Below are 115,343 nucleotides of genomic sequence, written 5' to 3' on the forward strand. Positions count from 1 at the left end.
CGGTGAGGTGAGCGGTCCTATCGCCGGGCCGTATCCGCCTCGACCCGCACCGCAGCGGCCGGTGCGGGTACGGGGGCGGCGACGGGCCGCCCCGCCTGTGCGACGTCCTCCGGGTTCAGCGTGCTCACGATCACGTCTTTGTCAGGCAGCGCCCTGAAGACCCATGTCCGGTAGGACCAGAAGCGGAACAGCGTCGCGATGCCGATTCCGAGGATCTTGAAGACGTTGCTCTGGACCGGGGTGTTCCAGCCGAACCCGTACGTCGCCGCGTACAGCACTCCGGTCTCGATGACCGCACCCACCGCGCTGAACAGCAGGAACAGCGTCAGCTCCCGGGTCCGTCCGCTCTTGTCGCGCTCCCGGTACGTCCAGTAGCGGAAGCCGACGTAGTTGAAGAGGATCGCGACGAACGTCGCCATCAGGCCCGCGCGGACCGTGGGGATGTCCGTGTAGCGCCACAGCAGGTTGGATACGGCGATATTGACGACCAGGCCGACCGCGCCGACCACGCCGAACTTGGCGACCTCCCGGGCCAGCAGATCCAGCCGGGCCCGCAGTGCGCCCCGTTCGCTCATGGTGATCGCTCAGCCCGTCTGTCGGTTCGGCTTCAGGTTCCGTCAACCCAGCCATGCTAACCAGGCGGCCCGTCGGCCGCCTGTGAGTACGGGGACGGGTGTGGCGAGGCCGTGACACCGGAGCCCTTCCGCGGCCCGCCCGCGGGGGGCCCTCCGGGGCATCGTCCGGCGGCCCGGACGGTGCGGATACCCTGGAGGAGTGACGTTCCCGGTAGTCGGCATGGTCGGTGGCGGTCAGCTCGCCCGTATGACCCACGAGGCGGGCATCCCCCTCGGCATCAAGTTCAAGCTCCTCAGTGACACCGCTCAGGACTCGGCGGCCCAGGTGGTGAGCGAAGTCGTCGTGGGCGACTATCGCGACCTGGACACGCTGCGCGCCTTCGCGCGCGGCTGTGACGTGATCACCTTCGATCACGAGCACGTGCCCACCGAGCACCTGCGGGCCCTGGAGGCGGACGGCATCCCCGTGCGCCCCGGCCCCGACGCGCTGGTGCACGCCCAGGACAAGGGGGTGATGCGCGCGAAGCTCTCCGAGATCGGCGCGCCCTGCCCCCGCCACCGCATCGTGAAGGACCCGGCCGACGCCGCGGCGTTCGCCGAGGAGGTGGGCGGCTTCCCGGTCATCCTCAAGACCGTGCGCGGCGGCTACGACGGCAAGGGCGTCTGGGTGGTCCGCTCCGAGGCGGACGCGGCCGACCCCTTCCGGGCCGGCGTCCCCGTCCTCGCCGAGGAGAAGGTCGACTTCGTACGGGAGCTGGCCGCCAACATCGTCCGCTCGCCGCACGGCCAGGCCGTGGCCTACCCGGTCGTCGAGTCGATCCAGGTCGACGGCGTCTGCGACACGGTCATCGCACCGGCCCCCGGGCTGAGCGAGAAGCTCGGAGGCGAGGCCCAGCAGCTCGCCCTCCGCATCGCCGCGGAGCTCGGAGTCGTCGGTCACCTCGCCGTCGAGCTCTTCGAGACCCGCGACGGGCACATCCTCGTCAACGAACTGGCGATGCGCCCGCACAACTCCGGGCACTGGACGCAGGACGGCGCGATCACCTCGCAGTTCGCCAACCACGTCCGGGCCGTGCTCGACCTCCCGCTCGGAGACCCGCGGCCGCGCGCCACCTGGACGGTCATGTCCAACGTGCTGGGCGGCGACTTCCCGGACATGTACCAGGCGTACCTGCACTGCATGGCCCGCGACCCGCAGCTCAAGATCCACATGTACGGCAAGGACGTGAAGCCCGGCCGCAAGGTCGGCCACGTCAACACCTACGGCGACGATCTGGCGGACGTGCGGGAGCGCGCCCGGCACGCGGCCGACTACCTGCGAGGAACGATCACCGAATGACTTCCCCCGCCTCCACCGCACCGGTCGTCGGCATCGTCATGGGCTCGGACTCGGACTGGCCCGTGATGGAAGCAGCGGCCAAGGCGCTCGACGAGTTCGAGATCCCCTACGAGGTCGACGTCGTCTCCGCCCACCGCATGCCACGCGAGATGATCGCGTACGGCGAGAACGCCGCGGGCCGCGGCCTCCGGGCGATCATCGCCGGTGCGGGCGGCGCCGCCCACCTGCCCGGCATGCTCGCCTCCCTCACCCCGCTGCCCGTCATCGGTGTGCCGGTCCCGCTGAAGTACCTGGACGGCATGGACAGCCTCATGTCCATCGTGCAGATGCCCGCCGGCATCCCGGTCGCCACCGTCTCCATCGCGGGCGCGCGGAACGCCGGCCTGCTGGCCGTCCGCATCCTCGCCGCCCACGACGCCGAGCTGCGGACCCGCATGACGGAATTCCTCTCGGACCTGAACGACCAGGCCACCGAGAAGGGCAAGCGCCTGCGCAGCAAGGTCGGGAACCCCGACACCTTCGGCTTCGGGAAGTAGTCACCGTGACGGACCGACTGGACCAGGCCCGGGAGCTCCTCGCCGAGTACCCCGTCGTCGACGGCCACAACGACCTGCCGTGGGCGTTGCGCGAACAGGTCGGCTACGACCTGGACGCCCGCGACATCGCCACGGACCAGTCGGCCCACCTGCACACCGACATCCCCCGGCTGCGCGCCGGGGGCGTCGGAGCCCAGTTCTGGTCGGTCTACGTACGGTCCGACATGGCGGGCGACGACGCCGTCGCCGCCACCCTGGAACAGATCGACGCGGTCGCCGAACTGCTGGAGCGCCACCCCGCCGACCTGCGCCGCGCCCTGACGGCCGACGACATGGAGACGGCCCGCTCCGAGGGCCGGATCGCCTCCCTGATGGGGGCCGAGGGCGGGCACTCCATCCACAATTCGCTGGGCACCCTGCGAGCCCTGCACACCCTCGGCGTCCGCTACATGACGCTCACCCACAACGACAACATCGCCTGGGCGGACTCGGCGACCGACGCCCCGGGCGTCGGCGGCCTCTCCCCGTTCGGCCACGAGGTCGTACGGGAAATGAACCGCACCGGCATGCTGGTGGACCTCTCGCACGTCGCCGCGACGACGATGCGCGACGCGCTCACCACCTCGGCCGCGCCGGTGATGTTCTCGCACTCCTCCGCGCGGGCGATCTGCGACCACCCGCGCAACATCCCCGACGACGTCCTCGCGCAGCTCCCGGCCAACGGCGGCATCGCCATGGCGACCTTCGTACCGAAGTTCGTGCTGCCCGAGGCCGTCGCCTGGACGAGGTCCGCCGACGAGAACATGCGCGCCCAGGGCCTGCACCACCTGGACACCACCGAGCGCGGGATGAAGGTCCACGCCGCGTTCGAGGCGGAGAACCCCCGCCCGATGGCGACCGTGGCCACGATCGCCGACCACCTCGACCACATGCGCGAGGTCGCGGGCATCGACCACGTCGGCATCGGCGGCGACTACGACGGCACCGCGTTCCTTCCGCAGGGCCTCGAAGACGTCTCCGGCTACCCGAACCTGATCGCGGAGCTCCTGGGCCGCGGCTGGTCCACCGCCGACCTCGCCAGGCTCACCTGGCAGAACGCGGTACGGGTGCTGCGCGCCGCCGAGGACGTGGCCCGGGACCTGCGCACCCGCCGCGCCCCGTCCCACGCCACGATCGAGCTGCTGGACGCCCCGAAGGCCTGAACCCCCGGGGCGTCGGCCGGCCGGGCGTCAGCAGGCGCAGAGACAGAACGGGTGCCCCGCCGGATCGGCGTACACCCGGAAGGTCCGCTGCCGGTCCTCCGCTTCGAGCACCGTCGCCCCCAGCGCCAGCACCTCCTTCTCCGCCGCGTCCAGGTCCTGCACGGTCAGATCCAGATGGAACTGCTGCGAGGCGTCCGGGCGCGGCCACTGAGGCGGTACGAAGCCGGGCGCGGTCTGGAAGGCGAGCGGTGCGCCGGCGACACCGGTGAGGTCCACCCAGCCCTCCTGCTGTTCGACCTTTCCGCCGAGCAGCTCGGCGTAGAAGCCGGCCAGGGCGACGGGGTCCAGGCAGTCCAGGACGACGGCACCCAGCTTGGCTACAGCCATGACGTTTCCTCCTCGGGCAGATGCGGACATGCGGTTACCGGTAAAGAAGCTCAACCGGTCACCGTTACTGCATGCTCCCGCAATGGAGGTAACGTCGCAACCATGAATGAGAGGGATTCCGCACCTGGCGGACTCGCGCTGGTCGAAGCGCTGGTCAACACCCTGAACGTCGAGACCGGTGCGGACGCCCTCGACACGACTGCCGGACGCGCCTCCCTCGCCGTCGCCGAGCCGGACGTACCGGCGGCCCGCGCCCTGCGCGAGGCCCTGCGCGCCGCGTGCCTCGCGCACGCCGGCCACCGTCCGCCCGACCTCGGTCCGGTGTCCCTGCTCGACCGTCTGCTCGCCGAGGCGCCTCTGCGGGTCGAGGTGGACGGGGAGGGTGCGGCTTGCCTGCGGCCCGTGGAAGAACCGCCCGGGCTGACCGCCCGCGTCGCCGCGGCCATCGCCGCCGCGTCGGCCGACGGCACCTGGGTCCGGCTCAAGGCGTGTGAGGCGGCGGACTGCCGCTGGGCGTACTACGACCGCAGCCCGGCGGGGCGCCGCCGCTGGTGCTCGATGTCGGTGTGCGGCGCCCGCGCGAAGATGCGCACGTACCGCGCGAAGCGCGGCTGAGGGGCAGCGGGCCTTCAGGCCTTCGGACGCCCCATCGCCCGGTACGTCCACCCGGCCTCACGCCACACCGCCGGGTCCAGGGCGTTGCGCCCGTCCAGGATGATGCGGTGGCCGGTGACCTCACCCAGCGCCTCCGGGTCCAGCTCGCGGAACTCGCGCCACTCCGTCAGGTGCAGCACGACATCCGCGCCGCGCACGGCGTCCAGAGCGGTGTCGGCGTACCCGAGGGTGGGGAAGAGCCGCCGGGCGTTGTTCATGCCCTTCGGGTCGAAGACGGTGACCTGACCGCCCTGGAGGTGGATCTGGCCGGCGACGTTCAGCGCGGGCGAGTCGCGTACGTCGTCCGAGTCCGGCTTGAACGTCGCGCCCAGCACCGCGACCCGCTTGCCGAGGAAGGAGCTGCCGCCCACGGCCTCCCGGGCCAGCTCCACCATGTGGCCGCGACGGCGCATGTTGATGGAGTCGACCTCGCGGAGGAAGGTCAGGGCCTGGTCGGCGCCCAGCTCACCGGCGCGCGCCATGAAGGCGCGGATGTCCTTGGGGAGGCAGCCGCCGCCGAAGCCGATCCCGGCCCGCAGGAACTTCTTCCCGATGCGTTCGTCGTGGCCGATCGCCTCGGCCAGCTTCACCACGTCACCGTCGGCGGCCTCGCAGACCTCCGCCATGGCGTTGATGAACGAGATCTTGGTGGCGAGGAAGGAGTTGGCGGAGGTCTTCACCAGCTCGGCGGTCGGGAAGTCGGTCACCACGAACGGGGACCCCTCCGAGACCGGCACGGCGTAGACCTCGCGCAGCAGCTTCTCGGCGCGCTCGCTCTCGACGCCGACGACGATCCGGTCGGGGTGCAGCGTGTCGGCGACGGCGAAGCCCTCGCGCAGGAACTCCGGGTTCCAGGCCAGTTCGGCGCTCTCACCCGCGGGTGCCAGTTCGACGAGCCGGGCCGCGAGCCGGGCCGCCGAGCCGACCGGCACGGTGGACTTGCCGACGACCAGGGCGGGCCGGGTCAGCAGCGGGGCCAGCGAGTCGAAGGCGCTGTCGACGTAGCTCATGTCACAGGCGTACTCGCCGTGCTTCTGCGGGGTGTTGGTGCAGATGAAATGCACATCCCCGAATTCCGCCACCTCTTCCCACGAGGTGGTGAACCGCAGCCGTCCGGTGGAGCCCTCGATGCCCGCGACGTGCTTCTTCAGGATCTCCTCGAGCCCCGGCTCGTACATCGGGACCCGGCCGGCCGACAGCATTTCGATCTTCTCGGGCACGATGTCGAGCCCCAGGACCTCGAAGCCCAGTTCGGCCATGGCCGCGGCGTGGGTGGCGCCGAGATAGCCGGTGCCGATCACAGTGATCCTGAGGGCCATGTAGTGCTCCTGTGAGATGCGGACAGACGTGCGGTGAACGAGCATAGTCCTGCCTTTGAAACGCCCCATTCCGGCTGTCGTGAAGCTCACGGCCCCAGCCCGTATGCCTGCGGTGGGGGAGGCGCCTAAAATTGGGTTACTTAACGGTAGTTAGCATCTTGGGGAGTGAGCGTCTTGGCGGGTTCGACCGATTTCGACCTGTACCGTCCGGCCGAGGAGCACGAGATGCTCCGTGAGACGGTGCGTGCGCTCGCCGAGGCGAAGATCGCCCCTCACGCGGCCGCGGTCGACGAGGAGGCCCGCTTCCCGCAGGAGGCGCTGGACGCCCTTACCGCCGCCGACCTGCACGCGGTCCACGTACCGGAGGAGTACGGCGGCGCCGGCGCCGACGCGCTCGCCACGGTCATCGTGATCGAGGAGGTGGCCCGCGCCTGCGTCTCCTCCTCCCTCATCCCCGCCGTGAACAAGCTCGGCTCGCTCCCGGTGATCCTGTCCGGCTCCGAGGACCTGAAGAAGAAGTACCTGGGCCCGCTCGCCAAGGGCGACGCGATGTTCTCGTACGCACTCTCCGAGCCGGACGCCGGTTCCGACGCCGCCGGCATGAAGACCCGGGCCGTGCGCGACGGCGACTTCTGGGTGCTCAACGGCGTGAAGCGCTGGATCACCAACGCGGGCGTTTCCGAGTACTACACGGTCATGGCCGTCACCGACCCGACCAAGCGTTCCAAGGGCATCTCGGCCTTCGTCGTGGAGAAGTCGGACGAGGGTGTCTCCTTCGGCGCCCCGGAGAAGAAGCTCGGCATCAAGGGCTCCCCGACCCGCGAGGTCTACTTCGACAACGTCCGCATCCCCGCCGACCGCATGATCGGCGAGGAGGGGACCGGCTTCGCCACCGCGATGAAGACCCTGGACCACACCCGCATCACGATCGCGGCCCAGGCGCTCGGTGTCGCACAGGGCGCCCTCGACTACGCCAAGGGCTACGTCCAGGAGCGCAAGCAGTTCGGCAAGCCGATCGGCGACTTCCAGGGCGTGCAGTTCATGCTCGCCGACATGGCCATGAAGCTGGAGGCGGCCCGCCAGCTCACCTACTCGGCCGCAGCCAAGTCCGAGCGCCTCGACGCCGACCTCACGTTCTTCGGCGCCGCGGCCAAGTGCTTCGCCTCCGACGTCGCGATGGAGATCACCACCGACGCGGTCCAGCTGCTCGGCGGCTACGGCTACACGCGGGACTACCCGGTGGAGCGGATGATGCGGGACGCGAAGATCACGCAGATCTATGAGGGCACGAACCAGGTCCAGCGGATCGTGATGGCTCGCAACCTGCCGTAGGGCTCCGCAGCCGAGCTCACACCGCACGACGGCCCCCCGGCGCATGCCGGGGGGCCGTCGGCGCCGAGGGGGACGGGGGTTAACAGCCCGTCCGGTACGAGGGCTTTTCGCCCGGGTGTCCGCCCCATCACTTCCGAAGTCGCGGTCTCGCAGGGCCGGACCGTCCTACGCGTCCTGTCGGCGCACCAGCTCGGTGATCCACACGGGCGCGAACGGAGACGTGCAGCCCGGGGGCGTCGGGTAGTCCTTGAGCACCTCCAGGCGCTCACCGATGGCGATGGCACGGGCGCGGTACTCGGGGTGTGTGATCCCGATCTGCGCCAGACAGCGGTTCATCGCCCACTGCAGGCGGTCCGGGGCGTCCTTCATCTCCGCCTCGATGACGTCGAGCAGCCCTGCGAGGTCGAGGCCCTCCGGCTTCTTCGCCACGCGCTCGGTGGTCAGCGCCCAGCCGGCACCGGCCACGACCGGATCCGGATCGGCGGACCAGGCAAGGCGCAGTTCCTCGGCGTGCGGGCTCTTCTTCACCACGTAGTTGACGAGCCAGTCGTGCACCTTGGGGGCGCGCGCCTCGCGCAGCATGGCGTCCAACCGGTCACGCTCGAACGCCTTCGGACGGCAGATCAGGATCGCCAGCAGCCGTGCCGCGGTGTCATCCGTCTCCCAGAGCTCGCCGGCGAGCTCCTGCTGGGTCTTCAGCCGCTTCGCGATCGCCCGCAGTCTGCCGAGGTTCACCCCGTGGTCGTCGCCGTGTCTCTCGTTGACCGCGCGAGCCTTCGGGTCGTCGAGCGCGGCGAGCTCGGCCATCACCTCGGCCACTGTCGTTCCGGTCACCGGAGCCTCCTGTTCCTCACGTACGGGACGCAGCCTACGACGCTGTCCGGGTGCCCGGCGTCATACACAACGGGGCAGGCCGGACGTCGCGAGTGATGCCGCTCAGGGCGGGTGGGGGGTCGGCTTCGGCGGGCCGTTCCCCCGAGTCGCGGGAGCACGCAGCCGCTGGTTCCGCGCCGGCCGATGACGGCGTGGACCAGGACCCGCCGAGGCCGTGGAGGCGTCAACCCCCTTGTGGATGCGCGTGGTTGTTCCGCGCCTACAATCCTCCGGTGATCGCGCCGAGCGGCGTGGACCGAGAGGACGTCGAGTTGACCACGCACATACCGGGGCACAGACCCCGGTCGAACCACAGACCCACCGCACCGGCCGCGGAGGCCCCAAGAGGACGCGTGCCTCATGCCCGCACGCACCGCAGCGCCTCGAACCGATGGGCGGCCCCATGCCGCTGAGCGACGACAGACGGCAGGCGGCGACGGTGGCCGACCTCCCCGCACCCCTGGCGAAGCTGCTCTGGCGGCAGCACACCGTCTACCGCGAACGCGGCGGCACCGTGGTGATCCGGGGCGAGGACGCCGGCAGGTGGATCAGTCTCGCCTCCCACGGGTCCGGCCGGGTGCGCGTCCGTGCCGGCCGCATCCTGGACGGCGGCACCACCGCCCCGGCCCGCGCCGAGACCACCGTGCCCCTCGACGGCGACATCGCCCGCCTCGCGGCCTGCTGCCGCGGCCTGCTGGCCGAAACGGCCGGCGCGAGGGAAGCGGATGCGTCCGCGTCCGCGGCGACGGCGGCCCGTCCGGGGCCACGTTCCCGGAAGGGCAGGAGCAGGCGGGGGACGACCGTGCTGGTGTGTGCCGCAGTCGTTGTCGGACTGATCGCCGCCTCGATCTTCGGCTGAACCCGGACGGGCGGCGCCACCCGTGGCGTACCTTCCCTGTGCATGACGGACATCGACACCCTCACCGGCCTGTTCGAGGCGCTGGGGGCCGACGACCCTTCGGGATGGGCCGAGTCGGAGGCCGAGGAGGACATTCCTCAGCTGGCCCGGTTCCGGCTCCTGCGCATGGTCTGGCAGGACATCGACGAGTGGAGCACCGCGGCGCCCCACTGGGTCGAGGCCTACCGGAGCGAAGGCCTGGCGGGCGGGGCCGTGGAGCGGGCGCTGCGGCTCGGGCTGACCCCGGCGGAACTGGGAGAGATAGCCCGGGAGATCGCGAGGGAGACGGCCTTCGGCCTGCTCCAGGGGATGGACGACCCGGCCCGCGGGGACGTTTCGCCCGGAGACGGGGCGCGGCTGCCCGGCTGGCGTCTTGCCGAGCTGTCGCCGGAGGGCGAGCCCACCGGGCGTACCCTCGGCGCGCTGCACGAGGACCTGAACGAGGCGGAACCGCAGAGCCCGACCGGAGGTGTCGTATGACCGCGTTCGACGTGAGCGAGCGGCGGATCTGGGAGGGGCGGGCCGAGAACTACGCCCGCACCTTCGCGCACCTCTGCGCCCACACCGTGCCCGCCCTGCTCGACGCCGCCTCCACCGGCACCGGGACGCGGCTGCTCGACGTGGGATGCGGCAGCGGCAGCGTGACGGTGGCCGCCGTGGGACGCGGCGCGGTCGTACGGGCCGTGGACGCCGAACCGGGGATGGCCGAAGCGACCCGCCGGGCAGCCCCCGGAGTCGAGGTCCGTACGGGTGCGCTGCCCCAGCTTCCGTACCCCGACGGGGAGTTCGACGCCGTGGTGGCGAACTTCGTGCTGAACCACGTCGGCCGGCCGCTGGACGCCCTGGTCGAACTGCGCCGGATCACGCGCCCGGGCGGCCGGATCGCCGTCACGATCTGGCAGGTGCCGAACGCCCCGGGCCAGGCGCTGGTCGGCCGTGCTGCCGAGGCCGCCGGGCTCACCCGGCCCGGCTGGCTGGCCGGGGTGGACGAGGAGCACAACTTCCCGCGCACCCCTGAAGGGCTGGGCGCCCTGCTGGTGGCGGCCGGACTCGGGGACGTACGCGGCGAATCGCTGTCCTGGGACCACCGGGCCGGCGCCGAGGACTGGTGGGCGGGGCCGGCCTCCGGCGTCGCCGCGATCGGGCAGCTGGTCAACAGCCGGGGGCCGGAGGGGGTGGCCGCCGCCAAGCGGGAGTACGACGTGATGTGCAAGGAATTCGAGGGCGAGGACGGGCTTTTGGCGCTGCCGCATGTGGCGGTGCTGGCGCACGGGACGGCCTGAAACGGGAGGTGGGGCGGAGGCGACTCCGCCAGGCGAAGACACTGTTCGGCACAGAGCCACAGAGCCACAGAGGCACAGAGGCACAGAGGCACAGAGCCACAGAGCCACAGAGGCAGAGGGGCAGAGGCGCGGACTGTCACGGCGATGCGGTGGTGACGTCCGTCGAGTCCGGCCAGGACGCGCCGGACTTCTTCGGTCCGGTGGAGTTCCTGAACGCGCGGGACGCGTAGGGGCTCGTACAGCCGACCGCCCCGGTACGGGGCCCGCGAGGGCCCCGTACCGGGGCGGAGGTGTCGTGTGCGCGGCCTGCCGGCGCTCTGCGCCTAGTTACCGGTGACCGTGACCTTCTCGTCGTTGTTGAGCTGCTCGACCAGCTGCTTGACCTTGGCCTTGTCCCAGACCAGGTTGCTGCCCGTGGATCCCGAGATCGGGATGTTCAGCGACGTGCCGTCGCCGCCCGTGACGCCCTTCATCGCGAAGAACATCTGGCCCAGGTCCCAGAGCGACATGTCCTTGTCCACGATGAGGGTGTCGAGACCGGCGCCCATCGTCGGGTAGAGCTTGAACGGGTTGATGATCGTCGACGGAGTCGCGGTCTGGCTCGCCAGCGCCGCGAGGAACTTCTGCTGGTTCTTCGTACGGTCCAGGTCGGAGGTGAAGGCGTGCCGGGTCCGGACGAAGGCGAGAGCCTGCTGACCGTCCAGGGTCTGCTTGCCCGCCTGGAAGTCGGCGCCGGAGTACTTGTCCTTGAACGCCTTGGGGATGTCCAGCTCCACGCCGCCGATCGCGTCCACGATCTTGGCGAAGCCGCCGAAGCCGATCTCGACGTAGTGGTCGATGTGCAGCCCGGTGTTGAATTCGACGGTGCGGACGAGGAGCTCGGGGCCGTCCTCGGCGTACGCGGCGTTCAGCTTGGTCGTGCGGCCCTTGCCCTCGTACCTCTTGCCGGAGTCGGAGCCGACGAAGGACGGGATCTCGACGTTCGAGTCGCGGGGCAGGGAGACCAGAGTCGGGCCGTTGGAGCCGTCGTGCAGGATCATCATCGAGTCGGTCCGCTTGCCCTCGGCGGAACCGGTGTGGAGCCGCTTCTTGTCGTCGGCGGTCATGCCCTCGCGGCTGTCGGACCCGACGATCAGGTAGTTCGTGCCGTCGCCCGACTTCGGCCGCTCGATGACCTTGGAGAGGTCGACGTCGCGCTTCAGCTTGGAGTCGGCCCAGAAGTACGTACCGATGGAGACGGCGAGCACCACGACCACGAGGGTCAGGACGCCGATCTTGATCCGGCGGCGCCAGTCGGGCGCGGCCGCCGGCCGGCCCTGGACGTAGCCGCCGTCGCCGGGTCCGCCGCCGTGACCGGAACCGCCGCGGCCGCCCTGGCCGCCGCCGTAGACCTGTCCCGTGTTGTAGCCACTGTCGTACTCGGGGGCGTCGCCGTAGCCGGGCTGCTGCGGCACCTGCCGCTGCCTCGGCGGCGCGGGGCGCTGCTGGGGCGGGGCGGGGCGGCGCTGGACATGCGGCATCGAGCGGGCGCTCTCGGGCCGGTCGCTCGCGCTGCCCTGCCCGTAGCCGTTTCCGCTGCGGTTGTCGCCGGTCCAACCCTCGGGCCAATCGTTCATACGGCCCAGTGTGCAGGTCCGGGCCACTGCTATTACAGGGTGTGAGGGAAATCGGACCAGGGCTGTTGCGAAGCTGATGCATTGCGACGCGCTCCCGGCCCCCGCACGGCGTCTCCGGGCCCCCGCATAAGGTGGAGGGCATGACAGATCAGGCTCCGCGCCCGGAGGGCGACATTCCGGGCAAGCCCACCGCGGCCTCCCGGACCACCCTCAGCCACATCATGACCGGCAGCGACACCAATCTGCTGGGTACGGTGCACGGCGGCGTGATCATGAAACTGGTCGACGACGCGGCGGGCGCGGTGGCCGGCCGGCACTCCGGCGGGCCTGCGGTGACGGCCTCGATGGACGAGATGGTCTTCCTGGAGCCGGTCCGTGTCGGTGACCTTGTTCACGTCCGCGCCCAGGTGAACTGGACCGGCCGCTCCTCCATGGAGGTCGGCGTCCGCGTCATGGCCGAGCGCTGGAACGAGTCGACCCCCGCCTCGCAGGTCGGCAGCGCGTACCTGGTGTTCGCCGCCGTCGACGCGGACGGCAAGCCCCGCCGGGTGCCGCCCGTGATCCCGGAGACGGAGCGCGACAACCGGCGCTACCAGGAGGCGCAGATCCGGCGCACCCACCGGCTGGCCAGGCGCCGCGCGATCAAGGAACTGCGCGAGAAGCGCGTGGCCGACGGCATCGAGGACTGAGGGCCGGGAACAGCCCCTTCCTCACGGGCAGACCACCTCGTCGCCCTTCACCGCGCCGAACCTGCCCGGATCGGGCTCCTCGGCCCGGACCCGCTCCACCGCGCGGTAGTCCGCGCCCGCGGTCACCTTCATCGTGGGGCCCTGTCCCGCCACGGCCTTCAGTTCGGCCCCCGGCAGCGCCGCCGCCAGGGACTTCGCGGACCGGTCCCAGCGCGGGTCGTACGTGACCAGGGTGTGCTGCTGCCCGCGCTGCGGCGCGGTGAGCGGAGCGCGGGTGGTGTCGAAGCCCGTGGCGTGCAGCGCGGCGTCGACCGTGGAGCCGAGGCCGTCCTTGGGGGTCCCGTTGTAGACCTGGACCCGGATCTGCTGCGGCGGGACGTCGACCGTCCTGGCCGGCGCCTGCTTGGGCCGCGCGGCGGTGAGCGGCTGGTCGTCACGCAGGGCCTGGAACAGCGCCTTCGACTTCTTCGGGTCCCACTTGACCGTCGAACCGATGCCCTTGACCTGGTAGGCGACATCGCCCATCGGCACCGAGGTGAATTCGGACGAGGAGGCGGAGAAGCCCCGCATCGCCTGGCCGAGCTCCAGCATCTGCTCGCTGCCGAAGCCCCTGTCGGCCCGTACCGCCTTCAGCATCGTCGAGGCGACGTCACGGAACTTCACCGGGTTCAGCAGCACTCCACTGCTCGTCGCCTGCTTGATCAGCGAGGCCATGAACTTCTGCTGGCGCTGCATCCGGCCCAGGTCCGCGGCGCCGTCGATGTGCCGGGAGCGCACGTACTGGAGAGCCTGGCCGCCGTTCAGCTCATGGGTGCCGGCTGCGAGGTCGAGACCGGTGTACGAGTCCTTCATCGGCCGGGCGGTACAGATGCGCACCCCACCGAGGGTGTCGACCGTGGTCATGAAGCTGGTGAAGTCGACCTCCAGGTAGTGGTCGATCTTGACGCCCGTCATGTGCTCGACGGTCCGCACGGTCAGATTCGGCCCGCCCTCCGCGTACGCCGCGTTCAGCTTCACCGGGTGGGCCGCGTGCTCCTTGCCCGTCGTCGCGTCCCGGTGCTCCGGGATCTCGGCGTAGCTGTCGCGCGGCAGGCTGACGACGCTGGCGCGCTCCTTGTCCGCGGACAGGTGCACCAGCATGATCGTGTCGGTGCAGTGGCAGGGCGCCCCGCCCAGCCGGTACTTCTTCTTCTCGTCCTTGGTGATCTTGTCGCGGCCGTCGGTGCCGACGAGCAGCAGATTCATGCCGTGACCGCCCGCGGGCCGGTTCTTCATGTCCTTGAACGGGTCGATCCGGTCGAGGCCGGACTCCAGGTTGGTCACCACGGCGTGGCCGATGCCGCCGGCGCCGAGCACCAGCACGGAGAGCGTGGTCGCCATCCGCATGCCCCAGCGCGGTCTCTCGTCCTGCTTCCGGGACCGTCTGCGCTGCGGGGGAGCGGCGCGGGGCCTCGGCGGACGGGGGGAGCGGTGCGGCGTGGGCACGGGGGGACACCTCCGCGGTGCAAGGGGGGACCGTTCGCACAGTAGGCACATACGATCTGCATCCCGGGCAGCAGGCCGGCGGCGCGCGCCGCTGTCCCCCATACGCGGTAACGTGGCGGCCGAATGACGCCGCCTGGTGGGGTGCGAGACCCCCGGCGCCCCCGAGGACCCCCCGAGGACCACATGTCTGCCGCGCAGCACCCCGCCGTCTCCGTGATCATGCCGGTACTCAACGAGGAACGGCACCTCCGGAACTCCGTCCGGCACATCCTGGAGCAGGAGTACGCCGGTGAGATGGAGGTGGTGATCGCGCTCGGCCCGTCCACGGACCGTACGGACGAGATCGCCGCCGAGCTGGTCGCGGAGGACCCCCGGGTCCAGACCGTGCCGAACCCCACCGGCCGCACCCCCGCCGCCCTCAACGCCGCGATCAAGGCCTCCCGCCACCCCGTGGTCGTGCGCGTCGACGGCCACGGCATGCTCTCGCCGGACTACATCGCGACCGCCGTCCGGCTCCTGGAGGAGACGGGCGCGCAGAACGTCGGCGGCATCATGCACGCCGAGGGCGAGAACGCCTGGGAGGACGCCGTAGCCGCGGCCATGACGTCGAAGATCGGCGTCGGCAACGCGGCCTTCCACACCGGTGGCGAGGCAGGACCGGCCGAGACCGTGTTCCTGGGCGTCTTCCGCCGCGAGGCGCTGGAGAGGGCGGACGGCTACAACATCGAGTTCATCCGCGCCCAGGACTGGGAGCTGAACTTCCGCATCCGCGAGGCCGGCGGCCTGATCTGGTTCTCGCCCGAGCTGCGCGTGCAGTACCGTCCGCGTCCCTCCGTCCGGGCACTCGCCAAGCAGTACAAGGACTACGGCCGCTGGCGCCACGTCGTCGCCCGGTACCACCCCGGCTCGATCAACCTGCGCTACCTCGCCCCGCCGACCGCCGTCGTCGCGATCGCGGCCGGTCTCGTGGTGGGCGCGGCCGTCACCCCGTGGGCGCTCGTCGTCCCGGCCGGTTACGTCGCGGCCATCGTCGCCGGGTCCCTCCCGGCGGGCAAGGGCCTGTCGCTGAAGGCGCGGGCCCAGATCCCGGTGGCGCTGGCCACCATGCACATGTCCTGGGGTTACGGCTTCCTGACCAGCCCGCGGTCGCTGGCCAGGCGCGTCATCGCGAGTCGCAGGCCGGCCCTCACCGAGCCGGGCACGCCGGTGGCCTGAGCGTCAGGGCACAGCACGTGGACGTACGAGAGGGGGCGCCCGGTTCGAACCGGGCGCCCCCTCTCGTACGTGCAGCGTGGGCGTCACATCTGGCGGTAGGGCCAGTACACGTCCATGCAGTCGTCCGTCTTGGCGCCGTTGACCGACTCGGTGCCCTCCAGCGGGTCGCTGTCGTCCTCCACGGTCTTCGGGAACGTCGTGCCGGTCCGCCAGTCCGAGCCGACCGTGAGCGTCAGCCCCGCGCCGTCCGGGGTCTCCGTCACGGCGCTGGTGGGCAGCGACAGCGCCTTGGCTACGGACAGTGCGTCCGACTTGCCCTGGGCACCGGCGCTGTGCGGGTAGGTCACCTCGGTCGTCAGCGAGGACCCGGGCTCGGTCGAGGTGTCCGCCTCGGCGAAGCCCTTGGCCTTCAGCAGGTCCCGGATGACACCGGCGCGACCCTCGGTGGCCGCCTGGCCATCGGCGGACGTGCCGTTGACGACGGTCACACCGAGCGATGCGGGGGCACCGGCCTTCGGCCCGGCCGCAGCCTTCTTCGCCGCCTTGGCGCGGTCCTTGGGGTCGAGCGACTGGTCCTCGCGCAGCAGCGCCCAGAGCTTGTCGGCGGCGCCGGGCTTCGGCAGGACGTGGGCATCCGGGTTCTGCGGGTCGGGGATCCGCGGCATCGTCAGCATGTTCATCTTCTCCAGCGGCACGTTCTTGAGCTGCATGCCGAGGTCGAACAGCTTCTTGACCGTACCGATCTCCTCCGAGACCTGGAGCGACTTGGTCGCGGTCTCGGCGAGGTTCATCAGGCGCCCGGTGTCCGTGAACGCGTTCTGACTCTTCAGCTCACGCAGGACCGAGTTCAGATACATGTGCTGGGCCTTGGAGCGCCCGAAGTCGCTCTCGAAGGCGTGCCGGGTGCGCAGCCACTTCAGGGCGTCCTCGCCCTGGATCTTGTGCCGGCCCGCCGTCAGTCTCAGGTGGGAGCCGCCGGGCACGCCGGGCTTGGACACGTCGTTGACGTTCTGCTTCACACACACCCAGGCGCCGCCCACGGCGTCCGCCATGTCCACCACTCCGGCGAAGTCGACCATCATCCAGTGGTCGATGTAGACCTTGGTGAGCTGCTCCCAGGTGTCCAGTGTGCAGCCCGGGCCGCCGCGGAGCGTCTCGTTGATGATGCCGTTGCTGGCGGGGTACTTCTGGTGGGTGTCGGGGTTCTCGCAGGCCGGGATGTTCACCCGGGTGTCCCGCGGGATGCTGATGACCGAGGCGTTCTTCCGGTCCGCCGACACGTGGAGCAGCATCTGCACATCGGCGAGCGGGGTCCCCCCGACGCTCTTCCTGGACCCGCCGAGCTTCAGGTTCTCCTTGCTGTTACGGCTGTCGGAACCGATCAGCAGGATGTTCAGCGGGGTCTGGCCGGCGGCGTTCGGCGCCTTCTTCTTCGCCGCGCCGTTGCCCGCACTGCGCTCGCCCTTGCGGAGGTTGCTGTTCAGGTGCTCGTACCAGAGATAACCGGCCGCGCCGGTCCCGAGTATGAGGAACGCGAGGGAGAAGGCTGTCCAGCGCAGTACGCGGTGCTTCTTCCGCTTGGGGGCGCGGCGGGGCCGGCCACGGCGTCCGCCATGGCTCGAGGCGCGGCGTTCTCCGCCCCCGCTCCCGCCGGGCATCGGCTTCGGGGCGTCCTCGCCGCTGCCGCTGCCGCCGTCCCCGTCCTCGTGGAAACCGTCGTTCGAACCGGGTTGGCCGGCGTGCCGGACGCGTGGTCGCGTCCCCTCCCCGGGCGTGCTGCTCCGTCCCACCAGGACCCCCCTGCTGTTCAGACTCGCTATATGGCGCAGTGACCTGGTGTCACTTGGCGCACTCTGCCTTGTCGGCACTGGACTTCGGAATGTCGATCTTCGTCGGCCCGGCGATGGGCGTGCCGGCGCCCTTGAAGTCCGCCCCCAGCGTCAGCACCATCGCCTGCAGGCCCACGGCGTTCTTGGTGCCCGGCTTCATCGCCGACGAGGGAAGCCCCATCATCGCGGCGAGTGCCCGGGCCTGGTCCGCCTGGTTCGGCGCGTAGTCGAGTGTGGTCTTGGCCGCCTTCGCCGGGGCGTTGGCCTTGTTCGTGGACTTCAGGACGCCCTTGTCGTTCTGCAGCCAGGTGACGGTCTGCTGAGCACCGCCGGCGATCTCGCCGCCGTTGTAGACATCGACACGGACGTCGGCCGCTGCCGCCTTGGTTCCCTTGAGGAGCGCATCCTGCTTGCCCTTGGCTGCCTTCTTCTGCGCGGCCACCTCGGTCAGCGAGGTGTCCTCCTGCATCATCGAGAGCAGCTGGGGCGACTTCACCGGGTCCACGACCACCGTGATCGGGGTGGGCTCCGCCGGGTTGTCGATCACCGGCAGCGTGACGAACGTGATGTTCTTCGTGTCGATCTTGGTGAGTTCCTTGGCGAGCTTGCTCAGCTTCGGCACCGAGCCGATCGCGGAGTCGACCGTCAGCGCCTTGGTCGCCGAGTCCGCCAGCTTGAACAGCTTCGTCGGGCTGGTCAGCGTGTCGTCCGACTTCATCTGCCGGATCATCGAGCCGATGAACTGCTGCTGGCCCTTGATCCGGTCGAGGTCGCTCCCGTTGGCGTAGGCGTGCCGGGTCCGTACGAACGCCAGCGCCTGCTCGCCCGCGACCTTGTTCGGGCCCGCCGGCAGGTCGAGGTGCGACTTGTCGTCCTTGACGGCGTGGGCCAGGCAGATGTTGACGCCGCCGACCGCCGTGGACAGTTCCTTCACCGCGTTGAAGTCGACCATCATGAAGTGGTCGACCGTCAGGCCGGTGAGCTCCTTGACGGTGTCCATCGTGCAGCCCGGGTCGCGGCCGAACTGGCCGAGGCTGGTGTTGAACCGGACGTTCTGGGTGCCCGGGATGGTCTTCTCCGAGCCGTCCGCCTGCTTGGTGCTGCAGTCCGGGATGTTGGTCATGAGGTCGCGGGGGATGCTCATGGCCGTGGCGTTGGTGCGGTCCTTGGACACGTGGAAAAGGATGTTGGTGTCCGCGTGGCCGGTACTGCCCTTGTCGCCGTAGCCCTCGTTGCCCTTGCCGGTGCGCTTGTCCGTACCGATGATCAATATGTTCAGCGGCGCGTTGGCCGTGATGACGTCCTTGTTGCCGCGGTCGCCGATGTCCACGGTGCTCAGGTTGCCGTTGAAGTGCTGGTACAGCCAGTAACCACCGGCCGAGACACCGACGAGCACGAAGGCCATCACGCCGCCGGTCCAGAGCAGCGCCTTCTTGCGGCGGGCCTTGGGGGCCTTGCGCTTGCGGCGGCTCGTGTTGTTCTCGGCGGAAGCGGCAGCCTCCTGACCGCGGGGGCCGGGGGCCGCACGGCGGCCGCCCTGCCGTGGCACCTCACGGGCACGGCGCGATCCCTCGCCCGCCGCGCCGCGACGCTCGCCGTCGCCTTCACGGACGGCACCTCTGCGTCCGGAACTCCGCGGAGCCGAAACCCCTGACGCCCTGCCTGAATCCCCTCCGGAATGGTTCAGTCGCAGTTCGTAGTCGCCGGTGTCCGGGTTGAGAACCCATTGGTCTGCGGGATCGATTTCTTCCGCCCGCCCACGGCCTTGTGCATCCACGGTTGCTTGAGTCCTCCGTCGGTGCCACGCGAGGCGCCTCCCCCGATAAGGCGCTCAGTCTTTCGCTCCGGAATTGCGCGGCCAGATGGCCGGAAGCACCGGATCGCGTCACACTATCCGTCCCGTTCGCTGTCGAGCGACGGGCGTGACATATTCCACGGCCCTTACAACCGGGCATTCTTCCCATTGCACGCCGAACGTTGATGTCTGCTTGGCCATTGCTTTACTGCTTGCACAGGTCCGTCGCCGCATTGTTCCCCGAGTAGGTGGGCGTGGGAGTCGGACCCGAGGCGTCGGTGGCGTCAGTGTTCTTCCCCCCGTCATCCTTCAGCTGGTCCGCGGGCACAACGGCGACGGGCTTGTCGTCGCGCAGTTGCCTGAAGAGCTTGTCCGCGTCGGGCTGCACCAGTTCGTCCCGGTTCGCGTTGGCGGCGTACGGCTGCCGGGGGACGGTCAGGAACTGCACCTTGTCGGTCGGTACGTTGCGCATGCCCCGCACCAGGTCGTAGAGGTCCTTCAGGCTGTCGAGCCCCGGGTCGGTGGTCAGCGCCTTGGTGGCCGCGTCCAGTACCGGATAGAGCCGGGTGGGGTTGAGCAGGACGCCGTTGCTCTGCACCTTGTTCACCAGGGCGCCCAGGAACTGCTGCTGGCGGTCCATCCGTTCGGTGTCACTGCCGTTGCCGATGGACTTGCGGGCCCGTACGTACCCCAGAGCCTGTTCGCCGTTGAGCTTCTGGCGGCCCGACGGGAGCTTGAGGTGGGCCGCGCTGTCGTTGATCGGCTCCTTGAGGCAGATCTCGACCCCGTTCACGGCGTTGACCATGTTCTTGAAGCCGCTGAAGTCGACGACCATGTGGTGGTCGATGCGGATACCGGTCATCTTCTCGACCGTGCGGATGGTGCAGGCGGTTCCGCCGAGCTCGAAGGCCCAGTTGAACTGCGCGAACTGGGGCTTGCTAACACTTTTGTCCGGCTTGTGGCATTCCGGGATGTGCACCATCAGGTCGCGCGGGAGCGACATCGCCGTGGCGCTTTTCCGGTTCGCGGCCAGGTGCAGCAGGATCGTGGTGTCCGAGCGCTGGCTGCCGCCGTCGTCGTGACCGTACTTGCGGTTGTCCCCGGCCCGGCTGTCCGAGCCGATGAGCAGGATGTTCTCCGCGTCATGGACCACGGAGGCGGGGCGCTCCTTCTCGTACGCCTTGAGTTCGGCGGCCGCGGAGGTGTCCGTCCTGATGTTGCCGTCGAGCTTCTTGTACAGCCACCAGCCGGCCCCGGCGGCGACGAGCACGACGAACGAGGCGCCGAGCGCCGTCCAACGCAGCCAGTGACGCTTGCGCTTGACGACGATGTCGAGGGTCGGGCCGGGTCCGTGGCCTTCCGGCAGCGGTCCGTGCGACGGGCCGCTGCCGGATCCGCTGCGGGTCTCACCGCCGGGGGCGCTCCCCGGGGCGCTGTCCGGACCGGACTCGTCACCTGCCCCCGCGCCGGGCGATCCGTCCGGCGCCCGGTCCTTGCCCGCGGCCGAGTCGTCGGGCGTCCGGTCCTCACCCGCGGCCGGGCCGTCGGGCGTCCGATTCCCGCCCGTGGCCGGGTCGTCGGGGTCGGCGGGCGTGCCGGCGCTTTCGGTCACGTCTGCGTCCATCCTTCACATGCGGCAGCGCGGTGGGCCGCCGATCGCAGAAGTAGACGGCTGAACCTCACGCTTGGTTGTGCCTTGAGTGGTCTGTACCGCAGATCATGTACCGGAGTTGGTGCTCAGGCCGGAGGGCTCGGCCCAGGCTGGGCCGGATGGGTGGCCCTCGGACCGCTTGTCGTACTGCCGAGTTGAGGTGGGCGCACCGCCGGCGGCAGCCGTGGGTGCTGCGGACCGACGTGCCCGCCCCTCCGTCACACGGTCCGCGAGACCCGCTCGCTCTCGATGCGCTGCGCCAGCCCGTCCTCGCCCAGCTGCCCGAGGTGCCGGCACAGCACCACGGAACCCCCGGTGGCGAGCGGTGCGAAGAGCCCGGCGCTGAGGCCGTCCCAGGTGTCGTACGTACGCCCCGACAGCAGGCGGGATCCGGCGCCGAGGCCCAGCGCCGCAGCGTCCGCGCGCGCCCGCGCGACCAGCTCCGCGCCAGTGAACCCGGCACCGCCCACGCCCAGCGCGGGGGCGTCCGGGTCGACGGGTGCGAACGGGGCGAACCGGTCGCCCTGGCCCGGCACCTCGACGGCGTAGTCCGCGAACCCCTCGGGAGCCTGCGGGAACCGGCCGCCCATCGGGCGCAGCGCCAGCGCGACCCGTTCGCCGCGGCAGGCCCGGGCGGCGTCCAGGCTGTCCGGCCCGGAGACGACGAGGTCGGCGGCGGCGGGGTCCCCCTGCACGTCGGCGACCACGCCGACCGAGGAACAGGCCAGCAGCCAGACCGCGGACTGCCAGTGGGCGGGCAGCAGCAGTGCGAGCCGGTCGCCGGGCTCGGCGGCGAGGTCGCCCTGCAGCAGGTTCGCCGTCTTGGCCACCCAATTGGCGAAGGTGGCCACCGACAGTTCGACGCGCTCTCCGGTGGCGTCGTCGTAGAAAGTGACCATGGGGCGGGCCGGGTCCGCGGCGAGCGCGGAACGCAGCAGGTCGGCAGGGGTGCGGTCGCTGGCGTTCATTCGCAGAAGGGTACGCGGCGGTGCCGGAAGGGGCCGGGTGCGGCGGGTGCCGGGTACACCGGTTCGGCAGACGAGTCGTCAATTGCCCCGAAAAATCTCGGTCGCCGGAGTAGTGCGCTTATGCCCAGGATCATATGTATGCGTGCCTTCATTGCATCCTCCCTCGGTGTCACCTGCGCGGCAGCACTCGTACTGCCGCTCGCCGCGCCCGCGGGCGCCGCCCCCGACACCCCCGCCCACCCGGCCACCGCCGGATCCGCTTCCGCCGACGCGACCGAACCGGCCGGAGTGCCCGGTTCGACGCAGTCCCTGGCCCTGAATCCGCTGGCCTCCCCCTCCGTACGGGCCACCGGGGCGCCCGCCGCCGCTGCCGCCGAACAAGGGCTGCCCGAGCGGGACGTCCAGCCGTTCTCCCTGGTCGGCGTGGTCTGGGACGACGTCAACACCGAACTCCACGGAACCGCCCAGGTCCGCACCCGCGCCACCGGTACCGGCCGCTGGTCCGACTGGCAGGACCTGGAGACCCACAACGCCGAGCACTCCGCCGACGCCGGCACCCCTGAACGCGACTCGGGCGCCGTTCGAGGTTCCACCGCCCCGCTCTGGGTCGGCGACTCCGACGGCGTCGAGGTCCGGGTCCGCCCCGAGACCCCCGGTCCCGGCGGGAGCGCCCAGGTCCACGTACCGCTCCCCGCCGGGCTGCGCCTCGAACTCGTCGATCCCGGCAAGGACCCGCAGCGGGTCCCCGGCGCCGACCCGGCACAGACCCCGGCCACCGGTGCGGCCGGAGCCGACCGCACCACCTCGCTCGGCGCCGCGGTGCTCCCCGCACTGAGCAGGGCCGAGACCGAGGAGGCCGCCGGCCTCGCGGCCGCCGCCAAGCCGTTCATCGGCCCCCGGCCGCGCATCATCACCCGCAAGGGCTGGGGCGCCGACGAGAAGCTCCGCGAGAGCGGGTTCGCGTACACCAAGACCGTCAAGGCGGCGTTCATCCACCACAGCGCCACCGGGAACAACTACTCGTGCTCCCAGGCGCCCTCGGTCCTGCGCGGCATCTACCGCTACCACGTCAAGAGCAGCGGCTGGCGCGACATCGGCTACAACTTCGCCGTCGACAAGTGCGGAAACATCTACGAGGGCCGCGCCGGAGGCGTGACGAAGGCCGTCATGGGAGCGCACACGCTCGGCTTCAACACCAACACCATGGGCATCGCGGTGCTCGGGACCTTCACCTCGTCGAACCCGCCGGCCGCCGCCGTCACCGCCGTTTCTAAGCTCACCGCCTGGAAGCTCGGCCTGTTCGGCGCCAACCCCAAGGGCAAGGTGACCCTGGTCTCGGGCGGCAGCAACAAGTACAAGAAGGGCAAGAAGGTCAAACTCCATGTCATCTCCGGCCACCGGGACGGATTCGCAACCGAATGCCCCGGAGCGCGTCTCTACAAGAAGCTCGGCACGGCCCGGACGAGTTCGGCCCGGCTGCAGGGCCGCTGACGCGAAAGGAGCCGCTGACCGGCGCCGGCCGCGCCGGGGGCCTGCTGCGAGCTGCTGACCGAGGGACCCCTCCACCGGTCTGCATACACTGGCCAGCCGAAGAAGCTGTTGTCCGGTCTCCGCTGGGCGCGGGGCGTCCGGCACGGCCGCTCGCGGCGTTGCCGAAGTGCCCGAATGGCTCCGCCACGAGGACACCGGCGACGCCTTGCGACGGACCGCGCCGGACGCCCCGCGCTGATCCAGCGGAGACCGGACAACAGCTTCTCACCAGGCCCGGCCCCAGCAGGAAGCAGAGACAGTGCTGTGACAGAGGCAAAAGAAGCGATTCTCCTGGTCGGTGGCAAAGGAACCCGACTGCGCCCGCTCACGGTGCACACTCCGAAACCGATGGTTCCGGCGGCAGGCGTCCCCTTCCTCACGCACCAGCTGGCGCGTGCCCGGGCCGCCGGGGTCGAGCACATCGTCCTTGCGACGTCGTACCTGGCGGAGGTCTTCGAGCCGTACTTCGGCGACGGTTCGTCGCTCGGCCTCCACATCGAGTACGTCACAGAACGCGAACCGCTCGGCACCGGCGGCGCCATCCGCAACGTCGCCCAGCGGCTCACCTCGGGCCCGGACGAACCCGTCCTGATCTTCAACGGTGACATCCTCACCGGCCTCGACATCCGGGCCCTGGTCACCTCGCACGCCGACTCCGGAGCGGACGTCTCCCTCCACCTGACCCGGGTCGACGACCCGCGCGCCTTCGGCCTCGTACCGACGGACGACACCGGCCGGGTCACCGCGTTCCTGGAGAAGCCGCAGACGCCCGAGGAGATCGTCACCGACCAGGTCAACGCGGGGGCGTACATCTTCCGCCGGTCGGTCATCGACACCATCCCGGCGGGCCGCCCGGTCTCCGTGGAACGGGAGACCTTCCCCGGCCTCCTCGCCGACGGCGCGCACCTCCAGGGCATGGTCGACTCCACGTACTGGCTGGATCTCGGCACTCCGCAGGCGTTCATACGGGGCTCCGCCGACCTGGTCCTCGGCCGCGCCCCCTCCCCGGCGGTTCCCGGCCGGTGCGGCGACCGCCTCGTCCTGCCCACGGCCTCCGTCGCCCCCGACGCCAAACTCTCCGGCGGTACGGTCATCGGCGCCGACGCCGTCATCGGCGCGGGCGCCAGGATCGAGGGCTCCACCGTGCTCGCGGGGGCCATCGTCGAACCGGGCGCCGTGATCACGGACTCCCTGGTCGGAGCAGGTGCCAGGATCGGCAGCCGTACGGTGCTGGCGGGCGCGGTCATCGGCGACGGGGCCAAGGTGGGAGCCGACAACGAACTGCTCGACGGCGTCCGTATCTGGTGCGGGGCGCACCTGCCCGCCGCGTCGGTGCGTTTCTCCTCGGACGAATGACCGGACCGGGCACCCCCTCGCAGACTCCCCGAGTGGCCGAAATCCGCCGTACCCTCGACAGGCAGCCCCGACTACCGAGGACCTCACCCGTGGCAGGACGATTCGCTCCCCGCAGTGCCCCGCGCGCGGCCGTCCCGCACCAGACGGCGGCGACGCCCGTACCGGCGCCGCTGACCCGCGACTGGACCCCGCCGGGCCCGCTCGATCTGCGGCTCGTCCTCGGCCCGCTGCGCCGAGGCCCCGCCGACCCCACGTTCCGGATGTCCGCCGACGGCACGGTCCGCCGGGCAAGCCGCACCCCCGCGGGGCCCGGCACACTCCACGTCGTCGCGCGCGCGGGCCGGATCGAGGCTGCGGCCTGGGGGCCGGGCGCCTCCTGGCTGCTGGACCAGCTGCCGACGCTGCTGGGCGCGACGGACGAGCCGGAGGCCTTCACCCCGCGCCACCGCCTGCTCGCCGTGACCCACCACCGCCGCCCGGGTCTGCGGCTGCTGCGCACCGGCCTGGTGCTGGAGTCCCTGATCCCGTCGGTCCTGGAGCAGAAGGTCACCACGGACGAGGCGTACCGGGCCTGGCGACTGCTGGTGCGTACGTACGGGGAGCCGGCGCCGGGGCCGCAGGAGTACGGCCTCTACGTGATGCCGGACGCCCGCACCTGGTCACTGATCCCGTCCTGGGAGTGGCACCGGGCGGGCGTGGACAGCAAGCGCTCGGCGACGATCCTGCGCGCGGTCCGGGTGGCCCGCCGCATGGAGGAGGCGGCGGGCATGGACCTGCCCGAAGCCATGGCCCGACTCCAGGCGATCCCCGGTATCGGCCCCTGGACGGCCGCGGAGACCCTGCAACGGGCGAACGGCGCGGCGGACGCGGTGACGGTGGGCGACTTCCACCTGCCCGGCATCGTCGGCCACGCCCTGGCCGGCAACCGGAACGCGGACGACGAGGAGATGCTGTCCCTCCTCACGCCGTACGAGGGACAACGCCACCGGGCCACCCGCCTCATCCTGCTCTCGGACAACACCCCACCCCGCCGCGCCCCCCGCATGCAGCCGCGCAACATCGCCCGCCTGTAGAGAACCCCCTGGGACGCCGGTCCGGCTCGGCCGGTCCGGCTTCTCTCGCGTACCTGGGCGGGCCGACCCGGGCCGACTCAAGCCCGTCCCGGCCATTGAGGACCGGGGACCGGGGCAGAGCCCCGAAACCCAGCCCCGCCGGCGCCTGAGAAGCGGGGCCCCGGGGCGGCGCCCCCGGCTACGGCAAGGGGCGGGTCAGGGAAGAACCGCCCTCCCGCCCCCTCACCGCACCGCGACGAACTCCTCGGCACCGCGCTCACCCCGCGCCGAAGGCGCCACCGCGGCCCGTCCCACGGCCACCGCCCCCAGCGGATCCCACGAGGCGGGCAGCGCCAGCACCTCCCGTACGACATCCCGGCAGAACATCGTCGAGGACACCCACGCCGACCCCAGCCGCTCGCCCGCCAGCGCCACCAGGAAGTTCTGGATCCCGGCGCCCGCGGCGACCACGAACATCTCGCGCTCCGCCCCGTCCCGCCGCGCGTCCCCATACGTGTGGGAGCCGTCCATCACCATGCACGGCACCACCAGATACGGCGCCCGGCGCAGCACGTCCCCGCGGCGCACCCGCTTGGCGATCGACTCCTCGCTCTTGCCGTCGCGCCGCAGATCCGCGATCCACGCGTCCCGCATCGCGTCCAGCAGCCGGGTCCGGGACTCCGGCGACTCCAGCAGGACGAACCGCCAGGGCGTCGTGTGATGCGGCGCGGGCGCCGTCACCGCGGCGGCCACGGCCCGCCGCACCGCCCCCGGGTCCACCGGCTCGTCGGTGAACTCGCGGACCGTACGCCGCTGGGTCACCGCCTCCCGCACCGCCTCGGACGTCCCCAGCCGGAACATGTCGTCGGCCGCGACCCGCACCATCGCACGGGCCCCCGCGGCATCGGCCGGGTCCAGGACGTGACCGAGCCCCCGCACGACCGCGACGGGCAGCCCGTCCGCCTTGCCCTTCACCAGGTCACCGGCCGAGGCCAGTTCGTCCGCGGTGGCGACCACGGTCGCGCTCAGCGGGTTGCCGTACGCGTCGCTGCCACCCCGCAGATCGTCCAGCACCCGCACCCCGGCCGCGCCGATCGCGACATCGGTCAGTCCGTTGCGCCACGGCCGCCCGAAGGTGTCCGTCACCACGACGCCGACATCGACACCCAGTGTGTCCCGCAGCCCCTCCCTGATCGCCCGCGCCGAGGCGTCCGGGTCCTCGGGCAGCAGCAGGACGGTCCCGGCGGGTGTGTTCGACGCGTCGACGCCGGCGGCGGCCATGACCAGGCCCTGCCGGTTCTCCACGATCCGCAGCGTGCCGCGCCGCGCCACCACCCGAACCGTCTCGGCGTCGATCGCCGCCTCCCGGTCGGTGGCCTCGACGATCCGGCCCTCCGCCTTGGAGACGATCTTCGAGGTGACGAGCAGCACGTCACCATCGGCCAGTCCTGGTTCGGTGGCGGCGATCAGCTTCGCGAGATCGTCCCCGGCCCGCACCTCGGGCATGCCGGGCAGGGCCCAGACCCGGTACGAGGGCGCGGTGTCCGGGGCGGCGGCGCTCATGCGCGCACCTCCTCGGCCAGGGCCAGGGCCTGCCGTGCCATCTCCGCCGTGGCGGCGACATCGGTCATCATCAGCGGCACGGACCGGCAGCGGATGCCCGCGGACTCCACCTCGTCCACGGCGCCCGCGTCCACGGTGTCGACGAGCCAGCCGTCGAGCAGGCCGGAACCGTAGTGCTGGGCCACCGCCGCGGCCGTCGACTCGACGCCCACCGCGGCGAGGACCTTGTCCGCCATCCCGCGCACCGGTGCGTCACCGACGATGGGGGAGAGGCCGACGACCGGCACCCCGGCCTCGGCGATGGCTTCCCGGATCCCGGGCACGGCGAGGATCGTCCCGACGGACACCACGGGGTTCGACGGAGGGAAGAGGATGACGTCGGCTGCGGAGATCGCCTCCAGGACGCCGGGAGCCGGTTTGGCCTGCTCGGCGCCCACGGGCACGATCGCCTGCGCCGGGACGGAGGCGCGCAGCTTCACCCAGTACTCCTGGAAGTGAATGGCCCTGCTCTCGCCGTCGACGTCGACCGCCACATGCGTCTCGACGCGGTCGTCGGACATCGGCAGCAGCCGGACCCCCGGCCTCCAGCGCGCACACAGCGCCTCGGTGACGGCGCTCAGCGGATAGCCCGCGCCGAGCATCTGGGTACGGACGATGTGGGTGGCGAAGTCGCGGTCGCCCAGACCGAACCACTCGGGTCCGACCCCGTAGGCCGCGAGTTCCTCCTTGACGTGGAAGCTCTCGTCGGTACGGCCCCAGCCCTGCTCCTCGTTGATGCCACCGCCGAGGGTGTACATCACGGTGTCGAGGTCGGGGCAGACCTTGAGGCCGAACAGATGGATGTCGTCACCGGTGTTGCCGATCACCGTGATGTCCGCGTCGGGCGCGGCCTCCTTGAGGCCACGCAGAAAACGAGCACCACCGATACCGCCGGCCAGAACCACAATGCGCATGCAAACAGTCTGTCAGGCGCAGCCTGATCGGTGGACGCGGGCCGTCAGACGGTGGCGGGGGTCTCGGCGCTCCGGGCCGCGCACTGTGAGGTGTGCATCGGCATGTCGGTCAGGCCCGGGTAGTAGACGTGCAGGCTGACGGCCGGTTCGAGGGAGTCGTTGACCACCTCGTGGATGTAGCCGGGGGCGAAGACGCGCTGGGCACCGGAGTCCAGGGTCCGCTTCCCGCGGTCCGTACGCTCGGTCAGTTCGCCGTCCAGCACGGTGAGTACGCCGGAGGACAGGCCGTGGTCGTGCAGGCCGCTGCCCTGGCCGGGGACCCAGCTGAGCAGCCAGACCTCGTAGCCGGGTCCGGTGCGGAGCCGGTGGTACCAGCGGGTGGTGGTGTCGTACTGGACGAGCGGGGCCCACTGGGAGCGGTCGGCGGCGATGGCACGGGCGAGCCCGACGAATTCCGCCACCGTGGCGGGGTGCTCACGGGCGGGGCGCAGGAGGTGCTGGACCTCAAGGAGGTCGCCGGCGATCTGGAGGTCGCTGTCGCTGTTCATGGGTGCGGTGGTTCCTCGGCAGGGGTGCAAGTCGTGCAGTGCGGATGCAGGGGTGTCGCAGGACCGGGGGGACCGGGTGACCGCAGAGGCCGCAGGGCGTGCGGGGGAGGGTCCGGAGGTCCGGTGGGAGCTGTGAGGGACTGGAGCGCGGGGGCTTCGACAGCCGCGGGAGCTTCAACAGCCGAGACAGCTGGAACAGCAACAGCGAGCCTGAACAGCGCTACGGAACCCACGGATGTGGGTGGCGTGCATCGCTGAGGTCACTGGCATGCCAACAAGGAGAACCGGAGAACCTCCGACTGTCAACCCAATGCCCGATATGGGGGTAATGTTTCACCTCATCCGGTTACTCCATACGGAGAAAGGTTTATGCACCCCTCGCTCCGGACAGGTGGCGCATCAACCGCGGCGGCAAACGCGGCCGCATCCCCTGTGACCCGACTGTGATCTTGATCGCTTCGGTGATCGAATCGCAACGTGTCCGCCCTCGTGGGAGTTCTTCCTCGGGGCAGGTGCGGGTACGGCGAAGCACTTGGCATATGTCAGGTTTTTGGTGATTTGAACACTTTACGCATACGCTTGGTTCCGCAGAGTGAATACCGGGCCCAATAGCAGATCTGAGCTTGACTGGCCTGGAGCTACACACTTGTAATTTCACTCGTGTCGTTCGGCCGATTCGGTAACGGCCGCATCACGAGTACGCAAGAGACAGACGAGGGGCGCACATGACCGAGCTGTTCCAGCAACTGCTGGTCGAGGACGCGGACGAGGAACTCGGCTGGCAGGAGCGCGCACTGTGCGCCCAGACCGATCCCGAGTCCTTCTTCCCCGAGAAGGGCGGATCGACCCGCGAGGCCAAGAAGGTCTGCCTCGCCTGTGAAGTCCGGTCCGAATGCCTTGAGTACGCCCTTTCCAAGGACGAGCGATTCGGTATCTGGGGCGGTCTCTCCGAGCGTGAGCGACGGCGCCTGAAAAAGGCCGCGGTCTGACCAGGACCCTCCCAGCAGTCCCCGGCCGCACCGGCCGGTCGCAATGAGCCGGACCCGAGGAGCGAGCCCTCCCCGGACCGGTCGCCCATGGCCCGCCGCCTGCACCCTGCCCGCAGGCGACGGGCCGTTGCCGTACCCACGGCTTCCTCGGGCAGGGTGGGTCCAGGGCCGCCGCGGCGCGTGCCGGACCCGTGTGCCGACCGCCCTCCACCCCTGCGCCGCCGCCCTCGTCGAACCGCTCCGCGCCATCCCGGTTATCCGTACCGTTAGTGTGGGGCCCCGTCCGAGACGCGCCAACGACCCGACAGGGCGCGCGTGTACACCGATGCAGCCCCCGGGGGGACGTCCCCCGGACCCGGCCGGAGGGCCCGTACCTCGATGTCCGTGCACAGCCAAGCAACGGCGCCGTACGCGGCTGCCGCCGCCCCCGAGTTCCCCCGGCATGTCGTCACCGCCGTGCTCGTCTCCCACGACGGCGCACGCTGGTTGCCCGACGCGCTGGCCGGACTGCTCGGGCAGGAACGCCCCGTACAGAACGTCGTCGCCGCCGATACCGGCAGCGCCGACGACTCCGCACGACTGGTCACCGAGGCGCTCGGCGCCGACCGCGTCCTGCACCTCGCGCGGCGTACGAGCTTCGGCACGGCCGTCGACGAGGCGAGCCGCACCGCCGGCGTCCTCACCCCGGACGACCTGCCGTACCTGAAGCGTCCGAGCGGCTGGGACCCCGTCACCAGGTCCTGGCGCGACGACGCCTACGACCTGCCGGACCTGCCGCACGGCGAACCGGTGCAGTGGCTCTGGCTGCTCCACGACGACTGCGCCCCCGAGCCCGACGCCCTCGCAGAGATGCTGCGCGTCGTCGACAACGACCAGCACGCCGCGATCGTCGGCCCCAAACTCCGCGGCTGGTACGACCGTCGGCAGCTCCTCGAAGTCGGCGTCTCGATCGCCAACAGCGGGCGCCGCTGGACCGGCCTGGACCGGCGCGAGCAGGACCAGGGGCAGCACGACCAGGTCCGTACCGTCCTGTCCGTCTCCACCGCGGGGATGCTGATCCGCCGGGACGTCTGGGAGGAACTCGGCGGCTTCGACCGCAGGCTGCCCCTGATGCGTGACGACGTCGATCTGTGCTGGCGCGCGCACATGGCCGGGCACCGGGTGCTGGTCGCCCCCGACGCCGTCCTGCGGCACGCCGAGGCGTCCGCCCGCGAACGCCGCCCCATCGACTGCGCGGGCCGCTCGGTCTCCAGCCCGCACCGCGTCGACAAGGCCGGCGCCGTCTACACCATGCTGGTCAACGCCCCCGGCAAACGGCTGCCCTGGGTGCTGCTCCGGCTCCTGGTCGGCACGCTGCTGCGCACGCTCGCCTACCTCGTCGGCAAGGTGCCCGGCCAGGCGGTCGACGAGGTCACCGGTCTCCTCGGCACCCTGCTGCGCCCCGGCCGGATCCTCACCGCGCGACGCGACCGCGGCAAGGGGGTCGTCGACCCGGCCGAACTGCGCGGACTCTTCCCCGCGCCAGGCGCCACCGTCCGCGCGACCGTCGAACAGGTCGCCGGGAACTTCGGCGGCGGCGCGGAGGCCGAGTCCGGCGGCTCGCGCCACGGCGCCGTCGAGTCCGGACCGGGCGGCGACGACGCCGACTTCCTGGAGATCGACCAGTTCGCCAAGCTGAAGCGCGTCGGGCGCAAGCCCGGCCCGGTGCTCTTCGCCGTCCTGCTCCTGGTCTCCCTCGTCGCCTGCCGCAGCCTCCTCGGAGGCGGAGCCCTCGCCGGCGGCGCCCTGCTGCCCGCACCCGGCGACGTATCCGATCTGTGGGCCCGCTACGCGGACGGCTGGCACGCGGTCGGCACCGGCGGCACCCAGACCGCACCCCCGTACCTGGCCGTGATCTCGGCCCTGTCCGCGCTGTTCCTCGGCTCCACCGGCTTCGCGCTCACGCTGCTGCTGGTCTGCTCGGTCCCGCTCGCCGGACTCACCGCCTACTTCGTCTCCCGCCCGCTGCTCCCCTCCCGGCTGCTCCGGGCCTGGGCGAGCGTCGCGTACGCCTTCCTGCCCGCGGCGACCGGCGCCCTGGCGACCGGCCGCCTGGGCACCGCCGTCCTCGCCGTCCTGCTCCCGCTCATCGCCCGCACGGCCGTGTCCGCGCACGGCATGCGGGGCGGCGGCGACGTCCGCGGCAGCTGGCGTGCCACCTGGGCGTACACCCTGCTGCTCACGCTCGCGATGGCGTTCACCCCCATCGTCTGGCCGCTCGCCGTGGTCCTCGGCATCGGGGTGCTGGCGCTGCGCCGCAACGACATCACGGCCTACGGGCTCCGCTTCCTCGCCGCGGTCGGCACCCCGCTGCTGGTCCTCGCGCCGTGGTCGCTCTCGCTGCTGACGACTCCCTCGTCGTTCCTGCAGGAAGCAGGGCTGGAGACCGGTTCGGGCTCCGCCTCCGCACTCGACCTCCTCGGCATCAGCCCCGGCGGGCCCAAGGCGGCCGGCGGTGTCCTGCTGCTCGGCATCGTGCTCGCGGCTCTGGCCGCGCTGCTGCGCGGGGAGCGGCAGTTCGCCGTGCGCAGCGCCTGGGCCGTCGCCTTGGTCGCCCTGGCCTTCGCCGGGGTGGCCAACGGCTCCGCCTGGGCGGGACCCGCCACCCTCGTCTACGGTGCCGCGCTCATCGCAGCCGCCCTGGTCGGCGCGGACGGGGCCCGCGTCCGGGTCGCCGAGCTGAGCTTCGGCTGGCGTCAGCCGGTCGCCGCCCTGATCGCGCTGGCCGCCATGCTCGCCCCCGTGCTGGCCGCCGTCGGCTGGATGATCGGCGGCGCGGCGGGGCCCCTGGAGCGCCGCGACCCGGTGCAGGTGCCCGCGTTCGTCGCGGAGGAGAGCGGCACCCGGGATCAGCCGCGCACCCTGGTGCTCGGCGGTACCTCGCCCGGCTCCGTCGCGTACACCCTGGTCCGTGGCTCCGGTGCGCGGCTGGGTGATGCCGAACTGGCGGCCGCCGGCGGTGGCAACAGCCACCTCGACAAGGTCGTCGCCAACCTGGTCGCGGGCTCCGGCGCCGACCAGGGCAGCCAGCTCAGCGGCTTCGCGATCCGCTACGTCCTCGTCCGGGACGGGGCCCCGAAGCAGATGAGCCGGGTCCTCGACGCGACCCCGGGCCTCAGCCGGCTCAGCCAGCTGGACGGCAGTGCGCTCTGGCGGGTGGACCGCCAGGTCGCCCGGATCATGATCATCCCGGCGGCCGCCGGTGACGAGCCGCTTCCGGTGGGTTCCGCGCCCGTCGAGGCGCACACCAAGATCCCGGCGGGCAGGGCGGGCCGTGTGCTGCGGATCGCCGACGCCGCCGACGCCGGCTGGCAGGCCAGCCTCGACGGACGGACGCTGACCCGCAAGACCGTCGACGGCTGGGCGCAGGGCTTCGAGCTGCCGGCCGAGGGCGGCACCCTGGACCTCACGTATGCGACACCCTTCACGCACTCCGTGTGGATCTGGGTCCAGGTCGCCCTCACCGTGGTCCTGCTGGTCCTGGCCCTGCCCGGCCGCCGCCGCGAGATCGACGACGACCTGCCCGAGGAGGACGTGGCGGTTCCCGCCGAACCGGTCGCCGGCGAGGGACGGCGGGCCCGCAGGCTCCGTGCGGCCGCGCTCGCGGAGGGCGAGGGCGACGACGGCGAGGGCTTCGACGCCGGCGAGTCCGCGGACGCGGGGGAGCGGGCGGGGTACGTCCCCGCCCAGCAGACCGGCCCGCAGGCCGAGGGCCCGCAGACCACCGGGCCGGAGCCGCTCGACGCGGACGACGGCCAGGACGTCTTCGTCCCCCAGCAGGCCGACGGGGACACCGGCCAGTACGCGGCGGTGCCGCAGCAGCAGTACGGGGACTGGGACGGCTCGCAGTACCAGGAGGGCGGCTACCCGCAGTACCAGGAGGGCCAGTACCAGGACGGCCAGTACGGCGCCCAGCAGCAGCCGGACGGCGCACCCGGTTACGACGCGTACGGATATCCGCAGCAGCAGGGTGAGTACGCCCCGTACGCCCAGGACCAGTACGGCAACGCCCCGCAGGCCGACGGGTCGTACGACGCCGCCGGCCAGTACGGCAACGCCCCGTACGACCCGGGCCAGTACGACCAGGGCCAGTACGCTCCCGGCCAGTACGGCGCGGATCAGTACGGCACCCAGGGCGCGTACGCCCCGCAGAACCCCGACGAGAACCCCGACGAGAACCCCGACGGGAACCCCGCCCCGGGCCGGCACCCATGGCCGACCGGTAACGCATCGCGAGGCGAGTCCGAGTGAAGTCCACCAGCCTGTCCCTCATCGCCGGGGCCGTCGCCCTCGCAGCCGTCACCGGGTTCGCCGCGGTCACCGCACCGGACGACGGGGCGACGACGACGGCCAAGCCGGCCGCACGGCTGCCCGTGGAGCGGTCCAGCCTGCTCTGCCCGGCCCCCGGTCTGTCCGACCTCGCGGAGACGGAGTACACCTCCTTCACCCCGGCAGGGAAGAGCGCTGACGCGGCGGAGCCGGCCGGCACGGCCGAACTCCTGTCGTCCACGGCCGCCAAGGCGGACGAGAAGGACTCCGGAAAGGGCAAGGACAAGAAGACCAAGAAGGCGGACCCGGACAAGCCGGTCGTCCTCCTCAAGGAGCCCGGCAAGCCGGCCACCGCCCAGGTCTCCGGCGCGGACGCTCCCGCCCTCGTCGGTACCGCCACCGGCCGGATGGCCCCCGGCTGGAGTGCCCAGCAGACCACCACGGTCGAGGCGGGCGACTCCCGCGGACTGCTCGGTGTCAGCTGCACCGCACCCGACACCGACTTCTGGTTCCCGGCCGCGAGCACGGCGAAGTCCCGCGAGGACTACGTCCACCTCACCAACCCGGACGACACCGCCGCCGTCGCCGACATCGAGCTGTACGGTCCGGACGGCACCCTCAAGTCGGACGTGGGTGAGGGCATCACGGTGCCCGCCCGGTCCGGTGTCCGTGTCCTCATCTCGACGCTGACCAGCAAGGTCGCGGACGATGTGACCGTCCACGTCACCACCAGGACCGGACGCGTCGGCGCGGTCGTCAGGGCCGCGGACAGCGAGAGCGGCAGCGACTGGCTCTCCGCCTCCACGGAGCCGACGGGCACCCTGGTCCTGCCGGGCATCCCGGCGGACGCGACCTCGGTCCGGCTGGTGGCCTTCGCCCCCGGCGAGGACGACGCCGACCTCACGCTGAAGCTCCTCGGCAAGACGGGCGCGATCTCACCCGCGGGTCACGAGGACCTGCACGTCAAATCCCGGATGACCGCCGGCGTCGACCTGAAGGACCTGACCAGAGGTGAGGCGGGCTCCCTGCTGCTGACCCCCGCCGAGGACGGCAGGGCCACCCCGGTGGTGGCCGCCCTGCGGGTGGTCCGCGGCAAGGGCGACAAGCAGGAGGTCGCCTACATCCCGGCGACCGGCCCGGTGGGCGCGCAGGCGACCGCCGCCGACAACCGGGCGAAGGGTTCGGTCCTCTCGCTCACCGCGCCCGGCGCGGCCGGGACCGTCAAGGTCACCGCGTCCGCGGGCAGCAAGGGCGGCACCCCGGTCAGCAAGACGTACGAGGTCGCCGCCGGTACGACGCTCGCGGTCACCCCGCCCGTGCCGGCCGGTCTCAAAGGCACGTACGCGCTGACCGTCGAGACGCAGTCGGGCGGCCCGGTCCACGCCGCCCGCACACTGGCGGTCCCGATGGACGGCATCCCGATGTTCACGGTCCAGACGCTGCCGGACGACCGCGGCACGGTCGAGGTACCGGCCGCCGAACAGGATCTGTCGGTCCTGGACGACTGACGGCGCTGCCACGACCGAACCGCGGGGGCTGGCCGCGAAACAGGCCCGCCCCCGCCGGTACGCGGTCGTCTACTCCTGCCCGTACCGGGGGTCGACGGACTCCGGTGAGAGTCCGAGGAGCTCCGCGACCTGCTCGACCACGACCTCGTGCACCAGCAGCGCACGCTCGTCACGGTTCTTGGTGCGGATCTCGACGGGGCGCCGGTAGACGACGATCTGCGCGGGCCGCTCCTTCTCGGCGGACATCGCGCTGCCCAGCGGCACGGTCTCCTCCACGGTCCCCGGTACGTCGAGGACCACGAAGTCGACCTCGGCCAGTTGCGGCCAGCGCCGCTCCAGCCGCTCGACCGAATCCTGGACGAGATCGCGGAAACTGTCGGCCCTGCTGGCCGAGAGCGGCACCTGGGGAGGAGCGACGGGCCCGCGCATGCCGCGGCCGTGTCGGTCTCGGCGCCGCGGTCGGGGCTCGGACGGGCGGGGCGGTACGGGACTGTCCATCACTGACGCAGCGTAGCCCTCCGCCGGGTGAGCGGCCCGCGGCTGTCCGGCAGGGCGCCGGGCCTGTCCGTACCCGAACGATCCGGGCTGTCCGTTACTGAACGATCCGGCCATGGGACGGCCCGTTTCAGGCCCCGCGCCTGATCGCTGATTCCCTGTCGTATGACAGCTTTTGAGCCGAGTGGTGACCGGAATTCATGCCGTCGGTCTCGGGCCCCCTCGTCTCCCGTGCAGGTCAGAGGAGTTGCCCGACCGACGGCTGTTCCCGAGGTCACAGGGCGACACGGTGGGGTGAGCCGGGGAGAGTCGTCGCAGCCCGCTCAAGAGTGCGGTACCGTCCAACATCGTGAGCCCTGTACGTCGCTGTTCGCGCACCGCGTGCGGCCGCCCTGCCGTCGCGACACTGACGTACGTCTATGCCGACTCGACTGCGGTCCTCGGCCCGCTCGCCACCTACGCCGAGCCCCACTGCTACGACCTCTGTGCCGAGCACAGTGAGCGCCTGACCGCGCCCCGCGGCTGGGAGGTCGTCCGGCTCTCCGATCCCTGCGCACCCACCCGCCCCAGCGGTGACGACCTCGAAGCGCTGGCCAACGCCGTACGGGAAGCCGCACGTCCGCCGGACCGCGGGGACGGGGCCAGGAGCGGCGGTCCGCGCACCGCCGACCCGATGGAGGTCGCCCGCAGGGGCCACCTCCGCGTGCTGCGCTCGCCCGACTCCTGAGCGGGGACCGCCTCCCCGGGGCATGAGGCGCATCGGACCGCCGGGTAGTTTGGCGGTCCGAAGAGACCTCAGGAGGACCGGCCCGTGACCGCAGATCTGTCGCAGCTCGTGAAGGCGTACGACGTGCGCGGAGTCGTCCCCGACCAGTGGGACGAGGCACTGGCCGAACAGTTCGGGGCGGCCTTCGTCGAGGTGACGTCGGCGGCAGCGATCGTCGTCGGCCACGACATGCGTCCCACGTCCCCCGCCCTGTCGGGAGCCTTCGCCCGGGGCGCGGCGGCCCGCGGAGCCGACGTCACCCTGATCGGCCTCTGCTCGACCGACCAGCTGTACTACGCCTCGGGGTCACTGGACCTGCCCGGCGCGATGTTCACGGCCTCGCACAACCCGGCGCAGTACAACGGCATCAAGATGTGCCGCGCGGGTGCGGCCCCGGTGGGCCAGGACACCGGCCTCGCCGAGATCCGTTCACTGGTCGAGAAGTGGTCGGAGACCGGCGCACCGCTGCCGTCCACCACCCCCGGCACCCTCACCGAACGCGACACGCTCAAGGACTACGCCGCCCACCTGCTGTCCCTGGTCGACCTGTCGAGCATCCGCCCCCTGAAGGTGGTCGTGGACGCGGGTAACGGCATGGGCGGCCACACGGTCCCGACCGTCTTCGCGGGCCTGCGGCTGGAACTCGTCCCGATGTACTTCGAACTGGACGGCACGTTCCCCAACCACGAGGCCAATCCCCTCGACCCCAGGAACATCGTCGACCTCCAGGCCCGGGTGCTGGCCGAGGGTGCCGATCTCGGCCTGGCCTTCGACGGCGACGCGGACCGCTGCTTCGTCGTGGACGAGCGGGGCGCGGGTGTCTCCCCATCGGCGATCACGGCCCTGGTCGCCGCCCGGGAACTGGCCCGCAACGGCGGCCGCGGCACGGTCATCCACAACCTGATCTCCTCCCTCTCGGTCCCGGAGGTCGTACGCGAACACGGCGGCACCCCCGTCCGCACCCGGGTCGGTCACTCCTTCATCAAGGCGGAGATGGCCGCACACGGTGCGATCTTCGGCGGCGAGCACTCCGCGCACTACTACTTCCGCGACTTCTGGAACGCCGATACGGGCATGCTCGCCGCCCTCCACGTCCTGGCCGCCCTCGGAGGCCAGGAGGAACCCCTCTCGGCCCTGGTGGCCCAGTACGACCGCTACACCGACTCGGGCGAGATCAACTCCACCGTCGACGACCAGCAGGCCCGCACCGAAGAGGTACGGGCAGCGTTCGCCACTCGCGAGAACGTGACCACCGACGAACTGGACGGCCTCACGGTCACGTCCCGGGACTGGTGGTTCAACCTCCGGCCCTCCAACACGGAGCCCTTGCTGCGTCTGAACGTCGAGGCAGGCGACGAGGAGACGATGACGGCGGTACGGGACGAGGTCCTGACTCTGATCCGCACACCGGCCGCCTGACCCAGGACCCAGGGGCACTGGGGCACTGGGGCACAGGCCGGCCGCCCGGGCCCCGAGTCTCTCGACTCGGGCGTACTTCCGGGCACCGACCGGACTCGGGCGCATCTTCGGCACTCCGATTGGGCTCCGCGTACCTTCGGGCCTCGCCGGCGTTCGATGCGCGGCCTCCGGGACGGATCCCCGGTTCCGGGAAGGGCGGGCAGGGGGCAAGGCCCGCCGCAGCCGCACCACGCGGGCGTGCACCCCACACGGCGCACCCCACGCCCGCACCGTCCGCCCCGGCCGGGCCAGGCCGCGCCCCCGCCACCCCAGCGGTAGGCTGACCTCGCCCGATCCACGAGGCGCCAAGCACGTGGCACGCAGCACGCAGCACGAACAAGCTCAACCGCACAGCCCACACCCGCACCACTGTCCCGCCCCCGCTCGCCCGCCCGCCCGAAGGGACCCACCCATGCCGCTCGAAGCCGGCCTCCTGGAGATCCTGGCCTGCCCGGCCTGCCACTCCCCCCTCGACGACCGGTCGGCGGCCGACAGCCCCGAACTGATCTGCACCGGAACCGACTGCGGCCTGGCCTATCCGGTACGGGACGGCATCCCCGTCCTCCTCGTCGACGAGGCCCGCCGCCCCGCGTAACAGGGCCCCCACCCCGCACGGTGATCGGCACGTGATCGGAGGACCGTCCCCATGCTCGACGAGTCGTTGCTCGATGCCCCGGAAGCCCTGGCCCGAGCCGACCGCCGCGGTCTGCTCCGCGGCGCCGCCGAAGCCGGGGCCCGGGTCCGTACCGCCGCCCGCCACGCGACGGAGGCCGGGATCACGGCGCTGAACCCGGAGGGCCGCCCGCGCGCCGTCCTCGTCGCGGGCGCCGGCACCGCCGCATCCGGGGTCGCCGACCTGATCGCGGCCCTGGCCGGGGCGTCCGCCCCGGTCACCCGGATCCACCCGACCGGGGTCGCCCCCGCCGCAGGCGCGATGCGATGGACGCTGCCCGGCTGGGCCGGCTCCGTCGACCTGCTCCTCATCGCCACGGCCGACGGCTCCGAACCGGGCCTGGCCCTCCTCGCGGAGCAGGCGTACCGCCGCGGCTGCACCGTCGTGGCCGTGGCGCCCCGGCAGTCACCCCTGCGCGAAGCGGTCGACGGCGTGCACGGACTCGTCGTACCGATGGCCTCCGCCCCGCACGGCGAGTACGACGCCGAGACCTCGGCCGCGGGACCCGGCACCCTGTGGGCGTTGTTCACCCCCCTGCTCGCGCTGCTCGACCGCGTCGGCCTGCTCACCGCACCCGCCGAAGCGCTGCAATCCGTAGCCGACCGCCTGGACCGCACGGCGGAGCGCTGCGGGCCGGCCATCGCCACGTACAGCAATCCCGCCAAGACACTGGCCGCCGAACTCGCGGACAGCCTGCCCCTCGTCTGGACGGAGGGCGACGCCGCGGGCCCGGTGGGGCGCAGGTTCGCCGCGGTCCTGGCCGAGCTCTCCGGTCGCCCGGCCCTCGCGGCCGAACTCCCCGAAGCGCTTCCCGCCCATGGCGGCCTGCTGGCCGGAGCCTTCGCCGCCGGGGCCGACCCCGACGACTTCTTCCGTGACCGGGTCGAGGAGTCCGAGCCCCTTCACGCCAGGGTCGTCCTGCTCCGCGACCGGCCCACCGGCGGCCTGAGCGCGGCTCCCGCGGCCCGCGAGCTGGCCCTGGGCCATGACACGGCCATCAGCGAGCTGGAACCGGAGGAGGGCAGCAGGCTCGAAGCCCTCGCCGAACTCCTCGCGGTCACCGACTTCGCCGCCGTCTACCTGGCCCTCGCCTCAGCGGCCCGCGCCTGAACCCTGTGACAGCGGCCCGTCCCGCGCGGCAACCCGGTGTCCCGCGCACAGCCGAGGCCCACGCAGACCACCGTAACGACCCACGCATCCCACACAGCACGAGGACGAATTCCATGGACCGGCTCTCCAACACCGTGCGCCCGTACGCCTGGGGCTCCACCACTCTCATCCCGGCCCTCCTGGGCATCGCCCCCACCGGCGAGCCCCAGGCGGAGATGTGGATGGGTGCCCATCCCGGAGCGCCCTCCCGGATATCCCGTCACGGCTCCGCCCCCGAAGCCCCGGACGCGCCCTCGGCAGTCATCGCCGAACAGGCCCTCACCGACGTCATCGCCGCCGACCCGGCCGGGGAACTCGGTCAGGCGGCCGTCGACAAGTTCGGCCCCCGTCTGCCGTTCCTCCTCAAGCTCCTCGCCGCCGGCGCCCCCCTCTCCCTCCAGGTCCACCCCGACCTCGCCCAGGCGCAGCGGGGTTACGCGGACGAGGAGCGCCGGTCCGTGCCGATCGACGCCGCGCACCGCACGTACAAGGACGCCAACCACAAGCCCGAGCTGATCTGCGCGCTCACCCCCTTCGACGGCCTGTGCGGCTTCCGCCGGCCCGTCGAGGCGGCCGAGGCGATGGAAGGGCTGGGCGTCGACTCCCTCAAGCCCTACGCCGATCTGCTGCGCGCCCGCCCGGAAGAGGCCGCCCTGCGTGAGGTCCTGACGGCGATCCTCATCGCGGACCCGGACGAGATGGCGGAGACGGTGACCGCCGCCGCGGCCGCCGCCGAACGGATCGGCGGCACCTACGCCCCGTATGCCCGCATCGCCCACCACTTTCCCGGTGACGCCGGGGTCATCGCGGCCATGCTGCTGAACTACGTGCAACTCCAGCCCGGAGAGGCCCTGTTCCTCGGCGCCGGTGTCCCGCACGCCTACCTCGCCGGTCTCGGCGTCGAAATCATGGCCAACTCGGACAACGTGCTGCGTTGTGGACTGACGCCGAAGCACATCGACGTACCAGAACTCCTGCGCATCGTCCGCTTCGAGGCGACCGAGCCGGGAATCCTGCGCCCCGAGGCGTCCCCGTCCGGCGAGGAGTTGTACGAGACGCCGGTCGACGAATTCCGGCTCTCGCGCTTCGACCTCTCACCGGGTGCGGCCCCGGTCGACCTGACCGCGGACACGCCCCAGATCCTGCTCTGCACGGCGGGCGCACCCGAGGCCGGCGAGCTCGTCCTCGGGCCGGGCGAATCGGTCTTCGTACCGGCGGGGGAGAAGGCGGAAGTGTCCGGTACGGGCACCTTGTTCCGTGCCACTGTGGTGGCCTGACGTACCGTCCGCACCAACGACTGCAACAATGTCCGGCCGTACCGCGGCCGCCGGAGCCGCAGCACCGAAGAAGGGACACCAGGCACCCATGAGTGCGTCAGGCGGAACCAAGGCGATCGTGGCGGCACTCGGCGCCAACCTCGCGATCGCAGTGGCCAAATTCGTGGCGTTCCTGTTCAGTGGCTCGTCGTCGATGCTCGCGGAGAGCGTCCACTCGCTCGCCGACTCGGGCAATCAGGGCCTGTTGCTGCTCGGCGGCAAGAAGGCCCAGCGCGAGGCCACCCCCCAACACCCCTTCGGGTACGGACGCGAGCGCTACATCTACGCGTTCCTCGTCTCCATCGTCCTGTTCTCGGTCGGTGGCATGTTCGCCGTGTACGAGGGCTACGAGAAGATCAAGCACCCGCACGAGATCGAGGCCTGGTACTGGCCGGTGGGTGTTCTGGTCTTCGCGATCATCGCCGAGGGCTTCTCCTTCCGTACGGCGATCAGGGAGTCCAACGAGACCCGCGGCTCGCTCACCTGGACCCAGTTCGTCCGCCGTGCGAAGGCCCCGGAACTCCCCGTCGTCCTGCTGGAGGACTTCGGCGCGCTCATCGGTCTGGTCCTGGCCCTCGCCGGCGTCGGCCTGGCCATCGGCACCGGCGACGGGATCTGGGACGGCATCGGCACCCTCTGCATCGGCATCCTGCTGATCGCCATCGCGATCGTCCTGGCGGCCGAGACGAAGTCCCTGCTGCTCGGTGAGGCCGCCGGCACCGATGAGGTCGAGAAGATCAAGACCGCGGTCGTCGACGGCCACACCGTCACCGGCATCATCCACATGCGTACGCTCCACCTCGGCCCGGAGGAGCTGCTGGTCGCCGCCAAGATCGCGGTCCAGCACGACGACACCGCCACCGAGGTGGCCAACGCCATCAACGCCGCGGAGTCCCGCATCCGCGAGGCGGTGCCGATCGCGCGTGTCATCTACCTGGAGCCGGACATCTACAACGAGGCGGCGGCCGCGGCGGGCATCAACCCGGCCAAACGGCCGGGCGGAGCACCGGCCGAGCCGACGGCCGGCGACACCCCGGGCGACGCCTCCGACACCCCGGCCGACCCCACGGAATCCGGCCACTGACCGCACCCGATACGCCGATGAGGCCGCTTCCGGACCCGGTGGACTGGGAGCGGCTGGGCCGTTCGGTGTAGATTCGGTGGCAGTGTCAGACGTCGCTGCTGATGGCGGTCGATCGGTCCGTACGCCGGACCGGCCGAGGGAGAGAGGGCCTCCGACGGACTGCGCTGCGAGCCGCCCGGGCATTCGTGTGCCCACCGCGTGCCGCAGAGCCGCCCTACCCACCCTCGACCCATCACGAGGAGCAGCCCGTTATGACGACGGTCGCCAATCGCCAGGACTTCAAGGTCGCCGACCTCTCCCTCGCCGCCTTCGGCCGCAAGGAGATCACCCTCGCCGAGCACGAGATGCCCGGCCTGATGTCCATCCGCAAGGAGTACGCCGCCACGCAGCCGCTGGCCGGCGCCCGCATCACCGGCTCGCTGCACATGACCGTGCAGACGGCCGTGCTGATCGAGACCCTGGTCGCCCTCGGCGCCGAGGTCCGCTGGGCCTCCTGCAACATCTTCTCCACCCAGGACCACGCCGCCGCGGCCATCGCTGTGGGTCCGAACGGCACCCCCGAAGCCCCCGCCGGCGTCCCGGTCTTCGCCTGGAAGGGCGAGTCGCTGGAGGAGTACTGGTGGTGCACGGAGCAGGCGCTGACCTGGCCGAACACCCCCACCGGCGGTCCGAACATGATCCTCGACGACGGTGGTGACGCCACCCTCCTCGTCCACAAGGGCGTGGAGTTCGAGAAGGCCGGCGCGGCCCCGGACCCGTCGACCGCGGACAGCGAGGAGTACGCGTACATCCTCACGCTGCTGAACCGCACCCTCGGCGAGTCCCCGCAGAAGTGGACGCAGCTGGCTTCCGAGATCCGTGGTGTCACGGAGGAGACCACGACCGGCGTGCACCGGCTGTACGAGATGCACCGCGACGGCACCCTCCTGTTCCCGGCGATCAACGTCAACGACGCGGTCACCAAGTCGAAGTTCGACAACAAGTACGGCTGCCGCCACTCGCTGATCGACGGCATCAACCGCGCCACCGACGTCCTGATCGGTGGCAAGACCGCCGTCGTCTGCGGCTACGGCGACGTCGGCAAGGGCTGCGCGGAGTCCCTGCGCGGCCAGGGCGCCCGAGTGATCATCACCGAGATCGACCCCATCTGCGCCCTGCAGGCGGCGATGGACGGCTACCAGGTGGCCACCCTCGACGACGTCGTCGCACAGGCCGACATCTTCGTCACCACGACCGGCAACAAGGACATCATCATGGCCGCCGACATGGCCAAGATGAAGCACCAGGCCATCGTCGGCAACATCGGCCACTTCGACAACGAGATCGACATGGCCGGCCTCGCCAAGATCGACGGCATCGTCAAGGACGAGGTCAAGCCGCAGGTCCACACCTGGACGTTCCCCGACGGCAAGGTCCTCATCGTGCTGTCCGAGGGCCGTCTGCTGAACCTGGGCAACGCCACCGGCCACCCCTCGTTCGTGATGTCCAACTCGTTCGCGGACCAGACCCTGGCCCAGATCGAGCTGTTCACCAAGCCCGAGGACTACCCGACCGACGTCTACGTGCTGCCCAAGCACCTCGACGAGAAGGTCGCCCGTCTCCACCTCGCCGCGCTCGGCGTGAAGCTCACGACGCTCCGCCCCGAGCAGGCCGCCTACATCGGGGTCGAGGTCGATGGCCCGTACAAGTCCGACCACTACCGCTACTGACACCTTCACCACCTGCGACGGCCTGCCGGTGACCGGGCGCCCCACCACCGGGTGGTGAAGACCGGCCGCCGGCAGACCCCGCAGCGTCTGCGGACGCGTGCGCGTCCGCAGACCCGGTGCCAAGCAGCAGCTACGAACGCAGGCCCCCGCACCCCCGTGCCGGGGGCCTGCGCCGTACCGCACCCGCACAGCCCGAGGAACCCGAAGGACCCCCATGCCACGCGGCCGATATTCGCTCCACGATCTCCACGACCACACCCCCCTCGGCGAAGAGCACTTCCACTGCGCACCAGGCCCCTCCGGCTGGCGCTATGTCTCCCAGACGACCGCCCCGTCCGGCGATCACCTCGGATCCGTGGACCTCACCCTCGACGAGCTCGGCCGCCCCATTCGTCTCGAACTCCATACCGCGAGCTGGCAGGTCCGCGGCGCCGCCCTCGAAGGCGTCACCTGGGTGCGCACCGACCCGAGCGGCACTCATGCCACCGAAGGCAATGTCCGCGCCCATGCCTTCAGTGGCACGTCCCCCGCGTTCCTCATCGCCACCGCACGGCTGCTGCGTCTCACCCCCACCTCCCCGTCGACCAGGCTCCGCGTCGTCACCTTCACGGACCCGGTGCTCGCCCCCCGTACCGTCGACCAGTCCTGGGCCCTGGTGAACAGTGAAGCGCACCCCACTGACAACGGCCCCCTGACCGTGGACACATACGAGGTCAGCGCCCTGGACACCGGTGAACAGCACACCGTCCACATCGCCGGCGACGTGGTCCTCTCGGCTCCCGGTGTCGAGCTCGAAGAGCTGGGATCCCCACCCTCCGACCGATAGGGCGTGGCCGGCGGATCAGGTCGGGCAGGCCCTGAGGGCTGTCCCGCACCCCCGGTGGGCGCACGACGCCGGCTACGGCACCCTCGCCGCGTTGCCGGAACACCCCGGTGCATCCGGTAGGCGGCCGCCCCTCCGCGGTGCGCTGCAGCGCATCCGGCGCCGCGCGCCGATCCACCAGGCAGTGCGGGACAGCCCTCAGGTGTCCTGTCGGGCCCCTTGATCGAGCCCGGCATGCTCCAAGCGAGCGGCTTCAGGCGGGCGGGGCGAACCCGGTGGCTGCCGGCCGCGCCGCCTCCGCACCGGGATCGGCCGCGCCGACCGGTCCGGCAGGGGCTGCCTGCCCGTCAGCGGGACGTGCCGGCGGGGCGGGGTGGGTCACCTGAACCGCGGCGGGCCCGGCACTCCACGGCGCGTTCGCACCCACGTCGAACGCGTCCCCCCTTCCCGTCCGAGGCCTCGCGTCAACCGGACCCTTGGCAGCGTGCGGGGCGGCGGCGAACGCCCGGCGCGCGTCGCGAGCCTGCCGTTCGTTGACCACGGCGGCCAGGAACGCTGCGGCAGGCACACCGACCGGAGCGGGAACCCCGGTCCGCTCGGCAAGTCCGCCGGCCAGCCGCTCCGCCATGGCCCGTCCCACTGCGGCGTCCAGCTGGTGCATCCGCGTCAGGTACTGCCGCACAGCGAGCCACAGATCGTCCGGAACCGCCGACAGGTCCAGCCCCGCGAACCGCCCGACCAGCCAGGGCGGCGGAGGCGGAACAGCCGCGGTCCTGCCCGCCGGAACCCTCTCCCGTACGACGAGCGTCCCCGCGAAGACGTCTCCGAGCCGCCGGCCCCGCGCCGAGACCAGCGACGCGACGGAGGCGACCACACCGAGCGTCGCCAGGATCTCCACCACACCCATCGCGCCCCGCACCAGCGCATGCCGGAACCGAATGGGCCCACCGTCGTCCCGTACGACCCGCAGCCCGCACGCGAGCTTCCCGAGCGAACGGCCGTGGCTGAGCGTCTCCACCGCGATGGGTGCTCCCACCAGAACCAGCAGGAAGGTCGCCACGGTCACCGCCGCCACCGCCGCGTCGTCGAGCGAGGCCGTCGCGATGGCCAATCCGATCGACACCAGCACGAAAACCGACCCGACCACCACGAGGTCGATGGCCAGAGCCAGTGCCCGGCTCGGCAATTTCGCCGGCCGCAACCCCAGCACGACCGCGTCCCCGGTCACGAGCTCACTCATCGCCGCCCACCCTTCGCCGAACATCCCTGCCCCTCGGGGCCACAGTCTGCCAAGCTGACCCGCAACGCGCCGCAGTTGTACGCACCCGTACACACCCATGCCAGGAGCAGCAGCCGACCATGGACCTCGACGTCTTCGTCAACGCCCATCGCATCGAGTGGGACCGTCTGGACCACCTCCTGCACCGAGGGCGGCGGCTCACGGGCGCGGAGGCCGACGAGCTCGTCGACCTCTACCAGCGCACGGCGACCCACCTCTCCCTGATCCAGTCCAGCGCCCCCGACCCCCTGCTCACCGCACGCCTCACGCAGCTGGTGGCCCGCGCCCGCTCTACGGTGACCGGCACCCGCCGCGCCTCCTGGCGGGACGCCGCGCACTTCCTCACGGCGGGCTTTCCCGCAGCGGTCTACCGCTCCAGGCACTGGTGGATACCCACCGCCGTCCTCTCCGCACTTCTGGCGGCGCTGATGGGCTGGTGGATCGGTACCCATCCTGAGGTTCAGTCGGCCATCGCCGCACCGGAGGATCTCCGCCGCCTCACCAGCCCGGGAGGTGAGTACGAGACGTACTACTCCAGTCACCCGGCGGCTTCGTTCGCCGCGCAGGTCTGGACGAACAACGCTCAGGCAGCCGCCATGTGCCTGGTACTCGGGGCGTTCCTGTGCGTCCCGGTGATATGGATCCTCTTCGTCAACGTGCTCAACCTCGCGGTGGGTGTGGGCCTCATGTCGTCGGCGGGCCGGCTCGACACCTTCCTCGGCCTGATCCTTCCCCACGGGCTGCTCGAACTCACTGCGGTCTTCGTCGCAGCCGGCACAGGACTCCGACTGGGCTGGACGGTCATCGACCCCGGCCCGCACACCCGGCGTACAGCACTGGCACAACAGGGTCGAGCCGCCATCGGCATGGCCATCGGACTCGCCCTCGTCCTGTTCGTGTCCGGAGTCATCGAAGGCTTCGTCACCCCCTCAGGCCTTCCGACCTGGGGTCGCATCACCATAGGAATCGTCGCTGAGCTGGCCTTCCTCGCCTACGTCTACATCCTGGGCGGCAGGGCGGCCCGAGCCGGCGACGCAGGCGACATCGCGACAGCCGAACGGAGCGCCGAGGTACCCGTGGCAGCCTGATGTGCGTACGGCCCCGCTGACCTGCTAGTCTCCTCTCTCGCCCCAAAAACCGTTGACACGGCGGACTGGGGGAGGTAGATTTTAACGGTTGCCTCGGACTGGACAGGTTCGAGCCCAACGGTTAGGTTTACCCCGCTCTCACCGGAAATCGAATTTCCGCAGAGCCATATGACTCCCACTCTCTGACGACATGAAGCCGATCAACTTCGGTGGAATTGTTTTCTGATAACGTCGAGTCCGCCGAAAGGCAAGGCCCCTTCAACGGCCACCAGAATTCAAATACGGACCGGAAACGGTGCGGAGTGGGTCTGGTAAGGTTGGAACCGCTGAAAAGGGAAAGCGCGAAAGTGAAGAACTGGAAAGCGAAAATGCGAAACCCGCTTCGACCGGGAATCGGACACGAAAGAGTCTGATAGAGTCGGAAACGCAAGACCGAAGGGAAGCGCCCGGAGGAAAGCCCCAGAAAATGTTCTGAGGGTGAGTACAAAGGAAGCGTCCGTTCCTTGAGAACTCAACAGCGTGCCAAAAGTCAACGCCAGATATGTTGATACCCCGACCTGCTTCGGCAGGTTCGAGGTTCCTTTGAAAAGTCCTAGCAGGTCTCTGGCCTGGTAGGCAATGCACACAGCGAGGACATAGTGGATGACCGGTCATATTCCGACCTGGTTGTCCCGCTCTCGTGGTGTCTACCCGATTACGGGAAAACATTCACGGAGAGTTTGATCCTGGCTCAGGACGAACGCTGGCGGCGTGCTTAACACATGCAAGTCGAACGATGAAGCCTTTCGGGGTGGATTAGTGGCGAACGGGTGAGTAACACGTGGGCAATCTGCCCTTCACTCTGGGACAAGCCCTGGAAACGGGGTCTAATACCGGATAACACTTTCCCTCTCATGGGGGAAGGTTAAAAGCTCCGGCGGTGAAGGATGAGCCCGCGGCCTATCAGCTAGTTGGTGGGGTAATGGCCTACCAAGGCGACGACGGGTAGCCGGCCTGAGAGGGCGACCGGCCACACTGGGACTGAGACACGGCCCAGACTCCTACGGGAGGCAGCAGTGGGGAATATTGCACAATGGGCGAAAGCCTGATGCAGCGACGCCGCGTGAGGGATGACGGCCTTCGGGTTGTAAACCTCTTTCAGCAGGGAAGAAGCGAAAGTGACGGTACCTGCAGAAGAAGCGCCGGCTAACTACGTGCCAGCAGCCGCGGTAATACGTAGGGCGCAAGCGTTGTCCGGAATTATTGGGCGTAAAGAGCTCGTAGGCGGCTTGTTGCGTCGGTTGTGAAAGCCCGGGGCTTAACCCCGGGTCTGCAGTCGATACGGGCAGGCTAGAGTGTGGTAGGGGAGATCGGAATTCCTGGTGTAGCGGTGAAATGCGCAGATATCAGGAGGAACACCGGTGGCGAAGGCGGATCTCTGGGCCATTACTGACGCTGAGGAGCGAAAGCGTGGGGAGCGAACAGGATTAGATACCCTGGTAGTCCACGCCGTAAACGTTGGGAACTAGGTGTTGGCGACATTCCACGTCGTCGGTGCCGCAGCTAACGCATTAAGTTCCCCGCCTGGGGAGTACGGCCGCAAGGCTAAAACTCAAAGGAATTGACGGGGGCCCGCACAAGCAGCGGAGCATGTGGCTTAATTCGACGCAACGCGAAGAACCTTACCAAGGCTTGACATATACCGGAAAGCATCAGAGATGGTGCCCCCCTTGTGGTCGGTATACAGGTGGTGCATGGCTGTCGTCAGCTCGTGTCGTGAGATGTTGGGTTAAGTCCCGCAACGAGCGCAACCCTTGTTCTGTGTTGCCAGCATGCCCTTCGGGGTGATGGGGACTCACAGGAGACTGCCGGGGTCAACTCGGAGGAAGGTGGGGACGACGTCAAGTCATCATGCCCCTTATGTCTTGGGCTGCACACGTGCTACAATGGCCGGTACAATGAGCTGCGATGCCGCGAGGCGGAGCGAATCTCAAAAAGCCGGTCTCAGTTCGGATTGGGGTCTGCAACTCGACCCCATGAAGTCGGAGTTGCTAGTAATCGCAGATCAGCATTGCTGCGGTGAATACGTTCCCGGGCCTTGTACACACCGCCCGTCACGTCACGAAAGTCGGTAACACCCGAAGCCGGTGGCCCAACCCCTTGTGGGAGGGAGCTGTCGAAGGTGGGACTGGCGATTGGGACGAAGTCGTAACAAGGTAGCCGTACCGGAAGGTGCGGCTGGATCACCTCCTTTCTAAGGAGCACTTCTTACCGAGTCCGCTCGGTCAGAGGCCAGTACACCGGCGAATGTTCGGTGCTGGTTGCTCATGGGTGGAACGTTGACTATTCGGCACGGTTGGCTGGTTTTCGTAAGTACTGCTTCGGCGTGGAACGCGTAAACGAGTTGACTGTGTCGGGCACGCTGTTGGGTATCTGAAGGTGCGGCCGTCATGGTCGTCCTTCGGTTGCCGGCCCCAGTGAACTCGCCTGTAAGGGTGGGGTGATGGGTGGCTGGTCGTTGTTTGAGAACTGCACAGTGGACGCGAGCATCTGTGGCCAAGTTTTTAAGGGCGCACGGTGGATGCCTTGGCACCAGGAACCGATGAAGGACGTGGGAGGCCACGATAGGCCCCGGGGAGCTGTCAACCAAGCTTTGATCCGGGGGTGTCCGAATGGGGAAACCCGGCAGTCGTCATGGGCTGTCACCCGCTGCTGAACACATAGGCAGTGTGGAGGGAACGAGGGGAAGTGAAACATCTCAGTACCCTCAGGAAGAGAAAACAACCGTGATTCCGGGAGTAGTGGCGAGCGAAACTGGATCAGGCCAAACCGTATGCGTGTGATACCCGGCAGGGGTTGCGCATGCGGGGTTGTGGGATCTCTTTTTCACGGTCTGCCGGCCGTGAGACGAGTCAGAAACCGTTGATGTAGGCGAAGGACATGCGAAAGGTCCGGCGTAGAGGGTAAGACCCCCGTAGCTGAAACATTAACGGCTCGTTTAAGAGACACCCAAGTAGCACGGGGCCCGAGAAATCCCGTGTGAATCTGGCGGGACCACCCGTTAAGCCTAAATATTCCCTGGTGACCGATAGCGGATAGTACCGTGAGGGAATGGTGAAAAGTACCGCGGGAGCGGAGTGAAATAGTACCTGAAACCGTGTGCCTACAAGCCGTGGGAGCGTCGCTGTGTGTGCTTGCACATGCAGTCGTGACTGCGTGCCTTTTGAAGAATGAGCCTGCGAGTTTGCGGTGTGTTGCGAGGTTAACCCGTGTGGGGAAGCCGTAGCGAAAGCGAGTCCGAATAGGGCGATTTAGTAGCGCGCTCAAGACCCGAAGCGGAGTGATCTAGCCATGGGCAGGTTGAAGCGGAGGTAAGACTTCGTGGAGGACCGAACCCACCAGGGTTGAAAACCTGGGGGATGACCTGTGGTTAGGGGTGAAAGGCCAATCAAACTCCGTGATAGCTGGTTCTCCCCGAAATGCATTTAGGTGCAGCGTCGTGTGTTTCTTGCCGGAGGTAGAGCACTGGATAGGCGATGGGCCCTACCGGGTTACTGACCTTAGCCAAACTCCGAATGCCGGTAAGTGAGAGCACGGCAGTGAGACTGTGGGGGATAAGCTCCATGGTCGAGAGGGAAACAGCCCAGAGCATCGACTAAGGCCCCTAAGCGTACGCTAAGTGGGAAAGGATGTGGAGTCGCAGAGACAACCAGGAGGTTGGCTTAGAAGCAGCCACCCTTGAAAGAGTGCGTAATAGCTCACTGGTCAAGTGATTCCGCGCCGACAATGTAGCGGGGCTCAAGCGTACCGCCGAAGTCGTGTCATTCACACATATAGGGCCAACGCCTGTGTGGATGGGTAGGGGAGCGTCGTGTGCCGGGTGAAGCAGCCGCGGAAGCGAGTTGTGGACGGTTCACGAGTGAGAATGCAGGCATGAGTAGCGATACACACGTGAGAAACGTGTGCGCCGATTGACTAAGGGTTCCTGGGTCAAGCTGATCTGCCCAGGGTAAGTCGGGACCTAAGGCGAGGCCGACAGGCGTAGTCGATGGACAACCGGTTGATATTCCGGTACCCGCTTTGAAACGCCCAATACTGAATCAGGCGATGCTAAGTCCGTGAAGCCGGCCCGATCTCTTCGGAGTTGAGGGTAGTGGTGGAGCCGACGAACCAGACTTGTACTAGGTAAGCGATGGGGTGACGCAGGAAGGTAGTCCAGCCCGGGCGGTGGTAGTCCCGGGGTAAGGGTGTAGGCCGTGTGGTAGGTAAATCCGTCACACATTAAGGCTGAGACCTGATGCCGAGCCGATTGTGGTGAAGTGGATGATCCTATGCTGTCGAGAAAAGCCTCTAGCGAGTTTCATGGCGGCCCGTACCCTAAACCGACTCAGGTGGTCAGGTAGAGAATACCGAGGCGTTCGGGTGAACTATGGTTAAGGAACTCGGCAAAATGCCCCCGTAACTTCGGGAGAAGGGGGGCCATCACTGGTGAGGGAACTTGCTTCCTGAGCTGGGGGTGGCCGCAGAGACCAGCGAGAAGCGACTGTTTACTAAAAACACAGGTCCGTGCGAAGCCGTAAGGCGATGTATACGGACTGACGCCTGCCCGGTGCTGGAACGTTAAGGGGACCGGTTAGCTGACTTTCGGGTCGGCGAAGCTGAGAACTTAAGCGCCAGTAAACGGCGGTGGTAACTATAACCATCCTAAGGTAGCGAAATTCCTTGTCGGGTAAGTTCCGACCTGCACGAATGGCGTAACGACTTCTCGACTGTCTCAACCATAGGCCCGGTGAAATTGCACTACGAGTAAAGATGCTCGTTTCGCGCAGCAGGACGGAAAGACCCCGGGACCTTTACTATAGTTTGATATTGGTGTTCGGTTCGGCTTGTGTAGGATAGGTGGGAGACTTTGAAGCGGCCACGCCAGTGGTTGTGGAGTCGTCGTTGAAATACCACTCTGGTCGTGCTGGATGTCTAACCTGGGTCCGTGATCCGGATCAGGGACAGTGTCTGATGGGTAGTTTAACTGGGGCGGTTGCCTCCTAAAGAGTAACGGAGGCGCCCAAAGGTTCCCTCAGCCTGGTTGGCAATCAGGTGTTGAGTGTAAGTGCACAAGGGAGCTTGACTGTGAGACCGACGGGTCGAGCAGGGACGAAAGTCGGGACTAGTGATCCGGCAGTGGCTTGTGGAAGCGCTGTCGCTCAACGGATAAAAGGTACCCCGGGGATAACAGGCTGATCTTCCCCAAGAGTCCATATCGACGGGATGGTTTGGCACCTCGATGTCGGCTCGTCGCATCCTGGGGCTGGAGTCGGTCCCAAGGGTTGGGCTGTTCGCCCATTAAAGCGGTACGCGAGCTGGGTTTAGAACGTCGTGAGACAGTTCGGTCCCTATCCGCTGTGCGCGTAGGAATATTGAGAAGGGCTGTCCCTAGTACGAGAGGACCGGGACGGACGAACCTCTGGTGTGCCAGTTGTCCTGCCAAGGGCATGGCTGGTTGGCTACGTTCGGAAAGGATAACCGCTGAAAGCATCTAAGCGGGAAGCCTGCTTCGAGATGAGTATTCCCACCCTCTTGAAGGGTTAAGGCTCCCAGTAGACGACTGGGTTGATAGGCCAGATGTGGAAGCCCGGTAACGGGTGGAGCTGACTGGTACTAATAGGCCGAGGGCTTGTCCTCAGTTGCTCGCGTCCACTGTGTTAGTTCTGAAATAACGAACGGCCGTGTTTTGTTCCGGTGTTGGTTAATTTCATAGTGTTTCGGTGGTCATTGCGTTAGGGAAACGCCCGGTTACATTCCGAACCCGGAAGCTAAGCCTTTCAGCGCCGATGGTACTGCAGGGGGGACCCTGTGGGAGAGTAGGACGCCGCCGAACTCCTTTTGATAGTTAAGCCCCGTGCCCTTGTGGCACGGGGCTTTTCTGCGTTCCGGACCAGAATGAGCCCGGCCGGATGTCAGCGGGTACGACCAGTGCAGCTTTCTGTACCCGCTGATTCATCGACGGGCCGGTGGCGCTACAGCCGGCCCGCTGCCTTGAGAGCCAGATAGGCATCCGCGAGGGCCGGGGCAAGGCTGTCCGGAGTGGCGTCCACGACGCACACGCCGCGCCGCTGGAGCTGATCCGCGGTCCGACGCCTATGAGCCTGTGCTCGGGCTCCGGCAGCAGCCTCGTAGATGGCGTCCACTGAGCCTCTCGCTCCTGCCATTTCCTCGATATGCGGGTCCCTGACGGCGGCCAACAGCACGGTATGCCGCTGGGTGAGCCGCGGAAGTACGTTCAGCAGGCCCTCCTCGAGAGCCGCTGCGTCAAGGCTGGTCAGCAGCACGATCAAGGAGCGCCGGGGAGCATGGGACAACACGGCGGCGCTGAGACCGCGTGCGTCGGTTTCCACGAGTTCCGGCTCCAGTGGTGCCAGGGCGTCGACCGCTGCCGACAGCACCTCTCCGGCTGCCCGGCCGCGGACCTGGGCTCGCACGCGCCGGTCGTATGCGAGGAGGTCCACGCGATCGCCGGCGCGGGTGGCGAGGGCGGTGAGGAGCAGGGCAGCGTCCATCGAGGCATCGAGACGCGGGACATCGCCGACCCGGCCTGCTGATGTGCGGCCGGTATCGAGGACGACGAGGATGTGCCGGTCGCGCTCGGGGCGCCAGGTCCTTACGGCGACCGCCGACTGGCGCGCAGTGGCCCGCCAGTCGATTGAACGGGTGTCGTCACCGGGAACGTAGGCGCGAAGGCTGTCGAATTCCGTGCCCTCTCCCCGGGTGAGGACGCTGGTACGGCCGTCCAGTTCGCGCAGTCTGGCGAGGCGGGACGGCAGGTGTTTGCGACTCGTGAAGGGTGGCAGCACGCGCACTTTCCAAGGAGCGTGGTGACTGCCCTGGCGTGCCGCGAGCCCCAGCGGTCCGTAGGACCGGACGGTGATCCGCTCGGCCTGCCGGTCGCCTCGGCGCGTGGGGTGCAAAAGCGTGGTGAGACGGCGACGCTCGCCGGGCGGGACATCCAGTTTGTGGCGAGAGGCAGCCTGATCCGTACCGGGGAGCCAGCTGCTGGGCGGCCATGCGTCGCGGAGGTGTGCCCGTAGGCGACGGCGGGAAGGATTGATTACGGTGAGTTGCACCGCGGCGCTGTCGCCGAGTCGAACGGTTGTATCACCGGATCGGGTGAACTGGAGCGGACGCACTGGTGCTGCCAGGGCGTAGTCGCACAGAATAGCTAGAGAGAGCGGGGCATTGACCGCGAGCATGCCCGTCCAGCTCGGGGCCAGGATGCCTACAGGGAGTGACCCCAGGGCGGCGAGCAGGGCGGTGCGTCCGGTGAGGGCCACCATTCACCGCCTCAACGGGGTACGGGGACGTGGGCGAGGACTGCGGTGATGACGGAGTCGGGGGTGACTCCCTCCATCTCCGCCTCGGGCCGCAGCTGAATGCGATGCCGGAGCGTGGGGAGCGCGAGAGCTTTCACGTCATCGGGGGTGACGTAATCGCGGCCGGTCAACCAGGCCCAGGCACGGGCGGTGGAGAGCAGAGCTGTGGCCCCTCGGGGCGAGACACCCAGGGAGAGCGAGGGGGACTCGCGCGTGGCACGACAGATATCTACGACATAGCCGGCGATCTCGGGGGAGACGGTGGTCTTGGCGACAGCGGTGCGTGCGGCCTCCAGGTCGGCCGGCCCGGCTACCGGACGTATGCCGGCCGCCTGCAGGTCGCGGGGGTTGAAGCCGTCGGCATGGCGGGTCAGAACGTTGATCTCGTCGTCGCGGGATGGCAGCGGAACGGTCAGTTTGAGCAGGAACCGGTCCAACTGGGCTTCAGGAAGGGGATACGTGCCCTCGTACTCCACCGGGTTCTGCGTGGCGGCGACGAGGAAGGGGTCCGGCAGCGGACGAGGGATCCCGTCGACGGTGACCTGGCGTTCTTCCATTGCTTCCAGAAGGGAGGACTGGGTCTTGGGAGGAGTCCGGTTGATCTCGTCGGCGAGCAGGAGGTTGGTGAACACCGGCCCGGGCTGGAAAGAGAACTCAGCAGTGCGGGCGTCGTAGACGAGTGACCCGGTGACATCGCTGGGCATCAGGTCGGGGGTGAACTGGACGCGCTTGGTGTCGAGTTCGAGCGATGCTGCGAGCGCTCTGACCAAGAGGGTCTTGGCCACGCCAGGGACACCTTCGAGCAGAACATGGCCGCGGCAGAGCAGTGCGACGACGAGACCGGTGACTGCCGGGTCCTGGCCGACGACAGCCTTGGCGATCTCGGAGCGGAGGGTTTCCAGGGAGGCACGGGCCGCGGCGTCGCTGCTGATGGTCCCGGTCGTCCCGGCAGGAATGGGGGGCGGGGCGGTCATGAGGTACGGACCTCTCTTTCGAGGATGTCGAGTTGGTCTGCCAGAAGGACGAGAGCGGCGTCGTCGGCGGGTGCCGACCCGAAGAGCAGTGGGTGGAGACGGGTGGCCTCAGGTACGCGACGTGCGGACAGGGCGGGGAGGAGTGACGTGGGCGAGTGGGCGTCGCGCGGGGAGACACCGACGAGGGGGGCGATGCGAGTACGAGTGGCGTGGCGCAACGAGTCGGCCGCCCGGTCGCGGGCGTTGGCCTTGCGCTGAAGGCGCGCACGGCCCTCGGTGGATTCGGAGGCACGGATGGCTACGGGCAGCCGTTCGGCGACCACTGGACCCAGCCGCCGCGCTCGCCACACGGCCGCGAGTGCGGCGGCGAGGGCGAGCTGCAGGGTTCCCCAGAGCCAGCCCGATGGGATCAGAGCGATGAAGCTGCTCTCGTCCTTCTCGCTGGCGCCGTCCGTGCTGCTGTCCTGCCCTCCACCGCTGTTCGCGGCGGAGGGATCACTGAGCGAGGGGAGGTACCAGACCAGATGCGGGCGCGAGCCGAGGAGTTGAAGGGCCAGGGAGGCATTGCCCGCCTTGTCCAGACGGCTGTTGTAGAGGAGGTCGGCCGATCCGAGCAGAACGGTGTCACCCGATGCCGACTGCCCTGTCACGAGCAGGGAAGGCAAGCCGTCGGCCGGGTAGCAGGCCTGGGCGTCCATGCCGTCCGATGTGTAGCGGAAGCCTCCTGTCTCCGCGCTGCCGGCTTGCCGTGCGGCGGCCAGGAGACACTGCGGCGTCCGCGTGGAGACGGGCGCGGAGGATCTGGCGCGCACACCGGGGGCCAACGCGCCGACCGACGTCGGGCCCGCAGCCAGGAGCACGGTCCGGCCGCCCGTACCGGTGGTCGTCGCCCGGAGCACATGCTGCTGAGACGGCGTCAGCAGGTTGGGGTTCGCGACGAGCAGGGTGGTGTCGGGGCCGGCCGCGGACGTGGCGGCGTCGAGGGTGGTGACCACGCCGACGGAGACGCCACGTTCCTTGAGGAGTTCGGCTACGGCCCTGCTGCCGAATCGATCCGCGGAGCGGGGGTCGAGCCTTCCGTGCTGGTCTCCGGACCGGGTGGCAGCCAACGCGATGCCCGCGGCCACGAGCACAAGAAGGGCGAGCAGCAGTCCGCGAGTGCGGATCCAGACCTGGCGCGGAGTGGGCGAGGTGGAGGTGGTGCGGGCGCCGGCCGTGCTCATTCGGCAGCCCCCGGGAGCGTGCCGGACAGATGCGGTGTTGCGGCCTCGAGATCGAGGTCCAGGGCGTGTATGGCCAGATACGCCGCTCGGTCGGCGGAACGTCCCCCGTATGTGACGTCGTCGAACGCCCTGGCCGCCGAACGCAGCCGGGAGGCATGTGCGGGAAGCGTGCGGCCGGCTTCCGCTGCGGCTTCGTCGGCGGTGCGCCCGGGGCGGGCGTCGAGCAGATCGCGTTCCTCGAGGGAACGGACGACGGCCCGCATGCGCTCCTGCACTGCCTGGTTCCACCGGTCGGCAGCCGCGTGGGCGTCGGCGGCGGCGCGGTGTTCCGGTGCGCTGCGGGGGCCGCTCTCGAAGAGGGCTTCCGCAGCGCGCAGGCTGCGCTGCGGGGTGCCCAGTCGCCACAGGAGCGCGGCGATCAGAACAATGACGATCAGTACGAGTACGACCAGGCCCGCCGGCCCGCCAGGGGCCGCGCCGGAGGCGGACGAGAGGAGGTCGCCGATCCAGTTCCACAGGTGGTCCAGGGCGCGCTGGAGCGGATTCGGATCGTTCTCGTGGTACATCGGTTTCGACAGTTCGTGCCGTGCAGCCTCGCGAGCGGGCACCCGAGGGATGTCCACGGGTATGTCGCCGCTCGCCCGAATCAGGAACTCTGCCGCCGCTGTCTTTGTGTCACCCGCCCCCGACACGGTGTCAGCTCCTGTTGGCGTAGCCCGGCAGACCGGCTGCCCGGGCGAGGTCGATGTCGAGCGCTTCGCGTCGGATGCGCTGGTCCACGTACAGAAGGGCCATGACACCGGCGGACAGCGGATAGGCGATCGTGGCGACGACTACGTCGCCGATGGCGGAGACGATCAGGAACGGCCAGCCGAAATTCGCGGTTCCCTCGGTCAGCAGGGAGTGCAGACCGCCGTCATCCACGGCCACCGCGATGAGGCCGAACGGGATGCCGATGACCAGCGACACGATGAGCGTCAGCAGGGAGGTGAGCGCGAGGATGCCGAAGGTGCGCCACCAGGCGCCGCGGACCAGTTTGGCGGAGCGCCGCATCGATGCGGTGATCGACTGCCGTTCCAGCATCAGGGCCGGGGAGGCGAGGCTGAACCGGACCATGAGCCAGAGGAACACACCGCCGGCGGCCAGCAGTCCGATGAAGGCGAGGCCCACACCTGCCGTGTCGCCGATCAGGAAGCCCGGGAGGATCCCCGCGGTCATGATGGCTGCTGCCATGGCGGTCAGCACGACGGTCAGGCCCAGGAGCGGGAGCAGCCGGGGCCGGGCCTCGGTCCAGGCGTCGGAGAGCGTGACGGGGCGGCCCAGCACCGAGCGGCTGATGACCATGGTCAGCACCGCGGTGGTGAAAATCGTGGCGAGCATCGTGATGAGCAGGGACGGTGTGCTGTTGAGCAGGCTGGAGCGGAACGAGTCGGCGGCCTGACGCAGGGCTTCCGACCCGGTGGCGTTCCGGTCGATCGACGGAGGCTCCGGCAGCAGGTACCGCTGCACCAGCAGGATGGCCGCCTGAGCGATCACGGAGACGGTGAGAGTGATGCCGAGGACCGTGCGCCAGTGCGCGCGCATCGTGGATACGGCACCGTCCAGGATCTCGCCGACGCCCAGCGGTCGCAGGGGAATGACACCGGGCTTGGCCGCGGCCGGTGGGCGCGCCCACCCGGGACCCTGCGGGGGAACGCCCCACCCGGGAGGGGGCGCGCCGGGGCCGGTGCCGGAATGCGCCGGCGGGGACCACTGCCCTGCCGGCGGCTGCGTGGAAGACCAGTGTTCCGCAGGCCCACTGCCGTCGACGGGCTCGGAAGGGCGGGGGACGCCTGCCTCCTGACCGTCGGAGGGGGCAGATCCGGGCGAAGCCCAGCCCGGAGTGTCGTTCATTCTCGCTCCTTCACGGTCCTGTCCGCGCATCGAGGCGTCAGGTTGGCAGCCATCGTGCCACGCGTTGCACCCGTCCGGGCCTGGCGCTGCATCTCGATCGTTCCTTCCTGCACGGGTGGCTCACCGGGCAGACTGGAGGGATGGCTGATCAGGACGTGCAATCGCCGGTGGGCAGCGAGCCTGCCGCGCTTTCCGTGCTTCGCTGGGACGAGCCTCCGGAAGGCCCTGTGCTGGTGCTTCTCGACCAGACGAGGCTGCCGGCGGAGGAGGTCGAGCTGGCGTGTACCGACGTTCCCGCGCTGGTGGAGGCGATCCGGTCCCTGGCGGTGCGCGGAGCGCCACTGCTGGGTATCGCAGGGGCCTACGGGGTCGCCCTCGCTGCCGCCCGGGGATATGACGTGGCGGAGGCCGCGGGCCTGCTGGAGCAGGCGAGGCCCACCGCGGTGAACCTCGGGTACGGCGTCCGGCGTGCTGCCGCGGCGTACTGGGCGGCCGTCGAAAAGGGGGCCGGCCCGGAGGGGGCGGCGGCGGTGGCGCTGGACGAGGCCCGGGCGCTGCACCGGGAGGATGCCGTGGCCAGCGGGCACATGGCGCGGTTCGGGCTAGCCCTCCTGAACGAGTTGTTGCCCGGCGGCGGGCACCGGCTGCTGACTCACTGCAACACCGGCGCCCTCGTCTCAGGGGGCGAGGGGACAGCCTTCGCGGTGGCGCTCGGGGCACACCGGGCGGGGCGGCTCAGGCGCCTGTGGGTGGACGAGACCCGCCCGCTGCTGCAGGGCGCCCGGCTGACCGCGTTCGAGGCGGCGCGCAACGGCATGCCGTACAGCTTGCTCACGGACAACGCCGCCGGGTCGCTGTTCGCCGCGGGGGAGGTGGACGCCGTGCTCATCGGAGCGGACCGCATCGCTGCGGACGGAGCGGTGGCCAACAAGGTGGGGAGTTATCCGCTGGCGGTGCTCGCGAAGTATCACCACGTACCGTTCATCGTGGTGGCACCGACCACGACCGTGGATCTGCACACCGCGGACGGGGCGGCCATCACCGTGGAACAGCGGCCGGCCAAGGAAGTGACCGAGGTCACGTCGCCGCAGCTGGGGGCTGACGGGCGGCCCCCGGCCGGAGTGCCCGTGGCGCCGGTGGGAACCCCGGCCTACAACCCCGCGTTCGACATCACACCGCCGGAGCTGGTCACGGCGATCGTCACGGAGGAGGGCGTAATCTCCCCGGTCACAGGGGTCGGACTGGCAGAGCTGTGTGCCAGATCATCGCAGATAACGATTAGCTAATGGGATGATGTCGTTTATGAAGGGACGCGTCCTTGTCGTCGACGACGACACCGCACTGGCCGAGATGCTCGGGATTGTGCTGCGTGGTGAGGGGTTCGAGCCGTCGTTCGTAGCGGACGGCGACAAGGCACTTGCTGCATTTCGTGAGGCAAAACCGGACCTGGTCCTGCTGGATCTCATGCTGCCCGGTAGGGACGGCATCGAGGTCTGCAGGTTGATCAGGGCCGAGTCCGGTGTGCCGATCGTCATGCTCACTGCCAAGAGCGACACGGTTGACGTTGTGGTGGGCCTGGAGTCCGGGGCCGACGACTACATCGTCAAGCCGTTCAAACCTAAGGAGTTGGTTGCCCGGATCAGGGCACGTTTGCGTAGGTCCGAGGAGCCGGCACCGGAGCAGTTGACCATCGGTGACCTGGTCATCGATGTGGCCGGACATTCGGTGAAGCGGGACGGGCAGTCCATTGCCCTGACGCCGCTGGAGTTCGACCTGCTGGTCGCGCTCGCTCGCAAGCCGTGGCAGGTCTTCACCCGTGAGGTACTCCTCGAGCAGGTCTGGGGATACCGCCACGCCGCCGACACCCGTCTGGTGAACGTGCACGTGCAGCGGCTCCGCTCCAAGGTCGAGAAGGACCCGGAGCGGCCGGAGATCGTCGTGACCGTCCGAGGCGTCGGTTACAAGGCCGGACCGAGCTGATATGTCCCTGGGTAGCACTGCTCCGAAGCCCGGGGAGCCGGGAGTCCGTGCGGAGCGGGCTACCGGTTCAGGGCACATGTCATCCCAGGTCGGGCGCTTCCTGCAGGGCGGCCGGTTGTTCCACGACCGGGCGCCCGGCGGGCCGGTGCCGCGGCTGCTGATGCGGTGGGTGCGGCGACCGCTGCTGCCCGCTGTGCGGCTGTGGCGGCGCAACCTGCAGCTGCGGGTTGTCGCCGGCACCCTGCTGATGTCGCTCGGTGTGGTGCTGTTGCTCGGCCTCGTCGTGATCGGGCAGGTGCGCAACGGCCTGCTGGACGCGAAGGGCAAGGCTGCCCAGACTCAGGCCGCCGGCGGGTTCGCCGCCGCCCAGGAGAAGGCGAACGCTCCGCTCACCCCCGGTGGGCAGGGCGGTGATGCCGCAGATGGCACGACGGCCAACAACTCCTGGCGGACCGAGCTCGTCGACCAGCTCGCCAGTGGCGGGAAGAACGCGTTCAACGTGGTGGCGCTGAGCGCCGACGAAGGGTCCCGTGCGCCGCGCGGCTCGGGCAGCGTCGAGGCCGCGAGTATCCCGCAGAAGCTGCGTGAATCGGTGAACAAGGGCCCGGGAGCGTTTCAGACGTACTCCCAGATCAAGTACGCGAACGGGCAGGAGTCGCAGCCCGGTCTCGTCGTGGGCAAGCGGCTCTACGACATCGACCGCAATCCGTACCAGCTGTACTACGTCTTCCCGCTGACGCAGGAGGAGAAGTCCCTGACGCTGGTCAAGGGCACACTGGCGACCGCGGGTCTGTTCGTGGTCGTGCTGCTCGGGGCCATCGCGTGGTTCGTGGTGCGTCAGGTCGTCACTCCCGTACGCATGGCGGCGGGGATCGCCGAACGGCTGTCGGCCGGACGGCTCCAGGAGCGGATGAAGGTCACCGGCGAGGACGACATCGCCCGGCTCGGTGAGGCCTTCAACAAGATGGCGCAGAACCTCCAGCTGAAGATCCAGCAGCTGGAGGAGCTCTCCCGGATGCAGCGGCGCTTCGTCTCGGACGTCTCGCACGAGTTGCGGACGCCACTGACGACGGTCCGGATGGCCGCCGACGTCATCCATGAGGCACGCGTCGACTTCGACCCGGTCACGGCGCGTTCCGCGGAGCTGCTCGGTGACCAGCTCGACCGGTTCGAGTCGCTGCTGTCGGATCTGCTGGAGATCAGCCGGTTCGACGCGGGCGCCGCGGCCCTGGAGGCGGAGCCGATAGACCTGCGGCAGGTCGTGCGGCGGGTCATCGGTGGGGCCGAGCCTCTCGCCGAGCGCAAGGGCACCAGGATCCGGGTGGTCGGCGACGAGCAGCCGGTGATCGCCGAGGCCGATGCGCGACGCGTCGAGAGGGTCCTGCGCAACCTGGTCGTCAACGCCGTCGAGCACGGCGAGGGGCGCGATGTCGTGGTGCGGATGGGCGTGGCCGGCGGAGCGGTCGCCGTGGCCGTCCGGGACTACGGCGTGGGCCTGAAGCCCGGCGAGGCGACCCGGGTGTTCAACCGTTTCTGGCGGGCCGACCCGGCCAGGGCCAGGACGACCGGAGGGACCGGGCTGGGACTGTCCATCGCCGTCGAGGACGCGCGGCTGCACGGCGGCTGGCTGCAGGCCTGGGGCGAGCCGGGTGGCGGTTCGCAGTTCCGGCTGACCCTGCCGCGTACGGCGGACGAACCCTTGCGTGGTTCGCCGATACCGCTGGAGCCCGAGGACTCGCGGCGTAACCGGGAGAACCGGGAGCGGGCCGCGGCCGCTCCCGCGCAGGGGAGCGACCACCGGCTGGTGTCGGTGCCCTCGCAGTCGGCCGGCACGGACCGGGCGGCACTGCCCGTACCGGCCCGCGCCGCCGTACCGGCCCGGACCGCCCCGGCTTCGGTGGATCCGGCAGCCCTGCCGGGCAACGGCGCGCGTGTGGTGCCGCGTCCCGCCGGCCAGCAGCCGGCCCGTCACAACGACTCTCCGGGGCAGGATCCGGGGCGGGAGGACACGACTCGTGGTCACTGACCGTCGGCAGGGCGGCCGTGGACGGGCGGCGGGGGTGACCGTGCTGCTCGGGTGCGGCGCTGTGCTCCTGTCCGCGTGCGGTTCGATGCCCGTCACGGGGGACGTCAAGGCCGTGGACGCCTCGCAGCCCGGTGACTCCCAGGTGCAGGTGTACGCGGTCGCGCCCCGTGACGGCGCCACTCCGAACGAGGTGGTCGACGGCTTCCTGGAGTCGATGACCAGTGACGACTCCGATTTCCGGACCACGCGCCAGTACCTCACGAAGGAGGCGTCGAGCCGATGGAAGCCGGGCGCGTTCACGACGGTGCTGGCCAAGGCCCCGAACCGGAGCGACCGGCCGGTCCGCGAGAGTGACCGCAGTACCAACGAGGTCACTTACACCCTGACCGGCGAGAAGGTGGCGACGGTCGACGACCAGAACGCCTACCAGCCCCTCGCGCCGACGGACTACTCCCGCACTCTTCACCTGGTGCGGCAGAAAGGGCCGGACGGCAAGGAGTGGCGTATAGACGACGTGTCCGACGGCCTTGTCCTCGGGCAGTCCGACTTCAAGCGGCTCTACCGGTCCGTCAACAAGTTCTACTTCGCCACCGGACGGACCGAGGCGCAGTCCACGCTGGTCGCCGACCCCGTCTACATCCGTAACCGGACCGATCCGGCCACCGGCATGGACACGGTGACGCAGGCCGTCCGCAGCCTCCTGCGGGGCCCGACGGACTGGCTGCGGCCAGTGGTCGCCTCCCGCTTTCCCGCCGGCACCGGGCTGCGGAAGGGCGTCACGTCACTGACCCCCGACGACCGCAACGTGCTGAAGGTTCCGCTCGACAAGAAAGCCGACGGAGTCGGGCAGCGCTCCTGCAGGATGATGGCCTCGCAGGTGCTCTTCACCCTCCGGGACCTCACGTCCGCACGCGTCGAGCAGGTGGAGCTCCAGCGTTCCGACGGCTCGGCGCTCTGCGTGCTGGGGGCGGACCAGGCCGAGGAGTACGCACCCGACGGTTCCTCGGGTGGGCCCGACAGTCAGTACTTCGTCGATGGCAAGGGGCGTGTGGAGCGCATTCCGGGGAGCACCCGGGGCAGCGGTGAGCCGGAGCAGGTGGCCGGTCCGTTCGGCAGTGGTTCGCTGCAGGTGAGCGCGGTCGGCGTGGCGCGGGACGAGCAGTCGGCGGCAGCGCTTTCACAGCACAAGGACGCGCTCTACGTCTCCTCCATCGCCGCGGACGGCGAGCTTCGTGCCCCGGTGGTGACCAGCAGCGCCAAGAATGCCGAGGACCGTCTGACGGCGCCCAGCTGGGACAGCCGGGGCGACCTCTGGGTCGCCGACCGCGACCCCCGCAACTCACGGCTGCTGCGGCTGGCCGACGGAGCGGGCAAGCCCCGGGAGGTCACCGTGCCGAGCCTGGACGGCGGCCGAATCACGGCGCTGCGTCTGTCGTCGGACGGAGTGCGTATCGCACTGCTGCTGACGCGGGACGACCGGACGACGACGTTGAAGATCGGCCGGATCGAGAGGAAGGGTCCGCAGGGCAAGGAGCAGGTCTCCGTGGTGGATCTGCGGCAGGCCGCGCCGCAGCTGGCCGATGTGACCGCGATGTCGTGGTCGGGCGGCAGCCGCCTCGTGGTGGTCGGCAAGGAGCAGGGAGGGGTGCAACAGGTCCGCTACGTGCAGGCGGACGGTTCGACGCCCTCCTCGGGTGTCCTGCCCGGCGTCAACCAGGTGCGGGCCATCGCGGCGGCGGACGACGAACAGCTGCCGCTGATGGCGGACACGCTCGGCGACGGCATAGTGAAACTGCTTCCCGGGGACAACTGGCAGACCGTCCTGAAGGAAGGCTCGGCGCTGGTCTACCCGGGCTGACGCCTACGGCACGCGGACGGGTGCCGCCCGTCGCCCGGGGTGGTCCGGGCGTTGTCCACAGGGGTGGTCGGGCTGTCCCGGCGCGTGCAGAGTGGAGCCATGCGCGGGTGGTGGCGGGAGATCGCCGGACTGGTTCTGCCGGTGGACTGCGGAGGCTGCGGCAGGCCGCGGACCGAGCTGTGCGAGGAGTGTGGTGCGCAGCTGTACGGCGGGGTGCCGCGCCGGGTGAGGCCCGACCCCGAGCCCGCGGGTCTGCCCGTGGTGCACGCCGCCGCCGGGTACGAGAACGCGGTGCGGGCGGTGCTGCTGGCCCACAAGGAGCGGGGGGTACTCGGGCTTGCCGGAGTGGCCGGCAGGGCGCTGGCGGGCGCGGTGAGGGCCGGGGCGGGGGCGTCGGCCGGAGCGGGGCCGCTGTTGCTGGTGCCCGTGCCGTCGGCGAGACGTACCGTCGCCGCGCGCGGGCATGATCCTGCCCGTCGGATCGCGCTGGCGGCCGCGGCGGAACTGCGGCGTGCGGGCACCTCGGCCCGGGTGGCCGGAGTACTACGGCAACGGCGTCCGGTGGCCGATCAGTCGGGGCTCGGAGCCCAGGAGCGCAGGGCGAATCTGGCGGGCGCTCTGGGGGTGGTGGCCGGGGGTGAGCGTCTGCTTGCCGCCGGTCGGGTGGTGCTGGTGGACGACCTGTTGACGACGGGGGCCTCGCTGGCCGAGGCGGCGCGCGCTATCGAGGACGCCGGAGGATGGGGCAGCGCAAGTTCCCCGGCGCGTCACGCGGCCGTTGTCGCAGCATCTCCGTCCGCCTTCGAAATAAACCGGAACTGGAACTGAACTTGCATCGTTGCAGGTAGTGAGTGGGTAAAGGGACCTGAACGGAGGTACGCGCGAGTAGCGGGTGCCGACATCCGTCCCGGCAGGCTATGTTCGGTTGTGAGGAATGGTGAATGCCAGGTCTCGACGAATGGACCACCAGGTTTCGGGCAGGCGACCCACCGGAGTGCGGAAACCGGAAATTCGGTGGGGTGGAGACCTTGCCGGCGGGGGAGGAGGAGGTGGAAGTCACCGAGTCCGCGGCCCCGGCCATCACCGGGGCCTGGTGCAAAAGGGAGATGCTCCGCCGCTGAGCGGAGTGATCCGGGAACGGAGTTCTGCGTGGACATCGTCGTCAAGGGCCGCAAGACCGAGGTGCCCGAGCGGTTCCGCAAGCACGTGGCCGAGAAGCTGAAGCTGGACAAGATCCAGAAGTTCGACGGCAAGGTGATCAGCCTCGACGTGGAGGTGTCCAAGGAGCCGAATCCTCGTCAGGCAGACCGCTCCGACCGGGTGGAGATCACGCTCCGCTCGCGCGGGCCGGTCATCAGGGCAGAAGCGGCCGCAGGCGACCCGTACGCAGCGCTGGACCTGGCCACAGGCAAGCTGGAGGCGCGGCTGCGCAAGCAGCACGACAAGCGCTACAGCCGCCGCGGCACAGGTCGTATCCCCGCTGCGGAGGTCGGGGAAATGGTGCCGGACGCGGCGTCGTTCAACGGCGACGGCGAGCTGGTCGCCGACGAAGCGGCACAGCCCGTGCCCACCACCAGGATCGGCTCGCTCGAGGTACAGGGCGAAGGCCCGCTGGTGATGCGCGAGAAGACACACGTCGCGGCACCCATGTCGCTCGACCAGGCGCTCTACGAAATGGAGCTGGTCGGTCACGACTTCTATCTGTTCGTCGACTCCGAAACGAAGGAACCCAGCGTCGTCTACCGACGACATGCCTACGACTACGGTGTCATCCACCTGAGGACCGACCCCCTGGCCGCCGATGAGGCGGGCGGCGCGGGCGGTGCGCTCGGCGGCTGACGCCACCACTTCGTGGTGCCCCTGGAGCGCCTGTGCGCCCCCAGGGGCACCCGCGTGCGACCACAGGATCACCGCTCTGACGTCCAGGCATGAAATCATGGCGGCCCAAGCCAATCGGTGCTCTGCGAACTGCCGTTGGCGGACAGTCAGTGAACTTCAGGCCGTGGCCTTCAGGGGGAGGAACGATGGCGGACACCTTCGGGCCCGTGCGCGATGCGAATGATGCCGACGCTGCCGGTGACCGGGCCGGCGCGGACGACGACAGCGGTTCCCGCAAGGAGCCGATCCGAGTGCTCGTGGTCGACGACCACGCCTTGTTCCGCAGAGGCCTGGAGATCGTCCTCGCGCAGGAGGAGGACATCCAGGTCGTCGGCGAGGCGGGTGACGGGGCCGAGGCGGTCGACAAGGCGGCCGACCTGCTGCCCGACATCGTCCTGATGGACGTTCGCATGCCCAAGCGGGGAGGCATCGAAGCCTGCACCTCCATCAAGGAGGTCGCTCCCAGCGCGAAGATCATCATGTTGACGATCAGCGACGAGGAAGCGGACCTCTACGACGCCATCAAGGCGGGCGCCACCGGCTATCTCCTCAAGGAGATCTCCACGGACGAGGTCGCCACCGCGATTCGCGCCGTCGCGGACGGCCAGTCCCAGATCAGCCCCTCCATGGCGTCCAAGCTGCTCACCGAGTTCAAGTCGATGATCCAGCGGACGGACGAACGCCGGCTGGTCCCGGCTCCCCGGCTCACCGAACGTGAGCTCGAGGTACTCAAACTGGTTGCCACGGGCATGAACAATCGGGATATCGCGAAGGAACTCTTCATTTCCGAGAACACCGTGAAGAACCACGTCCGCAACATTCTGGAGAAGCTCCAGCTCCACTCGCGGATGGAGGCGGTGGTCTACGCCATGCGGGAGAAGATCCTGGAGATCAGGTGACCGGCCCCGGGGCAAAGCCCCGGCAATGCGCGGTCACGCCAGGGCGCGGGCGATTTCCCTGGTGAGGGGGGTGCGCAGCTCCGGTGCGTCCACCCGCTCCAGCCGGACCTCCGTGCAGCCGACCCAGGAGGCGGCTTCCACCAGCGCCTGCGCCATCGGCGCCACTGCCTTGGCGCCTGCCAGGGACACCTGCCGGGCGACCAGCGTCGTGCCCTCGCGGGCCGGGTCCACCCGGCCCTGCAGCCTGCCGCCCGCCAGCAGCGGCATCGCGAAATAGCCGTGGATCCGCTTGGGTTTGGGCACGTAGGCCTCAAGACGGTGGGTGAAGTCGAAGATCCGCTCGGTCCGCGCACGCTCCCAGACCAGCGAGTCGAACGGCGACAGCAGCGTCGTCCGGTGGCGTCCGCGCGGCTCGACGGCCAGGGCGGCCGGATCCGCCCAGGCCGGCTTCGCCCAGCCCTCCACCGTGACCGGGACCAGCCCGGAGTCCGCGACGACGGCGTCGAACTGCTCGCCCTTGAGACGGTGGTAGTCGGCGATGTCCGCGCGGGTGCCGACGCCCAGGGACTGTCCCGCGAGTGCGACCAGCCGGCGCAGGCACTCGGCGTCGTCCAGATCGTCGTGGAGCACGTCCTCGGGCAGGGCACGCTCCGCGAGGTCGTAGACCCGCTTCCAGCCGCGCCGCTCGGTGCACACCACCTCGCCGTACATCAGGGCCCGCTCGACGGCCACCTTCGAGGCGGACCAGTCCCACCACTCCCCGCCGTTCTTCGCGCCGCCCAGTTCCGTCGCCGTCAGCGGGCCCTCGGCGCGCAGCTGCTTGATGACGGTGTCGTAGGCGCCGTCCGGCAGATCGTGATGCCACTGCGGGCGTGAGCGGTAGGCGCGTCGGCGGAAGGCGAAGTGCGGCCATTCCTCGACCGGCAGGATGCAGGCGGCGTGCGACCAGTACTCGAAGGCGCGGCCGCCCGACCAGTACGCCTCCTCGACCGTGCGCCGGCCGACCATGCCCAGGCGCGCGTACGGAATCAGTTCGTGCGACCGCGCGAGCACCGAGATCGTGTCGAGCTGTACGGCGCCCAGGTGCCGCAGCACTCCGGGCACCCCGGCCCGGCGGTCCGGGGCGCCGAGGAAGCCCTGGGCGCGCAGCGCGATCCTGCGGGCCTGGTCGGCGGAGAGTTCGGCTGCGGGAGGCTGCACAGACGTCATGCCCCGCACCCTAGAGGGCGGCACTGACATCCCGGCGAGGATCACCCGTCACGGGCGGCCGGGGGCGCCGGACGGGAGGTAGGCGTCGGTGCCGGGCAGGCCGAGGTCGGGCGGGAGCAGGGCGCCGGCCCACGCGTCGCGGCGCACGCCCTTGTTGATCACCGCGGAGCGCTGGTCGCCCTCCATCCGGAACCCTGCGCGCAGAGCGACCGCCCGCGAGGCGAGGTTGCCGGTCTCCGCCCGCCACTCCAGCCGGTCCCCGCGGAGTGAGGTGAAGGTCCAGCGGGCGGCGCAGAGGACCGCCTCCGTCGTGTAGCCGAGTCCCCGGTGCTCCCTGGCGGTCCAGAAACCGACCTCGTACGTGCCCGGCCCGGTGCGCCGGTTGATGCCGAGCGCCCCGGCCAGGGCACCGCCGTCACGCACCACCACGGCGAAGTTGTACATGGAGTCGTCCTGCCAGCCGCCGGGCGAGAGCTGCCGGGCGAACAGCTCCGCGTCCGCGCGGCCGTAGGGCGAGGGGACGACCGTCCAACGCTGGATGTCGGGGTCCTGGCAGGCCGCGTACAGGGCGTCCGCGTCGCCCGGGACGAAGGGGCGCAGCAACAGACGGCCGGTGGTGAGAGTGATCGGCTCCATGTACGGATTCTGCTGAGGGAGGGAGTGCGGGGCGAGTACTTTTCTGCCTTCCCGGCACCTTCGGTGCCTTTCGGCCGTTGACTCGGAAGGGCGCTGCGGGGTCAACGCAGTGGCAGCCCTCCCGGCGCGGCGGGGTCCTCGCTTACGATGGCCGTTGCGGTGGGGCCCACCTGCCGTGCCCGCGCCAGAGTCCATAACACGACCCAGTGCCAGGCCCGACCGGCAAGGAGACCAGCCTCAGTGTCCGTCTTCAACAAGCTCATGCGTGCAGGCGAAGGCAAGATCCTGCGCAAACTGCACCGCATCGCGGACCAGGTCAGCTCCATCGAAGAGGACTTCGTCAACCTCTCCGACGCCGAGCTGCGGGCGCTCACCGACGAGTACAAGGAACGGTACGCGGACGGCGAGAGCCTGGACGACCTGCTTCCCGAGGCATTCGCGACCGTCCGTGAGGCCGCCAAGCGGGTCCTCGGACAGCGCCACTACGACGTCCAGATGATGGGCGGCGCAGCCCTGCACCTCGGTTACGTGGCCGAGATGAAGACCGGCGAGGGCAAGACCCTCGTCGGCACCCTGCCCGCGTATCTCAACGCGCTCTCCGGCAAGGGCGTGCACCTGATCACGGTCAACGATTATCTGGCCGAGCGTGACTCGGAGATGATGGGCCGGGTCCACAAGTTCCTCGGGCTGAGCGTCGGCTGCATCATCGCCAACATGACTCCGGCCCAGCGCCGCGAGCAGTACAGCTGCGACATCACGTACGGAACGAACAACGAGTTCGGTTTCGACTACCTCCGCGACAACATGGCCTGGGCGCAGGACGAGCTCGTCCAGCGCGGCCACAACTTCGCGATCGTCGACGAGGTCGACTCGATCCTCGTGGACGAGGCCCGTACGCCGCTGATCATCTCCGGCCCCGCCGACCAGGCCACCAAGTGGTACGGCGACTTCGCCAAGCTGGTCACGCGGCTGACCAAGGGCGAGGCGGGTAATCCGCTCAAGGGCATCGAGGAGACCGGCGACTACGAGGTCGACGAGAAGAAGCGGACCGTCGCGATCCACGAGCCCGGTGTGGCGAAGGTCGAGGACTGGCTCGGCATCGAGAACCTCTACGAGTCGGTGAACACTCCTCTCGTCGGGTACCTCAACAACGCCATCAAGGCCAAGGAACTCTTCAAGAAGGACAAGGACTACGTCGTCATCGACGGCGAAGTCATGATCGTCGACGAGCACACCGGCCGTATCCTCGCCGGCCGCCGCTACAACGAGGGCATGCACCAGGCGATCGAGGCGAAGGAAGGGGTGGACATCAAGGACGAGAACCAGACGCTCGCCACGATCACCCTCCAGAACTTCTTCCGCCTCTACGGCAAGCTCTCGGGCATGACCGGTACGGCGATGACCGAGGCCGCCGAGTTCCACCAGATCTACAAGCTCGGCGTGGTGCCGATCCCGACCAACCGGCCGATGGTCCGGGCCGACCAGTCGGACCTGATCTACCGCACCGAGGTCGCGAAGTTCGCCGCCGTCGTCGACGACATCGCGGAGAAGCACGAGAAGGGCCAGCCGATCCTGGTCGGCACCACCTCGGTCGAGAAGTCCGAGTACCTCTCGCAGCAGCTCTCCAAGCGCGGTGTGCAGCACGAGGTCCTCAACGCCAAGCAGCACGACCGTGAGGCGACGATCGTGGCCCAGGCCGGCCGCAAGGGTGCGGTCACGGTCGCGACGAACATGGCCGGCCGCGGTACGGACATCAAGCTGGGCGGCAACCCGGACGACCTCGCCGAGGCCGAGCTGCGCCAGCGCGGTCTCGACCCCGTGGAGCACGTCGAGGAGTGGGCGGCCGCTCTGCCTGCCGCGCTGGAGAAGGCCGAGAAGGCCGTGAAGGCGGAGTTCGAGGAGGTCAAGGACCTCGGCGGGCTGTACGTCCTCGGTACCGAGCGGCACGAGTCGCGTCGGATCGACAACCAGCTGCGTGGTCGTTCCGGCCGTCAGGGCGACCCGGGCGAGTCCCGCTTCTACCTCTCGCTCGGCGACGACCTGATGCGTCTGTTCAAGGCGCAGATGGTCGAGCGCGTCATGTCGATGGCCAACGTGCCCGACGACGTGCCGATCGAGAACAAGATGGTGACGCGGGCGATCGCGTCGGCGCAGTCGCAGGTCGAGCAGCAGAACTTCGAGACGCGTAAGAACGTCCTGAAGTACGACGAGGTGCTCAACCGGCAGCGTGAGGTCATCTACGGTGAGCGGCGCCGGGTCCTGGAGGGTGAGGACCTGCAGGACCAGATCCGCCACTTCATGGACGACACGATCGACGACTACATCCGCCAGGAGACGGCGGAGGGGTTCGCCGAGGAGTGGGACCTGGACCGGCTGTGGGGAGCGTTCAAGCAGCTCTACCCGGTCAAGGTCACGGTCGCCGAGCTGGAGGAGGCCGCCGGGGATCTCGCCGGTGTCACCGCCGAGTTCATCGCCGAGTCGGTCAAGGACGACATCCACGAGCAGTACGACGAGCGGGAGAAGACGCTCGGCTCCGACATCATGCGTGAGCTGGAGCGGCGTGTGGTGCTGTCGGTCCTGGACCGCAAGTGGCGCGAGCACCTCTACGAGATGGACTACCTCCAGGAGGGCATCGGCCTCCGGGCCATGGCGCAGAAGGACCCGCTGGTCGAGTACCAGCGCGAGGGCTTCGACATGTTCAACGCCATGATGGAGGGCATCAAGGAGGAGTCGGTCGGCTACCTGTTCAACCTGGAGGTCCAGGTCGAGCAGCAGGTCGAGGAGGTTCCCGTGCAGGACGTGGCGACGTCGCTGTCCAAGGAGGACGGCGTTCCGGCGGCGCGTCCGGAGATCCGGGCCAAGGGGCTGGACGCTCCCCAGCGTCCGGACCGGCTGCACTTCTCCGCTCCCACGGTGGACGGCGAGGGCGGCGTCGTCGAGGGAGACTTCTCCAACGGTGACGGTGGGGCCTCCGCGGAGTCGGACGGGCTCACCCGGGCCGAGCGGCGCAAGGCGCAGAAGAGCGGTGGCGGTGGGCGTCGCCGCAAGAAGTAGCGTGCGCTGATCGTTCGCGGCCGGGGCCGGGCACCGTTGGGTGCCCGGCCCCGGCCGTTCGCGTGTGCGTTGCGGCGTGCGTGCGTGCGGGCGCCTCCGGCCGGACTTGTCCCCACCCGCCCCCTTCCCGCAGCCGGGGCCCCCCGGGCCCCACGTCGAGCGCCGGAGGAGCTGGAGAGGGGTGGGGAGCGCCCGTGCCGTCAGGGCTGTCGTACCGGGGTGTTGCCCAGTTCTACGGCGGCGCAGCGCCAGCGGAGGTCCGGGCCCTGCTCCAGGCGGAAGGCCATGGCACGGACCTGTTCGCCCGCCGCGATGCTCGCGCAGGCCTCCACGACACCCGGAGCCGGCTGGGCGCCCCGGCACATGCGGATGACGGGGCGGGCACCTCGGCTCCTGAGGGGGGTGGTGGGGGCCAGTTCGGCGAGCTGGTCGTAGGCGTCGCCGATCGTGTGCCCGAGCATCCAGTGGACGGGGCGCTGGCCGCTGAGTACCGCCAGGAGGCGTTCCGCGAACCAGTGGTGGGGCCGGATCCGCTGGGGCATCCGGCGGCGTTGTGCGGGTACGGCTTCGGGCCTGCGTGCGTCGTTCCGTCCGGCGGGCCGGGTCCTGTTCGTGCTCATCGCTGTCGCCCCCGTGCTTCAGAGGCCCGGATCAATACCGGGCGGTAACTTCTCCTGTGGATCTTCTACGGGCACTGCGAAGGCGGCCGCAAGCGTCGGTAGGCCCGGGGGTGGAGAGCCTTGGATTCACCTATCCGAGTGGCGGGGCCGGTCGGGGGAGGGGGCCCGGGACGGGCCGGGCAGGGTGAGGGCCGGTTGCCCGGTGGACGGTGAGGGGCCCGGACACGTAACCCCAAAGGGGGACGGCCCCACGTATCCTGAGGGCGTTCCGACTACGAAAGCGACCTCAGCCATGCGCGTGTACGTCCCCCTGACCCTCTCCGGGCTCGCAGCGGCGCACCGGGCCGGCGAGGTCGGCCCCGGCCCGCTCACCGCCTACGCGGTGACCCCCGCGCTTCGGGAGTGGTACGTCTCCGACGACATCGAGGAGCTGGAGTACGCGGCGCTCAACCGGGCCGCGTCCGCGTCGCTGCGGCTGATCGCCGGCGACCCCGGGGCCGCCCGCCGCCGAGTCGTCGTGGCCGTCGACGTGCCGGACGGGGCCGCGGTGGCCGACCCGGACCACATCCTGGACGCCTCCTCGCTCGGTGAGGTCACCATCGCCTCGGCGGTCGCGCTGGCCGAGGCCGCCGCCGTGCACGTCGACTCCGACGAGGCCGACAAGGACGTCACCGCGGCCGCGGCCGCCCTCGGAGCGGCGGACCTCGGTGACGACGACGCCCAGTTCACCGTCGACGGCGCCGAGGACCACGAGCTCCTGTGGTTCGGTATCCAGGAGATCCCGAATCTGATCGGGTGAGCCCGCGGAGGGCCGTGCGAAGGGCTGTTCGTCCGGCTGTCGGTGGCAGCGGGTATTTTTCTCGTATGGGGACGCACGGGAAGCACCGCACGCATCTGGTCTGGGACTGGAACGGCACACTGCTCGACGACAACACCGCGGTCGTCGGAGCGACGAACGCCGCCTTCGTCGAGATCGGCGTGGCGCCGATCACCCTTGAGCAGTACCGGGAGATGTACTGCGTCCCGATACCCCGGTTCTACGAGCGCCTGATGGGCCGGCTGCCCACGGATGCCGAGTGGGAGCGGATGGACGGGGTCTTCCACCGCAGCTACACGGAACAGCGCGAGGCCTGCGGGCTGACCGAGGGGGCCGCCGAGCTGCTGGCACAGTGGCAGCTGACCGGCCGGAGCCAGTCGCTGCTGAGCATGTACGGGCACGAGCACCTGGTCCCCGTCGTGCGGGGGTTCGGCATCGAGCGGCACTTCGTGCGCGTCGACGGGCGTACCGGTCCGTCCGGCGGCAGCAAGGCGCAGCACATGGAGCGGCATTTCGCGTCGTTGGACGGGATATCCGCCGAGCACGCGGTGATCATCGGTGACGCCGTGGACGACGCCGTGGCAGCGGCCCACGTCGGGGCGAAAGCGGTGCTCTTCACCGGCGGTTCGCACAGCCGGACCAGCCTGGAGGCGGCAGGGGTGCCCGTCGTGGACACCCTGGCCGAGGCTGCGGCCCTCGCCCAGCAGCTGGGCGAGTAGCCGGCGGCCGGCGGGGCGGGCTCAGGCGACCGGGGCCTTGGTGCGGAGCACGGTCAGGAATTCACGCATCCACGCCGAGTGGTCCGGCCAGGCCCGGGACGAGACCAGAGTGCCGTCCACCACGACCTCGGTGTCCTGGAAGGATGCTCCAGCCGTCTCCATGTCGGGCGCCAGCGCGGGATAGGCCGTGACCTGCCGGTTCTTCAGGGCGCCGGTCGCAGCCGTCATCAGCGGGCCGTGACAGATCTGGGCCACCGGCCGGTCCGCGTCGAAGAACGCCGAGAGGATCGCGCGCAGGTCCGCGTCGTTGCGCAGGTATTCGGGGGCGCGGCCCCCCGGCACGACCAGGGCCACGTAGTCGTCCGGGTCGACCTCGGAGAAGGCCAGGTCGGCGGGCCAGGTGTAGCCGGGCTTCTCCGTGTAGGTGTCGAAGCCGGGCTCGAAGTCGTGGACCACGAAGCGGAGCGTCTTGCGCGAGGGGGCGGCGATGTGGACCTCGTAACCCTCCTCGCGCAGCCGCTGGTACGGGTAGAGGACTTCGAGGGACTCGGCGGCGTCGCCGGTGACGATCAGGATCTTCGGTGCCATGGCGGGCTCCCCACGGTGCGTCGGCCTGTTCCGTTTACCGGTACCAGAGTGCGCCAGCCGGCGCCCGCGCGCTGTCCAGAGTGTCAAACTTCGGCGCCTTCTTTTGTACATATGCGGCTCGTGACGGTTACGGGGGCGGGCGAGATAGCCTGGACCCCGTGATCAGCGCGATACGCCTCGGGGGCAGCGAAGCCCCCGGCCTGCGCCCGGAGTGCCACAGCACCCGGGCCATGACTGATCCCCACAGCCCGGCCCTTCTGCCAAAAATGGCCAATAAGGTCCCGGGCATCTCTCATAGCGGCATAGCGTCAACGCAGACCGACCGTCACATGGGGGGTGGGGGATGGAGCGGGGCTGGGTGCGTGCAACTGCAGGGCGGAGGATCGAGGCATGGCGGAGCCATGGTGATCGACGACAACGCCGCAGATGCGCGTGCCCGGCCCCGCGACGCCGCCCTCCCGTGTGACGGTCGGTCTCAGACCGGAAACCCCGTGTCGTGGCGGTACGCCGTCTTTTTCACCTACGTCACGCAATGGCGCGCGACAGGAGCCAGAGGACATGCAGACCAAGCTGGACGAAGCCAAGGCCGAGCTGCTCGCACGGGCCGCCAAGGTAGCTGACAACAGCCCGGGCGGTGGTGTCGGTGGCCCGGGGGGTATCCCCCGGGTACAGGCCGCGGCCACCGGGGCCGACGACGGCACCGGGACCGGGCAGGAGCGTCCGCACCAGGACGTACTGCTCGCCTATCTCCAGCGCTACTACCTCCACACCGCTCCTGAGGACGTCGCGGGCCGGGACCCGGTCGACGTCTTCGGTGCCGCCTCCTCGCACTACCGCCTCGCGGGGAACCGCCCGCAGGGCACGGCCAACGTCCGGGTGCACACCCCGACCGTCGAGGAGAACGGCTGGACCTGCAGCCACTCCGTCGTCGAGGTGGTCACCGACGACATGCCGTTCCTGGTCGACTCCGTCACCAATGAGCTGTCCCGCCAGGGCCGCGGCATCCACGTCGTGATCCACCCGCAGGTCATCGTCCGCCGCGATGTGACCGGCAAGCTGATCGAGGTCCTCACCGAAGGTGTGGGAATCTCGACGGGCCCGCAGGCAGGCCGCAAGAACGCCAAGGGGGCGAAGGACGCCAAGGCGGAGCTGCCGCACGACGCGCTCGTCGAGTCCTGGATCCACGTCGAGATCGACCGCGAGACCGACCGCGCCGACCTCAAGCAGATCCAGGCCGACCTCCTGCGGGTCCTGTCCGACGTACGGGAGACCGTCGAGGACTGGGAGAAGATGCGGGACGCCGCGCTGCGCATCGCCGACGACCTGCCCGGCGAGCCGCTCGACGACCTCGCCGACGACGAGGTGAACGAGGCGCGGGAGCTGCTGCGCTGGCTCGCCGCCGACCACTTCACCTTCCTCGGCTACCGCGAGTACGAGCTGACGGACTCCGACGCGCTGTCCGCCGTGCCCGGCACCGGCCTCGGCATCCTGCGCTCCGACCCGCACCACAGCGAGGACGAGGCGCACCCGGTCAGCCCCTCCTTCGACCGGCTGCCCGCCGACGCCCGGGCCAAGGCCCGCGAGCACAAGCTCCTCATCCTGACCAAGGCCAACAGCCGGGCGACCGTGCACCGCCCCAGCTACCTCGACTACGTCGGCGTGAAGAAGTTCGACGCCGACGGCAACGTCATCGGCGAGCGCCGTTTCCTCGGGCTGTTCTCGTCCGCCGCCTACACCGAGTCGGTGCGCCGGGTGCCCGTCATCCGCCGCAAGGTCGCCGAGGTGCTGGAGGGCGCGGGCTTCTCGTACAACAGCCACGACGGACGCGACCTGCTGCAGATCCTGGAGACGTACCCCCGCGACGAGCTCTTCCAGACGCCGCCCGACCAGCTGCGCTCCGTCGTCACCTCGGTGCTCTACCTCCAGGAGCGACGCCGTCTGCGGCTCTACCTGCGCCAGGACGAGTACGGCCGCTACTACTCCGCGATCGTCTATCTGCCGCGCGACCGCTACACCACCGGTGTGCGGCTGCGGCTGATCGACATCCTCAAGGAGGAGCTGAACGGCACCAGCGTCGACTTCACCGCCTGGAACACCGAGTCGATCCTTTCCAGGCTGCACTTCGTCGTCCGGGTCGCCCCCGGCAGCGAACTGCCCAGCCTGACCGACGCCGAGGCCGACCGCATCGAGGCCCGGCTCGTCGAGGCCGCGCGCTCCTGGGCCGACGGCTTCCAGGAGGCGCTGGGCGCCGAGTGCGGTGAGGAACGCGCCGCCGAGCTGCTGCGTCACTACGGGCACTCGTTCCCCGAGGGCTACAAGGCCGACCACTCGCCGCGCTCCGCCGTGGCCGACCTGGTCCACCTCGAAGCGCTCAAGCAGGACGGGAAGGACTTCGCCCTCAGCCTGTACGAGCCGGTCGGCGCCGGCCCCGGCGAGCGCCGGTTCAAGATCTACCGGACGGGTGAGCAGGTCTCCCTGTCCGCCGTCCTCCCGGCGCTCCAGCGGCTCGGTGTCGAGGTCGTCGACGAGCGTCCGTACGAGCTGCGCTGCGCGGACCGTACGCACGCCTGGATCTACGACTTCGGGCTGCGGATGCCGCAGACGACGGCCAACGGCGGCTACCTGGCCGACGACGCCCGGGAGAGGTTCCAGGAGGCCTTCGCCGCCGTGTGGACCGGCGAGGCGGAGAACGACGGCTTCAACGCGCTGGTGCTGAGCGCCGGTCTGAACTGGCGGCAGGCCATGGTGCTGCGCGCCTACGCCAAGTACCTGCGCCAGGCCGGATCCACGTTCAGCCAGGACTACATGGAGAGCACCCTCCAGAACAACGTCCACACCACCCGGCTGCTGGTCTCGCTCTTCGAGGCCCGGATGTCGCCGGAGCGCCAGAGCGCCGGTACGGAGCTGACCGACGGGCTCCTCGAAGAGCTCGACGGCGCCCTGGACCAGGTCGCCTCGCTCGACGAGGACCGGATCCTGCGGTCCTTCCTCACCGTCATCAAGGCCACCCTGCGCACCAACTTCTTCCAGCGCGCGGACAGCGGCAAGCCGCACGGCTACGTGTCGATGAAGTTCGACCCGCAGTCCATCCCGGACCTTCCGGCGCCCCGCCCGGCGTTCGAGATCTGGGTCTACTCACCGCGCGTCGAGGGTGTCCACCTGAGGTTCGGCAAGGTCGCCCGCGGTGGCCTGCGCTGGTCGGACCGGCGCGAGGACTTCCGTACGGAGATCCTCGGCCTGGTCAAGGCTCAGATGGTGAAGAACACCGTCATCGTGCCGGTCGGCGCGAAGGGCGGCTTCGTCGCCAAGCAGCTGCCCGACCCGGCCGTCGACCGTGACGCGTGGCTGGCCGAGGGCATCGCCTCGTACCGCACCTTCATCTCGGCGCTCCTCGACATCACCGACAACATGGTGGCCGGCGAGGTCGTGCCGCCCAAGGACGTCGTCCGGCACGACGAGGACGACACCTATCTCGTCGTCGCCGCCGACAAGGGCACCGCGAAGTTCTCCGACATCGCCAACGAGGTCGCCGTCGCGTACGGCTTCTGGCTCGGTGACGCGTTCGCCTCCGGCGGCTCGGCCGGTTACGACCACAAGGGCATGGGCATCACGGCACGCGGTGCCTGGGAGTCCGTCAAGCGGCACTTCCGCGAGCTCGGCCACGACACGCAGACCGAGGACTTCACCGTCGTCGGCGTCGGCGACATGTCGGGAGACGTGTTCGGCAACGGAATGCTCCTCTCCGAGCACATCCGGCTCGTCGCGGCCTTCGACCACCGGCACATCTTCATCGACCCGAAGCCCGACGCCGCCACCTCGTACGCCGAGCGGCGCCGTCTCTTCGACCTGCCGCGCAGCTCCTGGGCCGACTACAACAAGGACCTGATCTCCGCGGGCGGTGGCATCCACCCGCGCAGCGCCAAGTCCATTCCGGTCAACGCGCACATGCGCGAGGCGCTCGGCATCGAGGCCGGGGTCACCAAGATGACGCCCGCGGACCTGATGCAGACCATCCTCAAGGCCCCCGTCGACCTGGCGTGGAACGGCGGCATCGGTACGTACATCAAGTCCTCCGCCGAGTCGAACGCGGACGTCGGCGACAAGGCCAACGACGCGATCCGCGTCAACGGCGAGGACCTGCGCGCCAAGGTGGTCGGCGAGGGCGGCAACCTCGGTGCCACCCAGCTCGGCCGCATCGAGTTCGCCCGCACCGGCGGCCGGATCAACACCGACGCGATCGACAACAGCGCCGGTGTGGACACCTCCGACCACGAGGTGAACATCAAGATCCTGCTCAACGGTCTGGTGCGCGACGGTGACATGACGGTCAAGCAGCGCAACAAGCTGCTCGCCGAGATGACCGACGAGATCGGCCATCTGGTGCTGCGCAACAACTACGCGCAGAACACCGCACTCGCCAACTCGGTCGCCCAGGCGCCCTCCCTGCTCCACGCCCAGCAGCGCTTCATGCGCCGGCTGGGCCGCGACGGGCATCTCGACCGGGCCCTGGAGTTCCTGCCCACCGACAGGCAGATCCGCGAACTGCTGAACGCCGGCAAGGGGCTCAGCCAGCCCGAGCTCGCCGTGCTGCTCGCCTACACGAAGATCACGGCGGCGCAGGAGCTGATCGGGACGAGCCTGCCGGACGACGCGCATCTGCAGAAGCTGCTGCACGCCTACTTCCCGCAGCAGCTGCGCGAGCGCTACCCGGACGCGGTCGACGGCCACGCGCTGCGCCGCGAGATCATCACCACCGTCCTGGTGAACGACACGGTGAACAGCGGCGGTTCGACCTTCCTGCACCGGTTGCGGGAAGAGACCGGTGCCTCGATCGGGGAGATCGTGCGGGCCCAGTTCGCGGCCCGGGAGATCTTCGGTCTCGGTGAGGTGTGGGACGCCGTCGAGGCGCTCGACAACAAGGTCGCCGCTGATGTGCAGACCCGGATCCGGCTGCACTCGCGCCGGCTCGTCGAGCGCGGCTCGCGCTGGCTGCTCGGCAACCGGCCGCAGCCGCTGGAGATCGCCGGGACGATCGACTTCTTCCGCGACGGCGTCGAGCAGGTCTGGGCCGAGCTGCCCAAGATGCTGATGGGTGCCGACCAGGAGTGGTACCAGGGAATCCTGGACGAGCTCACCGAGGCGGGTGTCCCGGGCACGCTCGCGCAGCGCGTCGCCGGATTCTCGTCCGCCTTCCCGGCGCTCGACATCGTGCAGATCGCCGACCGCACCGGCAAGGATCCGCTGGCCGTGGCCGAGGTCTACTACGACCTCGCGGACCGGCTGGGCATCACTCAGCTGATGGACCGGATCATCGAGCTTCCGCGGGCCGACCGCTGGCAGTCGATGGCCCGTGCCTCCATCCGCGAGGACCTGTACGCGGCACACGCGGCGCTCACCGGCGACGTGTTGAGTGTGGGCAACGGGTCCTCCTCGCCGCAGGAGCGGTTCGAGGCGTGGGAGGAGAAGAACGCGGCGATCCTGTCGCGGTCGCGGTCCACGCTGGAGGAGATCCAGGGCTCGGACGCGTTCGACCTGGCGAACCTGTCGGTGGCGATGCGGACGATGCGGACGTTGCTGCGTACGCAGGCGTAGGCGTGCGGGGTTGAGGGTGAGGCGGCTGCCGGGCGTTCCGGTGGCCGCCTCGCCCGCATGCGCCGGAGACGGCTGGAGATGAGGGCGCCCCGCCCGGCACATCGAGCCCCTCCGGGGCCGGAGAGGGCTCGATGTGCCGGGCGGGGCTGGAGGCCCCGGGGTGTGTCCGGCGGGCCGGGGAGGGCTCGGGGGCGGCGGGGTCCGGAGTTACTTCTTGCCGGTGAAACGCTCGTACGCCGCCACGACCTCCTTGGCCGGGCCGTCCATCCGCAGGGTCCCCGCCTCCAGCCAGATCGCCCGGTCGCAGGTCTCGGTGATCGACTTGTTGTTGTGGCTGACCAGGAAGACCGTGCCGGCCTGTTGGCGCAGTTCGATGATCCGTTCCTTGCTGCGCCGCTGGAACCGGGCGTCGCCCGTGGAGAGCGCCTCGTCGATCAGGAGGACGTCGTGGTCCTTGGCGGCGGCGATGGAGAAGCGCAGCCGGGCGCCCATGCCGGATGAGTACGTGCGCATCGGAAGGGTGATGAAGTCGCCCTTCTCGTTGATGCCGGAGAAGTCGACGATGTCGTCGTAGCGTTCATGGATCTCCTCGCGGCTCATCCCCATCGCGAGGCCGCCGAGCACGACGTTGCGCTCGCCGGTCAGATCGCTCATCAGCGCCGCGTTCACGCCCAGCAGCGAGGGCTGGCCCTGGGTGTGGACGCGCCCCTTCGTGGCGGGCAGCAGTCCGGCGATCGCCTTGAGGAGGGTGGACTTCCCCGAGCCGTTGGAGCCGATCAGCCCGATCGCCTCTCCCTTGTACGCGGCGAAGCTGACCCCCTTCACGGCGTGCACCTCGCGTACTCCGGGGGTCTGCCGGCGCGAGAGGATACGGCTCAGGGCCGAGGTGGCGCTGCCCTTTCCGGTGCGGGCGCCGTTGACCTTGTACGTGATGTGAACGTCGTCGACGACGACCGTCGGTACCACGGGATCCGTGCTGTCAGCCACGTCCGTAACTCTCCTCGGCCTGCCAGAAGTAGAGGAACCCACCCACGCCGCACACCAGCGCCCAGCCCGCGGCGACGGCCCACACGTGCGGGGGAAGCTGCGAGCCGTGGAAGCTGTCGATGAGGGCGAACCGCATCAGGTCGATGTAGACGGCTGCCGGATTGATCTCCAGCGCCAGCTTCGCCAGGTGCGGGACCCGGTTGCCCGCCAGGCTCGTGTCGAGGCTCCACATGACGCCCGACGCGTACATCCAGGTGCGCAGGATGAAGGGCATCAGCTGGGCGATGTCCGGGGTCCGGGCGGCCAGGCGGGCGAAGGCCATCGAGACACCGGTGTTGAACACGGCCTGCAACGCCAGCGCCGGCACCGCCAGGAGCCAGGAGACGTGCGGGTACTGTCCGAACGCCAGCATGATCAGCACCAGGGCGCCCAGCGAGAACAGCAACTGCTGGAGCTGTTGCAGGGCCAGCGCGATCGGCAGCGAGGCCCGGGGGAAGTGCAGGGCCCGCACGAGGCCGATGTTGCCGCTGATCGCACGGGTGCCCGCGGTGATCGAGCTACTGGTGAAGGTCCAGATGAAGACGCCGGTGACCAGGAACGGGACGTAGTCCGGGACGCCGTGCTTCGTCTGCATCAGGACGCCGAAGATGAAGTAGTAGACCGTCGCGTTGAGCAGCGGGGTCATGATCTGCCAGATCTGGCCGAGCTTCGCCTGGCTGTACTGGGCGGTGAGCTTGGCGGTGGCGAACGCGGTGATGAAGTGCCGCCGCCCCCACAGCTGCCGGACGTACACCGGCAGCGTCGGACGGGCTCCACTCACGGTCAGTCCGTGGCGGGCGGCGAGGGCGGCGAGCTCGCCCGGGGCGTGGACGGGCGGGGAGGCGGACAGCGGGACGTCCGCCGGGGCCGGGGCTGTTGTCTGGCTCACCACGATCGCTTTCGAGGAAGGCGGGCAGGGCGGGAAGTTACGCAACTACGACGGGACGGGACCGTATCGTCGCAACGCCGAGAGTAGGACGCGTTGCGTCGCTACGCAACCGTTTCGTCGTCGCGCACTATGATTCGGCCATGACCACCGACCCGGGAAGCCGCCGCCGTCCCCCCGCCGGAGCCGCCGTGCTGCGCGAGGACGTGACCGATGCGATCCGCAGCGCGGTCTTCGAGGAGCTGGCCACGGTCGGCTTCGCCCGGATGTCCATCGAGGGCATCGCCCGGCGGGCCGGTGTCGGCAAGACAGCCGTCTACCGCCGCTGGAAGTCCAAGCTGCACCTGGTCCTGGACCTGGTCTCAGCCGTCGCGGTGCAGGGCATGCCGGCCCCCGCCACCGGTTCGCTGTACGGGGACGTCCGCGCCGTGCTCGAACTGGCCGGGTACGCTCTGCGCCACCCGCTCGCCTCCCAGGTCATCCCGGATCTGCTGGTCGAGGCGGCCCGCAACCCGGAGATCTCCGAAGCCATCAAGGCCGCCCTGCTCGACCCGCAGCAGGGCATCGCCGCCCTGGTCGTACGGGACGCCGTCGCGCGCGGGGAACTGCCGCAGGACAGCGACCCGGACCGCGCCCTCGACCTGATCGTCGGGCCCCTCTACTGGCGCCTCGCCGTCGTCAGGGGCGAGCTGCCCGCGGGCTATCTGGACGACCTGGCCGCCTCGGCCGTGGCCGCCCTCACACGCTGAGGGGGCGGCCGAGCCGCGGCACCGGCGTCAGCACGCATGAGCGCGACGTCACTCGTTGGGGACCGTAACCGGTGACCCCCGGCCGTTCACGGGGTTGAGCCATACGGATAGCCAGGCCCCCGACGAACGGACGTGCTCACCATGCCGCCACGGCTCAGTGTCGTTGTCCCCGTTTTCAACGTGGAACCCTTCCTGACGGACTGCCTGAAGTCCCTCGCGGAGCAGACCGTCACCGACCTGGAAGTGGTGATGGTCGATGACGGGTCCACCGACGACAGCGCGGCCCTGGCCGCCCGGTTCGCGGCACAGGACGACCGCTTCCGGCTGGTCAGCCAGAAGAACGGCGGTCTGGGACACGCCCGCAACACCGGCGTCCGCAACTGCCACCCCGACAGCCGCTACCTCGCCTTCGTCGACAGCGACGACGTCGTCCCGCAGGGCGCGTACGAACGGCTGCTCGGCGTGCTGGAGGAGACCGGCTCGGACCTCGCGTCCGGCAACGTGCTGCGGTTGAGGGCCGACGGCAGGCTCCAGCAGTCGCCCATGTTCCGGGTGCCCATGGCGACCACGCGGCTGCGCACCCACATCTCCCGCGACCGGGAACTCGCCGGGGACCGGATCGCCTGCAACAAGGTCTTCCGCCGCTCCTTCTGGGACGAGCACGCGTTCGCCTTCCCCGCCGGCGCGCTCTACGAGGACATCCCGGTCGTGCTCCCCGCCCATTTCCTGGCCGGTTCCGTCGACATCGTGAAGGACCCCGTCTACCACTGGCGGGACCGCCCCGGCTCGATCACCGCAGGCCGGGCCGTCGTCCGCGGCGTCCGCGACCGGGTCGCGCACGTCCAGGGCGTCTCCGCCTTCCTGGCGGACCACCGCACGGCCGCCGACAAGAACCACTACGAGGCGCACGCCCTGGCCAACGACCTCTGGTACTTCATGGAGGTCCTGCCGGACGGCGACGACGACTACCGCGACGCCTTCCTGACCCACACCAACGCCTTCATCGACCAGGTCGACCCGGCGGTGCTCGACGGCCTCCCGCTGCGGCTGCGGCTGATGTGGCACCTGGTGCGTGAGCGCCGTACGGAGGAACTGCTGGCCCTGCTCGCCTTCGACAAGCGGGAGCCCGGAGCGTTCGCCGTGCGCGGCCTGCGGCGCAGGCGAGCCGCCTACCCGCCGCTGACCCGACCGGTGCCGGACCGGGTGCTGCGCGTCGGCGAGCGCGATCTGCCGCTCGTCGCCCGGCTGCGGGAGGTGCGCTGGCAGAACGGCAAGCTGCACCTGAAGGGGTACGCCTACATCCGCAACCTGCCCGTCGCCTCGGGCCCCTCCGAGTTCCGGGCGGGCTGGCTGCGGGCGGGTGGACGGCAGGTGATCCCGCTGCGGCTGCGCAGGACCGTCGAGCCGGAGGCCACCGCGCGCTCCCGGCAGAGCCTGCACGACTACGACCGGTCCGGCTTCGAGACGGTCGTCGACCCCGCCAGGCTCCGCATCACCGCGGACGGCGCGGCCGGCCACGTCAGCTGGCGCCTGGAGCTCGGCGTCGCGAGGAAAGGGATGCTGCGGCGCTCCGTACCCACCACCGCTGAGGCCCCCGTGGCGCCGCCCGTGCACCGGCCGGACGGCGACCACCGGATCGTGCCGGTCTTCGACGCCGACCGGCTGGTCCTGCACGCCGAACGGATCGATGCACGCTTCGAGACGCACCGCGCGGGCGAGACGGACGACGGGACGGCCACCGTCGTCGTCGACGGCATGCTCCGGGACCGGCTCGGCAGCCAGGACCTGCGACTGGGCCTCACCCACCGCCCCTCCGGCACTGCCTTCGAGTGCCCGGTGACGGTGCACGAGGACGCCGCGACCTCCGCGGCGGGCTGGCGGCGCTTCACCGCCGGGATTCCGCTCACCGCCCTCCTCGACGCCCGGCGCGCGTCCGACGGGGAGCGGTCGGCTGTCCCGTACAGCGTCCATCTCGTCGGCCCCGGCGGCCGCCGGACCCCCATCGATGTGCCGTGCCCCGTCCCGACGGGCCGCTACCCGCTCGCGCCTGCCGCCGACGAGGCCCGCGAGCTGGCGCTCACCGTGAGTGCGCGCGGCAATCTGCTGATCAGTGACCGTCCCGTACAGCCCACCGTCGAGCTGGCCGCCTGGACGCAGGACGGGAAGCTGCTCCTGGAGGGCGGCTTTCCGGACGACCCCCGGCGCCCGGTCGAGCTCGTGGCCCGGCACAGCGGCCATCACGAGGAGGCGGTCCTCCCCGTCACGTTCACCGGACCGGAGGACGAGCGCCGGTTCACGGCCGAGCTGCGGCCGGACGCCGTCGACATGTGCGGGGGCGGCGAGCTGCCGCTGGGGGAGGGCAACTGGTACTTCTTCCTCCGCGAGAAGGGGGCCGCCGACGAGACCCGCGACGCCGCCCTGCGTCTCCCGGCCGCCGTCCATCACACCCTGCCCGCGGCCCGCACCCTGGCGGGACGTACGTACGTCATCGAGCGCCGCTTCCACGACCAGTTGCTGCTGAGCTGCGCACCCCCACTCGACGCCAGGGAACGCGGGGCCCGTGCCCGGCGGCTGCTGAGCGCGGCCTACGCGGTCCAGCGCACCGCGCCGCTGCGCGAGACCGTGCTGTTCAGCAGTTTCGACGGCCGTCAGTACTCGGACTCACCGCGCGCCGTCCACGAGGAGCTCACCCGGAGGGGCACGGGTCTGGAGCATCTGTGGGTGGTGCGCGACCAGCAGGCGCGCATCCCGGCCGGGGCCACCGCCGTGGAGCACGGTTCGGCCGCCTGGCACGAGGCACTGGCCCGCAGCCGGCACATCGTCACCAACACCCAGCTGCCCGAGTGGTTCGAACGCCGCGAGGACCAGACCGTCGTCCAGACCTGGCACGGCACCCCCCTCAAGCGCATCGGCCTCGACCTCGCCGGCACCGCCCAGGCGAACTCCGCCTACATCGCCACCCTCGAACAGCGCGCCCGGCAGTGGAGCTTCCTGGTCTCCCCGAACACGTACTCCACCCCGGTGCTGCGCCGCTCCTTCGGCTTCGAGGGCGAGGTCCTGGAATGCGGCTATCCCCGCAACGACCTCTTCCACGCCCCGGACCGGACCAAGGTCGCCGCCGCGGTGCGGGAGAACCTCGGGATCCCCGACGGCAAACGGGTCGTGCTCTACGCGCCGACCTGGCGCGAGGACCGTCCGAAGAACCGCGGCCTCTACACCATGGACCTGCGGCTCGACCTCGCCGCCGCCGAGCGTGAACTGGGTGCGGACACCGTCCTGCTGGTGCGCCGTCACTACCTGGTGGCCGACCGGCTCCCGGACAGCGGCACGGGGTTCGTCCGTGATGTCTCGCGCTACCCGGACGCCGGCGAACTGATGCTGATCAGCGACGCGCTGGTGACCGACTACTCCTCGATGATGTTCGACTTCGCGCAGACCGGCCGGCCGATGCTCTTCCACACCTACGACCTCGAGTACTACCGCGACACGCTGCGGGGATTCGCCTTCGACTTCGAGTCGCGGGCCCCAGGCCCGCTGATCCCGGACTCCGGGGACCTCATCGAGGCGCTGCGTGACCCTGATCGGTCGACCGCGGGACACGCGGGGGCGTACGAGGCATTCCGGCGGGACTTCTGCGACCTCGACGACGGCCGGGCGGCCGCCCGAGTGGCCGACCGGATGCTGTAGTCCACCTCCCTGTGCCACCTCGTTCCCGGCCCGGCAGCAATGCGGGGTGAACTGCGGGGTGACGGGATGGTGGACGCGTATTGACGTACAGGCTGTCCGAACAGCGTGAACCGTTCGAGTGATTCGGAGAAGGTGGCGTTTGCACGGACGTGCAGGGAATCGACACTGCGGGCCGGATAAGTATGTTCATCGGTGCGTTGTATAGCGTCGCCGGGTTGCTACGTTCTGTTTTCATGGGTATCCGAATGTGGTGCGAGACATGGGATGTGCGGCGGTCCCGAGCCGCTGTGCTCGTTGCCGCGGCAGTCGGGCTCCTCACGCGCGTGATGATCGCCGCGAATACGCCGGGGCCCGCCGATGTGCGGTTCTTCCAGGGATTCGCCAAGGCGCTGTCCGTGTACGGCCCCATTCGGATCTATGAACAACCGCTGCCCGGTCTGCCCGTCTACAACCATCCGCCGCTGGCCGGTTGGATGCTGCTCGGACTGAACAGTCTTTCGGAATTCGGAATGGCGTTCGCCACGCTGATCAGGTGGCCCGCTTCGATCGCCGACTTCGTCTGCACCCTGCTCGTGTTCGAAATCGTCCGCCGGCGCGCCGCGCTGCGCACCGCGATGCTGTGCGGGATCGGAGTGGCCGTCAGCCCGGTGCTGATCGCCACCTCCGGTTACCACGGCAACACCGACGCGGTCGCCGTCATGTTCGCCCTGGCCGCTGCCCATCTGCTGGCCGACCGCAGGTCCCCGCTCGCCGCGGGGGTGGCCGCGGCGCTCTCGATCAGCGTCAAGTTCATCCCCGTCGTGGCGATCCCGGCGCTGTTCGTCGCCGCGTTGCGCGGCGGCCGGCCGGTACTGGTCCGCTTCGCCGCCGGGTTCGCCGGCGTGTCCGCGCTCGTGTGGGGGCCGGTCCTGGTGACGGTGCCGCAGGCGCTCAAGGAGAACGTGCTGGAGTACGCGGGCGGCAGCTACCGCCTCTGGGGCCTCGTCCGGTTCGCCGACGCGTTCGGCCTGCCGGAGTCCGTCATCACCTTCATGCAGGGTGGCGGGCACTTCCTCTTCGTCCTGATCTGCGTGGCCGCCGGTGCCTGGCTCGCATGGCTGAGGCCCGCGCAGCTGCCGGGCGTCGTCGCCGTCACGCTGGGCCTGCTGCTGCTCCTGTCCACCGCCTCCGGTCTGCAGTACCTGACCTGGGCGGCGGCCGGAATGTTCGTCCTCGGGTTCTGGGAAGGGCTTGCGTACAGCTGTGTGCTCGGACTGACGACCGTCCTCGGTTACAGCGGACGTTCCCCCGTGCGATGGAGCGAGCCGGTGCTGCAACTGGGCGCCGCCGGCTGGATCGTCCTCGCGGCCGGACTGGCCGCCGGCATCCACCGGCTCCTCGCCCTGCCGCCGGGCGGGGGCCCGGCCGGCCGCACCGGGCGGACGCGGTTCGCAGGCCCCCGTACTTCCCAGCCCTCCAAGTCCGCCGTCACCTGACCGCGGCGCCCGTCACCGCCCCCTCCCGACCTCAGCCACGAGCACCGAGAAACTGGAGAACGCCCCGTGAAGGAAAGCCCGAGCCCCAGGATCGGCATCCTGGTGGTCGCGTACAACGCGGAGACCACGCTGGAGAAGACCCTCGACCGGATTCCGGAGGATTTCCGGTCCCGGGTCGACGAGATTCTCATTCTCGACGACGCGAGTCACGACGCGACCTTCACCGCCGGCTGCCGGTGGTCGCAGGCCGAAGGAATGCCGCGGACCGTGGTCATGCGCCACACGAAGAACCTCGGTTACGGCGGCAACCAGAAGGCCGGATACGCGCTGGCGGCCGCGCACGGCCTCGACATCATCGTGCTGCTGCACGGCGACGGACAGTACGCCCCCGAACTGCTTCCCGACATGGTGGCCCCGATCGAACGCGGCGAATGCGAAGCCGTGTTCGGATCGAGGATGATGAAATCCGGCAGCGCCCTCAAGGGCGGAATGCCGATGTACAAGTGGCTGGGCAACCGCGTTCTCACCCGACTGGAGAACGGACTGCTCGGCTCGAAGCTCACGGAGTTCCACTCCGGATACCGTGCCTACAGTGTCGAGGCGCTGAAGAAACTCCCCATCGACCGGAACACGGACGCCTTCGACTTCGACACCCAGATCATCGTCCAGCTGCTGAACGCGGGAATGCGGATCAAGGAGATCCCCGTCCCGACCTACTACGGCGACGAGATCTGTTACGTCAACGGTATGAAGTACGCGAAGGACGTCGTCAAGGACGTCCTCGAATACCGCTTGGCGGTCAAGGGGTTCGGCACCTGCGCCTGGATCCCCAAGCCCGTCGAGTACGCCTTCAAGGAGGGCGACGGATCCTCGCACGCGGTCATCCTGGAGAAGATGCGGAAGATGCCCCCCGGCCGGGTCCTGGACCTCGGCTGTTCCGGCGGGCTGTTCGCGCAGCGCCTCGAAGCGCTCGGCCACGAGGTGACCGGGGTGGACTACGTCGAGGTGCCCGGTGTGCGCGAGAAGTGCACCCACTTCCATCTCGCCAACCTGGAGGAGGGGCTGCCGGCCGAGATCGGCTCCGGCTTCGACTACGTGGTGGCCGGGGACGTCATCGAGCACCTCTCCCGTCCCGAACGCGTACTGGCCGAGGTCGCCACCGTGCTGCGGCCGGGCGGCGAGGTGCTCCTCTCCGTGCCGAACTTCAGCCACTGGTACTCACGGCTGCGGGTCGCGCTCGGTGCCTTCGACTACGACCGCCGCGGCATCCTCGACGAAACGCACCTGCGCTTCTTCACCCGGGCCAGTCTGCGTCGTACCGTGCGCGCCGCGGGCTACGACGTCCTGGACATCGCCTCGACCGGGGCGCCGTTCTGGTCGCTCCTGGGCCGTGGGCCGCTCGCTGCCGTACTCGGCGGGCTGTCGAGGCTGCTGACCCGCATCCGGCCGACCCTGTTCGGCTATCAGCACGTCGCACTGCTCACCCCGCATGCGGCCGAGACGATCATCGCTGGAGAGCACGTCGATGTACAGGACATCCTCAACCGACAGTACGTCCCCGACCGGGTCGGCGTCTGAGGCGACGATCCCCGAACCCACCCCCGCCCCGGCATCCGAGTCCCGGGCCGCCGCAGTCAGGAGCAAGGCCTTGACCCTCCCCAGTCTGATCCTGCTGCTGTTCGCCGTCTTCTCGTCGGCCGGTGGCCAGATCATGCTCAAGCACGGGATGAAGGGCGCCGTTGCCACCGCCGGGCGGGACGGCGGTTCGGTCGCGCTGCGGGCCGCCACCAGCCCGTGGGTCGTCCTCGGCCTGGTGGTCTTCGCCGTGTCCGCACTCGCCTGGATGTCGACGCTGGCCAAGGTGCCGCTCTCCATCGCCTATCCGTTCAACGCCCTCGGATATCTGCTGATCGTGGGGGCGGGCGCGACCGTGCTGCACGAGCGGACCTCCATGTGGACCTGGGGCGGTTCCCTGCTCGTGGTGATCGGCCTCGCCACGGTCATGGCGGGCCAGCAACGCTGAGACCGGCGCCGCATACGCCGAAGGGCCCGCCACCCGGCGGGCCCTTCGGCGTATGCGGCGGGGTCAGGCCGTCGCGGACGGAGCGGGCTCCTCGCCCAGCAGCACCCGGCGCACCACGCGCTCGGCGGCGCGGCCGTCGTCGTACGGGCAGAAACGGGCCCGGAAGGACGTCAGCAGCGCCCTGCTCGCCGGGCCGTCCCAGCTGCCGTCGTTGAAGATCCGCGCCAGCTCGTCCGTGGTCGTCGCCACGGCGCCCGGGGTCTCGCCGGGCCTGCCGGACAGCAGGTCGAAGACGACGCCGCGGACCGTGCGGTACGTCTCCCAGTCCGGGGCGTGCACCACGATCGGGCGGTTCAGGTGTGCGTAGTCGAACATCACCGACGAGTAGTCCGTGATCAGCGCGTCGGCCGCCAGACAGAGGTCCTCGATCCGGGGGTGGTCGCTGACGTCGATGACCGACGGGCTCCCGGGCATCCCCGTGTCCCCGTAGAAGTAGTGCGCACGCACCATGACCACGGTGTCCGGGCCGACGGACGCGCAGAAGCGCTCCAGGTCCAGACGGCTGGTGAAGGCGGCCTCGTAGTCGCGGTGGGTGGGCGCGTAGAGCAGGGCCCGCTGCCCGGGTCGGATGCCGAGGCCCTCGCGGACCGCGCGGACCTGCTCGGGGGTCGCCGATGCGAGGACGTCGTTGCGCGGGTACCCCGTCTCCAGGCTCCGCGCGGCACCCGGGTAGGCGCGGGCCCACACCTCGGTGGAGTGCGGATTGGCGGAGACGCTCCAGTCCCACCGGTCGATGCGCTTGAGCAGCCGGTCGAAGTTCAGCCCCTGCGCCGCCGCCGGATAGTCCTGCTGGTCCAGTCCCATGATCTTCAGCGGGGTGCCGTGATGCGTCATCACATGGACCTGCCCGGGCCGCTTGACCACGTGGTCGGGGAAGTTGACGTTGTTGAAGAAGTACGTGGCGCGGGCCATCGTCGCCCAGTAGCGGCGGGTGCCGGGCACCACGTGGTCGATGCCCTCCGGCACCGATTCCACCTGGTTCTTCGAGACCACCCACACACCGCGCACCCCCGGCGCCAGCTCCTGGGCCTTGCGGAAGACGGCCTCCGGATTGCAGCTGACCCCGCGGTTCCAGTAGGCGGCGTAGACGGCGAGACCGCGGTCCAGCGGGAGTTTGCGCTGCCACCAGTAGTAGCGCCTGCTCAGGCTGCGCTTGGCCCGGTCCCGCACCGCGTCCGGTGCGGCCCGCAGGGCGCGGCGCAGGGCCAGAGCCGTGTCGAGGGCGCCGAGCACGGCGTACCGGCCGCCGCCGATCAGCCGGGGCCGCAGCCCGCGCGCGCCTCCTGCGAAACGGTGACCGGCGGGCCGGTACGCGCGGTGGAAGGCGGCGACGGAGCGTACGTAGCGCCTGCGCCGGCGCGTCACCGCCGGATATCCGGACAGCAACTCCTGGACGGCCCGTTCGAAGAGGAGCGGCTGCACCGCGAGCAGCCGGGGCCGCTCGCGGAGGAACTCCATCAGACCGGCATAGGCGTCGACGAGCTCGGCGGGCGCCGCGTCGGGCCTCGTCTCGTCGTCGAGGCCCGGCAGGTGGCGCTGCTGTCGGTGCTCGACGCAGGCGGTGGGCAGGACGGCCACGGACTCGGCGGCGGCGACGGTCTGCAGGGCGTAGATCCGCTCCCCGTGCCGCCCGGGTCCGAAGGCCAGCTTCTCGCCCTCGTGCAGGGTGCGGCGGACGGCACGGTTCCAGGACACCGGTGCGATGTCGAGGAGCGCGGACTGCCCCGGCGCGGTCAGCGGGCCCTCGGACAGTTCGCCCAGCAGCTCCAGCGACCTGCTGGGCCGGGGACGCCCGCGGAAGGGGCGCTTGTGGTGGCCGAACAGCACCAGATCGGGGTCGTCCGCAGCCCCGATCCGGTCGGCGACGGCCCGCAACGCGTCCGGCAGGAGGACGAAGTGGGCTTCCAGGAACAGCAGGTAGTCCCCGACGGCCCGTTCCGCCCCGGCGTTTCGGCACCCGCTCGGCCCGGCGCCGTCCGGGAGGTGGATGGCCTGCACCCGGCAGTCCCGGGCGGCGAACTCGTCGAGCAGCAGCCCCGAGCCGTCCGGCGCCCCGTCGTCGACACCGATCACCTCGATGTCCGTGAACGACTGGGAGAGCACCGACTCCAGGCACTCGCGCAGACTTCCCCGGGCGCGGCGGACCGGGATGATGACACTCAGGCGGGGCATACGGACTCTTTCTCGGACACGGGCATGAGGAGCAGCACGGACCGGGCGCAGCGCGCCGCGGTCCGCGCGCCGACGGCGGGGGCGTGTACTCCGTAAACGCCCGATGGGGTGACGGGGTTACGCGCAACCGCCTCGGCCACGCGAAACGCCAGGCAGGGGCAGCCCTGTCGGAGTGAACAGGACTGCCCCTGATTGACGTGCGTATGGGCGACTCGTGCGGTGGTGCGGCTACTTGACCGCGCCCGCCATCACGCCGGAGACGAACTGGCGCTGGAAGGCGAAGAACACCGCGAGCGGAATCACCATCGACATGAAGGCGCCGGGCGCCAGTACGTCGATGTTGTTGCCGAACTGCCGTACCTGCTGCTGGAGCGCCACGGTGATCGGCGGGGAGCCGGAGTCGGCGAAGATCAGCGCGACCAGCATGTCGTTCCACACCCAGAGGAACTGGAAGATCCCGAGCGAGGCGATCGCCGGACCGCCCAGCGGCATCACGACCCGGGTGAAGAGCCGGATTTCGCCCGCCCCGTCGAGCCGGGCCGCCTCCAGCAGCTCCCGCGGGATCTCCGCGAAGAAGTTGCGCAGCAGGAAGATCGCGAAGGGCAGACCGAAGGCCGTGTGGAAGATGATCACGCCGAAGGTCGTCTCGAAGATCCCGACAGCGCCGAAGAGCTTGGAGACCGGGATCAGGGCGACCTGCACCGGGACCACCAGCAGCCCCACGACCACGAGGAACCACCAGTCGCGGCCCGGGAACTCCATCCAGGCGAACGCGTACCCGGCGAGCGATCCGATCACCACGACCAGGACCGTCGACGGGACGGTGATCAGGACCGTGCTGAGCAGCGAATCGGTGAACGTCGAATTGTCCAGCAGCCGGGAGTAGTTGTCGAAGGTCAGCTCCGACGGGACGGTGAAGATCTTCCACCATCCGGTCGCCGCGATCTTGTCCGCGCTGCGCAGGGAGGACAGGAACAGTCCGACGGTCGGCATCAGCCAGAACAGGGCCACCAGGATCAGGGCGACCCGCATCACACCGCCGCCGGCCAGAGCCGCGATCCGTGCCCCGAGGGGCCGCCCGGCCTTCGCCGTGCCGGTGTCCGGGGCGTCGCCCGTCCCGGCGGGCACGGCCGTGGTCGAGGGTGTCGTCATCGGCGCCCCTCCTTCCGTATCCGCCTGATGTTGAAGAGCATCACCGGGACGACCAGCAGCAGGAGAAGCACGGCGATGGCGCTGCCGATCCCCAGATCCGCGTCCGTGCCGAACGACGACCGGTAGAGCTGGAGCGCCAGCACGTTCGCGTCGTCCTGCGAGGAGCCCGGCGCGATGATGAAGACCAGGTCGAAGACCTTCAGGACGTTGATCATCAGAGTCACCAGCACCACCGCGAGGACCGGGGCGAGCATCGGCACGGTGATCCGGCGGAACACCTGCCACTCGTTGGCCCCGTCCACCCGGGCCGCTTCCAGGAGTTCGCGCGGCAGGCCCGCCAGGCCGGCCGCGATCAGCACCATGGCGAAGCCGGCCCACATCCAGACGTAACTCCCGATGATGCCGGGCGTGACGAACGACGGGCCGAGCCATTCCACCCCGTTGTACGGCTCCTTGAAGTTCGAGGCGGGAAGGCGGAGTTCGGCCCCGTCCGCGGAGGCGGGCAGGGTGAACACCCCGTCGGCGCCCGCCGTGGCGGAGGCGACCACCTTGCCGTCCTTGACGGCCTCCACCTTGATGCCCTTGAGCCCGAGCTCCGTGGTGTCGATGACGTTGGGCTTGCCCCCGCCGCCCTTGGTGAAGTCCAGCCATGCGGTGCCGGTGATCTTCCCGTCCCCGCCCGTCTGCGGGGCGCGGGCCGGCTTCGCGTCGGTGGGCATCTTCGCGGGCAGCACCCCGACCAGCGGCAGCTGGACCGGCTGCCCGGCCCGTACCGGCACCTTCGTCACGAAGGAGCCGCCGCCCGCCGCCTTCAGCGGATGGACGGGCAACGGGTGGGCCTTGGGGAAGCCCGCCGACTCGGCGAACGTGTCGTGCACGCCCACCCATACGGCATTGGCGACCCCGCGCTCCGGTGCCTGGTCGTACACCAGCCGGAAGATGATGCCGGCGGCGAGCATCGAGATCGCCATCGGCATGAAGACGATCAGCTTGAACGCCGTGCCCCAGCGGATCCGTTCCGTCAGCACCGCGAAGATCAGCCCGAGTGCCGTGGCGACGGTCGGGGCGAAGACCACCCAGATCGCGTTGTTCTTGACCGCCGTACGGATGGTGTCGTCCGTGAACAGCGCCTTGTAGTTGTCGAACCCGGCGAATCCGGTGCCCGCCTGGTCGAAGAACGACCGGTACACGGAGTACACGATCGGATACACCACGAGCGCGCCGAGCAGGACCAGCGCGGGCAGCAGGAAGAGCGCCGCGATGACCCTGCGGGTGCCGGTCACGCTCCTGCGGCTGCGTCCGGTGTCCTGCGGTCCGGACGGCTTCCCGGACACGGGCTCCCTGGGGGCGGGTACCGAGGTCCCGCCGGAGGGTTGCTTGTCGGCGGGGAGCGCCTCGTCGGCGCCCCCCGCTGCGGCTGTCGTCATCGCGTCAGCTCTTGTACGCCTTGGCCGCGTCGGACTCCAGTTTCGCCTGGGTCCCCGCGATGTCCTTCGGGTTCTTCAGGAAGTCCTGGAGGGTCTTCCACTCGCCCTTTCCGGGCGTTCCGCCGAACGACTGCGGAGCCTGGTCGGACATGTCGAACCGGACGGCGTCACCGGCCGAGATCAGCGCCTTCGCCATCGTGCGCTGTACCTCGTTGGGGTACGCGGCGGTGTCCAGGGCCTTGTTCGGCGAGATGAACCCGCCCTGCTCGGCCCAGATCTTCGCGGCGTCGGTGGAGGCCAGCCAGGTCAGCAGGGCCTGGGCGCCCTTGCCGTCCTTCAGCGCCACCGCCGCGTCGCCCCCGGTCACCACGGGCGACTCGGCGCCGACCGCGGGGAACGGGAACACCTTGGCGTCCGTACCGATCTTGGCCTTCGTCTGCGCGATGTTGATGCCGACGAAGTCACCCTCGAAGACCATGGCGCCCTTGGGCTGGTCGCCGCCGGTGAAGGTCTGGGTGACCGACGCCGGGAACTCCGTCTGCAGTGCGCCGTCGGCCCCGCCCGCGATCAGGGACGGTTTGCCGAAGAGCTGCGCCAGCGTGGTCAGCGCGTCCTTGACGGACGGGTCCGTCCACTTGATCTTGTGCTGGGCCAGCTGGTCGTACTTCTCCGGTCCCGCCTGGGAGAGGTAGATGTTCTCGAACCAGTCGGTGAGCGTCCAGCCGTCCGCACCGGCGACGGAGACCGGGGTGACGCCCGAGGCCGACACCGTCTCGGCGGTCGCCAGGAAGTCCTTCCAGGTCTTCGCCTCGGACGCTCCCGCGTTCTCGAACGCCTTGGCGTTGTACCAGATCAGCGACTTGTTGGCGGCCTTGAAGTACACGCCGTACTGGGTGCCGTCGACCGCGCCGAGGTCCTGCCAGACCTGGGAGTAGTTCTTGGCGAGCTGGGCCTTGGCCTCCGCTCCGACCGGCTTGGCCCACTTCTTCTCGGCGGCCTGCTTGATGGCGCCGACCTGCGGGATCATCGCGACGTCCGGCGGCTGGCCGCCCGCGATCTTCGTACCGAGGAAGTTCACGATCGGGTCCTGCGCCGGGACGAACGTCACCGTCGCGCCCGTGCGCTTCTCGAACTCCTTGAGAACCTTGACGAAGTTGGCCTGCTCGGGCCCGGTCCAGACCGCGGCGACCGAGATCTTCTCGCCGTTCAGTTTCGGTAATACGACGCTCGACGCCTTCTCCCCGCCCTTGGACGAGTTGTCCCCGTCCTTCGTGCTCTTTCCGCCGTCACCGTCGTCGCCGCAGCCGGTGAGGGCCAGTGCGCCGATGGCGGTGAACACCATGGCGGCCCTGCGAATCCGAAGGGTTGTGCGCATCCCTGCCCCGTCTCTCCTGTGCGCGTGCACGGACCGGCAGCCGTCGGCCTTCCGATGGCGCCGGTCATTCATCACGTCGTCCTGTGCGCACAGTCCTACGCCCGGTATCCGGGCGCCGCAATACCGTCAGTGGGCCCAACTCCTTGATCGTAATGGGCTCGTGACGTGAGGTCAGGGCAGGTATGAGGCGATTGCGGACGGCGGGGCCCACTCGGGCGATCCGTCCCCGCTCACGGGTGGACCGGACGCAGCGGCGGCAACGGCTCGGCGTTCACCGAACGGGCCGCCCGCTCCAGCGCACTGGCCAGCAGCGCCAGGTCGGTGGGCCCGTTGCCCAGTTCGCGGACCGGGCGACGGGTGGGGGGATCGCCCATCCGCTCCCACTCCAGCGGTACGACCGTGGGCCGCAGCGTCGCCGTGCGCGGGATACGGCCGGTCACCCGGCCGCCCTGGAACGGCGTCACCCGTCCGTCGGGGTGGCCCAGCCGCCCACGGCCCGGGGCCGGTTCGTCCGGCGACGGCGGAACCACGGGAGGGTCCAGCACGACGCGCAGCCGCGCCCCGCGGGCCAGTTCGCTGTCCTCCGTGCGGTCCGGACGGGCGGACGTGGCGACCAGATGGATGCCGAGCCGGCCGCCGTCCCTGGCCACCGCCTCCAGCGCCCGTACGACCGAGCCCGCGGCCGGCCGGCCCGGACTGCCCAGAGCCGGGGCGATCAGCGCGTCGAAGTCGTCCACGAGCACGACGAGCCTGGGCAACGGCGAGGGGCCCGGGTCCGTCGCCCGTGCCGAGGCGGGCCGCAGCCGCAAGGTGCCGCTCATCGCGGACTCGACGTCACCGCGCTGCTGGGACGGGGCGGGGGGATGCCGGTCGGACATCCGCTGAGCCACCTCGTGCCGGCTGTGCCAGTCGGAGAAGTCGAGGCCGCCGAGGAGCTCGGCACGCCGCTTCACCTCACCGCCGAGCGCCTGGGCGAACTCCCGCATCCGGACCGGATCGGAGGCCACCAGGTGCGTGAACGCGTGGGGGAGCTCGGTGCAGGGACGCAGGCTCTCGCCGCGCTCGCCGCCCGCCCCGTCGACCAGCAGGATGCCGAGGCGGTCCGGCCGGTCGGCGGCGGCCAGCGAAGCGGCGACCGCCCTCAGCAGTTCGGTACGCCCGCTGCCGCCGGGCCCTTCGATGAGCAGGTGCGGGCCCTCCTCGGAGAGATCCACACTCACCGGACCGCGGGGCCCGGCCCCGAGCACCACGACGGGCCGCCCGGCCGCCCCGGCCGGCACGTCCGCCGCCGGTCCCTGTGCGGCGGCGCGCACGGCGGCCCGCCCGGGCTCGGCACCGCGCGTGGCGACCTGGGGCGCGTCGCCCTGGCGCGGCCCGCTGACCCGGTTCGAGGAGCGCCCCGATCCCGCGGTGCGCATGCTGTCGGCGCCCTGGACGTCTCCGGCCTCGCCCCATGAGCGGGTGTCGGAGCCCGGCAGGGTGCGTGAACTCGGTCTGTCCCCAGGCCCTCCCTCGAAACGCTGCGCCCCCACCCGGGGGTGAGGGGTGCGGCCGGAACCAGGGGCGTCCGTGGCGCCGGGGTAGGGGGTGCGGCCTGTGCCCCTGGTGCCGGGGTAGGAGGTGCCTTGCGAGCCGGCGTCGTCGGGATACGGCGTGCCGCCGTAGCCCGGGCCGTCGTGCACATCGCCACGGCCGGAGGTGCGGCGCGGCACACCCGCGTGGGTGTCGTTGCCGCGGGGGTACGGCGTGCGGGCGGAGTCGGTGGCGGGTCCGCCGGTGGGGTACGGCGTGCGTCCGGAGCCCCGGGTGCGGTAGTCGTCGTCCGTGCCGCGAGGAGCGCCCGCGGGCTGCGGATCGGCGGGGGCGCGCTGGGTGCCCACGCGGGACCCCGGGGCGGCCGGGTGGGCAGTGCGGGCGGAGCCGCGTGTGTCGTCGGCCGCCGCTCCCGTACCGCCCGTCCAGCTGCCCGCGCCGCGGACCGTCGCTCCGGGCTGCTCGTCCGCCGCCGAGGCCCAGCGGGCCATCAGAGAGGCCGGAGTGGCGCGGGCCAGGCCCAGTTCGTCCAGGAGGCGGGCGGACGGCGGGAGGGCCACCGCCGCGCGCCGGCCCGGCAATGCGGTCGAACCCTCGGCGCGCAGCGGAGCCAAGGCGCGGGCGAAGCGCTCCGCCCAGTGCGCCGACACCGCGTCGACCGTGGCCACGGTGCCATGGCCGGCGGCCCGGCCACCCGCGGTGCGCAGCAGCCGCAGGGCCGTCGCCACATCACCGCTGAGCACGGCCACGGCCCCGCACTCCCTGAAGGCGATCGAGGCATGGCAGGCCGCCTCGTACGTCGCGGCGACCGGTGAGGTGGGAGTGGCGGCCGGGGTCTCCGCCAGACAGATCAGATGGATGCCCGCCGCCGCGCCCGCCGCCGCCAGCCGGGCGGTGTTCTCCCGCAGCACCGCGGTACCGGGGTCGCCGTCGACGACGACCACGGTGAACGGGCCCTCGTAGTGGCGGGCGGCCTCGGCGAGCGTACCGGGGTCCAGGCTTGCCCAGCCGGGTCCGAGCGGTCCCTCGTCCAGGCGGCGCACCAGCTCCGTCGTCCGGGCGACGGCCTGCTCACGGTCGTACGCCAGCAGCAGCCGGCAGTCCTGGCCGTGCATCGGCCGCAGATGCGGAAGCCAGCCGAGCCAGGCCCACTCGCGCCGCCGCTCGTCCGTCCCGCGTGCCCGGTCCGTGCTGATCAGCACGATCTCCAGGTCGGCGGGGGAGTGCAGTGCGGCCAGCTGGGCCACGGCGGAGCGGGCGAGCCCCGCCAGCCGTTCACGGGGCCCCGCGAGCCCGAGCGAACCGGCCTCCCGCAGCCCCACCGTCACCGGAACGGCGGGCAGGTCCGCCCGGTCGGTCGTGCCCAGCCGGACCACCAGCGTCTCCGGGTGCGCGGTGCCGCGCTCCCACAGCCGGGGCCCCGGGCCGAGCGCGGTCAGCAGGACGGAGGCCGGGTCCGGCCAGGTGCCTTCGGGGGCGGTGGGCCGCGCGGTGAACGTCGAGGCGGGATCCGGGGCGGTCTCGTCGGTCGGGCTCTCGTGGACCGGATCGCCCTTGCCGCCCGCGAGCCGGCGGGCCCAGGCGCCTATGCCACGGCGGGGGGCCGCGTCGTCCGGCTGCCGGCCGGTGCGTCCGGAGCCGGAGTGCTGCGGGCGCGCCACGAGCAGCCCGTCGGGGCCCGCCGGGCGCTCGTCCTCGTGGGCGGCGTACGGCCCGGCGTGTTCCTCCGGTCCGCCGTACGCGGGCCCGTGGTCCGGGGCAGCCGGGTCGGCGGCCGGCGCCCTGGCCACCCGCAGGTGGCCCTCGCCGTCCGGTGCCGTCTCCAGCGTCGGTGTCCGCGCTCCTGAGGTGAGCCGCAGTGTCGATTCGCCGAGCCGGAGCAGCGCACCGGGGGCCAGCCGTACCGGGCGGTCGCGGACGTCCGTACCGTCCAGGGAGGTGCCGTTGGTGGAGCCGAGATCGGCTACGGAGACCCGGCCCTCCGCGGAGACCGTCACCGCGCAGTGCAGCCGGGACACATCGGGGTCGTCGAGCGGGACGTCGGCGTCGGCCGAGCGGCCGATCCGGATCTGCCCCCCGTGCAACAGGTGGACCCCGCCGGCGTCCGGCCCCGCGATCACGTGCAGCTGAGCCGGGACGGCGTCGTCCGGCGTCTCTTCCTCCCCCGGGACCTGGAGCGAGAGCACAGCTCCGTCGACCAGGGGCGGCTCACCGAGCGAGCACCGCTGTGCGTCGAGCCGCTCCCGCCCGGCGAACAGCACCACCGCCCCGCTGCCGAGGGAGCCGTCGGGCCCGGAGACGGAGGCGGCCAGGTGGGACGCCACGGCGGCCAGCGCCGTGCCCGCGGGGGCGGTGACCAGCACGTCGCAGGCGCGCGCCGGGGTCTGGCCGCTGCGCGGCGCGAGGACGGTCAGCCGGATCTGCATCGCCGTCAGCGGTCCCTTCTGCGCGTGGTGCCCGGCAGGGGGGACGCCCTGTGATTCCCCCCACCCGGCACGGACGCGTCGTCCGGTACAGGTTCGTCACGTACCGCAGGGCTCCCGACCCCACAGTTCCGTGCTGGAGGCATCCTCGCACCTGCCACTGACAACACGCCCGGGGGTCACCGCTAAGTGATCTTGAAACGTCGGCTCTGCGCCCAAAAGTGCCGGCTTGGCCTGCCCTCCGGGGCACTCGCGGGGGTCCCGGCGGACTCGGCGTGACCCCGGCCGTGGGTCCGGATTCGTTCCGTCGGACTTCTCGGCGGCAACCATCTGCCCGGGATGAGCGTCTTCCTCCGCATCCGGGGAGCCGGGGCGGCGGGCGGGCCGGTGGGCAGGCCTCCGGGCAGACCGCACCTCTCCGGGGAACTACTGAAAATGTCGACAAAAAGGTAACCTGCCCGACTCGGCCGTCCACTCCGGCCGCCCGGGCGCCTGCCCGGCGGATCATGGCCGAGTGTGGCGGCCGGCACGGCACCTCGCGGCGTCGCCGGAACGCCCTCATGGCTCCGCCGTGAAGGCGCTCCTGCGCCTTGCGCGGCATCGCGCCGGACGCCGTACCCTGTCCGCCCCCGATCCGTCGGACAGGCCCTAGAGTGGGCCGGAAACTCCGGACGGATCCGGGGGACCGCAAGCACCACGAGCAGCAGGGAGCGCATGACGTGCGGCCGGTAGGCAGCAAGTACCTGCTCGAGGAGCCGCTGGGACGCGGCGCCACGGGCACCGTCTGGCGCGCCCGCCAGCGTGAGACCGCGGGCGCCGAGGCGGCCGTCGCCGGCCAGCCCGGCGAGACCGTGGCGATCAAGGTCCTCAAGGAGGAGCTCGCCAACGACGCGGATGTCGTGATGCGGTTCCTGCGCGAGCGCTCCGTCCTTCTGCGGCTGAGGCACGAGAACATCGTGCGCACCCGCGACCTGGTCGTGGAGGGCGATCTCCTCGCCCTCGTCATGGACCTGATCGACGGCCCCGACCTGCACCGCTACCTCCGCGACAACGGCCCGCTCACCCCGGTCGCCGCCTCGCTGCTCACCGCGCAGATCGCGGACGCGCTCGCCGCCAGCCATGCCGACGGCGTCGTCCACCGTGACCTGAAGCCCGCCAACGTGCTGCTCGACGAGCGCGACGGCCAGATGCACCCGATGCTCACCGACTTCGGCATCGCCCGCCTCGCCGACTCCCCGGGCCTGACCCGGACCCATGAGTTCGTCGGGACGCCGGCCTATGTGGCGCCCGAGTCGGCCGAGGGCCGCCCGCAGACCTCCGCGGTCGACATCTACGGCGCCGGAATCCTGCTGTACGAGCTGCTCACCGGCCGTCCGCCGTTCGCCGGCGGCACCGCGCTGGAGGTCCTGCACCGGCACCTCAGCGAGGAGCCCCGCCGCCCCAGCACCGTCCCCGCCCCGCTGTGGACGGTGATAGAGCGCTGCCTGAGCAAGGACCCGGACCGCAGGCCCAGCGCCGAGAACCTCGCCCGCGCGCTGCGCACGGTCGCCGCGGGCATCGGCGTCCACGCGAACTCCGCGCAGATCGCGGCCGCCGACGGCGTGGGCGCCCTGCTCGCGCCCGACCCGGCGCCCACCGCCGTCCCGGAGACGCCGGGAGCGGCCGACCCCACCCAGGTGCTGCCGAGCAACGCGGGCTCGTACGACCCGAACGCGTACGACCCCAATGCGGCCACCAGCGTCATGCAGCAGAACGCCGGGCCGGGCGGGCCGCACGCCGACCCGACCGCGGTCATGCCGCCCGTCCCGCCGCGCCCCGAGGGGACTCCGCAGCCCGACGGACCGCACCCGTGGCAGTCCCAGCTCCAGGCCGCCCGCGACCGCAACGAGCAGACGCAGGTCCAGTACCTCGACCCGAGCCAGGACCCGCTGCGCCGCCGCCCCCAGCGCCAGCAGCCGCAGCAACAGCAGCAGCCGCGTCGCCAGCAACAGCAACAGCCGCAGTACCGCCAACAGCCCCAGCAACAACAGCAGTACCAGCAGCAGTACCAGCCCCAGCAACAGCAGCAGTACCAGCCCCAGCAACAGCGCCAGCAGTACGCGCCGCCGCAGCCGCAGCAGCCCCAACAGCCGGCCCAGCGCCCGCCCCGCGAGCCGAGGCAGCGCAACGCCAATCCGATGAAGATCCCCGGCCTCGGCTGTCTCAAGGGCTGCCTGTTCACCCTGGTGCTGCTCTTCGTGGCGAGCTGGCTGATCTGGGAGCTCACCCCGCTGAAGGACTGGATCGGCCAGGGGCAGAGCTACTGGCACGCGCTCACCGACGCCTTCGACACCGTCACCGGCTGGATCTCGAAGCTCGGCGGCGACAGCGGCAGCGGCAGCGGAACCTGACAACACCTGACCGGACACCGGGCCGGTCGGGTTCCACTACCCGGCACCGACCGGACTCTGTAGCTATATCGACTTCTGCGGACCAATTCCGTGGCAATTCGCCCGTAGAAGTGAAGGTTGGCGCCATCCAGGGCACGCAACCTCCCGATCGCCGCGTAACTTTGTCGACCGGGGGTTGTTGTGCGAGGGTCCATCGCCAGCCGCTGAGGGAGCAGTCTTGGCACGGAATATCGGCAGCCGGTACACCGCCCACCAGATTCTGGGGCGCGGCAGCGCCGGCACGGTGTGGCTCGGCGACGGCCCCGAGGGGCCCGTCGCCATCAAGCTGCTCCGCGAGGACCTCGCGTCCGACCAGGAGCTCGTGGGCCGCTTCGTCCAGGAGCGCACCGCGTTGCTCAAGCTCGACCATCCGCACGTCGTCGCCGTCCGCGACCTCGTGGTGGACGGCAACGACCTGGCCCTGGTCATGGACCTGGTCCGCGGTACGGACCTGCGGACCCGGCTCGACCGCGAACGCCGGCTGGCCCCCGAGGCCGCCGTCGCGATCGTCGCGGACGTGGCCGACGGCCTCGCCGCCGCGCATGCGGCCGGGGTGGTCCACCGCGACGTCAAGCCGGAGAACATCCTGCTCGACATGGAGGGCCCCCTCGGCCCCGGCAACTCCCACCCCGCGCTGCTCACCGACTTCGGTGTGGCCAAGCTGATCGACACCCCGCGCCGCACCAAGGCCACCAAGATCATCGGTACGCCGGACTACCTGGCTCCCGAGATCGTGGAGGGCCTCCCGCCGCGCGCCGCCGTCGACATCTACGCGCTGGCGACCGTCCTGTACGAACTCCTCGCGGGCTTCACGCCCTTCGGCGGCGGCCACCCCGGCGCCGTGCTGCGCCGCCACGTCACGGAGACCGTCGTCCCGCTGCCCGGCATCCCCGACGAGCTCTGGCAGCTGCTGGTCCAGTGCCTCGCCAAGGCTCCGGCCTCCCGGCTGCGCGCCTCCGAACTGGCGGCGCGCCTCCGGGAGCAGCTCCCGCACCTGGCAGGCATACCGCCCCTGGACGTGGACGAACCGGACGACGAATCCGAGTCCGAGTCGCACGGCCAGGCCTACGACGAGCAGCAGTACACCCCGGCCACCGAGGAGCCCCGGCGTCGCGGCGCGGTCCCGCTGGTCCCCGGCTCGTCCCCCGACTCCAACCGGGACACCCACACGAGCATGCGCGTGCCGGCCCCCGACGAACTCTCCGGCGGCCCCCGCGGCACCGCCCGCGCCCCCCGCGCCCCGGGCAAACCCCGCCCCGGCTCGGCCCGCAACAAGTCGGCCGCCATCCGTAAGCGCCGCCTGACGCTGGGCGCAGCGGCCCTGGTGCTGGTCGCGGCGGTGGGGGTGGGCGGCTGGCTGGCCCTGGGCGGCGACGACGCGGGAACGACGCCGCAGGACACGAAGAACTCGGCGCCTGCTGGGCCGTAGTGTGGCGATTCGACGCCGGGGACCACGCCGAGGCGGAGGGCATGAACCGGCTCGGTACGAGCTGCGCGTGGGCTGCCGGGGAGCGCTGTCCGGGAACGTGGCGGCTCGCTGCCTGTAGTGGTTTCGGCACACATCGCCTCCACCCCCCGGGTGCGGGACAGCCCTTAGGGTGCGCAAGAGACGCCGGTCGGACTACCGCAGGCCGGGATCCGACTCGGCCGCAACCCAAAACTCATCGTCCGCTTCAAGGTTTCCTCGATCGCCAACGAAGAATATTCCTGAACGGTAGAAGCCGCAGAAAGCATTCACCATTTTCTCAATGCTTTTGTACACGACAAGCGCTTCGTTGCCCACCATCATGTGCGCTACCTCCGGCTCTTCGCAGGAGGCTCCGTACACGGCTGCATAGAAGTCTCCGCCACCGGTTGCTAGTAGGGGCGTCCAGAATTCACCTAGAACCGCGTCCTCGATCTCGTACGACTCCCGCACCGCTCTTGCTTCGCGCAAGGAGAGCGGCTCGTAGCCTGGCACCAGATAAGCGTCGTCTTGAATCTGTCCAGGAAGGTACTCAACGCCATTCGACCACCCAAACCAGGTAGCGACGTCCTCCGGTACAACACTTCCCAGGATCGCTTCGGCCTCGCCCGCCGTCACTCCAGGAGCGTGAGATCCGGTGATCTGGCGGTTGAGGTTCTCAACCTCGAGCCAGAGTTGTTCAAGCGATCGAATGAGCATCTCCCGCTTCCCTTTCTCTACGGCACACGAACCGCGAAACGATCACCATTGCCGATGTTTTTCCAGCCCAGAACCATCTCAGTAGCGAGCCATGGCTGGATTTTACCGACCCTGGCGAGAGTGTCAGAGGTGATGCCCGCTTTTCCGAGTGGATCTGGGACCGCTTCCGGAGAAACTCCGGCACTGCGGGAATCGGCGTCGTCGGAACGCCGGTCGAGGACAATCGGTTGATCACGGACCAGAACCGAGGAGGCGTTGCCCCTCTCTCCCGGATCGATCGGGACGTGCTGACCGTTCCGGGCCTCACCGTGGTCATTGCGCAGGGCATTCAGGACATCGCGGGTGGATCCGATGACGCAACGGTCACGAGCGCCTGCACCACGGTGGCGGACATGCTGAGGGCACGGGGCATCAAAACCGTGTTCTCCACGCTGACTCCCTGTAGCGGGTACACCCCGTGCACGACAGCCGCGGAGGATACGGAGGCAGCACTCGCGGTGTCGGATGCCGCGAGCACTCTTGATCCGCCTCCGCTGCTCCTCGGCAACGGCGCGGCACCGGCCGACTTCGACGCCGGTGATCACGTGAATCTCACCCAGAACGGATACATCGCGGCTGCGGACGCCTTCGGTCCTTCGGTCCTGGTCCCGGACGTCCTGCCGGGCGGCTGGGCCTGAGCTCGCCTTCCCCCTCCCGGGCCCCGATCGACGGGCCCGGGAGGTTCACGGCCCGTCCGTACGCGATCGTGATCATGCCGTCCGAGGAACGCCCGCGCCGACAGCCGTTACGCTGGACCCGTGGCAGTCGTCGATATTTCCGAAGAGCTGAAGTCCCTCTCCTCGACCATGGGGTCGATCGAGGCCGTCCTGGACCTGGATGCGCTGAGGGGTGACATCGCCGTGCTCGAGGAGCAGGCTGCCGCTCCGTCCCTGTGGGACGACCCGGAGGCGGCGCAGAAGATCACCAGCAAGCTTTCGCACCTCCAGGCCGAGGTCCGCAAGACCGAGACCCTGCGTGGCCGGATCGACGACCTCGAAGTCCTCTTCGAGCTCGCTGAGGACGAGGGCGACGCCGATGCCCTCGCGGAGGCCGAGAACGAGCTGGAGTCCGTCCGCAAGGCACTGGACGAGATGGAGGTCCGCACCCTCCTCTCCGGCGAGTACGACGCCCGCGAGGCCCTCGTCACCATCCGTGCCGAGGCCGGTGGCGTCGATGCCGCGGACTTCGCCGAGAAGCTCCAGCGCATGTACCTCCGCTGGGCCGAGCGGCACAACTACAAGACCGAGGTCTACGAGACGGCGTACGCCGAAGAGGCCGGCATCAAGTCGACCACCTTCGCCGTCGAGGTGCCGTACGCCTACGGCACGCTCTCCGTCGAGCAGGGCACCCACCGGCTCGTCCGGATCTCGCCGTTCGACAACCAGGGCCGCCGCCAGACGTCCTTCGCGGGCGTCGAGGTGCTGCCGGTGGTCGAGCAGACCGACCACATCGAGATCGACGAGTCCGAACTGCGCGTCGACGTGTACCGCTCCTCGGGCCCCGGCGGTCAGGGCGTCAACACCACGGACTCCGCGGTGCGCCTGACCCACCTGGCGACCGGCATCGTCGTCTCCTGCCAGAACGAGCGCTCGCAGATCCAGAACAAGGCGTCCGCGATGAACGTCCTCCAGGCGAAGCTCCTCGAGCGCCGCCGCCAGGAGGAGCAGGCGAAGATGAACGCGCTCAAGGGCGACGGCGGCAACTCCTGGGGCAACCAGATGCGCTCCTACGTCCTGCACCCGTACCAGATGGTCAAGGACCTGCGTACGGAGTTCGAGATGGGCAACCCGGAAGCCGTTTTCAACGGTGAGATCGACGGCTTCATCGAGGCGGGCATCCGCTGGCGCAAGCAGAGCGAGAAGTAGTCCCGCACGACGGGACACCAACGAGGACGGGCGTGGGAGCCGCGGCTCCCACGCCCGTCCTCGTCCCGGCTGAACGAGGTCAGGAAGCGGTGCGGCCCAGGCACTGCTTCAGTGCGTCGACCTCGTAGAAGTAGCTGCCCTTCGCCACCGGCTCGCAGCCCTTCCTGAACGCGGTCTGCTTCTCGTTGTAGAGCATTCGCACCAGGTACTTGTTCCCCTTCCGGAACAGGTCCCACTGGATGTTCGTGGCCATGGACGCCACCGATTCACCGCGCCACGGGTTGTCGGCGTACGTGTACGGCTCGGCCTCCGACACGGGCTTCGTACTGCCGGGCAGGCCCATGAGCGCGGCCAGCGGGATGATCTCCTCCGCGTGCGTGAAGCGCAGCTCCGCGCCGGCGTTGCTGGTTCCGTTCCGCTTGGCGTCGATCTTCGTGAAGAAGTCGTCGAGCAGGACGTTCGCCATCCTGTAGGTGATGTCGCTGTCGGCGAAGCCCGGCCCCTTCTCGTAGAAGTCCTCGGCGTCGCTGAGGTAGGCGAACCACTGCGCGTCCTGGGGCGCGATGTAGCGCTTCATGTCCCAGTCGCCCTCGTCGGCCATGGCCGGCGCGATGCTGTAGAGGGCGTAGACCGCCTGTGCGGCCTCCACCTCGGTGCCGATCGAGTCGAACTCGCCCGCCGAGATCCGCTTGACGAACGCGGGCTTGAAGATCTTCTTCAGTACGTTGCGTGCCGCGGTGTGCGAGGCCGGCTGGTCGGTGATCGCGTCGAGAGTGGAGGCGAGCCGCTCGTCGTTGTCGACGTAGTCGCGGTACTCCGCTCCGCCGGCCGACTTGTGGAAGTAGAGCAGGTCGGCATCGGTCCTGGCCGGTGTGATGAGCGGCGCCAGGGCCGGGTCCCTCTCGGCGAGGGCCTCGACGAACAGGTTCCCGCTGTCGACGGCACGGTCCTTGCCGGAATTGGTGACGTTGATCTGCTCGGAGTCCTTGGCGATCTGCTGGAAGAGCCCGGGAAGCCGCTTCTCCAGCCGCACGGCTGTTTCCCGGATCTCGCGCACGCCCCGGCCGCTGAGCTGCCCGTATCCGATCTTGTCCATGGCGGCCAGCAACGCCTTCGTCTCGCCACCGAACTGCTCGCCGGCGCGGGTGAGCTGCCCCTCGCTCCGCGCCTTCTCCCACAGGGCCAGGATCAGGTCGCCGTCCTCGCTGTCAGAGGCCGCGCGGGAGCCGTGGCGGGAGACGTTCTCGGTGAACACGGGGACGAAGCCCTTGGGAGCGTGCTGGTACGACCGCGGGTTCTGCTGCGGTGCGTACGGGGTCTTGGTGGCGTAGTAGCCGGCGGAGTCCGACTGTGCCTGCGCCGGCAGCGCCGTCGGCAGCAGGGCGGAGACAGCGAGCGTCAGGGAGAGTGCGGCGGTTCGCTTCTGCATGGGTTCACCGGGTTCGGGACGAGTCGGTTCGGTTGAATGCCCCGATCCTGATCGTTTCGAGTGAACCGGGCATGACCGCAGGGCGACCGGAGGGCGTACGAAACGGGCTTTGGGGAGCGGGAGTTGGCGTGGCGAGTTGCGTAGAAGGCGTGGCGAGTGCGTCACAGTCGTGGTGCTGAACGAGAGTCAACTCGGCTCAAAGCGGTGCACATTGCACAGAACGGCCTTGACGTAGTCCTTAACTCTGGACAGGCTGCTAGGGCAGCATGCATATGTCTGGGACGGGTGTGATCGGGGGCGGGCGGCATGGCCACGGCACGACGTGGGCCGACGTTCGGAGCAAACCCCGCTGGGCCATGCCCCGCATATGGCTGCTCCATTGACGAGAACAGCTACTGGGGGTAGCAGCACATGACGAAGAAGACGCGAGTACGCGTCGCGCGGATAGCCGCGGGTGCGGTCATTGCCGCCGGCGCCTCGCTCACTGTTGCAGGCGTGGCACAGGCCGTCGAGGCCGACGTCGACGTCGCGGGTGTTCATTTCGGTGTCCAGGCGGCTGGCGACACCGAGGGCAACACGCTCGAGGGTGGCGACGCCGAGGGCAACACCCTTGAGGGTGGCGACGCCGAGGGCAACACCCTTGAGGGTGGCGACGCCGAGGGCAACACCACCGAGGGTGGCGACGTCCAGGGCAACACCCTTGAGGGTGGCGACGCCGAGGGCAACACCACCGAGGGTGGCGACGTCCAGGGCAACACCATCGAGGGTGGCGACGTCCAGGGCAACACGGTGGAGGGCGGCGACGTCCAGGGCAACACGGTGGAGGGTGGTGACTCGAAGGGCGGCACCACCGAGGGCAACACGGTGGAGGGCGGCGACTCCAAGGGCGGCACCACCGAGGGCAACACGTCGGAGGGCGGCAACTCGAAGGGCGGCACCACCGAGGGCAACACGTCGGAGGGCGGCAACTCGAAGGGCGGCACCACCGAGGGCAACACGTCGGAGGGCGGCAACTCCGAGGGCGGCACATCCGACGGCGCGGCCTCCGCAGGTGCAACGGCGGGCAGCTCCACTGCCGGCTCCACCACCGGTGACACCGGCACCTGCACCGTCTCCCTCGACGGTGCCGAGTGCGTCGACAGCGACAACACCGACACCGACTCGGTCGGCAACCAGCCGGTCGAGCAGGGCAAGGGCAAGGACGAGCTCGCCGAGACCGGTGCCGCTGAGACCACGTTCCTGCTGGTCGGCGCCGCGACGATGATCGCCGGAGGCATCGGCTTCCGGATCCTCCCGCGCCTGGTGAACGGCCGCACCGCCGCCTGACGGCAGCAGCGGTACGTACACGTACGCACACAGGGGCCCCGGACACCGATCGGTGTCCGGGGCCCCTGTGCGCGTGTACGCGTACGAGGAGGGCCGGCTACACCGTCTGGTGCGCCAGCAGCGCCAGGGCGGCCAGCAGCACCACCATCAGGGCGATCAGCATCGCAGGGCTGAGCCCCGCGAACGGTCCCTGCTCCTGTTCCTGCTGCAGTCGCGCGCGGCTGGCCCGGCATACGGGGCAGCGCCCCTCGTTCACGGGCGCCGCGCAGTTCGCGCACACCAAACGGTCATAGGTCATGCGCTTTCCTCCTCCCGCGCGGCGGAGCCGCACAAGCCTTCTCTCCGCACAACGCTCACGGACACGCAACCGTTCCCCCTACCACTGTGCCAGCTCGCACAGCTTTCGGCGCGCCCCGCCGGATACCTCCCGGTCCGTTCCTGTTCCGGCAGGACCCGGCCCGCTGCCGTTTCACCGTAAATCACCCATCCCGGTACGCGTGCCTGCACGCGTGAGGCGGGTTCGCGTATGGTCACGCTCACCTACTCCCGGCCGACCGTGGTGCATCCGTGATCCGATTCGACAACGTCTCCAAGACCTACCCGAAGCAGAGCCGTCCCGCTCTACGGGATGTGTCTCTCGATATCGAGAAGGGCGAGTTCGTCTTCCTGGTGGGCTCCTCCGGCTCCGGCAAGTCCACCTTCATGCGTCTCATCCTCCGCGAGGAGCGTGCCAGCCAGGGCATGGTCCACGTCCTCGGCAAGGACCTCGCGCGCATGTCCAACTGGAAGGTGCCGCACATGCGCCGCCAGCTGGGCACGGTGTTCCAGGACTTCCGCCTCCTTCCCAACAAGACCGTCGCGGAGAACGTGGCGTTCGCCCAGGAAGTGATCGGCAAGCCGCGCGGCGAGATCCGCAAGGCGGTTCCGCAGGTCCTCGACCTCGTCGGTCTCGGCGGCAAGGAGGACCGGATGCCCGGCGAGCTCTCCGGTGGTGAGCAGCAGCGCGTGGCGATCGCGCGGGCCTTCGTCAACCGGCCCATGCTGCTGATCGCGGACGAGCCGACCGGCAACCTCGACCCGCAGACCTCGGTCGGGATCATGAAGCTGCTGGACCGGATCAACCGGACCGGCACCACCGTGATCATGGCGACCCACGACCAGAACATCGTCGACCAGATGCGCAAACGCGTCATCGAGCTCGAGCAGGGCCGTCTCGTACGCGACCAGGCGCGCGGCGTCTACGGCTACCAGCACTGAGCACCCAGCACTGAAAGGACGCCATGCGCGCCCAGTTCGTCCTGTCGGAGATCGGCGTCGGCCTCCGTCGCAACCTCACGATGACCTTCGCCGTCGTCGTCTCCGTCGCCCTCTCGCTCGCCCTGTTCGGTGGCGCGCTGCTCATGCGCGAGCAGGTCAGCACGATGAAGGACTACTGGTACGACAAGGTCAACGTCTCCATCTACCTCTGTGGCAAGGGGGATGCGGAGACGGTGGTCCAGTGCGCCAAGGGTGCGGTCACCGATCCGCAGAAGAAGGAGATCCTCGGCGATCTGAAGAAGATGGACGTCGTCGAGACGGTGATCTACGAGTCGTCCGACCAGGCGTACAAGCACTACCAGGAGGAGTTCGGCGACTCCCCGATGGCGGGCAACATCACGCCGGACCAGATGCCGGAGTCCTTCCGCGTCAAACTGCACGACCCGACGAAGTACAAGGTCGTCGCCACGGCCTTCGCCGGGCGCGACGGAGTGCAGTCGGTCCAGGACCAGAGAAGCATCCTGGACAACCTCTTCGGGCTGATGAACGGCATGAACGTCGCTGCGCTCTTCGTCATGGCGCTGATGCTCGTCATCGCCCTGATGCTGATCGTGAACACCGTCCGGGTGTCCGCGTTCAGCAGAAGGCGGGAGACGGGCATCATGCGGCTCGTCGGGGCCTCCGGTTTCTACATCCAGATGCCGTTCATCATGGAGGCCGCGTTCGCCGGCCTGATCGGTGGTGTGCTGGCCTGCGTCATGCTGCTGGCAGGGCGCTACTTCCTGATCGACGGCGGTCTCGCCCTCCAGGACAAGCTGAACCTGATCGACTTCATCGGCTGGGAGGCAGTCCTCACCAAGCTCCCGCTGGTCCTGGCGATCGGGTTGCTGATGCCCGCAGTTGCCGCTCTCTTCGCGCTCCGCAAGTACCTCAAGGTGTGACATGCGCCCCGTGGGGCGCGCGGCCAACGGGCCGTGCGCCGCCGGGGCTTTGTCCTAGACTCGGCGCCATGTCGGGTCCTGAGTTGCGTTTCGGGTCCCGCGGCCTCTGCCGCGGGGCGGCCCTGACATTGGTCTTCGCGAGCGTGCTCGCCACGGCCGCCGCCACCGGCTCGCTGCCGCACGGAGAGGGTCGCAGCACCGAGATAGAGACCCGGTCCGTCGCCGCGTCCGCCGACCGCGACGCGGTGGCCGACGCGGCCGCCCAGGCCGTGGCGGACGGCAAGTCCGGTACGGAGGCGGCCGAGGAGGTCGTCAGCCGCAGCGGAGACCGCTGGGGGGCGGTCTACGACGAGCGGGAGTACCAGGAGTTCGAGCAGGCACTCGACGGTTCGTACACGGGCGTCGGGATCGCCGCCAGACGCTCCTCCGACGGGCTGGTCGCGGTCGCCCGGGTCCAGCCGGGCAGTCCTGCCGCGCGGGCCGGAATCCGAGCGGGCGATGTGCTGCGTACGGTCGACGGCAGTCGGGTCGACCGGCGCCCGGTCTCCGATGTCGTGGCGCTGCTGAGGGGGGACCGTACCGACGCGGCCGCCGGGAGCACCGTCGTGCTGGGTGTCCAGCGCGGTTCCGTCACGCGCACCGAGCCGCTGCGGCGGGCCCGTCTCGCCACCGAGGCCGTCTCCGTGCGGCGGATCGGACCGGAGCGCTCCGATGCCTCCGCGGCCGTGCTGATCGAGGTCGACTCCTTCACCAAGGGCTCCGGCACGGAGGTCCGCGACGCGGTCATGAAGGCGCCGGCGGGCGCCGGGGTGCTGCTGGACCTGCGCGGCAACTCCGGTGGACTGGTCACCGAGGCCGTCACCGCCGCCTCCGCCTTCCTGGACGGCGGTCTGGTCGCCACGTACGACGTGCACGGCGAGCAGCGCGCTCTGTACGCCGATGCGGGGGGCGACACGGAGCGCCCCGTGGTCGTGCTCATCGACGGCGGGACCATGAGTGCCGCCGAGCTCCTGACCGGCGCGCTGCAGGACCGGGGCCGGGCGGTCACGGTCGGCTCGCGGACCTTCGGCAAGGGATCGGTCCAGATGCCGAGCAAGCTCGCGGGCGGTTCCGTGGCCGAGCTGACCGTGGGCCACTACCGTACTCCGGCGGGCCGCAGCGTCGACGGCCGGGGGATCACCCCTGACCTCGCGGTGAGCTCGCGGGCCCAGGAGCGGGCCGAGACGGTATTGAGTGGCCTCGGGGGCGGGTCGTAGTGCGAAAATGGCCGCACTATGGCTAAGGAAAAAGACACCGGGCGCAAGATGGTCGCGCAGAACAAGAAGGCGCGCCACGACTACACGATCCTCGACACCTATGAGTGCGGCCTCGTACTGATGGGTACGGAGGTCAAATCCCTTCGCATGGGCCGGGCCTCCCTGGTGGACGGCTTCGTGCAGATCGACGGCGGCGAGGCGTGGCTGCACAACATCCACGTGCCCGAGTACGTCCAGGGGACCTGGACCAACCACGCGGCCAAGCGCAAGCGCAAGCTGCTGATGCACCGGGCCGAGATCGACAAGCTGGAGTCGAAGTCGCAGGAGACCGGGCACACGATCGTGCCGCTCGCCCTGTACTTCACCAACGGCCGGGTCAAGGTCGAGATCGCGCTGGCGAAGGGCAAGAAGGAGTACGACAAGCGGCAGACGCTGCGCGAGAAGCAGGACACGAGGGAGACGAACCGGGCGATCTCGGCGGCCCGCCGCCGACAGCGGAGCGCCTGAGCGCACCATGCCGGTGGCTGCCGGCCGGTGCGGCAGGAATACGCTGGCATCGTCGTGCGTTGGTCACGTACGATGGCACTGCACCCCACGGGGTGTGTACCACCTTTGAAAAATCAACATGGGGATGATCGGTTTCGACAGCGGATGTCGAAGCAGGGGAAGCGAGTCGAGGAAGCGGCAATGATCTCGTAAACCATATGTCGCAAACAATAATCGCCAATTCCAAGCGCGATTCCTCCGCCTTCGCCCTCGCTGCCTAATTAGCAGCTAAGCGAAGACTCTGCGGAGTGTCAGCCCGGGGGTGATCCCGACCCGGATCCTGGCATCAATGAGGGATCTAAACTTCTAAGCCCGGTCACGGGGCCTAGAAGGAAATCAGACAGTGGCTGGGCCTGTCGGAGGCTTGTTCGCGTGACCTCCGGGGCCGAGAAAAGCGTAGCGAACTGCACTCGGAGAAGCCCTGGTTCCGCACCGTTGGACGCGGGTTCGATTCCCGCCATCTCCACAATTCCCATGTGGACGAGGACCCCGCTGCCACCGGCAGCGGGGTCCTCGTTTTTTGTTGCGGAGGTACCGCGACCGGCGCGCGGGGGCGTGCGCTCCGGCGCGTGCCCCCGCCCCGCGCTCCCGTGGCCGACCCGCACGAGGCAGTGCCCGCACCGCGGTTCGAAAACGGTTGTATCTCTCATGATGAACAACACCGGCCGGTGGGGTCGGACTGTCGTTGACGTGCGCTACATTCATGGCCCGGGTGCACTGTGGTAGGGGGCGCGCGTGGACAGGGTGGGGGCCCGGTCCGGCGGCACATATACGGTCAGTTGCGCGCACCCGATCCTGAGTGGGGGAAGTGCGTACAACTGTGGAAACTTGGCGTGAAGGTGCCCGTGCGGGGCACACACACGAGCCGAACGAAGTCACCATCCAGCTCGACGGACTGGGACGGCAGCTCTCCGAGCTGCTCCCGGAACCCAGCGCTCCGGACGGCTCCGACGGCCCCGTCTTCGTCGACGAGAGCGGCCGGCGCAGCAAGACGCTCCGGCGGCTCGGCTGGGTCCTGGCCGCGATCTTCGTCGGGTACGCGGTGACGCTCGTCGTCGCTCTGCTCGGAGGCAACTCCAGCGCTCCGTTCCTGCCGCTTTCCGGCCAGGAGGAGCATCAGAAGGCGGAAGAGGTACGGGCGCCGGCCACTCCGGCCGAAAGCCCGGGTGTCCAGGCCTCACCAGGGGTGACGTCGGGCATCTCGCCGTCCGGCATCCCGGATACCGGAGGGAGCGCTGCGCTCCCGGGCGGTGCCACCGGCAACGGGAGCTCCTCGGTCCCGGCGACCGGATCGTCCGCCTCGGCCCCCGTCGTACCGTCCGTGCGGCACACCGGCGCCACAGCGAGCACCGGTGGCGGTGAGCCGGCCGGAGAGGCGTCCGGCTCGGCTCCGGGCGCCGACCCCGGGACCCCGAGCGTCGAGCCGACGACCGTGTCCCCGGACCCCGTGACCCCGCCCGCCACCACACCGGATCCTCCTGTGCAAGAGCAAGAAAGCGCC

At 70.0% G+C, this 115,343-nt stretch carries 86 protein-coding genes, 3 rRNA genes and 1 other RNA gene (2 of these 90 running past the window's edge); 56 read left to right on the forward strand and 34 right to left on the reverse strand.

Annotated features, from left to right (window positions below; translation table 11 throughout):
• Nucleotides 1-11 carry the end of an ATP-binding protein gene (locus OG538_RS22495; RefSeq protein WP_406096308.1) on the forward strand. 1,255 nt of this gene lie to the left of the window's left edge, so 11 of the gene's 1,266 nt are visible here — the last part of the coding sequence; its start codon lies beyond the left edge, outside the window; the stop codon is at nt 9-11.
• 6 nt (nt 12-17) lie between these two features.
• Here OG538_RS22495 and OG538_RS22500 read toward each other — a convergent pair whose 3' ends face one another.
• Complete coding sequence (locus tag OG538_RS22500) at nt 18-575, reverse strand: GtrA family protein (protein WP_406096310.1); 558 nt, start codon at nt 573-575, stop codon at nt 18-20.
• Nucleotides 576-774: 199 nt separating this feature from the next.
• Here OG538_RS22500 and OG538_RS22505 point away from each other — a divergent pair, with 199 nt between their 5' ends.
• The 3 genes from OG538_RS22505 to OG538_RS22515 are packed head-to-tail and all read left to right on the forward strand — an operon-like array spanning nt 775 to nt 3,652.
• Nucleotides 775-1,914, forward strand: coding sequence for a 5-(carboxyamino)imidazole ribonucleotide synthase (locus tag OG538_RS22505; RefSeq protein WP_406096312.1), 1,140 nt, complete (start codon nt 775-777; stop codon nt 1,912-1,914).
• The gene (purE, locus tag OG538_RS22510) at nt 1,911-2,450 is read left to right on the forward strand and encodes a 5-(carboxyamino)imidazole ribonucleotide mutase (RefSeq protein WP_406096314.1); all 540 of its coding nucleotides are present in this window, start codon (nt 1,911-1,913) and stop codon (nt 2,448-2,450) included. Before OG538_RS22505 ends, purE begins: the two co-directional genes overlap by 4 nt.
• A 5-nt stretch (nt 2,451-2,455) precedes the next feature.
• Nucleotides 2,456-3,652: a dipeptidase gene (locus tag OG538_RS22515; protein ID WP_406096316.1), complete on the forward strand. Its 1,197-nt coding sequence runs from the start codon at nt 2,456-2,458 to the stop codon at nt 3,650-3,652.
• Nucleotides 3,653-3,679: 27 nt separating this feature from the next.
• Here OG538_RS22515 and OG538_RS22520 read toward each other — a convergent pair whose 3' ends face one another.
• Nucleotides 3,680-4,039 carry a VOC family protein gene (locus tag OG538_RS22520; protein ID WP_406096318.1) on the reverse strand — a complete coding sequence of 120 codons (360 nt, stop codon included), beginning with the start codon at nt 4,037-4,039 and terminating at the stop codon, nt 3,680-3,682.
• Nucleotides 4,040-4,141: 102 nt separating this feature from the next.
• Between OG538_RS22520 and OG538_RS22525 the strand changes: the two genes are divergently transcribed.
• On the forward strand, nt 4,142-4,654 hold the full coding sequence (locus OG538_RS22525; protein ID WP_406096320.1) for a CGNR zinc finger domain-containing protein: 513 nt from the start codon (nt 4,142-4,144) through the stop codon (nt 4,652-4,654).
• A 14-nt stretch (nt 4,655-4,668) separates the two neighbouring features.
• On the opposite strand, the gene OG538_RS22530 is transcribed toward OG538_RS22525, so the two are convergent.
• Nucleotides 4,669-6,012, reverse strand: a complete 1,344-nt coding sequence (locus OG538_RS22530) for a UDP-glucose dehydrogenase family protein (RefSeq protein ID WP_406096322.1) — start codon at nt 6,010-6,012, stop codon at nt 4,669-4,671.
• Between the two features lie 174 nt (nt 6,013-6,186).
• Between OG538_RS22530 and OG538_RS22535 the strand changes: the two genes are divergently transcribed.
• Complete coding sequence (locus tag OG538_RS22535) at nt 6,187-7,344, forward strand: acyl-CoA dehydrogenase family protein (protein WP_406100260.1); 1,158 nt, start codon at nt 6,187-6,189, stop codon at nt 7,342-7,344.
• A gap of 165 nt (nt 7,345-7,509) precedes the next feature.
• Here OG538_RS22535 and OG538_RS22540 read toward each other — a convergent pair whose 3' ends face one another.
• Nucleotides 7,510-8,151: a DNA alkylation repair protein gene (locus OG538_RS22540; protein ID WP_406100261.1), complete on the reverse strand. Its 642-nt coding sequence runs from the start codon at nt 8,149-8,151 to the stop codon at nt 7,510-7,512.
• A 469-nt stretch (nt 8,152-8,620) separates the two neighbouring features.
• Between OG538_RS22540 and OG538_RS22545 the strand changes: the two genes are divergently transcribed.
• From OG538_RS22545 to OG538_RS22555, 3 genes are read left to right on the forward strand one after another with little or no spacing between them, the layout of a single operon-like run.
• Nucleotides 8,621-9,076, forward strand: coding sequence for a hypothetical protein (locus OG538_RS22545; RefSeq protein WP_406096324.1), 456 nt, complete (start codon nt 8,621-8,623; stop codon nt 9,074-9,076).
• Between the two features lie 42 nt (nt 9,077-9,118).
• The gene (locus OG538_RS22550; RefSeq protein WP_406096326.1) at nt 9,119-9,595 is read left to right on the forward strand and encodes a hypothetical protein; all 477 of its coding nucleotides are present in this window, start codon (nt 9,119-9,121) and stop codon (nt 9,593-9,595) included.
• Nucleotides 9,592-10,398 (forward strand): class I SAM-dependent methyltransferase, encoded by an 807-nt coding sequence (locus OG538_RS22555; RefSeq protein WP_406096328.1) that lies wholly within the window; start codon nt 9,592-9,594, stop codon nt 10,396-10,398. The genes OG538_RS22550 and OG538_RS22555 overlap by 4 nt, the downstream gene beginning before the upstream one ends.
• Nucleotides 10,399-10,721: 323 nt before the next feature.
• Here the strand turns inward: OG538_RS22555 and OG538_RS22560 are convergent, their stop codons facing one another.
• A complete protein-coding gene (locus OG538_RS22560; protein ID WP_406096330.1) occupies nt 10,722-12,014 on the reverse strand; it encodes an LCP family protein in 1,293 nt (430 codons plus the stop codon).
• A gap of 140 nt (nt 12,015-12,154) precedes the next feature.
• Between OG538_RS22560 and OG538_RS22565 the strand changes: the two genes are divergently transcribed.
• Nucleotides 12,155-12,703: an acyl-CoA thioesterase gene (locus OG538_RS22565; RefSeq protein WP_406096332.1), complete on the forward strand. Its 549-nt coding sequence runs from the start codon at nt 12,155-12,157 to the stop codon at nt 12,701-12,703.
• 21 nt (nt 12,704-12,724) lie between these two features.
• Here the strand turns inward: OG538_RS22565 and OG538_RS22570 are convergent, their stop codons facing one another.
• Nucleotides 12,725-14,089 carry an LCP family protein gene (locus OG538_RS22570; protein WP_406096334.1) on the reverse strand — a complete coding sequence of 455 codons (1,365 nt, stop codon included), beginning with the start codon at nt 14,087-14,089 and terminating at the stop codon, nt 12,725-12,727.
• 282 nt (nt 14,090-14,371) lie between these two features.
• Here OG538_RS22570 and OG538_RS22575 point away from each other — a divergent pair, with 282 nt between their 5' ends.
• Nucleotides 14,372-15,403 (forward strand): glycosyltransferase family 2 protein, encoded by a 1,032-nt coding sequence (locus OG538_RS22575; protein WP_406096336.1) that lies wholly within the window; start codon nt 14,372-14,374, stop codon nt 15,401-15,403.
• Between the two features lie 83 nt (nt 15,404-15,486).
• Here OG538_RS22575 and OG538_RS22580 read toward each other — a convergent pair whose 3' ends face one another.
• From OG538_RS22580 to OG538_RS22595, 4 genes are all read right to left on the reverse strand, one after another.
• On the reverse strand, nt 15,487-17,193 hold the full coding sequence (locus tag OG538_RS22580; protein WP_406096338.1) for an LCP family protein: 1,707 nt from the start codon (nt 17,191-17,193) through the stop codon (nt 15,487-15,489).
• A gap of 49 nt (nt 17,194-17,242) precedes the next feature.
• Nucleotides 17,243-19,009: an LCP family protein gene (locus OG538_RS22585; RefSeq protein ID WP_406096340.1), complete on the reverse strand. Its 1,767-nt coding sequence runs from the start codon at nt 19,007-19,009 to the stop codon at nt 17,243-17,245.
• Nucleotides 19,010-19,232: 223 nt separating this feature from the next.
• A complete protein-coding gene (locus OG538_RS22590) occupies nt 19,233-20,639 on the reverse strand; it encodes an LCP family protein (protein WP_406096342.1) in 1,407 nt (468 codons plus the stop codon).
• 257 nt (nt 20,640-20,896) lie between these two features.
• Nucleotides 20,897-21,646: a TIGR03089 family protein gene (locus OG538_RS22595; RefSeq protein ID WP_406096345.1), complete on the reverse strand. Its 750-nt coding sequence runs from the start codon at nt 21,644-21,646 to the stop codon at nt 20,897-20,899.
• 138 nt (nt 21,647-21,784) lie between these two features.
• Here OG538_RS22595 and OG538_RS22600 point away from each other — a divergent pair, with 138 nt between their 5' ends.
• The 3 genes from OG538_RS22600 to OG538_RS22610 all read left to right on the forward strand — a co-directional run bounded on the left by OG538_RS22600 (nt 21,785) and on the right by OG538_RS22610 (nt 25,605).
• On the forward strand, nt 21,785-23,137 hold the full coding sequence (locus tag OG538_RS22600) for a peptidoglycan recognition protein (RefSeq protein WP_406096347.1): 1,353 nt from the start codon (nt 21,785-21,787) through the stop codon (nt 23,135-23,137).
• A gap of 303 nt (nt 23,138-23,440) precedes the next feature.
• Complete coding sequence (locus tag OG538_RS22605; RefSeq protein WP_406096349.1) at nt 23,441-24,532, forward strand: sugar phosphate nucleotidyltransferase; 1,092 nt, start codon at nt 23,441-23,443, stop codon at nt 24,530-24,532.
• Nucleotides 24,533-24,621: 89 nt separating this feature from the next.
• Nucleotides 24,622-25,605, forward strand: coding sequence for a DNA-3-methyladenine glycosylase family protein (locus OG538_RS22610; RefSeq protein WP_406096351.1), 984 nt, complete (start codon nt 24,622-24,624; stop codon nt 25,603-25,605).
• Between the two features lie 222 nt (nt 25,606-25,827).
• On the opposite strand, the gene OG538_RS22615 is transcribed toward OG538_RS22610, so the two are convergent.
• From OG538_RS22615 to OG538_RS22625, 3 genes are read right to left on the reverse strand one after another with little or no spacing between them, the layout of a single operon-like run.
• On the reverse strand, nt 25,828-27,147 hold the full coding sequence (locus OG538_RS22615) for a coenzyme F420-0:L-glutamate ligase (RefSeq protein ID WP_406096353.1): 1,320 nt from the start codon (nt 27,145-27,147) through the stop codon (nt 25,828-25,830).
• Nucleotides 27,144-28,100, reverse strand: coding sequence for a 2-phospho-L-lactate transferase (gene cofD / locus OG538_RS22620; protein ID WP_406096355.1), 957 nt, complete (start codon nt 28,098-28,100; stop codon nt 27,144-27,146). Before cofD ends, OG538_RS22615 begins: the two co-directional genes overlap by 4 nt.
• Before the next feature lie 44 nt (nt 28,101-28,144).
• Nucleotides 28,145-28,648: a cysteine dioxygenase gene (locus OG538_RS22625; protein WP_406096357.1), complete on the reverse strand. Its 504-nt coding sequence runs from the start codon at nt 28,646-28,648 to the stop codon at nt 28,145-28,147.
• Nucleotides 28,649-29,373: 725 nt separating this feature from the next.
• Here OG538_RS22625 and OG538_RS22630 point away from each other — a divergent pair.
• The 3 genes from OG538_RS22630 to OG538_RS22640 all read left to right on the forward strand — a co-directional run bounded on the left by OG538_RS22630 (nt 29,374) and on the right by OG538_RS22640 (nt 35,453).
• Nucleotides 29,374-29,637 (forward strand): WhiB family transcriptional regulator, encoded by a 264-nt coding sequence (locus OG538_RS22630; protein ID WP_018103995.1) that lies wholly within the window; start codon nt 29,374-29,376, stop codon nt 29,635-29,637.
• A 378-nt stretch (nt 29,638-30,015) separates the two neighbouring features.
• Complete coding sequence (locus OG538_RS22635) at nt 30,016-33,927, forward strand: glycosyltransferase (RefSeq protein ID WP_406096360.1); 3,912 nt, start codon at nt 30,016-30,018, stop codon at nt 33,925-33,927.
• Complete coding sequence (locus tag OG538_RS22640) at nt 33,924-35,453, forward strand: DUF5719 family protein (protein WP_406096362.1); 1,530 nt, start codon at nt 33,924-33,926, stop codon at nt 35,451-35,453. Before OG538_RS22635 ends, OG538_RS22640 begins: the two co-directional genes overlap by 4 nt.
• 69 nt (nt 35,454-35,522) lie before the next feature.
• Here OG538_RS22640 and OG538_RS22645 read toward each other — a convergent pair whose 3' ends face one another.
• On the reverse strand, nt 35,523-35,951 hold the full coding sequence (locus tag OG538_RS22645) for a metallopeptidase family protein (protein WP_406096364.1): 429 nt from the start codon (nt 35,949-35,951) through the stop codon (nt 35,523-35,525).
• A 346-nt stretch (nt 35,952-36,297) separates the two neighbouring features.
• Here OG538_RS22645 and OG538_RS22650 point away from each other — a divergent pair, with 346 nt between their 5' ends.
• From OG538_RS22650 to OG538_RS22685, 8 genes are all read left to right on the forward strand, one after another.
• Nucleotides 36,298-36,675: a DUF3499 domain-containing protein gene (locus tag OG538_RS22650; protein WP_406096367.1), complete on the forward strand. Its 378-nt coding sequence runs from the start codon at nt 36,298-36,300 to the stop codon at nt 36,673-36,675.
• 84 nt (nt 36,676-36,759) lie between these two features.
• Entirely contained in the window at nt 36,760-38,133 is a 1,374-nt protein-coding gene (locus tag OG538_RS22655; RefSeq protein WP_406096369.1) for a phosphomannomutase/phosphoglucomutase, read from the forward strand.
• Between the two features lie 451 nt (nt 38,134-38,584).
• Nucleotides 38,585-38,767, forward strand: coding sequence for a Trm112 family protein (locus tag OG538_RS22660; protein WP_148018973.1), 183 nt, complete (start codon nt 38,585-38,587; stop codon nt 38,765-38,767).
• A gap of 51 nt (nt 38,768-38,818) precedes the next feature.
• Entirely contained in the window at nt 38,819-39,955 is a 1,137-nt protein-coding gene (locus OG538_RS22665; protein ID WP_406096371.1) for an SIS domain-containing protein, read from the forward strand.
• A gap of 113 nt (nt 39,956-40,068) precedes the next feature.
• Complete coding sequence (gene manA / locus OG538_RS22670) at nt 40,069-41,271, forward strand: mannose-6-phosphate isomerase, class I (protein WP_406096373.1); 1,203 nt, start codon at nt 40,069-40,071, stop codon at nt 41,269-41,271.
• An 88-nt stretch (nt 41,272-41,359) separates the two neighbouring features.
• The gene (locus tag OG538_RS22675) at nt 41,360-42,394 is read left to right on the forward strand and encodes a cation diffusion facilitator family transporter (protein WP_406096375.1); all 1,035 of its coding nucleotides are present in this window, start codon (nt 41,360-41,362) and stop codon (nt 42,392-42,394) included.
• Between the two features lie 251 nt (nt 42,395-42,645).
• Nucleotides 42,646-44,103, forward strand: a complete 1,458-nt coding sequence (gene ahcY, locus OG538_RS22680) for an adenosylhomocysteinase (RefSeq protein ID WP_406096377.1) — start codon at nt 42,646-42,648, stop codon at nt 44,101-44,103.
• Nucleotides 44,104-44,317: 214 nt separating this feature from the next.
• Nucleotides 44,318-44,929: a hypothetical protein gene (locus OG538_RS22685; protein WP_406096379.1), complete on the forward strand. Its 612-nt coding sequence runs from the start codon at nt 44,318-44,320 to the stop codon at nt 44,927-44,929.
• Between the two features lie 250 nt (nt 44,930-45,179).
• Here OG538_RS22685 and OG538_RS22690 read toward each other — a convergent pair whose 3' ends face one another.
• A complete protein-coding gene (locus OG538_RS22690; RefSeq protein ID WP_406096381.1) occupies nt 45,180-46,166 on the reverse strand; it encodes an RDD family protein in 987 nt (328 codons plus the stop codon).
• 119 nt (nt 46,167-46,285) lie between these two features.
• On the opposite strand from OG538_RS22690, the gene OG538_RS22695 reads away from it, so the two are divergent.
• The 4 genes from OG538_RS22695 to rrf all read left to right on the forward strand — a co-directional run bounded on the left by OG538_RS22695 (nt 46,286) and on the right by rrf (nt 53,147).
• Entirely contained in the window at nt 46,286-47,293 is a 1,008-nt protein-coding gene (locus tag OG538_RS22695) for a stage II sporulation protein M (RefSeq protein ID WP_406096383.1), read from the forward strand.
• A gap of 707 nt (nt 47,294-48,000) precedes the next feature.
• Nucleotides 48,001-49,526: ribosomal RNA gene (locus OG538_RS22700) — 16S ribosomal RNA — on the forward strand.
• A 300-nt stretch (nt 49,527-49,826) separates the two neighbouring features.
• Nucleotides 49,827-52,951: ribosomal RNA gene (locus tag OG538_RS22705) — 23S ribosomal RNA — on the forward strand.
• A 79-nt stretch (nt 52,952-53,030) separates the two neighbouring features.
• Nucleotides 53,031-53,147, forward strand: a 5S ribosomal RNA gene (gene rrf / locus OG538_RS22710).
• Together the 16S, 23S and 5S rRNA genes form the textbook arrangement of a ribosomal RNA operon.
• A gap of 139 nt (nt 53,148-53,286) precedes the next feature.
• Here the strand turns inward: rrf and OG538_RS22715 are convergent.
• The 5 genes from OG538_RS22715 to OG538_RS22735 are packed head-to-tail and all read right to left on the reverse strand — an operon-like array spanning nt 53,287 to nt 58,726.
• Complete coding sequence (locus tag OG538_RS22715) at nt 53,287-54,597, reverse strand: DUF58 domain-containing protein (protein WP_406100262.1); 1,311 nt, start codon at nt 54,595-54,597, stop codon at nt 53,287-53,289.
• 11 nt (nt 54,598-54,608) lie between these two features.
• Complete coding sequence (locus tag OG538_RS22720) at nt 54,609-55,610, reverse strand: AAA family ATPase (protein WP_406096385.1); 1,002 nt, start codon at nt 55,608-55,610, stop codon at nt 54,609-54,611.
• Nucleotides 55,607-56,833, reverse strand: a complete 1,227-nt coding sequence (locus OG538_RS22725) for a DUF4350 domain-containing protein (protein ID WP_406096387.1) — start codon at nt 56,831-56,833, stop codon at nt 55,607-55,609. The genes OG538_RS22720 and OG538_RS22725 overlap by 4 nt, the downstream gene beginning before the upstream one ends.
• Nucleotides 56,830-57,525 (reverse strand): DUF4129 domain-containing protein, encoded by a 696-nt coding sequence (locus tag OG538_RS22730; RefSeq protein ID WP_406096389.1) that lies wholly within the window; start codon nt 57,523-57,525, stop codon nt 56,830-56,832. The genes OG538_RS22725 and OG538_RS22730 overlap by 4 nt, the downstream gene beginning before the upstream one ends.
• Before the next feature lie 4 nt (nt 57,526-57,529).
• Nucleotides 57,530-58,726 (reverse strand): glycerophosphoryl diester phosphodiesterase membrane domain-containing protein, encoded by a 1,197-nt coding sequence (locus OG538_RS22735; protein WP_406096391.1) that lies wholly within the window; start codon nt 58,724-58,726, stop codon nt 57,530-57,532.
• Nucleotides 58,727-58,866: 140 nt separating this feature from the next.
• On the opposite strand from OG538_RS22735, the gene mtnA reads away from it, so the two are divergent.
• The 7 genes from mtnA (at nt 58,867) to OG538_RS22770 (ending at nt 67,367) form a co-directional block, all read left to right on the forward strand.
• Nucleotides 58,867-60,012: an S-methyl-5-thioribose-1-phosphate isomerase gene (gene mtnA / locus OG538_RS22740; RefSeq protein ID WP_406096393.1), complete on the forward strand. Its 1,146-nt coding sequence runs from the start codon at nt 58,867-58,869 to the stop codon at nt 60,010-60,012.
• 4 nt (nt 60,013-60,016) lie between these two features.
• Nucleotides 60,017-60,706 carry a two-component system response regulator MtrA gene (gene mtrA, locus OG538_RS22745; protein ID WP_005316841.1) on the forward strand — a complete coding sequence of 230 codons (690 nt, stop codon included), beginning with the start codon at nt 60,017-60,019 and terminating at the stop codon, nt 60,704-60,706.
• A gap of 1 nt (nt 60,707) precedes the next feature.
• Nucleotides 60,708-62,732: an MtrAB system histidine kinase MtrB gene (gene mtrB, locus OG538_RS22750; RefSeq protein ID WP_406096395.1), complete on the forward strand. Its 2,025-nt coding sequence runs from the start codon at nt 60,708-60,710 to the stop codon at nt 62,730-62,732.
• An 85-nt stretch (nt 62,733-62,817) separates the two neighbouring features.
• Entirely contained in the window at nt 62,818-64,590 is a 1,773-nt protein-coding gene (locus OG538_RS22755; protein ID WP_406100263.1) for an LpqB family beta-propeller domain-containing protein, read from the forward strand.
• 99 nt (nt 64,591-64,689) lie between these two features.
• Nucleotides 64,690-65,418: a ComF family protein gene (locus OG538_RS22760; protein ID WP_406096397.1), complete on the forward strand. Its 729-nt coding sequence runs from the start codon at nt 64,690-64,692 to the stop codon at nt 65,416-65,418.
• A 321-nt stretch (nt 65,419-65,739) separates the two neighbouring features.
• Complete coding sequence (gene hpf, locus OG538_RS22765) at nt 65,740-66,429, forward strand: ribosome hibernation-promoting factor, HPF/YfiA family (RefSeq protein WP_148018960.1); 690 nt, start codon at nt 65,740-65,742, stop codon at nt 66,427-66,429.
• Nucleotides 66,430-66,614: 185 nt separating this feature from the next.
• The gene (locus OG538_RS22770; protein WP_406096399.1) at nt 66,615-67,367 is read left to right on the forward strand and encodes a response regulator; all 753 of its coding nucleotides are present in this window, start codon (nt 66,615-66,617) and stop codon (nt 67,365-67,367) included.
• A 33-nt stretch (nt 67,368-67,400) separates the two neighbouring features.
• Here OG538_RS22770 and OG538_RS22775 read toward each other — a convergent pair whose 3' ends face one another.
• Both OG538_RS22775 and OG538_RS22780 read right to left on the reverse strand, forming a co-directional pair.
• Entirely contained in the window at nt 67,401-68,576 is a 1,176-nt protein-coding gene (locus OG538_RS22775) for a winged helix-turn-helix domain-containing protein (RefSeq protein ID WP_406096401.1), read from the reverse strand.
• A 48-nt stretch (nt 68,577-68,624) separates the two neighbouring features.
• Nucleotides 68,625-69,212, reverse strand: coding sequence for a GNAT family N-acetyltransferase (locus OG538_RS22780; protein WP_406096403.1), 588 nt, complete (start codon nt 69,210-69,212; stop codon nt 68,625-68,627).
• 240 nt (nt 69,213-69,452) lie between these two features.
• On the opposite strand from OG538_RS22780, the gene secA reads away from it, so the two are divergent.
• Nucleotides 69,453-72,266: a preprotein translocase subunit SecA gene (secA, locus tag OG538_RS22785; RefSeq protein ID WP_406096405.1), complete on the forward strand. Its 2,814-nt coding sequence runs from the start codon at nt 69,453-69,455 to the stop codon at nt 72,264-72,266.
• A 200-nt stretch (nt 72,267-72,466) separates the two neighbouring features.
• Here the strand turns inward: secA and OG538_RS22790 are convergent, their stop codons facing one another.
• Nucleotides 72,467-72,886, reverse strand: a complete 420-nt coding sequence (locus OG538_RS22790) for an Rv3235 family protein (protein WP_406096407.1) — start codon at nt 72,884-72,886, stop codon at nt 72,467-72,469.
• A 292-nt stretch (nt 72,887-73,178) separates the two neighbouring features.
• Between OG538_RS22790 and OG538_RS22795 the strand changes: the two genes are divergently transcribed.
• Together OG538_RS22795 and OG538_RS22800 are read left to right on the forward strand one after the other, a co-directional pair.
• Nucleotides 73,179-73,685, forward strand: a complete 507-nt coding sequence (locus tag OG538_RS22795; protein WP_406096409.1) for a DUF6912 family protein — start codon at nt 73,179-73,181, stop codon at nt 73,683-73,685.
• A gap of 65 nt (nt 73,686-73,750) precedes the next feature.
• The gene (locus OG538_RS22800; protein ID WP_406096411.1) at nt 73,751-74,422 is read left to right on the forward strand and encodes an HAD family hydrolase; all 672 of its coding nucleotides are present in this window, start codon (nt 73,751-73,753) and stop codon (nt 74,420-74,422) included.
• Between the two features lie 21 nt (nt 74,423-74,443).
• On the opposite strand, the gene OG538_RS22805 is transcribed toward OG538_RS22800, so the two are convergent.
• On the reverse strand, nt 74,444-75,010 hold the full coding sequence (locus OG538_RS22805) for a DJ-1/PfpI family protein (RefSeq protein ID WP_406096413.1): 567 nt from the start codon (nt 75,008-75,010) through the stop codon (nt 74,444-74,446).
• Nucleotides 75,011-75,568: 558 nt separating this feature from the next.
• On the opposite strand from OG538_RS22805, the gene OG538_RS22810 reads away from it, so the two are divergent.
• Nucleotides 75,569-80,602: an NAD-glutamate dehydrogenase gene (locus tag OG538_RS22810; RefSeq protein WP_406096415.1), complete on the forward strand. Its 5,034-nt coding sequence runs from the start codon at nt 75,569-75,571 to the stop codon at nt 80,600-80,602.
• Nucleotides 80,603-80,809: 207 nt separating this feature from the next.
• On the opposite strand, the gene OG538_RS22815 is transcribed toward OG538_RS22810, so the two are convergent.
• The gene (locus tag OG538_RS22815) at nt 80,810-81,589 is read right to left on the reverse strand and encodes an ABC transporter ATP-binding protein (protein ID WP_406096417.1); all 780 of its coding nucleotides are present in this window, start codon (nt 81,587-81,589) and stop codon (nt 80,810-80,812) included.
• Nucleotides 81,582-82,520 (reverse strand): ABC transporter permease, encoded by a 939-nt coding sequence (locus tag OG538_RS22820; protein WP_406096419.1) that lies wholly within the window; start codon nt 82,518-82,520, stop codon nt 81,582-81,584. Before OG538_RS22820 ends, OG538_RS22815 begins: the two co-directional genes overlap by 8 nt.
• Nucleotides 82,521-82,657: 137 nt before the next feature.
• Between OG538_RS22820 and OG538_RS22825 the strand changes: the two genes are divergently transcribed.
• The 5 genes from OG538_RS22825 (at nt 82,658) to OG538_RS22845 (ending at nt 90,448) form a co-directional block, all read left to right on the forward strand.
• Nucleotides 82,658-83,263 (forward strand): TetR/AcrR family transcriptional regulator, encoded by a 606-nt coding sequence (locus OG538_RS22825; RefSeq protein WP_406096421.1) that lies wholly within the window; start codon nt 82,658-82,660, stop codon nt 83,261-83,263.
• 132 nt (nt 83,264-83,395) lie between these two features.
• Complete coding sequence (locus tag OG538_RS22830) at nt 83,396-86,950, forward strand: CDP-glycerol glycerophosphotransferase family protein (protein ID WP_406096423.1); 3,555 nt, start codon at nt 83,396-83,398, stop codon at nt 86,948-86,950.
• A gap of 326 nt (nt 86,951-87,276) precedes the next feature.
• Nucleotides 87,277-88,425 (forward strand): glycosyltransferase family 39 protein, encoded by a 1,149-nt coding sequence (locus tag OG538_RS22835; protein ID WP_406096425.1) that lies wholly within the window; start codon nt 87,277-87,279, stop codon nt 88,423-88,425.
• 66 nt (nt 88,426-88,491) lie between these two features.
• A complete protein-coding gene (locus OG538_RS22840; protein WP_406096427.1) occupies nt 88,492-90,003 on the forward strand; it encodes a methyltransferase domain-containing protein in 1,512 nt (503 codons plus the stop codon).
• Nucleotides 90,004-90,073: 70 nt separating this feature from the next.
• On the forward strand, nt 90,074-90,448 hold the full coding sequence (locus OG538_RS22845) for a hypothetical protein (protein ID WP_236064105.1): 375 nt from the start codon (nt 90,074-90,076) through the stop codon (nt 90,446-90,448).
• Between the two features lie 63 nt (nt 90,449-90,511).
• On the opposite strand, the gene OG538_RS22850 is transcribed toward OG538_RS22845, so the two are convergent.
• From OG538_RS22850 to OG538_RS22870, 5 genes are all read right to left on the reverse strand, one after another.
• Nucleotides 90,512-92,680: a CDP-glycerol glycerophosphotransferase family protein gene (locus OG538_RS22850; RefSeq protein WP_406096429.1), complete on the reverse strand. Its 2,169-nt coding sequence runs from the start codon at nt 92,678-92,680 to the stop codon at nt 90,512-90,514.
• Nucleotides 92,681-92,908: 228 nt separating this feature from the next.
• A complete protein-coding gene (locus tag OG538_RS22855) occupies nt 92,909-93,832 on the reverse strand; it encodes a carbohydrate ABC transporter permease (RefSeq protein ID WP_406096431.1) in 924 nt (307 codons plus the stop codon).
• Nucleotides 93,829-95,259 (reverse strand): carbohydrate ABC transporter permease, encoded by a 1,431-nt coding sequence (locus OG538_RS22860; protein ID WP_406096433.1) that lies wholly within the window; start codon nt 95,257-95,259, stop codon nt 93,829-93,831. The genes OG538_RS22855 and OG538_RS22860 overlap by 4 nt, the downstream gene beginning before the upstream one ends.
• Before the next feature lie 4 nt (nt 95,260-95,263).
• The gene (locus OG538_RS22865) at nt 95,264-96,634 is read right to left on the reverse strand and encodes an ABC transporter substrate-binding protein (protein WP_406096435.1); all 1,371 of its coding nucleotides are present in this window, start codon (nt 96,632-96,634) and stop codon (nt 95,264-95,266) included.
• Between the two features lie 230 nt (nt 96,635-96,864).
• Nucleotides 96,865-100,593: an FHA domain-containing protein gene (locus OG538_RS22870; protein WP_406096437.1), complete on the reverse strand. Its 3,729-nt coding sequence runs from the start codon at nt 100,591-100,593 to the stop codon at nt 96,865-96,867.
• Nucleotides 100,594-101,309: 716 nt separating this feature from the next.
• Here OG538_RS22870 and OG538_RS22875 point away from each other — a divergent pair.
• Together OG538_RS22875 and OG538_RS22880 are read left to right on the forward strand one after the other, a co-directional pair.
• Nucleotides 101,310-102,980 carry a protein kinase domain-containing protein gene (locus OG538_RS22875; protein WP_406096439.1) on the forward strand — a complete coding sequence of 557 codons (1,671 nt, stop codon included), beginning with the start codon at nt 101,310-101,312 and terminating at the stop codon, nt 102,978-102,980.
• A 217-nt stretch (nt 102,981-103,197) separates the two neighbouring features.
• Entirely contained in the window at nt 103,198-104,448 is a 1,251-nt protein-coding gene (locus OG538_RS22880; protein ID WP_406096441.1) for a serine/threonine-protein kinase, read from the forward strand.
• A 192-nt stretch (nt 104,449-104,640) separates the two neighbouring features.
• On the opposite strand, the gene OG538_RS22885 is transcribed toward OG538_RS22880, so the two are convergent.
• Nucleotides 104,641-105,183, reverse strand: coding sequence for a hypothetical protein (locus OG538_RS22885; protein ID WP_406096443.1), 543 nt, complete (start codon nt 105,181-105,183; stop codon nt 104,641-104,643).
• A 284-nt stretch (nt 105,184-105,467) separates the two neighbouring features.
• Between OG538_RS22885 and OG538_RS22890 the strand changes: the two genes are divergently transcribed.
• Both OG538_RS22890 and prfB read left to right on the forward strand, forming a co-directional pair.
• Complete coding sequence (locus tag OG538_RS22890; protein ID WP_406096445.1) at nt 105,468-105,860, forward strand: hypothetical protein; 393 nt, start codon at nt 105,468-105,470, stop codon at nt 105,858-105,860.
• Nucleotides 105,861-105,980: 120 nt separating this feature from the next.
• Nucleotides 105,981-107,087 (forward strand): peptide chain release factor 2, encoded by a 1,107-nt coding sequence (gene prfB, locus OG538_RS22895; RefSeq protein ID WP_385283172.1) that lies wholly within the window; start codon nt 105,981-105,983, stop codon nt 107,085-107,087.
• A gap of 79 nt (nt 107,088-107,166) precedes the next feature.
• Here prfB and OG538_RS22900 read toward each other — a convergent pair whose 3' ends face one another.
• The gene (locus tag OG538_RS22900) at nt 107,167-108,516 is read right to left on the reverse strand and encodes a histidine-type phosphatase (protein ID WP_406096448.1); all 1,350 of its coding nucleotides are present in this window, start codon (nt 108,514-108,516) and stop codon (nt 107,167-107,169) included.
• Between the two features lie 411 nt (nt 108,517-108,927).
• On the opposite strand from OG538_RS22900, the gene OG538_RS22905 reads away from it, so the two are divergent.
• Entirely contained in the window at nt 108,928-109,842 is a 915-nt protein-coding gene (locus OG538_RS22905; RefSeq protein ID WP_406096450.1) for a hypothetical protein, read from the forward strand.
• 97 nt (nt 109,843-109,939) lie between these two features.
• Here the strand turns inward: OG538_RS22905 and OG538_RS22910 are convergent, their stop codons facing one another.
• A complete protein-coding gene (locus tag OG538_RS22910) occupies nt 109,940-110,140 on the reverse strand; it encodes a hypothetical protein (protein ID WP_350996701.1) in 201 nt (66 codons plus the stop codon).
• Nucleotides 110,141-110,409: 269 nt separating this feature from the next.
• Here OG538_RS22910 and ftsE point away from each other — a divergent pair, with 269 nt between their 5' ends.
• The 6 genes from ftsE to OG538_RS22940 all read left to right on the forward strand — a co-directional run.
• A complete protein-coding gene (gene ftsE, locus OG538_RS22915) occupies nt 110,410-111,099 on the forward strand; it encodes a cell division ATP-binding protein FtsE (RefSeq protein WP_024489199.1) in 690 nt (229 codons plus the stop codon).
• Nucleotides 111,100-111,122: 23 nt separating this feature from the next.
• Nucleotides 111,123-112,040: a permease-like cell division protein FtsX gene (gene ftsX, locus OG538_RS22920; protein WP_406096453.1), complete on the forward strand. Its 918-nt coding sequence runs from the start codon at nt 111,123-111,125 to the stop codon at nt 112,038-112,040.
• 68 nt (nt 112,041-112,108) lie between these two features.
• Nucleotides 112,109-113,296 carry a S41 family peptidase gene (locus OG538_RS22925; protein ID WP_406096455.1) on the forward strand — a complete coding sequence of 396 codons (1,188 nt, stop codon included), beginning with the start codon at nt 112,109-112,111 and terminating at the stop codon, nt 113,294-113,296.
• 18 nt (nt 113,297-113,314) lie between these two features.
• Nucleotides 113,315-113,803: an SsrA-binding protein SmpB gene (smpB, locus tag OG538_RS22930; protein ID WP_385283155.1), complete on the forward strand. Its 489-nt coding sequence runs from the start codon at nt 113,315-113,317 to the stop codon at nt 113,801-113,803.
• Between the two features lie 120 nt (nt 113,804-113,923).
• Nucleotides 113,924-114,311: a transfer-messenger RNA gene (ssrA, locus tag OG538_RS22935) on the forward strand.
• Between the two features lie 351 nt (nt 114,312-114,662).
• Nucleotides 114,663-115,343 carry the 5' portion of a hypothetical protein gene (locus OG538_RS22940; RefSeq protein WP_406096457.1) on the forward strand. The gene runs 6 nt beyond the window's last position, so the window shows 681 of its 687 coding nt (coding positions 1-681); the start codon lies at nt 114,663-114,665; the stop codon falls past the right edge of the window.

Origin of the sequence: Streptomyces sp. NBC_01013 (assembly GCF_045162765.1) — a bacterium.
Lineage (GTDB): Bacteria > Actinomycetota > Actinomycetes > Streptomycetales > Streptomycetaceae > Streptomyces.

Coding starts and splice junctions, on each gene's coding strand:
- OG538_RS22500 (WP_406096310.1), bottom strand. CDS start 575: ATGAGCGAACGGGGCGCACTGCGGGCCCGGCTGGATCTGCTGGCCCGG.
- purE (WP_406096314.1), top strand. CDS start 1,911: ATGACTTCCCCCGCCTCCACCGCACCGGTCGTCGGCATCGTCATGGGC.
- OG538_RS22520 (WP_406096318.1), bottom strand. CDS start 4,039: ATGGCTGTAGCCAAGCTGGGTGCCGTCGTCCTGGACTGCCTGGACCCC.
- OG538_RS22525 (WP_406096320.1), top strand. CDS start 4,142: ATGAATGAGAGGGATTCCGCACCTGGCGGACTCGCGCTGGTCGAAGCG.
- OG538_RS22530 (WP_406096322.1), bottom strand. CDS start 6,012: ATGGCCCTCAGGATCACTGTGATCGGCACCGGCTATCTCGGCGCCACC.
- OG538_RS22540 (WP_406100261.1), bottom strand. CDS start 8,151: ATGGCCGAGCTCGCCGCGCTCGACGACCCGAAGGCTCGCGCGGTCAAC.
- OG538_RS22545 (WP_406096324.1), top strand. CDS start 8,621: ATGCCGCTGAGCGACGACAGACGGCAGGCGGCGACGGTGGCCGACCTC.
- OG538_RS22550 (WP_406096326.1), top strand. CDS start 9,119: ATGACGGACATCGACACCCTCACCGGCCTGTTCGAGGCGCTGGGGGCC.
- OG538_RS22555 (WP_406096328.1), top strand. CDS start 9,592: ATGACCGCGTTCGACGTGAGCGAGCGGCGGATCTGGGAGGGGCGGGCC.
- OG538_RS22560 (WP_406096330.1), bottom strand. CDS start 12,014: ATGAACGATTGGCCCGAGGGTTGGACCGGCGACAACCGCAGCGGAAAC.
- OG538_RS22565 (WP_406096332.1), top strand. CDS start 12,155: ATGACAGATCAGGCTCCGCGCCCGGAGGGCGACATTCCGGGCAAGCCC.
- OG538_RS22570 (WP_406096334.1), bottom strand. CDS start 14,089: ATGCGGATGGCGACCACGCTCTCCGTGCTGGTGCTCGGCGCCGGCGGC.
- OG538_RS22575 (WP_406096336.1), top strand. CDS start 14,372: ATGTCTGCCGCGCAGCACCCCGCCGTCTCCGTGATCATGCCGGTACTC.
- OG538_RS22595 (WP_406096345.1), bottom strand. CDS start 21,646: ATGAACGCCAGCGACCGCACCCCTGCCGACCTGCTGCGTTCCGCGCTC.
- OG538_RS22600 (WP_406096347.1), top strand. CDS start 21,785: ATGCGTGCCTTCATTGCATCCTCCCTCGGTGTCACCTGCGCGGCAGCA.
- OG538_RS22615 (WP_406096353.1), bottom strand. CDS start 27,147: ATGAGCGCCGCCGCCCCGGACACCGCGCCCTCGTACCGGGTCTGGGCC.
- cofD (WP_406096355.1), bottom strand. CDS start 28,100: ATGCGCATTGTGGTTCTGGCCGGCGGTATCGGTGGTGCTCGTTTTCTG.
- OG538_RS22625 (WP_406096357.1), bottom strand. CDS start 28,648: ATGAACAGCGACAGCGACCTCCAGATCGCCGGCGACCTCCTTGAGGTC.
- OG538_RS22630 (WP_018103995.1), top strand. CDS start 29,374: ATGACCGAGCTGTTCCAGCAACTGCTGGTCGAGGACGCGGACGAGGAA.
- OG538_RS22635 (WP_406096360.1), top strand. CDS start 30,016: ATGTCCGTGCACAGCCAAGCAACGGCGCCGTACGCGGCTGCCGCCGCC.
- OG538_RS22645 (WP_406096364.1), bottom strand. CDS start 35,951: ATGGACAGTCCCGTACCGCCCCGCCCGTCCGAGCCCCGACCGCGGCGC.
- OG538_RS22660 (WP_148018973.1), top strand. CDS start 38,585: ATGCCGCTCGAAGCCGGCCTCCTGGAGATCCTGGCCTGCCCGGCCTGC.
- OG538_RS22665 (WP_406096371.1), top strand. CDS start 38,819: ATGCTCGACGAGTCGTTGCTCGATGCCCCGGAAGCCCTGGCCCGAGCC.
- manA (WP_406096373.1), top strand. CDS start 40,069: ATGGACCGGCTCTCCAACACCGTGCGCCCGTACGCCTGGGGCTCCACC.
- OG538_RS22675 (WP_406096375.1), top strand. CDS start 41,360: ATGAGTGCGTCAGGCGGAACCAAGGCGATCGTGGCGGCACTCGGCGCC.
- ahcY (WP_406096377.1), top strand. CDS start 42,646: ATGACGACGGTCGCCAATCGCCAGGACTTCAAGGTCGCCGACCTCTCC.
- OG538_RS22685 (WP_406096379.1), top strand. CDS start 44,318: ATGCCACGCGGCCGATATTCGCTCCACGATCTCCACGACCACACCCCC.
- OG538_RS22690 (WP_406096381.1), bottom strand. CDS start 46,166: ATGAGTGAGCTCGTGACCGGGGACGCGGTCGTGCTGGGGTTGCGGCCG.
- OG538_RS22695 (WP_406096383.1), top strand. CDS start 46,286: ATGGACCTCGACGTCTTCGTCAACGCCCATCGCATCGAGTGGGACCGT.
- OG538_RS22720 (WP_406096385.1), bottom strand. CDS start 55,610: ATGACCGCCCCGCCCCCCATTCCTGCCGGGACGACCGGGACCATCAGC.
- OG538_RS22725 (WP_406096387.1), bottom strand. CDS start 56,833: ATGAGCACGGCCGGCGCCCGCACCACCTCCACCTCGCCCACTCCGCGC.
- OG538_RS22735 (WP_406096391.1), bottom strand. CDS start 58,726: ATGAACGACACTCCGGGCTGGGCTTCGCCCGGATCTGCCCCCTCCGAC.
- mtnA (WP_406096393.1), top strand. CDS start 58,867: ATGGCTGATCAGGACGTGCAATCGCCGGTGGGCAGCGAGCCTGCCGCG.
- mtrA (WP_005316841.1), top strand. CDS start 60,017: ATGATGTCGTTTATGAAGGGACGCGTCCTTGTCGTCGACGACGACACC.
- mtrB (WP_406096395.1), top strand. CDS start 60,708: ATGTCCCTGGGTAGCACTGCTCCGAAGCCCGGGGAGCCGGGAGTCCGT.
- OG538_RS22755 (WP_406100263.1), top strand. CDS start 62,818: ATGCCCGTCACGGGGGACGTCAAGGCCGTGGACGCCTCGCAGCCCGGT.
- OG538_RS22760 (WP_406096397.1), top strand. CDS start 64,690: ATGCGCGGGTGGTGGCGGGAGATCGCCGGACTGGTTCTGCCGGTGGAC.
- OG538_RS22770 (WP_406096399.1), top strand. CDS start 66,615: ATGGCGGACACCTTCGGGCCCGTGCGCGATGCGAATGATGCCGACGCT.
- OG538_RS22775 (WP_406096401.1), bottom strand. CDS start 68,576: ATGACGTCTGTGCAGCCTCCCGCAGCCGAACTCTCCGCCGACCAGGCC.
- OG538_RS22780 (WP_406096403.1), bottom strand. CDS start 69,212: ATGGAGCCGATCACTCTCACCACCGGCCGTCTGTTGCTGCGCCCCTTC.
- OG538_RS22790 (WP_406096407.1), bottom strand. CDS start 72,886: ATGAGCACGAACAGGACCCGGCCCGCCGGACGGAACGACGCACGCAGG.
- OG538_RS22795 (WP_406096409.1), top strand. CDS start 73,179: ATGCGCGTGTACGTCCCCCTGACCCTCTCCGGGCTCGCAGCGGCGCAC.
- OG538_RS22800 (WP_406096411.1), top strand. CDS start 73,751: ATGGGGACGCACGGGAAGCACCGCACGCATCTGGTCTGGGACTGGAAC.
- OG538_RS22805 (WP_406096413.1), bottom strand. CDS start 75,010: ATGGCACCGAAGATCCTGATCGTCACCGGCGACGCCGCCGAGTCCCTC.
- OG538_RS22810 (WP_406096415.1), top strand. CDS start 75,569: ATGCAGACCAAGCTGGACGAAGCCAAGGCCGAGCTGCTCGCACGGGCC.
- OG538_RS22825 (WP_406096421.1), top strand. CDS start 82,658: ATGACCACCGACCCGGGAAGCCGCCGCCGTCCCCCCGCCGGAGCCGCC.
- OG538_RS22835 (WP_406096425.1), top strand. CDS start 87,277: ATGATCGCCGCGAATACGCCGGGGCCCGCCGATGTGCGGTTCTTCCAG.
- OG538_RS22850 (WP_406096429.1), bottom strand. CDS start 92,680: ATGCCCCGCCTGAGTGTCATCATCCCGGTCCGCCGCGCCCGGGGAAGT.
- OG538_RS22855 (WP_406096431.1), bottom strand. CDS start 93,832: ATGACGACACCCTCGACCACGGCCGTGCCCGCCGGGACGGGCGACGCC.
- OG538_RS22860 (WP_406096433.1), bottom strand. CDS start 95,259: ATGACGACAGCCGCAGCGGGGGGCGCCGACGAGGCGCTCCCCGCCGAC.
- OG538_RS22865 (WP_406096435.1), bottom strand. CDS start 96,634: ATGCGCACAACCCTTCGGATTCGCAGGGCCGCCATGGTGTTCACCGCC.
- OG538_RS22870 (WP_406096437.1), bottom strand. CDS start 100,593: ATGCAGATCCGGCTGACCGTCCTCGCGCCGCGCAGCGGCCAGACCCCG.
- OG538_RS22885 (WP_406096443.1), bottom strand. CDS start 105,183: ATGCTCATTCGATCGCTTGAACAACTCTGGCTCGAGGTTGAGAACCTC.
- OG538_RS22900 (WP_406096448.1), bottom strand. CDS start 108,516: ATGCAGAAGCGAACCGCCGCACTCTCCCTGACGCTCGCTGTCTCCGCC.
- OG538_RS22905 (WP_406096450.1), top strand. CDS start 108,928: ATGACGAAGAAGACGCGAGTACGCGTCGCGCGGATAGCCGCGGGTGCG.
- OG538_RS22910 (WP_350996701.1), bottom strand. CDS start 110,140: ATGACCTATGACCGTTTGGTGTGCGCGAACTGCGCGGCGCCCGTGAAC.
- ftsX (WP_406096453.1), top strand. CDS start 111,123: ATGCGCGCCCAGTTCGTCCTGTCGGAGATCGGCGTCGGCCTCCGTCGC.
- OG538_RS22925 (WP_406096455.1), top strand. CDS start 112,109: ATGTCGGGTCCTGAGTTGCGTTTCGGGTCCCGCGGCCTCTGCCGCGGG.
- smpB (WP_385283155.1), top strand. CDS start 113,315: ATGGCTAAGGAAAAAGACACCGGGCGCAAGATGGTCGCGCAGAACAAG.